Source organism: Saprospiraceae bacterium (genome assembly GCA_016712145.1).
Classification (GTDB): Bacteria; Bacteroidota; Bacteroidia; order Chitinophagales; family Saprospiraceae; genus Vicinibacter.
This window is the reverse complement of the sequence record JADJRO010000001.1, coordinates 57,672-173,014: the sequence shown is the minus strand read 5'-3', so window position 1 is coordinate 173,014 and position 115,343 is coordinate 57,672. Positions and strand designations below refer to the sequence as shown.

At 36.5% G+C, this 115,343-nt stretch carries 94 protein-coding genes, 1 tRNA gene and 5 pseudogenes (2 of these 100 cut by a window edge); 46 read left to right on the top strand and 54 right to left on the bottom strand.

The features are described 5' to 3' along the window. Positions 1–1,036, bottom strand: partial view of an HYR domain-containing protein gene (locus IPK91_00740; protein ID MBK8295824.1) — the 5' end (the start) only. It extends 5,294 nt beyond the left edge of the window; the window shows 1,036 of its 6,330 coding nt (coding positions 1–1,036); the start codon lies at positions 1,034–1,036; the stop codon falls past the left edge of the window. Positions 1,037–1,501: 465 nt separating this feature from the next. Between IPK91_00740 and IPK91_00735 the strand changes: the two genes are divergently transcribed. Both IPK91_00735 and IPK91_00730 read left to right on the top strand, forming a co-directional pair. Further along, the gene (locus IPK91_00735; GenBank protein ID MBK8295823.1) at positions 1,502–4,660 is read left to right on the top strand and encodes a hypothetical protein; all 3,159 of its coding nucleotides are present in this window, start codon (positions 1,502–1,504) and stop codon (positions 4,658–4,660) included. A gap of 96 nt (positions 4,661–4,756) precedes the next feature. Next, entirely contained in the window at positions 4,757–5,950 is a 1,194-nt protein-coding gene (locus tag IPK91_00730) for a pyridoxal phosphate-dependent aminotransferase (protein ID MBK8295822.1), read from the top strand. Between the two features lie 14 nt (positions 5,951–5,964). Here IPK91_00730 and IPK91_00725 read toward each other — a convergent pair whose 3' ends face one another. Both IPK91_00725 and IPK91_00720 read right to left on the bottom strand, forming a co-directional pair. Beyond that, on the bottom strand, positions 5,965–6,549 hold the full coding sequence (locus IPK91_00725) for a phosphatase PAP2 family protein (GenBank protein ID MBK8295821.1): 585 nt from the start codon (positions 6,547–6,549) through the stop codon (positions 5,965–5,967). A gap of 10 nt (positions 6,550–6,559) precedes the next feature. Continuing rightward, the gene (locus IPK91_00720) at positions 6,560–7,285 is read right to left on the bottom strand and encodes a methyltransferase domain-containing protein (GenBank protein MBK8295820.1); all 726 of its coding nucleotides are present in this window, start codon (positions 7,283–7,285) and stop codon (positions 6,560–6,562) included. A 61-nt stretch (positions 7,286–7,346) separates the two neighbouring features. Between IPK91_00720 and glmM the strand changes: the two genes are divergently transcribed. Together glmM and IPK91_00710 are read left to right on the top strand one after the other, a co-directional pair. Beyond that, positions 7,347–8,720 (top strand): phosphoglucosamine mutase, encoded by a 1,374-nt coding sequence (glmM, locus tag IPK91_00715; GenBank protein ID MBK8295819.1) that lies wholly within the window; start codon positions 7,347–7,349, stop codon positions 8,718–8,720. 7 nt (positions 8,721–8,727) lie between these two features. Continuing rightward, the gene (locus IPK91_00710; GenBank protein MBK8295818.1) at positions 8,728–9,861 is read left to right on the top strand and encodes a cysteine desulfurase; all 1,134 of its coding nucleotides are present in this window, start codon (positions 8,728–8,730) and stop codon (positions 9,859–9,861) included. Position 9,862: 1 nt separating this feature from the next. Here the strand turns inward: IPK91_00710 and IPK91_00705 are convergent, their stop codons facing one another. After that, positions 9,863–12,784 (bottom strand): S8 family peptidase, encoded by a 2,922-nt coding sequence (locus IPK91_00705; GenBank protein MBK8295817.1) that lies wholly within the window; start codon positions 12,782–12,784, stop codon positions 9,863–9,865. Between the two features lie 162 nt (positions 12,785–12,946). Between IPK91_00705 and IPK91_00700 the strand changes: the two genes are divergently transcribed. Both IPK91_00700 and IPK91_00695 read left to right on the top strand, forming a co-directional pair. Next, positions 12,947–13,879, top strand: a complete 933-nt coding sequence (locus IPK91_00700; protein MBK8295816.1) for an SPOR domain-containing protein — start codon at positions 12,947–12,949, stop codon at positions 13,877–13,879. A 74-nt stretch (positions 13,880–13,953) separates the two neighbouring features. Further along, positions 13,954–14,652, top strand: a complete 699-nt coding sequence (locus IPK91_00695; GenBank protein ID MBK8295815.1) for a DUF1003 domain-containing protein — start codon at positions 13,954–13,956, stop codon at positions 14,650–14,652. 16 nt (positions 14,653–14,668) lie between these two features. On the opposite strand, the gene IPK91_00690 is transcribed toward IPK91_00695, so the two are convergent. Together IPK91_00690 and IPK91_00685 are read right to left on the bottom strand one after the other, a co-directional pair. After that, positions 14,669–15,142, bottom strand: a complete 474-nt coding sequence (locus IPK91_00690; protein ID MBK8295814.1) for a hypothetical protein — start codon at positions 15,140–15,142, stop codon at positions 14,669–14,671. A 137-nt stretch (positions 15,143–15,279) separates the two neighbouring features. After that, complete coding sequence (locus tag IPK91_00685) at positions 15,280–16,677, bottom strand: vanadium-dependent haloperoxidase (GenBank protein MBK8295813.1); 1,398 nt, start codon at positions 16,675–16,677, stop codon at positions 15,280–15,282. Between the two features lie 173 nt (positions 16,678–16,850). On the opposite strand from IPK91_00685, the gene IPK91_00680 reads away from it, so the two are divergent. The 6 genes from IPK91_00680 (at position 16,851) to IPK91_00655 (ending at position 22,327) form a co-directional block, all read left to right on the top strand. Continuing rightward, positions 16,851–17,531 (top strand): response regulator transcription factor, encoded by a 681-nt coding sequence (locus tag IPK91_00680; protein ID MBK8295812.1) that lies wholly within the window; start codon positions 16,851–16,853, stop codon positions 17,529–17,531. A gap of 41 nt (positions 17,532–17,572) precedes the next feature. Then, complete coding sequence (locus IPK91_00675; protein MBK8295811.1) at positions 17,573–19,006, top strand: HAMP domain-containing histidine kinase; 1,434 nt, start codon at positions 17,573–17,575, stop codon at positions 19,004–19,006. A gap of 15 nt (positions 19,007–19,021) precedes the next feature. Next, positions 19,022–20,416: a vanadium-dependent haloperoxidase gene (locus IPK91_00670; GenBank protein MBK8295810.1), complete on the top strand. Its 1,395-nt coding sequence runs from the start codon at positions 19,022–19,024 to the stop codon at positions 20,414–20,416. Positions 20,417–20,472: 56 nt separating this feature from the next. Continuing rightward, positions 20,473–20,841: a hypothetical protein gene (locus IPK91_00665; GenBank protein ID MBK8295809.1), complete on the top strand. Its 369-nt coding sequence runs from the start codon at positions 20,473–20,475 to the stop codon at positions 20,839–20,841. A 157-nt stretch (positions 20,842–20,998) separates the two neighbouring features. Next, the gene (locus IPK91_00660; protein ID MBK8295808.1) at positions 20,999–21,898 is read left to right on the top strand and encodes a hypothetical protein; all 900 of its coding nucleotides are present in this window, start codon (positions 20,999–21,001) and stop codon (positions 21,896–21,898) included. Positions 21,899–21,907: 9 nt separating this feature from the next. Further along, a complete protein-coding gene (locus tag IPK91_00655) occupies positions 21,908–22,327 on the top strand; it encodes a hypothetical protein (protein MBK8295807.1) in 420 nt (139 codons plus the stop codon). Positions 22,328–22,369: 42 nt separating this feature from the next. On the opposite strand, the gene typA is transcribed toward IPK91_00655, so the two are convergent. After that, entirely contained in the window at positions 22,370–24,193 is a 1,824-nt protein-coding gene (gene typA / locus IPK91_00650; protein ID MBK8295806.1) for a translational GTPase TypA, read from the bottom strand. 796 nt (positions 24,194–24,989) lie between these two features. Between typA and yidC the strand changes: the two genes are divergently transcribed. The 5 genes from yidC (at position 24,990) to IPK91_00625 (ending at position 30,095) form a co-directional block, all read left to right on the top strand. Continuing rightward, on the top strand, positions 24,990–26,810 hold the full coding sequence (yidC, locus tag IPK91_00645) for a membrane protein insertase YidC (protein MBK8295805.1): 1,821 nt from the start codon (positions 24,990–24,992) through the stop codon (positions 26,808–26,810). A 65-nt stretch (positions 26,811–26,875) separates the two neighbouring features. Continuing rightward, a complete protein-coding gene (locus IPK91_00640; GenBank protein MBK8295804.1) occupies positions 26,876–27,352 on the top strand; it encodes a hypothetical protein in 477 nt (158 codons plus the stop codon). A 32-nt stretch (positions 27,353–27,384) separates the two neighbouring features. Continuing rightward, a complete protein-coding gene (locus tag IPK91_00635; protein MBK8295803.1) occupies positions 27,385–28,428 on the top strand; it encodes an NAD(P)-dependent glycerol-3-phosphate dehydrogenase in 1,044 nt (347 codons plus the stop codon). 102 nt (positions 28,429–28,530) lie between these two features. Next, a complete protein-coding gene (locus IPK91_00630) occupies positions 28,531–29,550 on the top strand; it encodes a hypothetical protein (protein ID MBK8295802.1) in 1,020 nt (339 codons plus the stop codon). A 29-nt stretch (positions 29,551–29,579) separates the two neighbouring features. Then, a complete protein-coding gene (locus tag IPK91_00625; GenBank protein MBK8295801.1) occupies positions 29,580–30,095 on the top strand; it encodes a hypothetical protein in 516 nt (171 codons plus the stop codon). Between the two features lie 2 nt (positions 30,096–30,097). Here IPK91_00625 and IPK91_00620 read toward each other — a convergent pair. Together IPK91_00620 and IPK91_00615 are read right to left on the bottom strand one after the other, a co-directional pair. After that, a pseudogene (locus IPK91_00620) lies at positions 30,098–30,702 on the bottom strand (tRNA-(ms[2]io[6]A)-hydroxylase). Beyond that, on the bottom strand, positions 30,681–31,760 hold the full coding sequence (locus IPK91_00615; protein MBK8295800.1) for a hypothetical protein: 1,080 nt from the start codon (positions 31,758–31,760) through the stop codon (positions 30,681–30,683). Before IPK91_00615 ends, IPK91_00620 begins: the two are co-directional and overlap by 22 nt. A 34-nt stretch (positions 31,761–31,794) precedes the next feature. Between IPK91_00615 and IPK91_00610 the strand changes: the two genes are divergently transcribed. From IPK91_00610 to IPK91_00590, 5 genes are all read left to right on the top strand, one after another. Then, on the top strand, positions 31,795–33,912 hold the full coding sequence (locus tag IPK91_00610; protein ID MBK8295799.1) for a S9 family peptidase: 2,118 nt from the start codon (positions 31,795–31,797) through the stop codon (positions 33,910–33,912). Positions 33,913–33,953: 41 nt separating this feature from the next. After that, a complete protein-coding gene (locus tag IPK91_00605; GenBank protein MBK8295798.1) occupies positions 33,954–35,324 on the top strand; it encodes a dipeptidase in 1,371 nt (456 codons plus the stop codon). Positions 35,325–35,409: 85 nt separating this feature from the next. Beyond that, positions 35,410–35,994: an FKBP-type peptidyl-prolyl cis-trans isomerase gene (locus IPK91_00600; protein MBK8295797.1), complete on the top strand. Its 585-nt coding sequence runs from the start codon at positions 35,410–35,412 to the stop codon at positions 35,992–35,994. A 169-nt stretch (positions 35,995–36,163) separates the two neighbouring features. Next, on the top strand, positions 36,164–36,844 hold the full coding sequence (trmD, locus tag IPK91_00595; protein MBK8295796.1) for a tRNA (guanosine(37)-N1)-methyltransferase TrmD: 681 nt from the start codon (positions 36,164–36,166) through the stop codon (positions 36,842–36,844). 15 nt (positions 36,845–36,859) lie between these two features. After that, positions 36,860–37,600 (top strand): TIGR02206 family membrane protein, encoded by a 741-nt coding sequence (locus tag IPK91_00590; GenBank protein MBK8295795.1) that lies wholly within the window; start codon positions 36,860–36,862, stop codon positions 37,598–37,600. Between the two features lie 2 nt (positions 37,601–37,602). Here IPK91_00590 and IPK91_00585 read toward each other — a convergent pair whose 3' ends face one another. From IPK91_00585 to nhaD, 3 genes and pseudogenes are all read right to left on the bottom strand, one after another. Continuing rightward, entirely contained in the window at positions 37,603–38,034 is a 432-nt protein-coding gene (locus IPK91_00585; GenBank protein ID MBK8295794.1) for a TonB family protein, read from the bottom strand. A 3-nt stretch (positions 38,035–38,037) separates the two neighbouring features. Further along, positions 38,038–41,138 (bottom strand): annotated as a pseudogene (locus tag IPK91_00580) (glycosyl hydrolase). Positions 41,139–41,148: 10 nt separating this feature from the next. Then, positions 41,149–42,417 carry a sodium:proton antiporter NhaD gene (nhaD, locus tag IPK91_00575; protein ID MBK8295793.1) on the bottom strand — a complete coding sequence of 423 codons (1,269 nt, stop codon included), beginning with the start codon at positions 42,415–42,417 and terminating at the stop codon, positions 41,149–41,151. A 270-nt stretch (positions 42,418–42,687) separates the two neighbouring features. Here nhaD and dusB point away from each other — a divergent pair, with 270 nt between their 5' ends. The 4 genes from dusB (at position 42,688) to IPK91_00555 (ending at position 46,145) form a co-directional block, all read left to right on the top strand. Next, positions 42,688–43,701 (top strand): tRNA dihydrouridine synthase DusB, encoded by a 1,014-nt coding sequence (gene dusB / locus IPK91_00570; protein MBK8295792.1) that lies wholly within the window; start codon positions 42,688–42,690, stop codon positions 43,699–43,701. Next, positions 43,698–45,128, top strand: coding sequence for an HD domain-containing protein (locus tag IPK91_00565; protein MBK8295791.1), 1,431 nt, complete (start codon positions 43,698–43,700; stop codon positions 45,126–45,128). Before dusB ends, IPK91_00565 begins: the two co-directional genes overlap by 4 nt. Positions 45,129–45,222: 94 nt before the next feature. Next, positions 45,223–45,681: a hypothetical protein gene (locus tag IPK91_00560; GenBank protein ID MBK8295790.1), complete on the top strand. Its 459-nt coding sequence runs from the start codon at positions 45,223–45,225 to the stop codon at positions 45,679–45,681. 5 nt (positions 45,682–45,686) lie between these two features. Beyond that, positions 45,687–46,145 carry a DUF1772 domain-containing protein gene (locus tag IPK91_00555; protein MBK8295789.1) on the top strand — a complete coding sequence of 153 codons (459 nt, stop codon included), beginning with the start codon at positions 45,687–45,689 and terminating at the stop codon, positions 46,143–46,145. A 213-nt stretch (positions 46,146–46,358) separates the two neighbouring features. Here IPK91_00555 and IPK91_00550 read toward each other — a convergent pair whose 3' ends face one another. Together IPK91_00550 and IPK91_00545 are read right to left on the bottom strand one after the other, a co-directional pair. Beyond that, positions 46,359–46,976, bottom strand: coding sequence for a DMT family transporter (locus IPK91_00550; protein ID MBK8295788.1), 618 nt, complete (start codon positions 46,974–46,976; stop codon positions 46,359–46,361). Between the two features lie 56 nt (positions 46,977–47,032). Then, a complete protein-coding gene (locus IPK91_00545) occupies positions 47,033–47,266 on the bottom strand; it encodes an EamA family transporter (protein ID MBK8295787.1) in 234 nt (77 codons plus the stop codon). Between the two features lie 195 nt (positions 47,267–47,461). On the opposite strand from IPK91_00545, the gene IPK91_00540 reads away from it, so the two are divergent. Next, positions 47,462–49,507 carry a hypothetical protein gene (locus IPK91_00540; protein MBK8295786.1) on the top strand — a complete coding sequence of 682 codons (2,046 nt, stop codon included), beginning with the start codon at positions 47,462–47,464 and terminating at the stop codon, positions 49,505–49,507. 41 nt (positions 49,508–49,548) lie between these two features. Here IPK91_00540 and IPK91_00535 read toward each other — a convergent pair whose 3' ends face one another. The 4 genes from IPK91_00535 to trxA are packed head-to-tail and all read right to left on the bottom strand — an operon-like array spanning position 49,549 to position 52,008. Beyond that, entirely contained in the window at positions 49,549–49,953 is a 405-nt protein-coding gene (locus tag IPK91_00535) for an RNA-binding S4 domain-containing protein (GenBank protein ID MBK8295785.1), read from the bottom strand. Next, on the bottom strand, positions 49,934–50,695 hold the full coding sequence (locus IPK91_00530) for a polyphosphate kinase (GenBank protein MBK8295784.1): 762 nt from the start codon (positions 50,693–50,695) through the stop codon (positions 49,934–49,936). The genes IPK91_00535 and IPK91_00530 overlap by 20 nt, the downstream gene beginning before the upstream one ends. A 9-nt stretch (positions 50,696–50,704) precedes the next feature. Next, complete coding sequence (locus IPK91_00525) at positions 50,705–51,634, bottom strand: DUF58 domain-containing protein (GenBank protein ID MBK8295783.1); 930 nt, start codon at positions 51,632–51,634, stop codon at positions 50,705–50,707. Between the two features lie 56 nt (positions 51,635–51,690). Then, positions 51,691–52,008, bottom strand: coding sequence for a thioredoxin (gene trxA / locus IPK91_00520; protein MBK8295782.1), 318 nt, complete (start codon positions 52,006–52,008; stop codon positions 51,691–51,693). A 51-nt stretch (positions 52,009–52,059) separates the two neighbouring features. On the opposite strand from trxA, the gene IPK91_00515 reads away from it, so the two are divergent. Then, positions 52,060–53,163, top strand: coding sequence for a DUF3810 family protein (locus tag IPK91_00515; protein MBK8295781.1), 1,104 nt, complete (start codon positions 52,060–52,062; stop codon positions 53,161–53,163). Positions 53,164–53,221: 58 nt separating this feature from the next. Here the strand turns inward: IPK91_00515 and mqnB are convergent, their stop codons facing one another. Together mqnB and IPK91_00505 are read right to left on the bottom strand one after the other, a co-directional pair. Further along, positions 53,222–53,926, bottom strand: coding sequence for a futalosine hydrolase (mqnB, locus tag IPK91_00510; protein MBK8295780.1), 705 nt, complete (start codon positions 53,924–53,926; stop codon positions 53,222–53,224). Beyond that, positions 53,919–54,686, bottom strand: a complete 768-nt coding sequence (locus IPK91_00505) for a hypothetical protein (protein MBK8295779.1) — start codon at positions 54,684–54,686, stop codon at positions 53,919–53,921. The genes mqnB and IPK91_00505 overlap by 8 nt, the downstream gene beginning before the upstream one ends. Before the next feature lie 217 nt (positions 54,687–54,903). On the opposite strand from IPK91_00505, the pseudogene IPK91_00500 reads away from it, so the two are divergent. Next, positions 54,904–56,445: pseudogene (locus IPK91_00500) on the top strand (DUF853 family protein). Positions 56,446–56,498: 53 nt separating this feature from the next. Here the strand turns inward: IPK91_00500 and IPK91_00495 are convergent. Then, positions 56,499–57,056: a DUF255 domain-containing protein gene (locus IPK91_00495; protein MBK8295778.1), complete on the bottom strand. Its 558-nt coding sequence runs from the start codon at positions 57,054–57,056 to the stop codon at positions 56,499–56,501. A 225-nt stretch (positions 57,057–57,281) separates the two neighbouring features. After that, positions 57,282–58,172 carry a bifunctional diaminohydroxyphosphoribosylaminopyrimidine deaminase/5-amino-6-(5-phosphoribosylamino)uracil reductase RibD gene (gene ribD, locus IPK91_00490; protein MBK8295777.1) on the bottom strand — a complete coding sequence of 297 codons (891 nt, stop codon included), beginning with the start codon at positions 58,170–58,172 and terminating at the stop codon, positions 57,282–57,284. A 63-nt stretch (positions 58,173–58,235) separates the two neighbouring features. Between ribD and IPK91_00485 the strand changes: the two genes are divergently transcribed. After that, the gene (locus tag IPK91_00485) at positions 58,236–58,862 is read left to right on the top strand and encodes an aquaporin (GenBank protein ID MBK8295776.1); all 627 of its coding nucleotides are present in this window, start codon (positions 58,236–58,238) and stop codon (positions 58,860–58,862) included. A 38-nt stretch (positions 58,863–58,900) separates the two neighbouring features. Here the strand turns inward: IPK91_00485 and IPK91_00480 are convergent, their stop codons facing one another. From IPK91_00480 to IPK91_00430, 11 genes are all read right to left on the bottom strand, one after another. Beyond that, a complete protein-coding gene (locus IPK91_00480) occupies positions 58,901–60,139 on the bottom strand; it encodes a hypothetical protein (protein ID MBK8295775.1) in 1,239 nt (412 codons plus the stop codon). Positions 60,140–60,376: 237 nt separating this feature from the next. Beyond that, positions 60,377–61,393 (bottom strand): DUF4340 domain-containing protein, encoded by a 1,017-nt coding sequence (locus IPK91_00475; protein ID MBK8295774.1) that lies wholly within the window; start codon positions 61,391–61,393, stop codon positions 60,377–60,379. Beyond that, on the bottom strand, positions 61,390–63,096 hold the full coding sequence (gene gldG / locus IPK91_00470; GenBank protein MBK8295773.1) for a gliding motility-associated ABC transporter substrate-binding protein GldG: 1,707 nt from the start codon (positions 63,094–63,096) through the stop codon (positions 61,390–61,392). Before gldG ends, IPK91_00475 begins: the two co-directional genes overlap by 4 nt. Next, positions 63,096–63,827: an ABC transporter permease subunit gene (locus IPK91_00465; GenBank protein MBK8295772.1), complete on the bottom strand. Its 732-nt coding sequence runs from the start codon at positions 63,825–63,827 to the stop codon at positions 63,096–63,098. Before IPK91_00465 ends, gldG begins: the two co-directional genes overlap by 1 nt. A gap of 1 nt (position 63,828) precedes the next feature. After that, on the bottom strand, positions 63,829–64,740 hold the full coding sequence (gene gldA / locus IPK91_00460) for a gliding motility-associated ABC transporter ATP-binding subunit GldA (GenBank protein ID MBK8295771.1): 912 nt from the start codon (positions 64,738–64,740) through the stop codon (positions 63,829–63,831). A 67-nt stretch (positions 64,741–64,807) separates the two neighbouring features. Further along, on the bottom strand, positions 64,808–65,512 hold the full coding sequence (truB, locus tag IPK91_00455) for a tRNA pseudouridine(55) synthase TruB (GenBank protein ID MBK8295770.1): 705 nt from the start codon (positions 65,510–65,512) through the stop codon (positions 64,808–64,810). Between the two features lie 75 nt (positions 65,513–65,587). After that, positions 65,588–65,806 (bottom strand): DUF3098 domain-containing protein, encoded by a 219-nt coding sequence (locus tag IPK91_00450; GenBank protein MBK8295769.1) that lies wholly within the window; start codon positions 65,804–65,806, stop codon positions 65,588–65,590. Positions 65,807–65,908: 102 nt separating this feature from the next. Continuing rightward, the gene (locus IPK91_00445; GenBank protein ID MBK8295768.1) at positions 65,909–66,670 is read right to left on the bottom strand and encodes a hypothetical protein; all 762 of its coding nucleotides are present in this window, start codon (positions 66,668–66,670) and stop codon (positions 65,909–65,911) included. A 162-nt stretch (positions 66,671–66,832) separates the two neighbouring features. Continuing rightward, positions 66,833–67,906, bottom strand: a complete 1,074-nt coding sequence (locus IPK91_00440; GenBank protein ID MBK8295767.1) for a glycosyltransferase — start codon at positions 67,904–67,906, stop codon at positions 66,833–66,835. Beyond that, complete coding sequence (locus IPK91_00435) at positions 67,903–69,819, bottom strand: RecQ family ATP-dependent DNA helicase (protein ID MBK8295766.1); 1,917 nt, start codon at positions 69,817–69,819, stop codon at positions 67,903–67,905. Before IPK91_00435 ends, IPK91_00440 begins: the two co-directional genes overlap by 4 nt. 14 nt (positions 69,820–69,833) lie before the next feature. Next, positions 69,834–70,664, bottom strand: coding sequence for a hypothetical protein (locus IPK91_00430; GenBank protein MBK8295765.1), 831 nt, complete (start codon positions 70,662–70,664; stop codon positions 69,834–69,836). A 123-nt stretch (positions 70,665–70,787) separates the two neighbouring features. On the opposite strand from IPK91_00430, the gene IPK91_00425 reads away from it, so the two are divergent. Both IPK91_00425 and IPK91_00420 read left to right on the top strand, forming a co-directional pair. Next, complete coding sequence (locus IPK91_00425) at positions 70,788–72,491, top strand: S8 family peptidase (GenBank protein MBK8295764.1); 1,704 nt, start codon at positions 70,788–70,790, stop codon at positions 72,489–72,491. 476 nt (positions 72,492–72,967) lie between these two features. Beyond that, the gene (locus IPK91_00420) at positions 72,968–73,708 is read left to right on the top strand and encodes a hypothetical protein (GenBank protein MBK8295763.1); all 741 of its coding nucleotides are present in this window, start codon (positions 72,968–72,970) and stop codon (positions 73,706–73,708) included. A 100-nt stretch (positions 73,709–73,808) separates the two neighbouring features. Here IPK91_00420 and IPK91_00415 read toward each other — a convergent pair whose 3' ends face one another. Next, positions 73,809–74,756 carry a nitronate monooxygenase gene (locus IPK91_00415; protein ID MBK8295762.1) on the bottom strand — a complete coding sequence of 316 codons (948 nt, stop codon included), beginning with the start codon at positions 74,754–74,756 and terminating at the stop codon, positions 73,809–73,811. Positions 74,757–74,763: 7 nt separating this feature from the next. Next, positions 74,764–75,753, bottom strand: coding sequence for a ketoacyl-ACP synthase III (locus tag IPK91_00410; protein ID MBK8295761.1), 990 nt, complete (start codon positions 75,751–75,753; stop codon positions 74,764–74,766). Positions 75,754–75,948: 195 nt separating this feature from the next. Here IPK91_00410 and IPK91_00405 point away from each other — a divergent pair, with 195 nt between their 5' ends. The 3 genes from IPK91_00405 (at position 75,949) to IPK91_00395 (ending at position 81,903) form a co-directional block, all read left to right on the top strand. Continuing rightward, positions 75,949–76,791, top strand: a complete 843-nt coding sequence (locus tag IPK91_00405; GenBank protein MBK8295760.1) for an SPOR domain-containing protein — start codon at positions 75,949–75,951, stop codon at positions 76,789–76,791. A gap of 22 nt (positions 76,792–76,813) precedes the next feature. Then, entirely contained in the window at positions 76,814–78,058 is a 1,245-nt protein-coding gene (locus IPK91_00400) for an imidazolonepropionase (protein MBK8295759.1), read from the top strand. Positions 78,059–78,174: 116 nt separating this feature from the next. Further along, positions 78,175–81,903: a gliding motility-associated C-terminal domain-containing protein gene (locus tag IPK91_00395; protein MBK8295758.1), complete on the top strand. Its 3,729-nt coding sequence runs from the start codon at positions 78,175–78,177 to the stop codon at positions 81,901–81,903. A 182-nt stretch (positions 81,904–82,085) separates the two neighbouring features. Here IPK91_00395 and IPK91_00390 read toward each other — a convergent pair whose 3' ends face one another. Beyond that, complete coding sequence (locus IPK91_00390; GenBank protein ID MBK8295757.1) at positions 82,086–83,270, bottom strand: gliding motility-associated C-terminal domain-containing protein; 1,185 nt, start codon at positions 83,268–83,270, stop codon at positions 82,086–82,088. Positions 83,271–83,378: 108 nt separating this feature from the next. Here IPK91_00390 and tatC point away from each other — a divergent pair, with 108 nt between their 5' ends. Together tatC and IPK91_00380 are read left to right on the top strand one after the other, a co-directional pair. Continuing rightward, a complete protein-coding gene (gene tatC, locus IPK91_00385) occupies positions 83,379–84,206 on the top strand; it encodes a twin-arginine translocase subunit TatC (protein ID MBK8295756.1) in 828 nt (275 codons plus the stop codon). Next, complete coding sequence (locus IPK91_00380) at positions 84,203–84,637, top strand: hypothetical protein (protein ID MBK8295755.1); 435 nt, start codon at positions 84,203–84,205, stop codon at positions 84,635–84,637. The genes tatC and IPK91_00380 overlap by 4 nt, the downstream gene beginning before the upstream one ends. Before the next feature lie 45 nt (positions 84,638–84,682). On the opposite strand, the gene IPK91_00375 is transcribed toward IPK91_00380, so the two are convergent. Continuing rightward, positions 84,683–86,248, bottom strand: a complete 1,566-nt coding sequence (locus IPK91_00375) for a PglZ domain-containing protein (protein ID MBK8295754.1) — start codon at positions 86,246–86,248, stop codon at positions 84,683–84,685. Positions 86,249–86,305: 57 nt separating this feature from the next. On the opposite strand from IPK91_00375, the gene IPK91_00370 reads away from it, so the two are divergent. Both IPK91_00370 and IPK91_00365 read left to right on the top strand, forming a co-directional pair. Then, entirely contained in the window at positions 86,306–87,517 is a 1,212-nt protein-coding gene (locus tag IPK91_00370) for an HD domain-containing protein (protein ID MBK8295753.1), read from the top strand. Between the two features lie 203 nt (positions 87,518–87,720). Further along, entirely contained in the window at positions 87,721–89,007 is a 1,287-nt protein-coding gene (locus IPK91_00365; protein ID MBK8295752.1) for a serine hydroxymethyltransferase, read from the top strand. On the opposite strand, the gene IPK91_00360 is transcribed toward IPK91_00365, so the two are convergent. The 6 genes and pseudogenes from IPK91_00360 to IPK91_00335 all read right to left on the bottom strand — a co-directional run bounded on the left by IPK91_00360 (position 88,981) and on the right by IPK91_00335 (position 94,021). Further along, entirely contained in the window at positions 88,981–89,760 is a 780-nt protein-coding gene (locus IPK91_00360) for a tRNA pseudouridine synthase A (GenBank protein ID MBK8295751.1), read from the bottom strand. The genes IPK91_00365 and IPK91_00360 overlap by 27 nt on opposite strands. A gap of 258 nt (positions 89,761–90,018) precedes the next feature. Next, positions 90,019–90,375 (bottom strand): DoxX family protein, encoded by a 357-nt coding sequence (locus IPK91_00355; GenBank protein ID MBK8295750.1) that lies wholly within the window; start codon positions 90,373–90,375, stop codon positions 90,019–90,021. Positions 90,376–90,537: 162 nt separating this feature from the next. Then, on the bottom strand, positions 90,538–91,791 hold the full coding sequence (gene clpX, locus IPK91_00350) for an ATP-dependent Clp protease ATP-binding subunit ClpX (protein ID MBK8295749.1): 1,254 nt from the start codon (positions 91,789–91,791) through the stop codon (positions 90,538–90,540). Between the two features lie 5 nt (positions 91,792–91,796). Further along, positions 91,797–92,482: pseudogene (locus IPK91_00345) on the bottom strand (ATP-dependent Clp protease proteolytic subunit). Between the two features lie 17 nt (positions 92,483–92,499). Further along, positions 92,500–93,873, bottom strand: a complete 1,374-nt coding sequence (locus IPK91_00340) for a hypothetical protein (protein MBK8295748.1) — start codon at positions 93,871–93,873, stop codon at positions 92,500–92,502. Between the two features lie 66 nt (positions 93,874–93,939). Further along, positions 93,940–94,021, bottom strand: a tRNA-Leu gene (locus IPK91_00335). A gap of 170 nt (positions 94,022–94,191) precedes the next feature. Between IPK91_00335 and IPK91_00330 the strand changes: the two genes are divergently transcribed. After that, positions 94,192–96,426 (top strand): bifunctional (p)ppGpp synthetase/guanosine-3',5'-bis(diphosphate) 3'-pyrophosphohydrolase, encoded by a 2,235-nt coding sequence (locus IPK91_00330; GenBank protein ID MBK8295747.1) that lies wholly within the window; start codon positions 94,192–94,194, stop codon positions 96,424–96,426. 133 nt (positions 96,427–96,559) lie between these two features. Continuing rightward, entirely contained in the window at positions 96,560–97,828 is a 1,269-nt protein-coding gene (locus IPK91_00325; GenBank protein MBK8295746.1) for an adenylosuccinate synthase, read from the top strand. On the opposite strand, the gene IPK91_00320 is transcribed toward IPK91_00325, so the two are convergent. The 4 genes from IPK91_00320 to IPK91_00305 all read right to left on the bottom strand — a co-directional run bounded on the left by IPK91_00320 (position 97,829) and on the right by IPK91_00305 (position 101,832). Continuing rightward, positions 97,829–98,506: a methyltransferase domain-containing protein gene (locus IPK91_00320; GenBank protein ID MBK8295745.1), complete on the bottom strand. Its 678-nt coding sequence runs from the start codon at positions 98,504–98,506 to the stop codon at positions 97,829–97,831. Between the two features lie 4 nt (positions 98,507–98,510). Continuing rightward, positions 98,511–99,830: a D-alanyl-D-alanine carboxypeptidase/D-alanyl-D-alanine-endopeptidase gene (dacB, locus tag IPK91_00315; protein ID MBK8295744.1), complete on the bottom strand. Its 1,320-nt coding sequence runs from the start codon at positions 99,828–99,830 to the stop codon at positions 98,511–98,513. Positions 99,831–99,966: 136 nt separating this feature from the next. Continuing rightward, on the bottom strand, positions 99,967–100,932 hold the full coding sequence (locus tag IPK91_00310; GenBank protein ID MBK8295743.1) for a succinylglutamate desuccinylase/aspartoacylase family protein: 966 nt from the start codon (positions 100,930–100,932) through the stop codon (positions 99,967–99,969). Positions 100,933–100,953: 21 nt separating this feature from the next. Then, positions 100,954–101,832: a RimK family alpha-L-glutamate ligase gene (locus IPK91_00305; GenBank protein ID MBK8295742.1), complete on the bottom strand. Its 879-nt coding sequence runs from the start codon at positions 101,830–101,832 to the stop codon at positions 100,954–100,956. 150 nt (positions 101,833–101,982) lie between these two features. On the opposite strand from IPK91_00305, the gene IPK91_00300 reads away from it, so the two are divergent. After that, positions 101,983–103,260, top strand: coding sequence for an MFS transporter (locus IPK91_00300; GenBank protein ID MBK8295741.1), 1,278 nt, complete (start codon positions 101,983–101,985; stop codon positions 103,258–103,260). On the opposite strand, the gene IPK91_00295 is transcribed toward IPK91_00300, so the two are convergent. Beyond that, positions 103,257–104,753 (bottom strand): right-handed parallel beta-helix repeat-containing protein, encoded by a 1,497-nt coding sequence (locus IPK91_00295; protein ID MBK8295740.1) that lies wholly within the window; start codon positions 104,751–104,753, stop codon positions 103,257–103,259. The genes IPK91_00300 and IPK91_00295 overlap by 4 nt on opposite strands. A gap of 58 nt (positions 104,754–104,811) precedes the next feature. Here IPK91_00295 and IPK91_00290 point away from each other — a divergent pair, with 58 nt between their 5' ends. The 4 genes and pseudogenes from IPK91_00290 (at position 104,812) to IPK91_00275 (ending at position 108,790) form a co-directional block, all read left to right on the top strand. Beyond that, positions 104,812–104,967, top strand: a complete 156-nt coding sequence (locus IPK91_00290) for a hypothetical protein (protein MBK8295739.1) — start codon at positions 104,812–104,814, stop codon at positions 104,965–104,967. Between the two features lie 26 nt (positions 104,968–104,993). Then, complete coding sequence (locus IPK91_00285) at positions 104,994–105,698, top strand: glycosyltransferase family 2 protein (protein ID MBK8295738.1); 705 nt, start codon at positions 104,994–104,996, stop codon at positions 105,696–105,698. A gap of 68 nt (positions 105,699–105,766) precedes the next feature. After that, positions 105,767–107,246, top strand: a pseudogene (locus IPK91_00280) (glycosyltransferase). 233 nt (positions 107,247–107,479) lie between these two features. Further along, positions 107,480–108,790 carry a hypothetical protein gene (locus IPK91_00275; protein ID MBK8295737.1) on the top strand — a complete coding sequence of 437 codons (1,311 nt, stop codon included), beginning with the start codon at positions 107,480–107,482 and terminating at the stop codon, positions 108,788–108,790. A gap of 120 nt (positions 108,791–108,910) precedes the next feature. Here IPK91_00275 and gldN read toward each other — a convergent pair whose 3' ends face one another. The 6 genes from gldN to IPK91_00245 form a co-directional block, all read right to left on the bottom strand. Next, positions 108,911–109,780, bottom strand: a complete 870-nt coding sequence (gene gldN, locus IPK91_00270; protein ID MBK8295736.1) for a gliding motility protein GldN — start codon at positions 109,778–109,780, stop codon at positions 108,911–108,913. Positions 109,781–109,791: 11 nt separating this feature from the next. Next, a complete protein-coding gene (locus IPK91_00265; protein MBK8295735.1) occupies positions 109,792–111,363 on the bottom strand; it encodes a hypothetical protein in 1,572 nt (523 codons plus the stop codon). 49 nt (positions 111,364–111,412) lie between these two features. Next, positions 111,413–112,009, bottom strand: a complete 597-nt coding sequence (gene gldL / locus IPK91_00260) for a gliding motility protein GldL (GenBank protein ID MBK8295734.1) — start codon at positions 112,007–112,009, stop codon at positions 111,413–111,415. Positions 112,010–112,104: 95 nt separating this feature from the next. After that, on the bottom strand, positions 112,105–113,346 hold the full coding sequence (locus IPK91_00255; protein ID MBK8295733.1) for an SUMF1/EgtB/PvdO family nonheme iron enzyme: 1,242 nt from the start codon (positions 113,344–113,346) through the stop codon (positions 112,105–112,107). Positions 113,347–113,545: 199 nt separating this feature from the next. Next, positions 113,546–114,484, bottom strand: coding sequence for a type IX secretion system membrane protein PorP/SprF (locus IPK91_00250; protein ID MBK8295732.1), 939 nt, complete (start codon positions 114,482–114,484; stop codon positions 113,546–113,548). Between the two features lie 34 nt (positions 114,485–114,518). Beyond that, positions 114,519–115,343: the 3' portion of a thioredoxin domain-containing protein gene (locus IPK91_00245; protein MBK8295731.1), read on the bottom strand. The gene runs 1,140 nt beyond the window's last position; the window shows 825 of its 1,965 coding nt (coding positions 1,141–1,965); the start codon falls outside the window, past its right edge; the stop codon is at positions 114,519–114,521.

The following is a 115,343-nucleotide window of genomic DNA, read 5'->3' as shown; positions in this document are numbered from 1 at the left end:
TTCCAAAATTACTGGCTGAGCCACCTGTAAATGCAGCTGAAAATCCACGAATATAAATCGCACAATTGCTTTTATTTCTAATATCAAAAAAGTAACCACCGCTATCTCCGCAGGCATTAATCCCACAGAAATTTTGGAAAAACTGATTGCAACCTCCCGATAAGGCATTTTGTCCAAAAACAATCGGAAACGGACAATCATCCATGGCCATAAACATTGGAGCATTCCAAACTGCTTCGCACTCGCCCGGGCCTAAATTGATTGTGATTCCTTTGGTTGGACAATTCAATATTACAGGCGGAATACGGTCATTGACGTTAATTTCTTGTACCGTGGAAATTTCTTCACACGTATATTTATTAATACTGCTCCATTTAATTTTAGTAATTCCATTTGGCAATTCAACTTCTCCACCACATTTATGATTGATGTCATTGATTGCCCGGATATTTGATTGAGGAATTCTCAATTCAATGTCCAGCCAACTTTCCTGACAAAATGGGAAAGATTGCCCATTGGTTATCAACGAATTAGGCAGTATTTTCCAACGCAAGCCTCCTTGAATTTGCGAATTGAATTCGCAAAAGGACATGGTACAGCTGCTTTCAACAACTTGACAATCCAATCCTCCTACCCTGCATATGATGGTTCCATTCTCATCTACCAATACCAAATCTTCAAACGGCCTGGCACTTAAATCGCCAATTGCAGTCATAATAATAGTTACATCAGCGCAACCTGCTGCAGGAACGGTTTCAAAAATAGTAAGTGTTGAATCTAAATGCACCCCTCCAGGTGGGAACTCCCTGAAATTTAATTCAAAGTGCTTTTTTACAATTGCTGGTTTTGCATTTGGATCCGGAATGCATCCACATTCAGGCAACACAAAATCAGGACATTCCAATGCCACTTTCCCTGCACAACTGGAGGTCAGTCCTTGCGGAGGAAATGCAGCAAACTGGCAATCCTGGGCTATGCTTGTTTGGGCAACAAGAATTCCCAAGAATAAGTTGAAATACAAAATTGAACGTTTCATGAATTTGGTTATTCTATTAAATAATTCGTCTTTAATACTCATTTTAAAACACAGTTAAACACCATTCAGACTAAAATCCAAAGACTTTGATTTTAGACGAATAGATTTAAACATCAAAAAACTCAGACATAATGAAACGCTTTCAAATGCCTAAGACCTTGATTAATAATAAGTTACAATATTGATTTCGGAAGAGTTGCTTCGTCTCTATCAAAAATCATATAGAAGGACCTGACTTAACAGAATCCTTTCACCTAGCAAAAATAGCACAGCATTTTGAAATACCAAATTATTCACATCTTTTTTATTAGCATGATATATCGGAAACTACATATATAACTTTTTTAAATACAGTTCGAAATCTCAAAACACTGATTTTCATCAAAAATTAACTTCAAAGCAACTGATTGGCTTACTTTTACGTACACAGTAACATAAAACTATATTTTGATTAAAAATCACAACATGCGATTTAAAAACCTCCTTCTCAGCTTAAGTATCTTATTCCTGGGTACAGGGCTATTTTCCAAAGTTCAAGCCTGTGAGTTATTTGATTTGGTGATTACTAAAACAATTTGCAATGCGGAAAAGAAATTTGCCGTTAAAATCAACTTTGCTTACAGAGATGCGGGCGATTTTTTCACAATTACCGGAAATGGTAAGAATTACGGCAAATTTGCCTATTCGAAACTTCCAATTATAATTGATGGATTACCAGGAGATTGTACCACAATTTATGAATTTGCAATTACAGACGTAACCAATCAATCTTGCCACATTGCTAAGGAATTGGGTAAAGTATGCTGCGAGTCCAATTGTGAATTATTCGACTTGAGATATGATAAATCCGATTGTGACAGCACCAATCGATTCAAATTACTTTTCAATTTTAAATATCAAAATGCTTCCAAATGCTTTAGATTAAAAATAAATGATCACAATTATGGTGAATTTGAATACAGTGCCTTACCTCTAAACCTGGGACCTTTTGAAGGGGATTGTGTAACAAAAAGGTTGATTACCATTGTCGATTGTGATAAACCCGAGTGTCAAGCCCGGCTCGAAATCCCTGAAATTTGTTGTCCTGAAAAATGCAAAATTTCAGATTTGAAAATCGAACGTACAGCCTGTGATTCTGATAAAATGTTTTATGCTAAAATTGCCTTTAAAGCAACCGGTGTGTCAGATAGCTTTTATTTAAAGGCCAACAACCGTTTAATGGGTAAATTCAAATACGGTGAGGCATTTTATAAAATAGGTCCACTTTTAGGTGATTGCGTAACAAAATATAATTTTCTAATTGCTGATCACAGAGATCCGTCCTGTGCCACTGATACCCTTTGGGGACCTGTATGTTGCGACACAATTCAAGAACCTTGTAAGCTGTATGATCTAATTGTTGAAAAAACAGATTGCACACCTGACAAATTGTTTTATGTTTTTTTTAATTTTAAAAATCGCAATTCATCAGATTGTTTTAAAGTCACTGGTAATGGAAAATTTTATGGTGAATTTCCCTACAGTTCATTGCCATTAAAATTAGGGCCATTTCACGGTGATTGTACAACTGAATATGAATTTGTAATTAAGGATTGCAAAGACGAACGCTGTGGACTTGAAAAATTTATAGGCAAAGTATGTTGTGACATAGTGCCTCCTGACCCCTGTAAATTATATGATTTACAAGTCATTCGCCTGGAATGTAATAATGACAAACAGTTTTATTTCAAAATTAATTTTGGACACAACAATACATCCGATTGCTTTAGGGTATCCGGCAATGGCCATATATATGGAGAGTTTCCTTATTCCTCGTTGCCGCTGCTTTTAGGTCCTTTCCCAGGAGATTGCATAACCGAATATGAACTTGTAATAAAAGATTGCAAAGACGAACACTGTGGACTTGAAAAATTCATTGGTAAAGTTTGTTGCGATAGCGTGCCTCCTGAACCTTGTAAATTATATGATCTGAATGTTACCCGACTGGAATGTAATAATGACAAACAGTTTTTTCTAAAAATTAATTTCGGACATAAGAATACATCTGATTGTTTTAAAGTAACTGGCAATGGTCATTTTTATGGAGAATTTCCATACACCTCCTTGCCTTTACTTTTAGGCCCATTACCAGGAGATTGTAAAACCGAATATGAACTCGTAATAAAAGATTGCAAAGACGAACGCTGTGGACTTGAAAAGTTTATTGGCAAGGTTTGTTGTGATAGTGTGCCACCCGGACCCTGCAAATTAACTGAATTGCGTTTTGAAAAATCCGTTTGCGATGCAAATGGTAATTTTTATGTTTCATTTGATTTTGATCATGCCAATACATCGGATTGCTTTAAAATCCAGGGAAATGGAAGAACGTATGGTGAATTTAAATACAGTCAGCTTCCTGTAAAAATTGGCCCATTACCGGGAGATTGTCACACAGAATACGAGTTTTTAATCGTTGATTGTGCTGATCCACACTGTTCACTTGTCAAAGACCTTGGAGTTGTTTGTTGTAATACCGCTGATTGCAAAATTTCAAATGTAAGTGTTGCCAGAACGCATTGTGAAGGTGAACGAAAATTCTACGCAATTCTTAAATTTAATCATGTAGGAACTTCAGAATGTTTTAGACTGCGTGGCAATGGCCATGATTATGGCGAATTCCGATATGCTAATTTACCTATAAAAATTGGTCCGCTTACAGCTGATTGCAATACTCCATATGAATTTGTAATTGAAGATTGCAAGAAAAATGAATGCAGAGCGGAAGCATTCTTAGGCAAAGTATGTTGTGACTCCACCGATGCTAAAATTTATGAATTAACGATGACTCGTTCGGATTGTGAACCAGACTCCACCTTTAATGTGAAATTTGGATTCCGATACAGAGAAGTTTCCGATTCCTTTGAAATTTTAGTAAATGGCCGATTAATTAAAACGTTTGCGTATACGCAAGTACCCGTTGTGGTGGGTCCATTTAAAGCAGATTGCCATACCATTTATAAATTCCGCATTAGAGACCAGAAGGATACAACCATTTTTACAGATCGCTATATAGAAAGACCTTGTTGCAAGCCTCAAGGAGAGCCTTGTCGCATATTTGATGTCAAAGCAACCCCATTAAATTGTACCGGTCCAGATGAGTATGCTTTGAAAATAGATTTTAAATATCAAGGAACCACCAACTCATTTTTTGATGTGTTTGACAGAACAAAAAATATTGGATTTTTTAGATTTGATTCTTTGCCCCTTATTATTAATAATTTCAAACAAAGTGGTCGGGATTTCGACTTTATAAAAATCTGCGAGAATGATAATCCGGGCTGTTGTTCTGTTATTGAATTTCGGACCATAGATTGCGTAAGCAATGATCCATCAAAATTCAGTATTAAACGGTTGATTGTAAATAATTCATCAGGAACAGTAGGCTTATTTTCTGAGCAATTAATTCCAGCAGATCTTAAATTGGAACTGTTTAATCTGGAAAGCAAACAAATTCCAATTATTCAATTGGAATCAGGTCCTCATGAAATATTGATTTCAACTGAAAATTTAAGTACCAATGTGTATTTTATACGAATTAAAGATTCTACGGATTCAAAGACTTATAAATTTTTCCATTTACGATAGAAATCGTTTGGATCCTATTCCTTTTAAAACCGGGACTTGCTCCCGGTTTTTTTATTTTAAGAAGTTCGTATCAGCAATTATTCAGACATTTGCACGATGTTTAAAATAGCTCAAAGGGCCCAGCTGATGACTGAGTCTGCCACCTTAAAAATGGCACAACTTGCCAGACAAATGACAGCTCAGGGCCATGATGTCATCAATTTAAGTCTGGGAGAACCAGATTTTGATACCCCTGAACATATAAAACAGGCCGCAATTCAAGCCATTCGTGACGGATATACCAAATACACACCCGTAGCAGGGACCCTGGAATTGCGCCAGGCCATCTCTAAAAAATTTAAAAAAGACAACCAACTCCATTACAGTCCGGAAGAAATAATCGTTTCAAATGGCGCAAAACAATGCTTTGCTAACTTGTGTTTTGCGCTTTTGGAAGCTGGTGATGAAGTCGTTCTGTTTTCCCCATATTGGGTATCCTATTACGAAATTATTAAATTGGCTGGGGCTACACCAGTTTGTGTTTTTGCAGACGTTGATAAGGATTTTAAACCTTCCGCTCAGCAGCTTAGAGATGCAATAAGTTCCAGGACACGGATGTTTGTGTTTTCAAGCCCCTGTAATCCAACCGGTACGGTGTTTAGCAAAGAAGACATGCAACTTTATGCGGATGTCTTAAGGGATTATCCAGAGATCCTCATTGTCTCTGATGAGATTTATGAATACATTCAATTTGGATCGCAACACATGAGCATTGGTTCCCTTCCAGATATGAATCAGCGTACGGCAACCATTAATGGCTTCTCTAAGGGCTTTTCAATGACTGGATGGAGACTTGGTTATATGGGTGGTCCATCGGATGTTATTAATGCTTGTATCAAAATTCAAGGACAATTTACTTCAGGAGCAGCATCTTTTAGTCAAAAGGCAGCCTGTCTTGCCCTAGAATCTGACCTTAAGCCGACCTATGATATGTGTCAAGCATTTGAAAAAAGGCGAAACCGATTATTGGAAGAAATAAAGCTACTCCCAGAGTGGCAAGTCAATAAACCACAAGGCGCTTTTTATGTTTTACCGAATGTAAAATCTTGTTTTGGTAAGAAATACGATACGGGAATCATCGAAAATTCAGATGATTTGGCAATATATCTTTTACAAGAAGCCAAAGTAGCCGTTGTAAATGGCATTGCATTTGGCGCTCCAGATTGTCTCAGGATTTCATATTCACTATCTGAAGAACGCATTGTTGAATCTATTAAAAGAATCAGAGTCGCGTTGGATAAACTCGTCTAGGGATTAACAAATTCCTAAAGGGATTGATTCGGATTGATTTTAAACAAATTAAGGTATTGACTCAGCCAAAATAAACTTAGTGCCCAAAAGGCACCTTCTAACCATCCAACCAGCACATCAATTGGAAAATGTACGCCTACATAAATCTGTGAAAACCCTATGAGGAGCGCCCAAAAAATAAAAAGCCACTTCAATCTTCCTAAGAGTCTACCACAAATTAGAAAGATCATAACGGCTACACCCATATGATTTGTGGCATGAGATGATGGGAAACTATATCCACCAGAGCATGGCAATGCAGATACAAATTGATCTTTAAAATAAAGCTCATTACAAGGACGGTCTCGCTGAAAATATTTTTTAAACACACTGCTATTCATTTGATCTGTAATGATTACTGTCATTATACATAAAACAAATACCTTCCAGGTGTTTTTTCCAAAATTGAAACTTACCCAACTAATCAAAAATACATAAAGCGGAATCCAAAAATTTTTGTCTCTGAAAGCTAAAAAAAAGGGATCTAACATTGAGGATCGCATATACAGTTGAATCCATTCAAACAATTCATGATCCAAATGATTCAAGTATTTAATCATGTTGCGTGTTTCATTTTTTAAATACCAAAATCATTCGCTCGGAAAGTTCAGGAATGTATTCATCTAATTGATACGAACCAAATATTTTATAAATGTGCAGTCCAAACTGACTAAATAAATTGATTAAGTCATGTGTCTGATACAATCTGACTTTTTCATAAAATATTGAGCATTTATCTTCTTCAATTACGCAAATTTTTTTAGAAATCCAATGCAATTCCAATTGCTTCTGAATAAGAAAACAATATCCACCCGACTCCAGTTTTTCTTCTGATAGTAAATGTTTTCGGATATACGCAGCATTAAAATAATCAATTACACAAAGACCTCCCTCCTTAACATTCGCTGCAATGGCCGATGCTGCATTTAGTTCGTCATAATGAGATTTAAAGTATCCAAAACTGGTAAATAAATTTAAAACCACATCAAAGTAATTAATTCGGAACAATTGCCGCATATCGTGCCTGTAGAAATGCAAATCTTCTTTTTCAAAACGGAGATTTTCCCGAATTTTAGTAAAGGAGAGGTCAATTCCGGTTACATCATATCCCAATTGATTAAAAGCCAGTGCATGTCGTCCATTCCCACAGGCAACATCTAATATTCGGGAATATGCCGGTATCTTCAATACATTAACAAGTCGCTCTACAAAAGCATCTGCCTCGTTTTCATTTCGTTGATAGTACAAATTATAATAATATACCGTATCAAACCATTCTTCAAACCATTCCTTCATTTATTGTTTTAATGAATTCAAGCCCGAAATTAATACTTTTGCAGGGTAAAAATTTAAAGCCTTGAGTTTAATTACATCAATTTCCGGAATACGAGGCACCATTGGTGGTTTTCCAGGTGAAAATTTAAGTCCGTTAGACCTTTTAAAATTCACAACTGCTTATGTTCGTTTGCTTCAATTGAAAACAGAACGACCTAAAGTAGTAATTGGTAGAGACGGACGTATGAGTGGCGAAATCTTATCGCAGTTTGTTTGTTCAAGTTTACAATTTATGGGTGTTGATGTCATTCAAACGGGTTTAAGCACAACGCCCTCTGTTGAAATGGCCGTTCCATATCACAAGGCAGATGGAGGCATTATACTTACTGCCAGTCATAATCCAAAAAATTGGAATGCATTAAAATTATTAAATGCATCGGGAGAGTTTATTTCTGCAGAAGAAGGAATTCAAATACTAAATTGGAGTCAGGATACACAATTTGATTACGCGAAGGTGGACCAATTAGGTCGTATTGAAACAGACCCCCAATCCATACAACGACATGTAGATGCTATTCTATGCCTACCTTTTATACCAGTTGAATCGATACGTTCCAGAAATTTTAAAATTGTTGCAGATTGTATTAATTCAACCGCAGCATTGGCATTGCCTGTATTGTTTGATGCATTAAATATTGAATTTCTCTTATTAAATAAAGAAATTACAGGTGAATTTGCCCACAATCCAGAACCCTTACCACAACATCTAACTGAATTGATGCAGGTTACCGCATCACAACATTTTGACCTTGGCATCGCAGTAGACCCCGATGTAGATCGACTGGCTCTAGTCGATGAAAATGGAAATTACTTTGGTGAAGAATATACCCTGGTTACTGCAGCAGACTACATGATGCAAATAAAACCCGGAAACGCTGTTTCGAATTTATCCTCATCCAGAGCCTTGGGTGATTTATGTGCATTAAAAGGCAGTAGTTATTTTGCAAGCCCGGTTGGAGAAGCTCACGTTGTAAAAAAAATGAAAGAAACCAATGCATGTATTGGCGGAGAAGGAAATGGCGGAATTATACTTCCAGATTTGCATTATGGGCGTGATTCATTGGTTGGAATTGCATTGATCCTTTCTAATATGATTTTACAAAATAAATCTCTTAGTCAATTAAGAAAATCATACCCTAGCTATTTTATGCATAAGGATAAAATTGAATTGGATCCGGATTTAAAATATCCTGAATTATTAACGTATCTTCAAAAGGAATTCCAAAATGAGCAATTAAATTTTGAAGATGGCATGAAAATAGATTTTGAAAACTCCTGGATTCATTTGCGAAAATCAAATACAGAACCCATTATACGGATCTATACTGAAGCCAAAACGATGGTTGAAGCAGAGAATCTTGCAACCAGCATTAAATTAAAAATTGCTAAATTCTAAATCAGGTATGCAATCAAACCGAATATACCTTGATTATGCAGCAACTACCCCTATTTTACCTGAAGTTGTAGAATACATTTCAGAAATTGCGAAAACAATATTTGGCAATCCCTCATCAACTCATGCTGAAGGCAGAATTGCTAAAAGTTTTTTGGAGGAACATCGCAAAAATATTTCTGGCCACCTCAAATGCAATAGCTCTGAATTATTTTTTACAAGTTGTGGAACAGAATCCAATAATCTGATATTAAAATCTTCGGTTACTTCATTAGGTGTTAAAAGGATTATCAGCAGTCCAATCGAACATTCGTGTAATCTTCAAAGTTTTGACTGGTTGGCTAAACAGTATAATACAAAGATTGATTTCTTGTCAGTTAATGAATTTGGTCAAATTGATATAACCGAATTGGAGTCTTTATTACGCCAGGATTCACAAAAAACGCTGGTATCCTTGATCCATGTAAATAATGAACTTGGCACGATGTTAAATCTTGAAGAAACAGGAAACTTATGTAGAACATATCAAGCACTGTTTCACTCAGATACCGTACAAGGCATTGGTTTCTTTCCTTATGATTTTTCAAAACTGCCAATTGATTTTGCAAGTGGTTCCGCACATAAATTTTATGCACCAAAATCATGTGGTTTTGTATATATAAAAAATCAAAACATGCTAGAACCCTTATTGCATGGAGGTTCACAGGAACGATCTGTGCGTGCCGGCACAGAGAATCTAATTGGCATAGGTGCGATGTCTAAAGCGCTGTCCTACTGTTATGCACATTTTGAAGATCGAATTCACCATTTAATTAGTATAAAAGAACAACTCCGCACAAGTCTATTAAAACAGTTTCCGCAGATCTTATTCAACACCCCTTTGCATGCATCCTCTCCAAAAATATTGAATGTACAATTTCCATTTTTTGAAGGGATTGATTTGATGACAATAAAACTGGATATTGAAGGATTAAGTGTTTCCGGTGGCAGCGCATGTAATTCTGGTGCAGAAAAGGCAAGTCATGTGATCAGCAAGATTCGTCCGGATCACACTGGAAGAGCCATTCGTTTTTCTTTTTCACATGTAACAAATTCTGAAGAAATTGAACGCTGCGTTTCAAAACTTCAAAAAGTGGTACACTAACTTATTCGTGAACTACTTTAATAATTCGGTAATTCGTATCAGACAGATGGACGCAAAGCCAATACATACCTGGATGCAATTCAGTCCGAAGATGTATCAGGCCATCATTTGATTGAATACTTTGGTATTTCACCTGTGTGCCGTCCATTCTATAATACTGAATTGCAGCTATATATTGATGTTCAGGATTTTCCAAAAACAAGACATTGCTAAAGGGATTCGGAAATACTTTGAGGGTATTGTTAACTAAATCCTTGTTTTTAATAATACATCCTGTCCCTGGCGTTCTAAATGTCAAATTTGCAGGCGAGGTTATAAATTCATTGCATTGTGTTTGAATTTGAATTTCATATAATGTGCAACTGTCCAAATTCTTTAATTGAATATCCCGTGAATCAGCATTGCCAAAGTTCCATTCAATATCATACAATTTACGGTAAGCATAGTCAACCTGTCTTGCATTCGTTAACACCGCTGTAAAAGTTGCATTGTTTTGACTAATAGAATTCGGAACAATTGCTTGAATTGGCTCACAAGGTCCTTCATTGATCCAGACACAATAATCTTCATACTCTCCAAATTCTATAGATTGAAAACAAGAAAGCGGAGTCGCATCAGATACTTCTGCATATTTCATGCAAATTCTCATTCTGGTCAATCCAGTTTTTGCATTCAATGGAATTGTTAAATTATAGGATTTGGAATAAATAAATTTTACAGTAGGGTCAGCAAAATTTTCCGCTGAATCAAAAAATCCATCTTGATTAAAATCAATCCACGCTGCAACAACAACCTGACTGCTATCACTCAGATAGCCAGCCTTAAAATCAACCGAATGGTTCGTTCCCTTTTCAAAAACATACGACTGGTTGCTCCCTATAAAATTTCCATAACCGGCATTGTTTCCGCTTACAAAAGGGATGTTATCGATTGTAATTGAATGAAGCCATTCAAGACTGCTGGATGGTCTGAATCGTTTGCAGTAAGCCACATCACTGCATTGTTGACAACCGTCTGTATTGATAAGCAACACATTACTTAAAGGACTTGGACGATTATTACAAAAACTATAACACCGCAATTCATATTGAGCGCAAGATTTAAGGTTCTCCAATGAGAATAAATCATTGATTGGCTTGACTATAAATGTATCCCATTTTTGCACACCATTTAATCGGAGTAATGCTGTAATCTGACCTGCACCACTTGGGTCACGAAATTTCAATCTGACATCATGATCTGTTTTTGTGACAATTCTGAAATCAAATGGAGACTCACAACAACCTGCTGTTTTGTAGATCCGAATGGGTGAATAAAAGGATTCATAGCGTTGGCATCCATTTTTTATTTGCAATTCATATTCTGTACAAGGCTCTAAATGATCCAATAGTAGCTGATTTCCGTCATACACAAGGGTGTCAACCCAACTGGTTTTGTCTTTAATACGATAGCGAACGTTTATTGGATAGATTGTGTTTGACTCCCAAGCTAACAACAATGAATTCAAGCCTTGTTGGGCAAGGTACAAGGGACTGGCGTATAAAAGGCTTTGGAAAATATTCATCACGCCCCCAGAGACTGTGATATTGGTCAAATCATCATTCTGCTTAGCCGAGTTGATAAGGATTTGCTTTACCTCCAATGCTGCTTGAGCAGGATTTGACTTTGTCAAAGCAGCCAAATTGGTACAAGGAAGAGAATAAATCAAGCCAACGGCACCGCTTACTTGAGGACAGGCTGCACTGGTGCCACTAAAGGTTCTATAGGTATTGTTTATGTAAGTCGTGTAAACCGATTCACCGTAAGCGCCAATGTCAATTGATTTTTTTCCGTATCCGGAATTATTATCTTTTTTATCGAGATCATCCATGTTGGTAACCGCAAGCAGGTAATCGCTTTCGCAAGTTGTAGGTAAGTCCCCTTCAACGTCCACATCAACATTTTGGTTGGTAGTAGATGCAACATTTAAAATACCCACACTCCCCAAACTGTCATAAATAGCACACCACAAAGGGGCATCTTCAGGTCTGGCATTGTCTGCACCCCAGGATGAATTGGTAGCTACGACAAAAGCGCCTTGTTTGCCATTTGATTGATTGTATTGACGACGAAATAAAAATGGGTAGGCATAGGATTCAAGGGCATTGGCTTCATCCCCTCCCCCCGCAACTACCATTATTTTTACATTCCAATTTACGCCGCTGATTCCTTTTAGATTATTGCCCCTGCCACCAATGAGCCCCATTACCGGCGTACCATGTTTTCCCAATTCAAATACATCGTTGCTTGTATAGGTATTCCAACCATGAAAATCATCTACATATCCATTTAGGTCATCGTCTATACCATTTGCATTTATTTCTTTTAAGTTGAGCCAAAGATTGTCAAAAAGATCCTCATGAAACCAATCGACTCCATCATCAATTACGCATATGACAATGGTGTCCCCATTTTCCGTATAGCCACCTGTGGTTAGATCCCAGGCTTTTTCAGAATCAAAATCTGCAGCAGGATTTCGTCCATTTGAACCGTCATTTAAATGATGCCATTGCCTGTTAAAAAAAGGATCGTTTGGAATCAAGCGTTCTTGGATTAAATGATTTCTTTGAGCATTTAAAATCTCAGGAATCTGCCGCAATTGATTGATCAGAGACGTCTCATTGTATCGACTGTAATCAAATTTTAACAGCCATACATTCCAAACAGGACCTAATTTTCTCAAGGGTTCAACCAAGTTTAGAACAGATTCTGCTCTTTTAAAGGATGCTTGAGACTTTAAACTATTAAAATCAAGCCCAGGAGCAAGCTGTACAATGAGCTCACCCTGTTTATAATTTAAAGACTGAGAATCCAACTGAACAGCCATGAAATTGAACATGGCAATGACAAGCAGCTTTAAAAAAATTCGATAAAATTGAAACATCTGGAGTATTTAAGCCTGTGAAAAGGTACACAATATTAGAAAACGTCTAGGAAATCAAAAAATATATTAAATATTTTAGTAATCTGTATATAAATTACAAATATTTTTAATATATTAGCGCTTTAATAACAGACGCCTAACAAGGTAACCAAAATTGAAACTATGAAAAAAATTATTCTTATTTCACTGGGATTGATTTTCGTCAGTCCACTTTCTGATCTCGTTTCCCAGAATAGTGACCTCAAGGAGCCGAATCAGGTTTTGTCGGTCAAAAAGCAAGAACCTGTATCAAAGCCCGTTGAGGCTGAACTAAAAGTACCAGCAGTTCCAGCTCAATTGACTCCAAAGGCTGCTAAAAGCAATACAACAATAACAGAATCTGAAGCTCGCCAAACCAAACAAACTTCAATAATCGACGAAGGCAGCTCCGGATTGAATGCAATGAAAGAATTAATTGGTGTAAGCCTCATGGCAACAGACAAAATATTATTATTTGACGATCCTGCTATTTCGGGAAAGGCCGATGCACAGGCTAATAAGTTGTATTTTGTTCAAATAACGGCTCTAAGTAAGTTTACTGATAAAATGACGGATCGGTTTAGTAAGTATGCTGCATATGGAGATGTATACAAAGTTGATGCAGATGGCGCTACAAAAATTCGTATTGGTAGTTTTCAAGATGTCAATGAAGCCATCGCTGTGTTAAATCTTTTAAAGAAAAATGGATTAAAAGATGCATTTATCGTAGCCGACATTCTTGATTCTGGAAGAGCCACGATGTTATTTAAATCTACCGCATCCGCTCCAAAAGCTACGCCTAATACTGAAGCTCCAAATACCAAAACAAGTAATTTTGAAGATGGAAAATACAAGATTCGGGTTTCTGAATACAAGGCACCAGATTGGTTTGATGTCAGCAAAATAAATGATTTAGGAAATATTGAACATTGGACCAAGGGTGGCTGGACCATCATTGTTTTAGGAAATTACCAAACAGAACAAACTGCAAAAGAAGTTATGGATAAATTAAAAACAAGAGGTTTTAAAGAAGCCTACATCGTTGTTGAAGAAAATGGAAAACTATACAGACAATAATATAATTTAAATATAAAAAAAGCCGGTGAATTACTCATCGGCTTTTTTATTGAATTTCATTTTTAATTTATACAATGCAAGATTCATTTAAATCAGATTTAACCGGGAAAGAGTATTCCATTATGGAACGGGTCCCGGCATCCACTATCAGAAAATCAATTTTCGATCTGATACTTAAAGATCAATCTGATTTTAATCAAAACAGTTGCATTTCAATATCTGAATTAAACTTATACCGCCAACGATTTATAGCCAATACCCTGGTTCAGGAAGTGGATGATTTGGCAGACTTGCGTGAAAATGTATTACACGCTATCAAGGATGAGACCAGCTTAACGGATCAAATAGAAAAGGAAGACATCCCTCAATTAAGCCCTGGACAGCGTTTAGCTGATTTAGTAGCGACATTTGGTGGCAGTTGGACATTTATACTCACCTTTTTAGGATTTATAGCTGTATGGATTGTAATTAATATCTTTTGGTTCAGACACCAACAATTTGATCCTTATCCGTTTATCTTGCTGAATTTAATACTCTCTTGTGTTGCTTCTTTACAAGCACCAATCATCATGATGAGCCAGAACCGCCAGGAAGAAAAAGACCGAGAGCGTTCTAAAAAGGATTATATGATCAATCTGAAATCAGAACTGGAAATTAGGATGTTACATGAAAAATTAGACCATTTGATTTTACACCAACAACGAGAATTAATTGAAATTCAAAAACTCCAGATAGAAATGATGAATGATATTATGAAAAAAATTAAATCCTAAATTAGTACTTCTACACTCATTTTTGCAATGTCATCCCATTTACCTCGACAAGATTTTCCATATCATACTTAGCAAAAAAATATTGTGTGCCGGTCGAGTCAAATTTTCGCACATATCCATTTTTTAAGCCATCTTTATATTCAACGATTAATTTAATTTTACCATTTTCATAAAAGCTGGTATCACCTCCATTTTGTTTGTCCTTTTCAAAATATTGTACCTCTTCAACGGAGCCTTGTGGATAATAAAATGTGCTTTTACCGGTTTGAAAATCATTTTCAAACAAGCGCACGGATCTAATTTTACCATCTGCATAATAATCAATCATTTCCCCTTCCTTTTTGTTGTTGATCAATTGGGTCCTTTTACTAATTGCTCCTGTTCCATAATATTTCAATTCTTCTTTTGGGTTGTTTTTACAAAAAAACAAGCAACTTAAGCAGATGATTGCTAAATAAATTGGTGTTGAATATTTAGAATGGAATGTCATTTTATTAATATTAAAATTAGGATTAAAATTACATACAAAAAGTAATTAATAAACTGGGGGAATCCTGTTTAACTAATATAAAAGAGGTTGAATGTAACATTCAACCTCTTTTATATTAAGATCTAATATTTACGAAATTATTCTTTCTTCTTCCAAGGCAGGTTGTTTACTGCTCTACCTATTTTTGTACCAAAGTTTACACCTTCGTCACAGTCCATTCTCCAGTGTACGCCCAATAATACGCGTGACCATGCATTTTCAAGAGCCATTTCATAAAGGCTTCCAAAACTTCTTGGTTTGCCTTCAAATTCTGTTCTGTTTTCATGACATCTGTCCGTCATAGAGTACGCATACCCGAACACACTGGCCAATGCTTCAGCAGCAGCTGCACCCATTGTAGAGTGACCAGAAGGATATGCTGGAAATGGTGGAGTAAAACCGATATCGCCTGTTAAAGGATTATTCAAATTAGGTTTGTAATTTGGATCGATTACCTTTAAAATATAAGTCGCTGGGCGTTCTACGTTATATATATACTTTGAATTCCATGCGCCCACGGCTGCATCACTTAAAGCCATACCACATTTTACATAAGCAACTGTAGCTGTTTCTAAATTAGACTTTTCAATTTGAATAATTTGGTTTGCAACTGCAAGCCAACGTGGTCCAGGGCTAAATGTAAGATTTAATAAGTCATCACTCCAGAATTCGCCAATCCATTCTGTTTGGTAATTAGAAGCTGTTTTAGTATAAACTTGTAATGCCTGTGAGTAGTACTCAGAATTTGGATTTTCTGAATATTGCATAAAATAGGCAGAAGGAGGTAAACAGATTTTTTCAGTTTCAGTAATAGCAAATGTTCTTGCTTTTCCATAAATAGCACCCATTGGTTTTGTTGGGCCTGGCACTGTTGGTTTCCAATCACCAGGACCTCTGTAATGAGTCGCCCAATCATAAGTACCAAATGGATCTTTGTAATGATCATGACCGTAAAAGTCGGTTGTTGACCAATTCCAAACGGCTAAGCCCACTTCATTACCAAAAGCTTTTGAAGTATTGTAGGTTTCTTGCCCAGCTTCAGCTAAAAATTTTGCATTCTGGCTGCTGATCAAACCATCTACCCGAATTTTTACTTCTGGTTTAATGTCAGGAAAAAATTTAGGAATCATCGTGGTGTAGATTGAATGCACTACAGTTGGCCAGTGATATTTTGTACCATCAGCAGCTTTTGGAATGTTCAATCCAGGGTAACGGCTTGCAATCGAATTATATTCTGGCATCCCAGTAATTAATGCTTCGTAACATGCCAATCCCATTAAACCCAAAGATCTTGGCGCTGGTCCCGGTCTGTAACCTGCAGCATAGCGCTCAATTTCAAGGAATATTTTATTCCATTCCAAAGTTGCATTTGCATTATAATCAGAAACGAGGTTTTCAGAATCTGATTTTTTGTCATCATCTTTACTGCAAGAACTATATAACAAAACCAAACTTGCAGAAAGAAGAAATAATGATAATAACTGCTTGATTTTCATAGATTAGAAATGATATTAATAAATATTTCGTTCGAAGGACAAAGATAATTTGCTTCAGAACCGTGTGGCTTAAGAAGCTTTTAGAATCTAATTAGAATTTCCTTAAAATCGAATTAACATTTGAAAACATGGATGACCTTATCGATATTTGGTTTTCGCCCTGAAATAATTTCATGAAAGTACTTGTAATTGAAGACGAATTAAAAGCTATAGAAGCCTTAAAACAAGGTTTTGAAGAAAATCAGATCTCGGTTGATTTAGCCCATGAAGGCTTAAATGGACTTCGATTGGCGCTGGAAAATGACTACGACGTAATCATTTCAGATATTGTAATGCCAAATCTCAGTGGTTTAGAACTCGTCAAATCCTTGCGGAAAAAGAATCAAAGTACCCCTGTAATTTTATTAACAGCCCTCGCCGGTACAAATAATACAGTGGAAGGTCTGGAAGCTGGAGCAGATGATTATTTGGTTAAACCCTTTGAATTTAAAGAATTGCTTGCGCGGGTGAAAGCGCTTTCAAGGCGAGGCAAGGGAAGAACTCAGGCAAATCAAATTTTGGTTTTCGAGGACGTTCGGATGGACATTGATGCCAAGGAATTTTACAGGTCCAATAAGAAAATAGACCTGACTCCAAAGGAATTTGCCCTTTTAGAGTACTTTTTAAGACATCAGGGTCGGGTTATTTCGAAAGCTGAAATTGCTGAAAAAGTTTGGGACATTCACTTTGATACCAATACCAATATGATTGAAGTTTACATCAATTATTTAAGAAATAAAATGGACCGCCCTTTTGCTAAGAGGTTGATACACACTATATTTGGTGCTGGATATATTTTTAAATTGGAGAATTAATACATGGCTTTCAATCCAATTCACCAAACATCTGTTTAACTATGCAAATTCGTCGAAGGCTTACCATACAATTTATTCTGATCGTTGCAATCATTATGGTATTTGCATTGATGTTTATTCATTTTGAATTTGAAGAGCAGGTCCGTGATGATTTTTATGGCAATTTAAAATCTAAAGCTATCATGACAGCCGACATGATAGTCGGTCATGAAATACTGTATAATGAAAAAAAGAATGAGTCCAATCCGAATTTATCAATCTATACAGAAAATATAACCATCTATAATCAGGACAACAAACGTATTTATAGTTTTAATCCAGGTTCTGAATTTTTGGATGCCGGAAAATTGGCTGAGATTAAAAGCTCCGGAGAATATCGTTTTAACAGAGAATCCTTTAATGCACTTGGTTTAGTGTATCGAGACAAATCAAACAATAACTATGTAGTCGTTGCAGAAGCTGTATTTAAATCTGAACATCTCAATGATCTGACCAAAATATTAATGTTCGTTTTTATTTTGTTTATTATACTTGTTGCTATTGGTGGATGGATTTTTGCAGGGCAAGCATTGGCTCCGGTTAATCATATTATGAATGAACTCGAAGCCATTCTGCCAACGGATATGAGTCATCGATTAAAAATTCATAATCAAAACGATGAACTGTCTCGACTTGTCGTCACATTTAATAATCTATTGGATCGAATTCAGAAAGCTTTTGTTACACAAAAATTATTTCTTTCTAATATCTCTCATGAATTAAAAAATCCCTTGAGTGTAATTATTAGTCAAATTGAAGTAAGCTTACAAAATGAACGCAGTACCCAACAATATAAAGAGACCCTTAATTCAATTTTAGAAGACACTAAAAATTTAAATGAAGTTTCCAACAAACTAATGCAGCTTGCCCGAATCACCTCCGATCAAAATGTAGTTGAGTTTGGTGAAATCAGAATCGATGAATTGGTTTGGCAGGTAAAGTCTCAACTTGTTAAATCCCATTCAGATTATAAGATTCATTTTGAGATTTTTAATTTACCCGAAAATGAACGAAATCTTGTAATCAAAGCAAATGAGGCGTTGATAAAAACGGCTCTTATAAACTTAATGGAAAATGGATGTAAATTTAGTCCTGACCATAAAATAAAAGTATTGATGGATTGTCAACTGAATCAACAAATTCAAATTGATATCGTAGACAATGGACCTGGTATTAATGAAGCCGATCTGCCTTATATTTTTGAACCATTTTATCGGAGTCCACAAACATCTGTTATAAAAGGTTCCGGTATTGGCTTATCCTTGGTATCTTCTATATTAAAAATTCATAAAATCCAAATGAATGTAATTCCCGGCGTAGAAGGTGGAACTATATTTAGACTGCTTTTTACTTCTATTGAAAGCCAACCAAATCAACTCCCTGTTAAAACCATGGTCTTACAGACCAAATCTCAGCTTGAATTACAATACAATTAAACGCTAATCCATCTCGTGCTTGCCCTACGAAAAATAAAACAAAGAATACAAGAGAATTGGCGTCAATCGCTGGTTCTCAGTATTTTTTCTTTGTTGATAATCGCTGCAATTGGTTGGTATGCTTGTTTGGCTCCAAATAAATCGTATTCTGACAAAACAACAGAACTTATCGTTGACTGGTATAATTTTTTCTTAGAAGCTGATCGTTATTCAGAAGGGTATAGAGGTTCGATTTCAGCAAGAACATTTGGCTATATAGGGATTGCAGGCATTGAAAGTGCCCGGCCAGTTTTTAAAGGAGATCTTAACTCCTTAGAGCAATTTCTTCCCGGTTATAAGAGCATTAATTTTCATGGCAATGAACCATACATTTTACAAGCTGCTTTAAATGCCTGTTATCGTAAAATGTTTGCAAGATTTTACCTTACAGCTCCAACTGAAGTATATAATCATTCCGAGGCCCTATTTTTAAAATGGGATCAGTATTTAATAAAGCATTATACGAAATCTCAAATTGAAAGCTCCAAGTTATTTGGGAATTCCATTGCGAATTCAATTTACGATTACTCTACATTAGATACTATTGGACATCAAGCTTATTTACATATTTATGATAAACAATATACAGCTGTAAAAGAAGAAGGTAAATGGCAAATATCCGAGGAATTGCCTATGCCTCCATTGCTTCCCTACTGGGGCAAGGTCAGGCCTTTTGTAATCAATTTAAAAGATTTTATAGCTAAACCTTTACCAGAGTATTCTACTTTGGTTGGATCGGAATATTATACTGAAGCCTTAGAAGTATTGACAATTAGTTCTCCACTTTCATTTGAAAACAAATGGATTGCTGAATTTTGGAGTGATGACCATCCCGGCTTAACTTTTACACCAAGTTCTCGGTGGATTTCAATCACAAATCAGGTAATATGTAATGAATTGCCTTCTATTGAAAAAACACTCGAAACTTATTTGAAAATTGGCATTGCACTCACAGATGCTTCCATATCCTGTTGGAATTCAAAATATCTATACAACCTAGAGAGGCCTGAATCTTATATCCACAAAGTCTTTAATAAAGATTGGCAACCCTTATTTCATACACCACCCTTTCCTTCTTATCCATCAGGACATTCAATTTTCGGAGCTGCCGCTTCTGAGGTATTAACTTCTTTGTATGGAGGGGACTATGCAATGGTTGATCATAGCCATGAAGGCCGAGATGAATTTATGGGGACTCCTCGTAAATTTCATTCGTTTTATGAAATGGCTTTTGAAAATGCATTTTCAAGAATCCCCCTGGGAGTCCATTTTAGAATGGATTGTGAAGAAGGTTTGCGACTGGGCTTTTTGGTTGGAAAAAAGTCAGTGCTTTTCAAATTTTCAAACAAGATTATTCTTCCTTATAAATAATTTAATTCCTTTTCTGACAAAGGAATGTGATACCTTTGGATTAGCAATTATAAATTGTGATTAAAGCATTTGCCCTCTGTTTTTCTATTTTATTGGTTGCATCAGGGATGCAAGGTTTTATTGCTTTTAGCTTCTATAAACTAAACCAACAAACAATCGAGCAGACAGTCTGTGTAAACAAAAACAAGCCACAGAAAAAATGCCATGGCAAATGTTACTTAAAACAGAAACTGCTTGAGCAGAAGAAAAAACAAAATCAAACTGCCTGGTTACTTGAATTAAGCAATTCACTTACCCTTTTTACACCTACGGCTACTCTTCAATCCATAAATTTAGAAATTCCGATTCGTAAATTAAATTCGAATTATTTATATCCACATTCCCACCAATATCAACTTGCAATTGACATCCCTCCAGAGGTATAAATGAATCGCTAAAAAACCTTTATCCTTCGTATTGAATTTTTTAAACGTTTCATTTTTAAAAGTTTAAGAAATTACTGCCTAGACTAAATGGCTTTTGGTGGTGAATTTAATTAGTGCATTTTGATATAAATTTTTGTTGAATAATAAAAAAAGTTCTATGAACAAGAAGATTCTAGCAATCTGTCTGGGTTCTATGTTGTATTTATCTGGTTTAAATGCATGTGATATCTGCGGATGCAGTATCCCACATTCCAATATGGGTTTACTTACTAATTTGCATCGGAATAGTATCGGATTCCGGTACTCAAATACCTCTTTTGAAGTTACCGGATTGTCAAGCCGTTTGATAAAAGACCGTTTTCAAGGATTTGAATTAAATGGCTCCTATTATTTACGTAGCAAACTTCGCTTATATGCCGATATTGCTTTCCAAAATAACCAGCGCATAGAGTCCGACCAAAAGAATTCAATCCACGGAATTGGAGATTTGAAAGCAGGTGCTGCATACGAACTTGTAAATCGTAAATTATTTAATGAGTCTTACAAATTGTATTTTGAAATTGCCTCACAAATTAAAATTCCGATTGGAAAATACAATGCCGCAATACATGATTTGAATTTACCCGAAAACTTCAATTTATCAAACGGAGCTTGGGGTTTGAGCCTGAATCCAAAATGCGCATTTTCAAATGCAATCAACGGACTCGTATTAAATGCTAATTATACCTTTCTGTCGAATTCAAAATATGGGTATAAATTTGGAAACCCATTTCAGTTTCAATCATTGTATTATTTTGAAACAACTATTGCCAAACAGCTTAAAATAATCCCATTTGCAGGGTATTACTTTGAGCATATTGGTTCAGATCAATATAAAAACAATCGCCCTGTCGAAGGCACAGGAGGTCGAGGTCATTATATTGATGCCGGATTAAATCTAAACTATACAAATTATTTATTGAGTATTTCAAGCGCATTTGCGCTTGATCAAAAGTATTCAGGTGGCAACGCCACGTTAAAAAACAAATTTTCAATTCAATTAACTTACTTATTTTAAAAAATTAACATGAAAAATATTTTGATTTTTATTGCATTTGCAAATTTATTTTTTGTTGCATGCTCAGATGACGACAAGCAACTTATTTATGATTATCACGCACATATCGAACAACCGATCAAAACCAGTTATCAATTAAATGATAGTTTTAACATTCAAATTAATTTTGAAAGCCATACCGGAGAAACTGTTCATCATATTAATGTGCGAATACTAAATAAAACTACCGGCATAGAAGTTTACAGTAAACCCACCAATGAGCATGTAGATGATCCAAGTGGATCGTATGAATTTACTGATTCTTTTTTGTTAAATACAGCTAATGGATTTAGCGCAAACAGTACCTGGATCCTTGAGGCAAAAGTTTGGGGCCATGAAGATGGCATTGAAGAAGAAATCTCTAAATTTGAATTTACAATAAAACCTTAAAAAACAAAGTACAATCCCGGGGTTAATCACTCCGGGATTTTTTTAAGCCATTGCTTCAATAGATTCCGTACGTTTTTGCGCTTTTTTACGCTCATTTTCATCCAAAATGATTTTACGAAGGCGAATCGATTTTGGAGTTACTTCTACATATTCATCTTCCTGAATGTATTCAAGTGCCTCTTCTAAAGAAAAATTAATTTTAGGAACAATTTGAACGGTGCCATCAGATCCTGACGCACGCATGTTTGTCAATTTTTTACCCTCAACAATATTAACTACCAAATCACCTGGTCGAATTTGTTCGCCCAGAATTTGACCGATGTAAATATTTTCACCTGGGTCAATAAAAAACCGACCCCGATCCTGCAAATAACTAATAGAATAGGCTGTCGCCATCCCTGCTAGTTTTGACACCAAAACTCCGTTTGATCTGGATGGTATATTACCTTTCCAGGCTTGGAATTCTTTGAATCGATGAGCAATGATGGCTTCACCTGCAGAGGCAGTGAGCAACATATTTCTTAGGCCTATCAATCCTCTAGATGGAATTTGAAATTCAATATGAATTAAATCCCCTCTGGTTTCCATGACAAGCATTTCCCCTTTCCGTTGGCTCACCAATTCGATTACTTTTCCGGAAAACTGTTCAGGAACGTCTACCGTCATGACTTCTATTGGTTCACACTTTACTCCATCGATTTCTTTTATTATTACACGAGGTTGTCCAACTTGCATTTCATAGCCTTCCCGTCTCATCGTTTCAATTAATACAGAAAGGTGCAATATTCCTCTTCCATAGACCAATATCGATTCCGGACTCTCTGTGTCTTCCAGGCGAAGTGCTAAATTCTTTTCCAATTCTTTTTCCAGACGTTCACGAATATGCCTGGAAGTAACGTATTTACCTTCTTTACCAAAAAATGGAGAATTATTTATGGTAAACAACATGGAAATGGTTGGCTCATCCACTTTTATTGGAGTCAGGCCTTCCGGATTTTCAAAATCAGCAATGGTATCCCCGATTTCAAAATCTTCTAATCCAAATACTGCACAAATGTCTCCGGCTTCAGCAGATTCCACTTTCGTCTTACCCAAACCTTCAAATGTGTATAATTCTTTAATCCGTGATTTCATGATGGATCCATCGCGCTTAACCAGGGAGACCGGTTGATTGATTCGTATGCCTTGTCTGAGAATTCGTCCGATTGCAATCCGTCCGATGTAATTTGAGTAATCCAAACTGCTTATCATCATTTGTAAATTGCCTTCTGGAATTACTGGAGCAGGAATGTGCTCGATAATTGCATCCAATAATGGCGTGACGTCTTCGGTAGGTGTTTTGTAATCCAATCCCATCCAGCCTTGCTTCGAAGAACCGTAAATGGTTGGAAAATCTAATTGCTCTTCGGTTGCTTCCAAATTGAAAAACAATTCAAAAACATGGTCATGAACCTCTTCCGGACGACAATTTGGCTTGTCCACTTTATTTATTACAACGATGGGTTTCTTACCTAAACTCAAGGCTTTTTGCAATACAAAACGAGTTTGTGGCATGGGCCCTTCAAATGCATCAACCAATAGCAACACCCCATCTGCCATATTTAATACCCGTTCAACTTCTCCACCAAAATCAGCGTGGCCGGGGGTATCAATAATATTTATTTTGGTGCCTTTATAATTGACTGACACATTTTTTGCAAGAATCGTAATACCTCGTTCACGCTCCAACTCATTGTTGTCCAAAATCAATTCTCCCGTTTGTTGATTTTCTCTGAACAATTTAGTTTGATGTAAAATCTTATCCACCAAGGTGGTTTTCCCGTGATCGACGTGTGCTATAATAGCAATGTTGCGAATATCCTGCATATAATTTACTAAAATGGACTGCAAAATTAGTCTAATTTATGCATTCAAAATCAAGTCTAAAATGAGATAACATATAATTTGCAATTAATAATAAAGCCCTTATATATATAAATTTAATTAATATAAAAGAAAACAGGCAAAATGGGGGCGGGAAGCCAATCTCAATCTAAGTATTTGAATTACAATCACTTATAAAATTTTAAAAAAATATTGAAAAATTTTTGATTTTAAAGCAGCATTCCTCGTATTTGATGGGTCTTTAGATTGTAGCCGGTTATTAAGTGGAATTGTTTGAATAAATGAAATTAAAACTAAATCTATCATTTACTGAATTAAAAGGTAGTGATAGGTAAGGTTCGCTTCAATATCCCGGGTATTGAAGCATATTATTACGGATTTTTTTAAATTTTATACATTACCTACTACTGTCTTAGAAACTATCCGCCCACAGGGACGGGTAGTTTTTTTTTGTCCATTCCGCTTCTAATAAATTTTAACCTATCCCCCAAGGTATTTTTCAGGGCATCAGTTTGTTTATAGCCTATTGCAAAATGAATAATATTAAATATTATTATAATACATAAATTGTTGTTTACAATTATATTACGTCAATATATTCGGTTCTGCTTCTTTAAAAATGAATAATTATACCATTTTGGGATTTTTAAAGCAGCTTCTTTTGTTTATAAATAAACAAATTCTGTTTAGTTCTAGCATTGGAATTCGATTACGACTCCTCCGCTTATAATAACATAGAGTATTGTAGCTTTGCCCCCCTTAAACCTTCCTGAATTATATGGAGCGCAATCATATCATTGGAATTTTATTAATCATTGCTGTATTGTTTCTGTGGAATCAATATTTTTTTCAACCTGAAATGCAGGAGCAATTGAGAAAAAAACAAAATCAGGATTCCCTAAGTCAATTGACAAAACCTAAACCTGAAGAGGTACCTGTTAATCAAGGTAACCCAATTGCCAATACAGATACTGTTAAGGCCTTAAATGACACAGCAATTCAAATACCGACTAAAGAAGTTATTCTTGAAAATGAGCTGATTAAATTAAAATTTAGTTCGAAAGGTGCGCGAATATTAGAAGCAACCATTAAAAATCAGTATAAAATTCATGTTGGAGCTGATAGTGTAGAGCAAAAATTACCCTTAAGCCTATTAGAAGATGTAAAAAATGAATATGACATCAGGCTCAAAACAGAAGTCGGAGAACTGTCTACTAAAAATCTAAATTTTGAAATAAATCAAGCCGATCCAAGTCAAATTCGTTTTACTGCTCAAGTAAACACAGGTGGAAGCATTGTCATTAGTTACCGCTTATTGCCCTCTGAATACCAATTAGAATATAGTATTCGTACCGAAAATCTTAAATTAAAAGAAGATCTTGTTATCCATTGGGAAAATTATTTGGACAAACTAGAGCGCAATACGGATTATGAAAAATACGCCAGCACAGTTTATTTTAAGGAAAAAGAAGAAAATCCAGATTACTGTTCATGCCGAAATGATGATAAAATTGAAACCAATAATAAACGAGTTCAATGGGTATCTCATTCCAATCAATTTTTCAACAGCAGTTTAATTTCTGAAAATGGTTTCAGCAAAGGTCGCTATGAAACTGTTTTACTGGAACCCAATTCCAACGATTTAAAAAAACTGGTTACAGACGTAAGCATACCTGCTATGGAAGTGGATCAGAAAGAAGCTAAAATGACATGGTATATTGGTCCAAATGATTTTAAGAGACTTAAATCTTTTAATATTGAATTGGAAGATATTATTTCTTATGGCTGGAGTATTTTTGGAAGTATCAACCGATATGCAATACGACCGCTCTTTGTGTTCCTTTCCAATTTCATAGGAAATAAAGGTTTTATAATATTGTTGATGACATTTGTCGTAAAGCTTCTTGTGTTTCCATTAGCTTATAAAATGTTGCATTCCCAAGCAAAGATGACCGCTTTGAAACCAGAAATCGAAAAGGTTCGAAATAAGCATAAAGATGATATGCAAAAGCAACAAATGGAAACCATGAAAATGTACAATGAATTTGGTGTTAATCCGCTAGGAGGTTGTTTTCCATTATTATTACAGATGCCTATTTGGATTGCATTGTATCGCTTTTTTCCTGCAACCATTGAATTTCGACAAGAGTCCTTTTTGTGGGCTGCTGATTTAACTTCTTTTGATGAATTTATACATCTTTCATTTAATTTACCTTTATTTGGAAATACACTTTCTCTATTTGCTTTCTTGTGGATGATTTCAACTTTGATTTTTACATATTATTCTTCTCAATCCATGGATTTTTCTGCTAATCCAGCAATGAAATATATGCAATATTTAATGCCTGTTATATTCTGGTTTATGTTTAACAAAACAGCTGCAGGATTGACTTGTTATATGTTTTTTAGCAATTTATTAAATATTGGACAAACTATACTTGGGCGGAGTTTGTTGTTTGATACTGACAAAATTCGTGGGGAGCTTGAATTGAATAAAACCAAACCACGCAAGAAAGGAGGATTTAGAGAACGATTGGAAGGCATGATGAAAGAACAACAGCGACAAGCAATGGAACGAGATAAAAAAACTAAAAAATGATTCGTTCTATACAATTCCTTTTAATTTGCTTATGTTTTTTTTCTACATCTTGTAGTCGAAGAAACATGGAAAAAAATAAAAAAGCTGATGGGCCTATAATTCCAACTGCTTTATCCGTATTTAAACAAGTTTTTTCTCCTGAAGACACCTTATTAAGCAATACTGACACCTTGCTTTTTTATCGTCGTTCTGCTTGTTTTGGCTTTTGTCCAACATTCGATTTTACTATTTACCAAAATGGCATTGTAAAATATGATGGCATTCAGCATGTTGACAATTTGGGAACGGCATATCGGCTGGCAAGCGATTCCTGGTGGAATTTGGTAAAAGCAGAATTAAATAAATTTGATTTTTATAAACTCGCATCTGTATATCCAATAGAAAAAGAATTATATATCCCTGATTTACCAAATACCATTATAACACTTAAAGAAATGGGAATGCGAAAATCAGTAATTGACAATCACCATGCGCCTAAAGAGTTAAAGGATTTTGAAATTTTTATTGAGGCTCATTTTCAAGAATTATTTAATCATCGGTAATTTCAATATTACCAAGAAGCAATTTCGATTGCATGACTGAAAAACATAAAGTTGTTGGAGTTATAGGTGCAGGAAGTTTCGGCACAACAATCGCTACCTTGCTTGCGCACAATACCGATGTATTAATATATGCTCGCAAGAAAGAAATCGTTGATAAAATCAATCAACAACATACCAATTTAAATGTCAACCTGGATGTTCGCATTCGGGCTACCCAATCCTTTGAAGAAATCTGTGCAGAAACAAAGATTATTTTTCCAGTGGTCCCTTCAGAAAATTTTAGGGAAACTTGCAGCAACATGGCTGCTCACCTTACACCTGCCCATATCTTGATTCATGCCACAAAAGGATTAGATATTGCAGGCATTCCAATTGCTAATTTGGCCATGGTAAATATTTCCAGAAAAAATATTCACACCATGAGTGAGGTGATCAGACAAGAGACTTCTGTGATTCGGGTTGGTTGTCTGGCAGGCCCGAATCTTTATCGGGAAATCCTAGACAAACAACCGGCCGCATCGGTGATTGCCAGTGAATACGATGAAGTGATCAAAGCCGGATCTGATGTTTTAGGAAGTCGACTATTTTATGTTTTTGGATCTTATGATTTAGTTGGAGCTGAAATGGCTGGAGCACTTAAAAATATCATTGCGCTTGGTTCTGGTATGTTGGCAGGAAAAGGTCTTGGCAAGAATCTTGAAGCCATGTTGATTACCCGTGGTTTACGCGAAATGATTGAATTGGGAAGAAGTGTGGGTGCAACCTCACGATCCTTTTTAGGGACGGCAGGAATTGGTGACCTGATTGCCACAGCAACCAGCACTAAAAGTAGAAATTTTAGTTTTGGATACAGACTGGGCAAAGGTGAAAAACTCCAGGAAATTATGCAATCCATGGATGAGGTAGTGGAAGGTGTGCGTACGGTTCGCATTGCAAACCAGTTGGCCAAACATTATCACTTAAGACTTCCGATTATCAATATGATTTATAGTGTTGTGTATGACCATTTGGATCTTGAAAAAGCAATTCAATTTCTGATGCGTTATCCGTATTTGCCAGATGTCGATTTTGTTTAACAGCTTGTCGGAGATATGTGTACATTTATAGGTATAAATCCCATTTTTAATCTGATTAGCAATACTTTTGTTTATTATTTAAATTTATATAATTAAGAAATTATGGCAGCAATTAATCCTGGTCCCGGAATGGAAAAGCCAAAAGGCTTTTGGAGCAAACCCGAAGGCGTAACAGGCACGGTGGTATTGGCAGGTTTATTAATAGGTGGAGGAGCAATCTTATATAAATACCTTCCTTATTTAATCAGCTTGACTCAAAACATGGTTTACCTGGCCGGAATGTTGTTAGTCTTGGGAGCTATTATATATATGGTTCTTGATCCACGCATGCGTACCTTAATAGGTTATATGTATAAAAGCATCATGCGATGGATAACCGGAATCTTTGTGACCATTGATCCAATTGGCATCTTAAAAAATTACATCAGTGATCTTGAAAACAATTTGTCTAAAATGAGTGAACAAATTGGTGTATTGAAAGGGCAGATAAAAAAACTACAAAACAATGTTTCTGAAAATTCCAAAGAAATAGAAACTCAACTTCGTATGGCACAGGTTGCAAGGACTCAGAATCTCGAAGCCCACATGGTTTTATCAACCCGAAAAGCAGCCCGTCTTCAGGAAACGAATGAGAAATACAATCATTTACTAAGTAAAATGGATATTCTGAATAAGGTATTAATCAAAATGTATCAAAATTCAGAAATATTATTGGCCGATACCAGAGACCAGGTTAATTTAAAAGAGCAAGAGCGAAAAGCGATCCGTGCTTCACACAGTGCCATGAAATCTGCAATGAATGTGATCAGTGGAAATACCGATCAACGCGTATTGTTTGATCAGGCTCTCGAACACATTGCAGATGATGTAGCATACAAGGTAGGAGAAATGGAGCGCTTTATGGAATTGTCTGAGAACTTTATGAACAGTGTTGATTTGCAAAATGGCGTTTTTGAAGAAGAAGGATTAAAGATGTTGCAAGATTATGATGAAAAGAGCAAGCTGCTCTTTATGGGAGGAAAGGATGATAAATTTAAAATGGACAGTAAAATTCCAGAACGTGTAACCGTGGATCGCAAAGACTCAGAATCCAATTCATACGATGGGATTTTCAATAAATAGATTTTTTTTGTTTAGGATTAATTAATAATATGCTATTGTATCTCGGGATTATTTGTGTTTTAGGAGGTGTTTATTTTTTATTGAGCAACTTCAAAATCATCCATAAAGATGTTGTTTCAAATAAACCAATCGAAGCACAAAAAGTGGACAATATTATTGTACGCACTTTATCCATTTTGCTTTGCTGCTTAGGGCTTTATTTAATCTGGCCAGAAAAACAAATGCCCGAATCTAAACCGATCCAGGCTTCGGATACTCCCAAAAAAGTTTATGTTTGGGAACAAAGTGCACGGGATGCACTCACAAAGCAATGTCTTGAAAATGGCAAAAGGACTGCCGAAGCCTACCCGCAGCTTGTAAACGATTATTGCAGTTGTGCCACAGATCGAATTACTGAATCTATGAGCCCGGAAGAATACACACAAATTATTTCAAAATCAAAGGAAGAACAGGCAGCCAGCATACGCCCTTTGGTGCAATCTTGTGTTGATATTTTAACCAGATTGATTCAATTAAGCGAAGAATCAAAAGAAGATCCGAAATAAAATTAGTGCATTCGATCTCCTCTAACTTTTAATCCTTTTATTAAATTCGCTTCAAATTGAAGGAATTCTTGCCATCGAATTCGGATAAAATCTTTGTCTGAATACAATTCTGCCAATTCAAGAAACATTTTGTAATGACCTGCTTCAGATACCATAAAATGGTGATAAAATTCTTGTAGCTGGGGATCTTGCAATTCTAAAGATAATAAGCGAAATCGCTCGCAACTTCTGGCTTCAATTAAAGCGCAACAAAGCAATTGTTCAACAAGTCTTCCATTTCTTGATCCACCTTTTTTTAGAAAGCCCAACAAACCATGAACGTATTCATCTTTCCGTTGAAAGCCCAGTTTCAAATTTCTTTTTTTAGCTCGGCAATCACCATTCGAAAATGCCCCCACTCTTCTGTTACAACCGGTGATACTTTTTCAACTAATTGTTCTTTGTCTGGGTATTGTTGAACTAAAGAGATGCAGGAACTCGCAGCTTTTTGTTCGCAATATGCATGATCTGTTAATATATCCTCTAAAGACATTGTGGCAAGATCCGTCCATCTTGGGTCAGTAGGCAAGTGCAAACCCAATTTAGTTAGCTCCTTTTTTTGAGACATTCCAGCATGTTTTTGAGAACATCTAAATAAATTAATTCAAAGCGATCGGCTCCATTCGTCCAAATAATTGTAAAAGCATCGACTTCGTTTTTAGCTAAATAATTTAGATCTTCTTTATCTAATTTGTATTGGATTGTGATTAGCGTATTTCCTGTTCCTGCTTCTATTTCAGATGTATTTAATGCAAATGTTTCCAAATAAATAAAATCACCATTCAAAAAATCCAAACGTGCTGGATTAGAAGGATCTATGCTCCCATAAATCTGTGCAGCTTTTGGTGAATGTAAAACAAACTTCAATTCCAGGTAATACTTTTTCTTGACTTCAATAAACCTGGCAAAACATTCTAAAAAGTCATGCTCTTTAAAATAACTACTTATTCTTGGATCTGTGTATTCAAAAAAACTGATATATTCATTTGCCCAGATAGAACCGTCTTCGTTTTGAGTAAGCTGACAAGGTGATTCAAGGATTTGATCATAAACCCTATTTGAAGCATGCAGTATTTCATTATTTTTTAATATTTTAAATTCAGAACCAGAAGGAATCTGCATTTTTTCTAGTAACGAAAGCGCTTTGTTAATTTTCTTTAAACTGAGTTGTGCATCTGGATCCCTTTTATAAATGAGTTTTCTGGAATCTGATAATAGCATCAGATAAGCTTGCTCAACCTTAGATAAATTTACAGCCTTCAGATTCAACTGTTTCAGGTTTTTTTCCAATGCCGCTTTTTGCTTTTTAGTTAGTTGCGAATCAACCAGTTGCGCACGAATTTGTTCTTGTGTAATGCGCAGTTCGTGCCGTTGGTTTCTCGTTTGATAAATCCCTGCGATTAAACGTGATTCCAAGCGGCTAAGGGAGTCACCTGTAGATTCAGATGCATAAAGATTGCCGTAAAATCCAAGGCTTAAAAAAAAGGCTATTTTAAAATAGAAACACTTAGAATAAAAATACTTTGAAAGCACATTAACGATTGAAATTAATACAAAATTAGTGAAAGATCCCTGTAATCCTGTAATTTTGGCCTCTCTTTTCGAAAACAACAAGCATTTTAGCATGAAAAGGAATTTATTTTATACTAGCATGGTGATTATGATTGGACTATTTGGTGCCTGTAAACAACAAACTGTCCATTCTGGCCCTGAGGCTTCTGAATCAAAACTAAGTTATCCTGAAACCAGAATGGACACGGTTTCTGATAATTATTTTGGAAATAAGATTGTTGATCCATACAGGTGGCTTGAAGATGATCATTCATCAGAAACGATGGAATGGGTAAAATCACAAAATCAATTAACATTTTCAGTACTTGATAAAATCCCTTTCCGAAATGATTTAAGAAAACACATTGAAGGTCTATTTGATTATGCAAAATACAGCATACCAGAAAAAAAATCCGGTAGTTATTTTCTGTTTAAAAACAATGGACTTCAAAATCAGGATGTACTTTATCGCACTAAAAACTTGAAAGACAGTTTGCAACTTGTATTAGATCCCAATACACTTTCCAAAGATGGCACCATTGCATTAAGTGGTCATAGTTTTTCTAAAAATGGAAAATACATGGCCTGTTTAATTTCGGAAGGTGGTTCTGATTGGACTAAGATCATTGTGAAAGATTTGGATCAAAATAAAGATTTAACCGATTCAATCAAATGGGTAAAATTCAGTGGGGCGTCGTGGAAAGATGATGGTTTTTATTACAGTCGATATCCTGAACCCAAAGGCACCGGTGCCTTGTCTGCAAAAAATGAAAATCACAGCGTCTACTTTCATAAATTAGGCAGCCCTCAATCTGCAGATGCTCTAATTTACAATGATCCTAAAAATCCGTTGCGCAACTCGTATGCAAGTCTAACGGATGATGAACGCTTTTTAATATTAAGTTCATCAGAATCCACCAGTGGAAATTCATTGGCAATAAAAGATCTTGCTAAAAAAAATAGTGCATTTCAATGGTTGGTTAAAACTTTTGAAAGCGATTACAATGTCATTGGAAACTCTGGAGATACGTTATTTATTCATACCAATCACGAAAGTCCTAATTGGAAGGTGTTTGCTGTTTCTATGAAAACTCCAACACCCGACAAATGGTTTCCGATAATTTCAGAATCAAAAGATGTCTTGCAATCTGTCAATTTGATTGGAGGCAAACTGATCGCAGTGTATATGCACAATGCAACAAGCCTGGTTAAGATATTTGATCTCAATGGGAAAGAATTAAAAGAATTGCAATTGCCTGAATTAGGTACAATTGGTGGTTTTAGTGGAGAACAAAATGATCCGGAAGCATTTTATTCATTCTCCTCATTTATTAGACCAAACTCAATTTATAGATTGGATTTGAATACGTATGAATCCACTTTGCAATATACTTCTGAAATTGCGGGATACAATCCAGATCTGTACACTACGGAACAAGTATGGTTCAAAAGCAAGGATGGCACTTCCGTTCCGATGTTTATAACTCATAAAAAAGATTTTAAAAAAGAAAGCAAAGCCCCTTGTTTATTGTATGCGTATGGTGGTTTTGATATTTCATTAACTCCTTCGTTTGCAGTTTCCCGTTTACCTATTTTAGAAAACAATGGACTCATTGTTGTTGCGAATTTAAGAGGTGGTGGAGAGTTTGGTAAAAACTGGCATGAAGCAGGAACCAAAGAGCGTAAACAAAATGTATTTGACGATTTTGCTGCAGCTGCTGATTATTTAGTTTCTGAAAAATATACAGACCGCGAGCATTTAGCAATTCAAGGTGGATCCAATGGCGGTTTGTTAATTGGCGCAACGATAACTCAAAGGCCCGATATTTGCAAAGTTGCCTTTCCTGCTGTTGGGGTTTTGGATATGTTACGTTATCATAAGTTTACTATTGGTTGGGCCTGGGCTGCTGATTACGGCACCAGTGATACCCAGGAAGGATTTGATTATTTGATCAAATATTCACCATTGCATAATGCCAAGCCAGCTGCTTATCCAGCAACTATGATTACAACAGCAGATCACGATGACCGGGTGGTTCCAGCACACTCCTTTAAATTTGCTGCAGCCATGCAAAAAGCACAGCTAGGTAATTTGCCGATGTTAATCCGAATTGATGTCAGCGCAGGGCATGGCGCAGGAAAACCAACTTCAAAGCGAATTGATGAAGCTGCAGATATATTAAGTTTTATGTTTTCTCAAATGAAGATTACACCTCAATTAAAATAAATTAAATTAATTAACGTTTAAACCTATTAAAATAAAATAATATGAACGCAAATCAATATTTAGAATCAAATAAACAACGCTTTTTAGATGAATTGCTGGAGCTTTTAAAAATCCCATCTGTAAGTGCTGATTCAAATCATAATGAAGATACCAAACGGTGTGCAGAAGCAGTAAAACAAGCTTTATTAGATGCAGGTTGTGACAAAGCTGAAATTTGTAAAACCAAAGGACATCCGGTTGTTCTTGCAGAGAAAATAATTGACCCAAAATTACCAACTGTTTTAACCTATGGTCATTATGACGTACAACCACCCGACCCGCTTAATTTGTGGACAAGTGGACCCTTTGAACCGGTTGTGAAAGATGGAAATATTTATGCACGTGGAGCTTGCGATGATAAAGGGCAAGTATTTATGCATGTGAAAGCACTGGAATGCATGGTTAAGACCAATAGCCTTCCTTGCAATGTCAAGTTTATTATTGAAGGAGAAGAAGAAGTTGGTAGTGCAAACCTCGACAAATTTTTAAAAGCAAATAAAGATAAACTTGCTGCCGATATCGTATTAGTGAGCGATACCTCCATGATCAGCATGGAAAACCCTTCAATTGAAACCGGATTGCGTGGTTTAACTTATATGGAAGTGGAAGTGACTGGTCCCAATCGCGATTTACATTCTGGTGTTTATGGAGGTGCGGTTGCCAATCCAATCACAATACTTGCAAAAATGATTGCATCCCTACACGATAAAACAAACAAGGTCAAAGTTCGTGGATTTTACAGAGATGTCGTTGAAATGACTCCCGCAGAACGCAAAGAATTAAACAACGCACCATTTAATTTAGAAGAATATAAAAAGGATTTAAATATTCAAGAAGTTTGGGGTGAAGATGGATATACCACATTAGAACGTACTGGAATTCGCCCAACATTGGAACTAAATGGTATTTGGGGAGGTTACACCGGCGAAGGTGCTAAAACGGTTTTACCATCAAAAGCGTATGCTAAAATTTCTATGCGTTTGGTACCAAATCAAAAATCAAAAAAAGTTGCAAAACTATTTGAAAAGCATTTCATGAAAATTGCACCACCTTATGTAACTGTTAAGGTTACAGAATTGCATGGTGGAGAAGCTGCCGTTACCCCTACGGATAGTGCAGCTTATAAAGCAGCAGCAAAAGCCATTGAAACAACTTTCGGTAAAAAGCCAATCCCAACGAGAGGCGGTGGAAGTATTCCAATCGTAGCGCTATTTGAAAAGGTATTAGGAATTAAAACAGTTTTAATGGGTTTTGGATTGGATTCTGATAATATACATTCACCAAATGAAAAATTTGGTTTGTTTAATTTTTATAAAGGCATTGAAACCATTCCACATTTTTACAAAAATTATTCAGAAACAAAAAAGAGCTAGTCGTATAATGAAAACATTGAACAACATTTTAATTTTTAGCATGATTTCATGCTTAAGCCTACAAGCACAAAAAAACAAATCAAACATGGATTCTCTTAGTTACAGTATCGGTATTTTATTTGGAAACAGTCTCAAACAACAAGGTCTTGATAAAGTCAATTCAAAAGATCTATCAGATGGATTGGAAGCTGTTTTAAATAACAAACCCACCAGCATCACCAAAGAACAAGCAACTCAGATCTACTCACAGGCAATGTCTGCAATAGCAGCTAAAAAGAATGCTGGAGCCAAGGAAGAAGGCGAAAAATTTCTCTTAGAAAACAAAAAACGCTCTGGGGTGATGACTACTGCCAGTGGGCTTCAATATGAAGTGATTAAAATGGGTGACGGTGCCAAGCCAGGCCCAACTGACAAAGTTAAAACCCACTATCATGGCACACTCATCGACGGTACGGTATTTGACAGCAGCGTCGAACGTGGCGAGCCGATTAGCTTTCCTGTTAATGGCGTTATCGCCGGTTGGCAGGAAGCACTGCAATTGATGAATGTTGGATCCAAATACAAATTATACATTCCATACAATCTGGCTTATGGTGAACGTGGTGCCGGAGCAGATATCAAACCGTTTTCTGCATTGATTTTTGAAGTAGAATTATTGGGTATCGAATAAATTCCAATTCTTGCCAAATGTTCTCTTACAAGAGAACCCGTTTTGCAATACATAATGAATGGCTGTATCGTGTACTTATACTTAAAGCACGATACAGCCATTAAAATTTGAATATCTTTGATTTGATTAATAGGCTCCCTATGAGGAAACCTATTATTTTAGCGTCAACATGCACATTTCCATAATTAGCTTATTGCCTGAATTGCTTAGGAGTCCGCTGGAGCATTCCATACTCAAACGTGCCCGGGATAAAAAAATATTAGACGTAGAACTAATTGACCTAAGATCATTTGGATTGGGTGCATACAAACAAGTGGATGACTACCAATACGGTGGTGCTGCTGGCATGGTCCTTATGATCGAACCATTGGTCAACTGCATTGAATCTTTGAAATCAAAATACCAATTTGATGAAATTATTTACCTGAGTCCTGATGGAGAATTATTGAATCAATCCATTGCCAATCAGTTGAGTTTAAAAGAAAACATCCTGATGATTTGCGGACATTACAAAGGGATCGATCAACGCGTACGGGATCATTGGATTACCCGAGAGATCTCAATAGGAGATTATGTGTTATCCGGGGGTGAATTGGCAGCATGCGTTTTAGTAGATGCAATTGGTCGCCTGATACCGGGCGTTTTAAATGACGAAACCTCTGCACTGACGGATTCATTCCAGGATCAACTTCTTGCTCCTCCTGTTTATACACGTCCTGCTGAATTTAAAGGGCTCCATGTTCCGGATATTCTGTTAAGTGGCCACCAGTCCCAAATAGAAAACTGGCGTATGGAACAATCTCTTCAACGCACTCAAGAACGGAGGCCTGATTTGCTAAAAGAAGAATAAAAATTATCTTTAGGCATGGAGACATTGCATGAACTTGTATTTGGAAGCAGAACCGGTTTTCAGCCCTTTGGTTTACAGCATCTGATCCCAATCTTGTTTTTTATTTTGATGACTCTGGTATGGATTCGCTGGGCTCAAAACAAAGACAAAACCATACAATATCAGTCGGCCTGGTGGTTTTCAATTTCTCTTGGATTTGCCGTTTTATGGTGGATGGTATTTAGATGGTGGAATGGTCGCTTTGATATTCGTGAAGACCTCCCCTTTCATTTGTGCAATTTATTAACCCTGGTATTTCCAATTGCTTTGTATTATCGATCCCGTTGGTTTTTTGGAATCTTATATTTTTGGGTATTGGCAGGAACCTTACAAGCAGTAATAACTCCAGATTTAAAGGAACCGTTTCCACATTTTATTTATTTTCGGTACTGGTGGATTCATTGTGGATTGATCAGCCTGCTCTTTTATGGCTTGATGGTATTTAAATGGAAAATTTATTTTTCGGATTTAAAAAATGCCTTAATCGGGGCAAATGTCTATTTGATCTTTTCACTCATAATAAATGGCACTACAGGTGGCAATTACTTTTTTTCAATGCGAAAACCTGATGCTGCTACCCTTTTAGATTATTTAGGACCGTGGCCCTGGTATTTGCTAACCGGCCAATTTTTAATGGCATTGCTTTTCTTAATGTTTTATTTGCCATTTTATATGACGCGTAAACGTGTGGGAATAAAACTAAAAACTGTTAAATAAATTTATTTATTCGTTGATTTTATAATTAATAATAATTTTTGGGGATTCAAGTTTTTGTTTTTTGGTTCGCTCTTTAAAACAATATAATTAACAATCATCTCAGTATTCTTAATTGACATTTTAAATTTAATATTAAACGTTTTATAAAAACGCACTTTGAGGTCCCTGATCTTTTCGATTTTAAATTTTAATAGCTTCACCACACGGATTGCTTCTTCATCACAAGAAGGAAATAAACTTGAAATTATCTTTGCATCGATTACATCTCCCTTGTAATTGATTTCTGCTTTCAAAACAACCGTACCTTCAACTTTATGAGGAACTGCATCTTCGGGATATTTTAATTCTTTATAGATAAATTCAGTAATCCCTTTGGGCCCTCCCGGATAATCCGGTTGCGGAATAAAATTTCTATGTTTTTTTTCTCTTTTCAATATTTATTTAATTTCCTTTGGCTTAATGACTTCTAATTGCAAATCGAGTATGGTTTGATTAAACTGCTTTATTTCTTGTGCTTTCAATAAATTAAATGCATTCAATTGATCCGCTATGAGTTTATCTAGTTCTTGCCTGCAAGCTTCTGCCTGATCGGTAGGAGGATACGAACCGTGTGCTGTTAAATCAGAAAGATGGGCTAATTTATTAGTCAATTTAATTGGATAATTTATGGGATCTTGATTGCTTCTACTTTTTGTTTGGTACAATTCATTTTCAATGCTTGTGAGACTGCTGTCAATCTTTGTTTTCAACTTGGTGAGCCGTTCAAATTCTGCATTTTTATTCAAACTTGATGTAAAGTCAGTTAATTGCTTACGGATGTCTCTGATTTGAATAATGCAACGATGCGCTTCATCCAATCGATCTCTGACATTCTTTACAAATTCATATTGCAGTTGGATGTCACGAGCTGTCACCGGATAAATTGGATCTGCTACGATTTCAAAATTTGTTGAATCCATATTGGAACGACTGCGAATATGTATCTTATAAATACCAGGCAATGCACGTGGACCCGATAAATCAGCACCCCACATGACCATTCCGTCAAAACTTTTTGCCGGCTGTACTCTTGGATTGATAATCATCCGATTGCTTCCAGAAATAAGTTCCAATTTATATTCATTCGATTCCGGGAAATTTGAATAAATACTTACTGTATCATTTCCCTGATCAATACAATAAAATTTAATTGTATCCTTTGGATATAATGTATCTATATAATAATGTACAATCAAACCATTTGGATGATTGGTGCCATTTGTTAATGATTCAAAAGATCCTCCTCCCATCCGTATCATTGGTTTTGGTTGAAACAACAAGGTCTGTGGCTTCGTGACATTCATAGATTGAATTTGCCGCAATGGATTGATGTCATCAATCATCCAAATACTGCGTCCCTGTGTTGCTGCAATGATAAAATTTTCCCGAATCGTTAAATCTGTAATTGGAACGATTGGTAAATTTAATTGAAATGGTTTCCAATTCGATCCGTCATCAAAGGACAGATACATGCCATACTCTGTGCCTGCAAATAAAAGTCCTTTGTTTTTAGTATCGGCGCGAATGACCCTTGTAAAATGATCCCCAGTAATTCCATTGACAATTAATTTCCAGGATTTGCCATTGTCTTCTGTCTTAAATAAGTATGGTTTAAAATCACCATTCTTATATGCAGTTGCTGCTAAATAACATCCTGCCTCATTGAACGGATCTGCTTCCAGGCTATTTATTTGCGTCCATTCAGGCAAATTAACCGGCGTCACATTCATCCAACTTTGCCCTCCATTTTTTGTTAAATGAACCAAGCCATCATCAGAGCCAACCCAAATGGTACCCGATTTAAGAGGCGATTCTATCAATGAAAAGATGGTACAATAATACTCAACAGATGTATTGTCTTTTGTGATGGGCCCACCGGAAGATTTTAATTTTGAAGTATCGTTACGAGTTAAATCCGGACTGATTGTTTCCCACGATTGTCCTTCATTTTCTGTAACATGCAATTTATTTGATGCGCAGTACAATCGCTTTGGATTGTGTGGTGAAAAGTAAATCGGGAAGTTCCATTGAAATCGATAGTTTAATTTTTCTGCTCCATGTCCAATTGGATTATCAGGCCATACATTAATATTTCTAGAAATCTTTTTTGAATGATCGTAACGCGTTAAATAACCACCATATGAACCTCCATAAACAATCTCAGGATTCAGCGGATCCACAGCGATATGACCTGATTCACCGCCTGCAGTGGGTTCCCAATCCTCCCTACCGATAGAATAATCAGAAGTTCGATGTGCAATCCGAATGGTACTGTTATCTTGTTGAGCAGCATAAATGCGAAATGGAACGTGATTGTCTGTACTGACGCGATAAAACTGAGCTGTTGGTCGATTATCAAGTGAAGACCAATGACGTCCTCCATCGTCTGTAATTTGAGCGCCTCCATCATCAGCTAAAATCATACGTTGCGTATTTGTTGGATTAATCCACAAGTCATGATGATCCCCATGATTTGAAGGCATCGTAACAAATGTTTTACCGCCATCCATTGATTTATGAAAAGACACATTTAAAACATAAACAATATTTTCATTCTGAGGATCTGCATACACTCTGGAAAAATACCAGGCTCGCTGCCGCAATTCTCGATTGCTATTCACAAGCGTCCAGTTTTGGCCTCCGTCATCGGATCTGAACAATCCACCATTTTCATTTTCAACCATTGAATAAATGCGATCATGATTCGACCCACTGACACTGACGGTTACTTTACCCCAAAGGCCTTCAGGGAGTCCTTTACTTTTTGAAATATTTTCCATGTATCTCCACCATCGATACTTTTCCATAAAGCAGAACCATTTCCACCACTAGATAAGTGATAGGCATTTCGTTGCACATTCCAGCTTCCGGCATATAGGATGCGAGGATTTTCCTGATCATAAACTAAATCGCTGATTCCTGTACTGTCGTTTATAAATAATACGCGCTTCCAGGTTTTACCACCATCAATGGTTTTATAGATTCCACGATCCGGACCTGCTTTAAAAACATTTCCCAACGCAGCCACCAATACAATTTCTGAATTTTTTGGATGTGTTCGGATTCTTACGATATGTTTCGTCTTTTCTAAACCGATTTTAAACCAAGTCTTGCCGCCATCTTCAGTTTTCCAAATGCCATGTCCGGAACTCATATTTCCCCGAATCGTTTCCTCCCCTTCTCCGACATAGATCACATTAGGATCTGCAGCAGCCACTTCAACTGCACCAATGCTGCCTCCAAAAAATCCATCAGAAATATTTTTCCAAGTTGAACCCCCATTGCTTGTTTTCCAAACCCCACCACCGGTAGCACCCATGAAATATTCATTCGGTTTGTTTTCAATACCTGCTACTGCACAGGACCGACCTCCTCGAAAAGGTCCAACCAATCTCCATTGCATGGATTTATAATATTTTTCATCCCATTTCATCTGCGCATGTACATCAACCAGAAAAATAATGAATGAAGTCATTAATATAAATAATCTTGTTTTCATACGAATCAAATTAAATAGTAAAATAAATCCACACCCATCCTGTTAAATAGCCTATCAATGCCAATAGGCTGATTCGCTTAAAATACCATTGATAGCTTATTTTTTCTATACCCATGGCAGCAACTCCTGCTGCTGACCCAATGATTAAAATACTTCCACCTGTTCCCGCTGCAAATGCTAACTCATGCCAGAAATGATGATCCAAAGGCAAATCATACATTCCGATAGCCCCTGCTACTAATGGAACGTTATCGATTACTGCAGAAAGGATTCCAAGAATTAAAGCAATCACGGCAGTATCCTGAATGTAGCTATTTAAAAAATCAGCAAGCACTTTAAGTTGGCCAATTACTTCCAAAGCAGAAATTGCTAATAAAATTCCAAGAAAAAATAAAATACTTGGAATTTCAATTCGAGAAAGTGCATTTCTAACAGTAGGTTTAGAAAAATCCTTTTGCGGTGGATAAAGAGAGGGCAAATCCAATTCAGAAACCAACCAAATCACTGCAAGCGCACCCAACATACCAATAAATGGCGGCAAATGAGTTAAAGCTTTGATGATTGGCACCAAAATCAATAATCCAATCCCAAGAATAAGAAATACTTTAGATGCCGAGCTTGCCTCTTCTAAAGGTTTATCAGGCAATTCTACAGTTTGTTGGAAACGTTTATTGAATCGTACGATTCCAATTGGAATCGCAATGCTTAAAATTGATGGTATTATTAGAAATTCAATTAATTGCAAGGTACTTACTTTGTGTTCGATCCATAACATAGTTGTTGTAACATCGCCGATTGGAGACCATGCCCCACCAGAATTTGCTGCGATTACAATAAAACCCGCAAACCAAAATCGATCTTCCTGATTGTTTAATAATTTTCGGATCAGAGAGATCATAACAATTGTTGTAGTTAAATTATCTAAAACAGCTGAAAGAAAAAATGTTACCAAACTAATAATAATAAGCAGGCTCCATTTATTCTTTGCTTTAATCCATTGAGATATTACATCAAACCCGTGATGAAGGTCAACTAATTCCACAATAGTCATTGCGCCTAATAGAAAAAACAGGATAGATGCAATTTCACCAAAATGATGAATCAAAATACTGGAAACATCGGCACCACTTTCAGTAATTGGATTCGGATAAAGTGCAATGAGTATCCAACTAATTACTCCAGCTAATAAAGCACTTACGGCCTTGTCTATTTTTACCTTATGTTCAAAGATGATAAGTAAATATCCTACTAAAAAAACAAGGCTTACTGCCAAAATCATGTTGATCAAAATTTGTTTGCAAGGTAGCAAGATTTAAAGAGGAAATTTGACTATATCAACGAGTTATTCGTCTTTAGCAACAATCAACAGGGTATAGTTTGCCTCTATCAATTCAAGTCTAGGTATTATATTTTACTATTTGATTATTTATATAAAAAATGGCGTTTTATGAATTTGAATTAACCTACAATTCATTTTACCATTTTTTACCATGTCCATACAATGGCTCAATACTTCAATTTGGACGCTTCTGGTTACCTTTGCAGCTCCATGCAAAAATCGGTTACTATTGGACCAATCGCCTTGCCAGAATTTCCCCTCCTTCTGGCACCTATGGAAGATGTCAGCGATCCTCCGTTTAGAGCGCTGTGTAAACAACAGGGCTGCGATCTCATGTTTACTGAGTTTATTTCGGTTGAAGGATTGATCCGCGATGCCCAGAAATCTGTCCAAAAACTAGATATTTATCCTGAGGAACGCCCCATTGGTGGTCAGATTTTTGGTGCAGAATACGATTCTATGATGAAGGCCGCAGAAATCGTAGAAAAGGCACAACCTGAAATCCTCGATATCAATTTCGGCTGTCCGGTACAAAAGGTAGTTTGCAAAATGGCCGGTGCAGGCATTTTAAAAGACGTGCCTAAAATGGTAAAACTTACTGAAGCTGTTGTCAAATCAACCAATCTTCCGGTTACCGTTAAAACCCGATTGGGATGGGATGATACCATGATATTTATTGAAGAAGTTGCCGAACGCCTTCAAGACATTGGCATTAAAGCATTGACTATCCATGCGCGGACCCGGTCACAAATGTATAAAGGTGAGGCTGATTGGAGTTGGATTGCCAAAGTCAAAAACAACCCCAGAATTCATATTCCTATCTTTGGAAACGGAGATATCGATCATCCTGTCAAAGCCTTGGAATACAAAAACCGATATGGAGTAGATGGGCTCATGATCGGACGTGCCAGTATCGGATATCCCTGGATATTTAGAGAAATTAAGCATTATTTTAAGACCGGAAACCTCCTGGCTCCTCCCACCACTTTTGAACGCGTAGACGCAGCTCGTCAACACTTAATCAATTCTATTAAGTGGAAAGGCGAAAAATTAGGTGTATTGGAAATGCGCAGACATTATACCAACTATTTTAAAGGATTGCCAAATATAAAAGAATTCAGAATGCAATTGGTTACCGAATCAAATCCCCAGCGAATTTTAGAAATATTGGAGCAGCTAGAAATTAGTTATACTTTAGAACCTAATCTCGTTTTTCAGGAATGAATCAATCATTGATATTTAAGCTTGACGCTTCTGAACAAAAAATTCTATCTATCATTTCAGAATCCAGTAAAGAATTAGATGTTAAAGCCTATGCAATTGGGGGCTTTATTCGTGATAAAATTATCGGCCGGGATTCAAAAGATATCGACATTGTATGTATTGGAGATGGCATTGCATTGGCTGAACATGTGGCTAGTAAATTTCGTCCGATGCCAAGTGTAAATGTTTACAGTCGCTTTGGCACGGCGATGATTAAACACAAAGAATTGGAAATTGAATTTGTTGGAGCCCGAAAAGAGTCCTACCATGTGGATTCTCGTAAACCAACCGTTTATAGTGGCAATTTAAAAGACGACCAGTTGCGACGTGATTTTACAATTAATGCAATTTCAATAAGTCTCAATGCTGAAAATTATGGTGAAATTATAGATCCGTTTGATGGGATGAAGGATATTGAACAAAAAATAATTCGCACACCCAATAATCCTGAACAAACATTTTCTGATGATCCTTTGCGAATGTTACGTGCAATCCGTTTTTCAAATCAATTATTATATAAAATTGAAGACAAAACATATGAAGGAATCATTCAATCAAAGGACCGATTAAAAATTGTATCCCGCGAACGCATAACTGCTGAACTAGAAAAAATATTGGAATGTGATAAACCTTCAATTGGATTTGACTTATTATTTAGAACAGGTTTATTGGAATTGATTTTACCGGAATTGGTTTTATTGCACGGCGCGGAATACCAAAATGGAAAAGGACATAAAGACAATTTCTATCATACATTGCAAGTAGTTGATAACCTTGCCTTAAAAACTAAAAACATTTGGTGCAGATGGGCTGCTGTATTTCATGACATTGCAAAACCCCAAACCAAACGATTTGATCCAGAACATGGTTGGACATTTCATGGGCATGATGCCTTAGGAGCCAACATGATTCCAAAATTATTTAAACAGCTGCGATTGCCCTTAGATCACAAGATGAAATATGTCCAAAAATTGGTACGCTTACATTTAAGGCCGATTGCATTGACACAAGAAGAAATTTCTGATTCTGCATTAAGACGATTGTTATTTGAAGCCGGAGAAGATTTAGAAGATTTACTGTTATTGTGTGAGGCTGATATTACTTCAAAAAACATTACTAAAGTCAACCGCTATCTAAATAATTATTTAGTGGTCCGGGAAAAACTTTATGAATTGGAAGAGCGCGATCGGATTCGAAACTGGCAGCCTCCTGTAACCGGAGAAGACATTATGAAAATATATAACATTAAACCAGGCCGCGAAATAGGACTCATTAAAACAGCCATTCGCGAAGCGATACTCGACAATCAAATCCCAAATTCACGAGAGGCTGCTTTGAAATTAATGGAAGAAAAAGCGATCGAATTAGGAATAACAATTAAGAATTAAGAGTTAAAAATTAAGAATTATGGACTCAGGGCGGACATCCCGCATACCTGAGGGAAGCGGTGGGAATTAACAATTAAGAATTAAATAATTGAATATGAAAGGCTTTGGAATTGCGATACTGACATTCTTTTTTTTACAATGTGGATTTGGTCAAACACTGAATCCGAAATTCGACTCCGTGTTGGCTAAAAAACTTATGGCGGATGATTATGGAATGAAAAAATATGTTTTTGTAATTCTCAAAACAGGACCAAACAAAACAAATGACAAATCATTTATCGATAGTTGTTTTGCAGGGCATTTCAAAAACATGGGAAGATTAGTTGATTTAAAAAAATTGATTGTAGCTGGTCCCTTTAAAAAAAATCAAAGTGAATTTAGAGGTCTGTTTATTTTAAATGTACCAACACTAGAAGAAGCGCAACAATTGCTTGAAACTGACCCTGCAATACACTCGGGTTTATTAATTTCAGAGAGTTACCTTTGGTATGGATCCGCAGCCTTACCAGAATATTTAGATGAATCAGATAAAATTTGGAAATCAAAACCTTAAGAAAAATGAAACAGTTATTTATTCGTTTTTTTTTGATTTTAATTGCAGCTTTATTAGCAGGAACCAGTTTTGGATTATGGATGGGAATAAAGCCAGAACAATATTCTCAATCAGCTTATTTCGAGCTCCAACGAAATTTGGTACAATCTTTAAATACTTTGATGATTTCCCTGGTAATTCTTGCATTCATATTATCACTTCTTGACGGCTATTTCAGTCGCAAGCAAAAAGTTAATGCAATTTGTTTATTCATTTCTGCTGCTTGCTTTTTAGCATGTATATTAATCTCACGATTTGGAAATACCCCAATTCAATTGCAAGTATTTGAATGGAAAGCAGAAACATTACCTTTAAACTGGACCCTTTTGAGGGATCAATGGTGGTTATTGCATAAATTGAGGACTCTTTGTGAACTCATTGCACTCGTTCTTATCAGTTGGGTTACTGTATTTAAATCAAATTAAGAATTAAGAATTAAAAATTATGGGAGCGTAGTGGACATACCACTTATTGGCGGGAAGGATTAAGAATTAAGAATTAAGGATTAAGAATTAAAAATTGAGAATTATGAGAGCGTAGCGTTCATCCAGAGTAGAAGTGGAATGAATTAAGTGTTCCCGATTTTTGGTAAAATTCTAAAATTGTACTTCAAGTTAAAATTCAAAAGATTCAATAATTTATGATGGTTTACCAGATTGGATTTTTATCAACCCATTAATGATCACGACACCGGTTAAGATACAAATCAGACCAACAATATCATTTATACCGAGCTTTTCTCCGTCAAAAAAACCTACAAACAAAGAGACGAGTGGCATTAAATAGGTTACACTCGCTGCAAACATAACATGTACTTTTTGGATCAACACATTAAACAATGCCATTGCAACTGCACTTCCCAATACACTGAGTGCTACTAAATGATAAAAAGCATTTCCTGAACTTATGGCCAATGGAATTTGTTGAAATGCGCCATTCCAAAATGACAGTGGTATACAATACAATGACATAAAAAAATACATCAGCGTAGTCATCTGAATCCCTGAAATGGAGCCGAGTTTTGATTTAATGGTATTTCCATTTAAACCATATAATAAAGGGGATGCAAATGCAACCAATAAATAAAGTCCTTCGGCACGTATTTCAGCATTGGGTTTTAGGAGTATCAATGAAAAAGCACCTATCAGTGCTATGATCGTCCCGATTAATTTAGATCGCTCGTTTTTAACACCAAAAAATAACACCCCAATTCCAAATGTACAAATTGGTGTGAAGGCATTTATGATTCCGGCCAATGAACTGGAAATTTTTTGTTGTGCAAAGGGATATAGAAATGCAGGTAGAAATGCACCTATAAATCCGACAAAAAGATCATCGGATAGTTTATCCGTTCAACACTTTTAAGTGCTTTAAGTAAAAAAGGACTCAAGGCTATAGCTGAAAATACCATCCTCAAACTTGCTACTTGAGAAGGATTAAATGAAACCAAACTATGCTTTATAAAATAATAGCTAAAACCCCATATAATAGTTAAAATGATTAGTAAACCCCAGGCAAAAAGACCTGGCTTTTGAACTTGAGCCATATGAAAAAAGCATTTAGTTTGAGCGTATCAAAATTTATACGAAAACAACTATAACGAATTCGAAAACTGAAAATAGCTTATCAAAGATTGCTCGAATTTTACATATTTTCATGAAGAACTTTAAATTATTAGTTTTTTGTATATTTGCTAGCCCCCTAAACCCGACGAATTAATTTTAATACCAAAAACAGGGCTATGAATACCTCCACACTCCACGGATTTTTACTATTAATAGTTAGCTTAACCACTGTAAGTCAAAGTTTTGCAGATTTCTCACTCGTTTGTCCGCCGGATGTAACCGTCAGTTGCCGGGAGGATTATCTGCACGACTTGAATGTTTATGGGAAGGCTTATACAGACTACAATGGCATCATTCAATTCCAGCATGATTGTAAAACAATCATTGAAATTGATGATTGTGGCAAGGGTACAATTAAACGCGTTTGGGGTGTTGAAAATCCAGAAAACTGGAAATGGCTTAGCTGCACACAGGTAATCACTATTAGCAATGCAACTGGATTTAGCTATGCGGATATTACCTGGCCTCAATCTTTGATCATTCGAGATTGCAATCCTCAAAATGAACTGAAAAATCTTCAAGCCCCTTATGATAAACCATCCTGGGAACGACCTAAATGTTCAAAACCGATGGTTTCCTACAAAGACACCCGTTTTCGAGTTGATGAAGGTTGCGAAAAAATTGTGCGGGAATGGAAAATATTGGATTGGTGTCAATACGACCCCATAAATTATCCGGGCAGAGGAATTTTTAGTTATACCCAAGTCATTAAATTAATCAGTGTGCCCGACACGCTTGCCTTGTTATGTAAAAAAGATACGGTCGTATTAAATAGTCGGACCTGCGACACCCTTTATGTAAAGCTCGATTCAGCAATTTTTCAATCATCGTGTCCGGTGTATCATAAAATTTACAACACGTCCAAATATGCAATTAATTCAGGTGCAGATGCAAGTGGTTACTATCCAAATGGCATCACTAAATTTTTCTATATTGCTGAATATGCCTGCGGTACAGAAATAAAATGCGAAGTAACTGTTGATGTAAAAAATAAAATTTTACCCACACCCTATTGTCTTACTGGAGTTATCCTCACGTTGATGCCCGTGGATCAAAATCAAGATGGAACCATTGACGAAGGAATGATCGACGTTTGGGCATCTGATCTTGACAAAGGCAGTTGGCACAGCTGTCCAGGACAAAAGTTAAATTTCTCATTTTCTAAAGATGTATCGGATCGATCAAGGACATATACTTGCAAAGATGTTGGTGTACAAGATGTGGAAATTTGGGTCACGGATACGCTTGGCAATCAGGATGTTTGCAAAACCAGCATTGAAATTCAAAATAACAATCCTGCAATTCCAAATTGTGATGGAAATTTAACAGGAGGCAAACGAAGTCTCAAAGGCCAGGTGCTTTTCTATAATACACCTTCTCCCGGACTTTTACAACTTAAGTTGATCGACAATCAACAAATTAGAGAAACAATGTTACATGCAAACAATCAATATCAGTATGCATTTGATGACCTGAATTCTAAAATGGATTACACATTAATTTTAAATTGCATGATCAAAGATGAGGAGGCCATTGATTACAATGACTTAAACTATTTAAGAAAAATTATCAACGGTCAAATTATACCTACATCACCATATGCTTATTTTGCTGCTGATATAAATTCTGATCAAGAAATCAATCAATTAGATTACAATTTATTGCGCCGAGTCATTAATGCCAGAAATTCACAATTGATTCCTAACATATGGAAATACATTTCTTCGGATTATGTATTTAAAAATAGTTCCAATCCATTGCCTGAAATCCATGATTTCACAATTCCAGTTGATGTACACCATCATGATTTAGAGAAACAAGCCATTGTTGCAATTCGCGTTGGAAACCTCATTAATCCAGTTGAAAAGAAATCTGATTTGGAGGATCGTAACAACGAGCAATCAAAAGAATCGTTTGAATTGCTTCAAATAAATTACCTAAACCAATTGAATGCAGTCGAATGGCAACTGAACAGTACACAAGCAGTTGAAATTGAATTGAATTGTTTTGGTTTAGATGGAAAGATTTTTTATTATTCAAAACATGCCTTAACAAAAGGAATCAACACCATTCAAGTTCAACTTCCTTATATTGGTTTGGGATTGTTTCAAATACGGAGCGAAGACAAGGTCATTTCAGGTAAAATGATCCTTTCAAAATAAAATAATTCTAATTTTTAGTGACTGTTTAAATAAAACAGGGCTCAGATTTCATCAAAATCATCAAATGCAAAGGTTTTGAAATCATCTATTTCGCGCCGTTCTCTTTTTGTTGGTCTGCCAGCGCCGCGTTCTCTTTTCTCCGATTGAGCTTTACCCGTAAACCAGGCTGCATATTTATTGAGTTCTTCTTCAGATGTTTTGTTTTCATAACAGGCTGAAGCAAGCGGAGCACCTACCCGTTTATCAATAATCTTTTGGATTTTTATTAAGAACTGAAACCCATTTTTGCGAACTTCCAGTAAGTCTCCAACTGTAACAAAATGAGCAGCTTTTAATGGTATGGCCTTGCTACTGATTTTTCCATTTTTACACGCTTCAGAAGCCAAGGTTCTGGATTTATAAAATCGGCAAGCCCAAAGCCATTTATCAAGTCTTGTCTTTTCCATTTTCTAAAATCAATGGAAATGCGGGGTTTAATTTTTTCAAGGTATCATGGACTTTTTGGGCCACGAAATAATTGCGATACCATCTAGAATCAGATGGAACCACGTGCCATGGAATTGCAGAACCATTGATAGCTGCTTCGTAATATCGCATGTATTTATCCCAAAGTTTGCTTTCTTCAAAATCTGCCAGGTTAAATTTCCATTGTTTTTCCGGATCAATTCTTCTTTCTTCTAATTTTTCTAATTGCCTATCATGAGAAAGATGTAAATAAAACTTAAGGATGGTCGTTTCGTTGTCATCTATGAGTAATTTCTCAAAATTATTAATCGCTTCCATTCTTACAGCTGCTCGCTTATCGTCAATCCATTGATGTACTCGTTGAATAAGAATATCTTCATAATGACTTCTTATAAAAAGTTTGATTTGGCCTTTTGCTGGAACGTTTTTATGAACCCTCCATAAAAAATCGTGAGCAAACTCTTCTTCCGATGGCTTTTTAAATGCATGTGCATCCACAACCAAAGCAGGACAGGCCATAAATACGGATTTAGCAACCCCATCCTTTCCACTGCCATCCATTCCTTGCAAAATAATTAATAAACTATGCTTCTTTTCTGCCCAAAGCATTTCAGACATTTTCCCAATTTTTGTCACTAAATCATCTGTTTTTTTCTGGACAGATTTTTTATCCGCATTTTTTGGGGCTTTGGTAGAAATTTTTGATAAGATTATTTTTGGCATACTTCGGATTTAAATGTACATTTTTTTGCGCTTCACAAAAAACGACTGCAGAATATAATCATATCCTGCATTTATATCAGCTTCATGATAATCAATACGATATTGCAAACACTTTGTCTTTAATTCATGATGAAAAGCCTGTATCTTTTCTAAATACCGTTCTTTAATTTGATGTGCTTGAACTCTTACTTGCTCACCCGTTTCCATATCAACAAATTGATAGGGTCTGTTTTCAAAATTAAATTCAAGCTCCAGACTCTTGTCTAATGTATGAAAAAGAACGACTTCGTGTTTGTTGTATTTCAAATGCTGCAAAGCAGAAAACAACTCATCTAAATTTTCACGATCATCAAACATATCACTAAATAGAACTACAAGGGAACGCTTATGGATCTGATCTGCTATTTGATGCAAGGCATCTGCTGTTTGAGTCTTTTTATTGACTTGCTTATTGAGAATATAATTTTCAAGATAACTTAGGAGAAGTTGGTAATGCGAGGTACTTGATTTTGCATGCGTGTGAATGCGCAATTCGTCATCAAATACGGATAAACCATAGGCATCTCGTTGTCTTCGCAATACATTCATTAAACAAGCTGCACCCAAAGCTGCAAAACGAAGTTTATTCAAAACCAGACCTGACTTTAAATGTTCCTCCGGGAAATACATCGATGTAGAAACGTCCAAAACGATCTGGCATCGTAAATTTGTTTCTTCTTCAAATTTTTTAGTAAACAACTTATCAGTTCGGGCAAATACTTTCCAGTCGATATCCTTTGTAGATTCTCCCTCATTGTATAATCGATGTTCAGCAAACTCAACACTAAATCCGTGGAAAGGCGATTTATGGAGGCCTATAATAAATCCTTCCACCACCTGACTGGCCAGCAGTTCCAAATGATTAAATGCTTGTACTGGAAATTGATCAAAGAATCCCATAAAAAACAAAAGCCCTTACCGACAAAGATAAGGGCCTTCTCGTTTAATTTTTCTTGTTAAATAATTGCTTCCAATTTCTGCTTTAAAGTAGCCTTACTTGCTGCTCCTACTTGCTTGTCAACGACTTGTCCATTTTTTATAAAAAGTATAGTCGGGATACTGCGAACTCCAAATTGCATAGAAACACTTGGGTTTGTATCGACATTAAGTTTTCCGATTTTTACTTTCTCACCAAATTCTGAAGAAAGTTCGTCAATTATTGGTCCAACCAATTTACAAGGGCCGCACCATTCAGCCCAAAAATCAACAACTGCAGCACCATTTGGATTCAAAGCTTCTGCTTGACAATTAGTATCTGTAAATTCAAAAGCCATATCGTATTAATTTTGATTTCTATTATAACGCCATGCCCTTGAATTAGTTCAATGAAAACCCTTATCAAAATCTTAAGAAGTGTTTATACCAAGCTATCCAAATTCCAAGTTTTTTGTCTTGGCTTTCTGGGAATTACAATCGTCTCAGCGTGGATATTTAATCTGGACAACAACCTGACAGAAAAAATTTACCACAATCTGATTTATTCCAAATTCAGGTGGGTTTGGGACCTCTGTATTTCGTGGCTCCCATTTCCTGTCTTGTATTTATGGCTATTTGTCCTGTTGGCATGTTGCTTGATTTTAATTTATAGGCTTCGAAATCACCAATTAAGTTATACAAATCTGATAATCAATGTATTGTGTTTGATATTATTTCATTATTGCTGGTTTTACTGGACTTGGGGATTTAATTACCATAGAGAGCCGTTAGGCATTCGATGGCAACTTTATTCAGAAATTAGTGAATCAGAGTTTATAGAAAGCCTAAAACAGCAATCACTTCTGGTTGATTCATTGCGGATAGCTGATTCCTCTGTTTTAGATTACCCTGATTTTAACGCCTTTAAAATGGAATCTGAAATCCGCAGTCTTGTAAATGATTTTCTGAAATCGTATGATTTTTTAAGCTTTTCAAGGATTCGATGTCGGAATTTAAGTCCGCCAGGGTTTTTATTGGTTTGGTCAACCTCCGGAGTGTATTTACCCTTTTGTGGAGAAAGCCAAATTGATGCAGGCTTATCGGTATATTCCAAACCATTTACTATGGCGCATGAATTAAGTCATGGAATGGGTTGGACGCATGAAGGCGACTGCAATTTAATAGCTTATCTGGCATGCAGGGTTAGTGGAAATCCATACATTCGTTATGCTGCTGAATTAAATTACTGGCGGTATTTATTAAATGCTGCATCCAGAAATTATCCAGAAATTTATAAACAAATGATTTTTGAAGCAAACACGAAAGTTAAGCACGATTTATTAATGATTCATGAAGCCAATAATCGATATCCTGAATTCTTGCCTCATGTACGTGACTGGTTTTATGAATGGTATTTAAAGCAAAATGGCATTCAAACCGGACAAAAATCATACGCAGAAATAATTCCAATGGTAATCAATTATGATAAAAAGCGTCGTACAATATACCAATAAACTAAAAACAGATCATATGTATTCTAGTCCTTCTATCTGTGAATTAAATTCGTTCAAATTATACTATACCAGAATTAATTTCCAAGGCATCAAAATAGGAAATAATAAATTTATTCAGATTTTCGATTGCTTCCGGTATTTTCCATTTCAATTTATCGCGGGGCTCAACAAAATTAGAAATACATCGTATAGAAACGAATGGAATGTCCATGATTTTTGCTGCATAAAACAAACCAGCCCCTTCCATGCTTTCGATATCGCAATTGTATTTGGCTTTTAAGAATTCAATATTTTTTTGCGATCCGCTGGTTCGATTTACAGTAAGGCCTTTTACTCTGGGCAAATTTGGATCCGGAACTTGCTTTGTCTTTACCAATCGGGTTTGCTGATAAGGAAAGCGATTTGAATCCATTAAATTTAATTCGAACCCATCGATAAATTCCCCATCGATTGTTTCGGCCCCTAAATCGCCCCATTGTTCAGAAACCACTTCCACCAAACTTCCTATAGGAATGTGGCGTTGAAAGGATCCTGAAATCCCAGCATGAACAATTAAATTAAAATCTTGCAATCCCTTATATCTAGCGAGGGAAAATGCCATCATCGTACTCCCGATGCCACTTACTAAGGGAACTATTTGCAGGTTTTTGTAATTAAATTGAGAGAAACTAATGGTTGCAGCGTGTTGTTTTAAATGGCGGATCACAGGATCAATTTCCGCTTCTGTTGCGCTTACTAAAAGTACTTTATATGACTTATTCAAAGTAAAATTTCACTCCCAAGGAGGGACTCCAACCCAAAAGTAAATGTTTCTCAAAGGAACTTGTGATTTTAATGCTATTATTTAATTTAACAATTAATCCAAAACTATAGCTAGAAGGATTCGTTTGATAGCCACCCAACAAACCCAGCCTGGCAAGTATATCATATCGGAAGCCAATATGGATAGACGTCGCAGTGAGGTTATTTAAATGACATTCGAGGTTCATTTCTGTGAACTTATTAACAAGATAGCACAGACCTAATTTGTAAATCGATTTATTAAATCTTTGGAATTCAGTATCAAATTGAAGTGGATTTTGAAATACAAAGCCAAGTAAAACCCTTGACCCTAAATAAGCTTGAAATCCAACACTACAAGCAAGCTGATTGGATTCAGTCGAAAATGTCCGAAACCCATGAATATAATATACAGCAACACCTAAATGCGCCTTTTGACTTAATTGTCTGCTATAGCTTCCAACTAACGAAAAATCATTGAATTCAGGACTCCCCTCGAATGCCAAACCGATCCCAAATCCAGAATTTTTTAATGGCTGTTGATACGATACAAAACCAGCATATAAATCTTTAACGAAGAAATAATTGTATGTTTCCAGTTCAAGCAATTTACTTTTGATTCGCGATAATCCAGAAGGATTCATAGAAGCCGACTCACCCAGAAAGGAACAGATACCGGCTTTCCCGGTACCCCTTGCCTCACTGGTCACAAAAGTGTAAAAAATGGAATATTGTGCTGTCAAAGGACAATTCCAAAAAAGAACGAACAGAATAGGGAGTCTCAAAACAATGCTAAACTAACTGATTTATATATTGCTTTTTTACAGACTTATTGAGTCAGGCGAAGTAATTATTTAATCACGGGAAATCTTGATTGAATTTCATAGAACCAATTCTATAACTGACGTTGTACCTTTGTTTACTCAATTTGAGGGATTCAATTTTAATTTATTTATTTCTATGAAGGACGCATTTATTGAAAAACTAAAACCAGCATATCAATTCCAAGGTCCAAGTATCAATTTGGGAGCTGCGGTTTTGGCTGGAGAAGTAATTCCAGAATTACAAATTGGCTTGCCTTTAAAAATGATGAATCGTCACGGGCTCATTGCAGGAGCAACCGGAACAGGCAAAACAAAATCACTTCAAGTCATGGCCGAGCAACTTTCTTTACAAGGAGTTTCCTGTTTGCTTTTAGACATTAAAGGTGATTTAAGTGGTATTGCTCTAGAAGGAAGTGAAAATCCCAAAATCAAAGAACGGCATGCCGCAATCCAAATCAATTGGCAGGCTCATAGCAATCCGGTTGAATTATTGAGTATTTCAGGTCAAGAAGGCGTTCGGATGCGAGCAACGGTTTCCGAATTTGGTCCAGTGCTCTTTTCTAAAATTCTTTGATTAAATGATACCCAGGAAGGCGTCTTGTCCATGATATTTAAATTTTGTGATGACAATGGATTGTTGTTACTGGATCTTGAAGACCTCAAAAAAGTAATTCAGTTTATTAGTGAAGATGGAAAAGAACACATTGAAAAAGAATTTGGAGCTTTTTCAAGTGTATCCAGCGGCACAATTTTGCGAAAGGTGATTGAATTAGAACAACAAGGTGCCACTTTATTTTTTGGAGAACGCAGTTTTGAAGTAGATGATTTAATACGAAAAAATGCACAAGGCCATGGAATTATAAGCATCCTTCGCGCCACAGACATTCAGGATAAGCCAAAATTTTTTAGCACCTTTATGTTGCAAATTCTTGCAGAAGTGTATTCCAAATTTCCTGAAGTGGGCGATTTAGATAAACCAAAATTGATGTTGTTTATTGATGAGGCCCATTTGCTTTTTGACGAAGCAAGTTCTGCATTAATGGATCAAATGGAAGCCGTAATTAAATTGATTCGTTCAAAAGGAATCGGATTAATTTTTATAACTCAGAACCCGGTAGATATTCCAGAAAGTATTCTTGCACAATTAGGACTTAAAGTGCAACATGCCTTGAGAGCATTTACTGCAAAAGATCGCAAGGCAATTAAAATGGCTTCTGAAAACTATCCAGAAACCAGTTTTTATAATGTGCCCCAATTAATTACAGAATTGGGAATCGGCGAAGCATTTGTTACCGGACTTAATGAAAAAGGAATTCCAACGCCTTTAGCACATGTTATGATGCGTGCTCCAGAATCGAGGATGGATATTTTAACCGATTCGGAAATCCGTCAGCTTATTAATTCATCTGAGATTGCAGAATATTATAATGAATCCATCAATCGTGAAAGTGCAGCTGAAATCTTACTTCAAAAATACGAAGAACGTGCTGCTCAACAAGAAGAAGAACCTTCAATTCCTGAAAACAAAGCGAGAGGTAAAAGTGTATTGCAAAAAGTATTTGACAGCACCGTAACCAGACAAGTGGGACGGACCGTTGCACGTGAACTAACCCGTGGTTTATTAGGGATGTTTGGAATTAAAACAACAACAACCCGAAGAAAGAAATCTTGGTTTTAAGCAATATAGAAGGCATTAAGTCAAATAAATTGTATTAGAAAATACACCACAATTTATTTTCCTTTTACCGGCATTGCTTTAAAGGTATCTTGAAAAGATTGGTACGGAGTTGTCTTGTAATGATTTCCTCCAAAATAATTTGTAATTATTTCAAAAGTATCTGCATCTTGATAACCAGGCAATGGTTGGATGGTATTAAAATCTTCATCCATAAAAACAAAAGTTGGATAGGATAATTGTCCGTTTGTTATTTCAATGGCTAACTCATGAACGCCTCTGTTGCCACGAGCCATGTATTTAAAAACTTTTGACTTGAAATTGATATCCTCGCGCTGCTCCGCATTAAACTTTACGGCGTAATAATTTTTATTTACGTATTTAACTATTCTTGGATCTTGAAAAGTAGATGCATCCATTCGTTTGCACCATCCACACCAATTGGTATAAACATCGACCAGAACTTTGCGTTTTTGCTTTTTCATCAAGCTTTGTGCATCTTCCCAATTAACCCAATTAATTTTTTCCTGGGATTGGGCCGGGCCACAAGATCCAAATACCAAAACAAGTGTGAGTGCTCCGAACAGGCTTGCGTGCAAAAATCTACGATTCATCGGATTTACTTTTTAATTATTTAGACAACAAAATAACGATTAAGTAACTGATTTAACAAGGGAAGGGGTTTTAAATAAGCCCACTTTAAAAGAACTTTAACTAATACCGGCTGTTTTTCGCGATATAATGTATGATATCTTTATCTAATGTGATCGATTTCAACAAATGGCCACGGATTGAAGGCGCTGCTAGCCCTTCCCCAATCTTTAATTCCTTGTTCGTTATTATTCGGGCCTCATCCCAAATACCTGATTTGTGAAAAAACGGAAGATTTGAGCTCCGCCTTCGACCAATACGATTCCAAGCTTAAGTTCAAACAATTTCGCTAACAAATCATCAACTGAATACGCATCTTTCAAGCCAAGATCATCCAAATCATAGGTAGTGGCATCGTTATTAAATGCATTCCACTTTGAACGTTGGTTCTTAGCGATTCGGGCTAAAACGATCCTAACCGGGTTTTTGCCCGCCCAGTGCCTGGTGGTTAAACTGGGATTGTCTATTTCTAATGTGTTTTTTCCAATGACAATAGCGTCCACTTCAGATCTCCAACGATGCACACACAGATCACTTGCAAACGAACTGATTTTAGTACGCATGTTGGTTTTGCCTAAAAAATAATCCGCTGTTTGTGCAAATTTCAGAATTACATAGGGCCTTCGTTTGGTGACATTGCACACGTATTCCCGAATGACCTGATGGCCTTCATGTTCCATTAAAGGACCCGATATTTTTACGCCAGCTCGTTCTAACAAACGAATGCTATTTCCAGCCATCAATGGATTTGGATCAAAGTTTGAAAACACCAATTCTGGAATCTTATTTTTAAGTATAAGTTCCGTACACGGTCCGGTTTTCCCATAATGATTGCAAGGTTCAAGACTTACAAGCAGTGTGGCTTTTGAAATCAAATGAACATCCTCTGGCTTTACAGATTCAATCGCTCTCAGCTCAGCATGTGCTTTACCAAATTGTTGATGATAGCCTTCTCCTATAATTCGCTCATTATACACCAATAAAGCGCCAACTTTTGGATTGGGCGAAACCGATCCACTACCCTGTTCTGCAAGATAAAAACAATAAGCAAGGTATTTTTCAGCCTGTACTTTATCCATAGCTTGGGCACTTCCTCAAATTAGAATACATTTATACTGGATTTCGAACAAATGTATATGAAAATCAAAAAACTCATTGCTGAATTTATTGGAACCTTTTTCTTGGTTTGCGCCATTCACCTGTGTGTTTTAAATGGTCAAACCAATTTAATGCCTCTGGCTGCTGGCCTCATGCTGATGGCCATGATCTTTGCCGGTGGTCATATTTCAGGTGCCCATTACAATCCGGCAGTGACCATAGCGGTTTTTCTTAGAGGAAAATGTTCAGCAACCGATGTTCCAACCTATATATTTGCTCAATTGTTGGCTGCAAGCATTGCAGCCTTATTGGTAAATAGCTTTCTGATTAATAAAATGGGAAGTGGTTTAGACTTATCCAGCAATGCCTTACAAGCTATACTTGCTGAAGCATTAGGTACTTTTGCACTTTGCTGGGTGGCCCTCAATGTTGCCAGCTCAAAAGACACCGAAGGCAATTCATTTTATGGCATCGCCATCGGCTTGGCTTTCGCTGCTTGTGGTTTTTCACTGGGAGGTATATCTGGTGGTGCTTTCAATCCAGCCATCGCATTTAGTTTGGGAATTAGTCAAATTTCAGGTTTTAATAATTTGTGGATTTATTTTGTTGGTGAATTTTTAGGAGCCGTATTAGCAGCTTATGTATATCTTTTTGTAAATGGTAAAGATTAATACGTAAAATCATCCAAACACGATATACCTTAAATGTTTTACTCGTGTTCTCTATCTATGATGAGTGCCTTATTAAATATCAGGCTGTCTTGTAAATCAACTGTCAAATTATAGGGATCTGAGATCAATGTATTGAGATCTGGTTGACCTGCTTCATACCAGGCCGTCATCCAAAAGCTACCTAATGCAAAAATGCTTTCCCGCATTCGCTCTTCAACCTGATTATCTAACAAATCCATATATCGTTTCGCATACGCTTTGCATTGTGTTTTAACAACTGAATTTAACCTAGTATCATAACAAAATTTCTCGTCATCAGGAGTTATACTATTGAGTTTAAACTCCATATCCAAAACAAGGGTTACCCCTTTGTGACTTTCCAATATGATATCCCAAATCCGCTCCCTTACATTGTTGATGTATTCTGCTTTTCCTACAACAAAATCAAATGTTTCAACAGCAAATAATTCGGGAATTCTGCTTTCCCAAAATGCATGGATTCCATGTTGATTGGTCAATTGGCCATTGTAATTCATGGTGGTGTGTAATGGAACGTGTGCATCTCCAATATAATGCCCCAATTCAGCAGAGCCTCTTAAAATCGCTAATACATTTTTTGTTTGGAATGCGTTCACCAAACGATAAAAACAACGCTCCAGGTTATAAGGCAAGATGCCATGTACAGAAAAGCGATCCACGATTTCAATTTGATCCTCCGCTTGAATCCAGGGAAAGATCGTTTCAAAATAATAGGAAGGAAAAATCCATTCGTCCCCGTTAAAAAAATTAAAATCCCGCTGTTTCAAGGCTTTGTAAAAATCATTTAATTCAATTCCTGATTCAACTGCCAATCCGGATTCAAGCATTCTTTTACTATAAAACATAGAGTCCGTATTTTTGGATGCTGCAAACATCGTATCAAACAAGAGCACTTTGGAATTCTTGGAAACCAAATAAATTGCATTGTTTCTAATAAATGCTTTCAATAAATCTTTATCAGGAAGGCTATGATTTTCTTGCATCCATTTATCAAGATCAATAAAATGGCAAATGGCTTCTGTTTTTACTGCATAACGCCTTTTATCTGGATCTACAGAATGTTCGACAATATAATCCAGATGCGCTTTGTAAAATTCGATCATAGGCTCCGGAAGTGTAAACACGGCAAGCCGGTTGATTAACTTGTGTCCAAAAAAGCCCCACACGGCTTGATCTTTAAGACGTGCTATAGACCAAAATCCAATACATATTAAAATACAAATCAGGCCAATTCTCATGTGCATTCATTTTTAAGAATCACGAAAAGCCTATACCTTTTGTCTTGAAGTTTTTAAAACACCCTATTTACATCCGTAAAAAAGCGTTTACAAAAAAGTCAAGTCCCGTTTGAAAGGCTTATCGAGGACTCCATTAATTTTAAAAAATAGCTATGATTGCAGTGTCATAATTGCAAATCATAAAAATAGATCTTCAGGATGGGTGTAATCCTGTAGACAAAACAAATATAAAAAGATCTATTGAAAACTTTGACGCGTTCGAAATAATTTTTCTACGACCGGATACTGCACTAATAAAAAATCCCCGTCGCTCCGGATTACGTGCATTCTGAAAAATTCGGCTCTTTTTAAATGGGTCTGTTTGACTTCTTGAGATGCTTCGCCTACAGAATCAATTTCTATAGGGTAAAATTTACAAATCAATGGATTTGGATTGGATAAACGCTTAATTTCTATGGTGCAAAATGGCTCCAATTCTTCAAGCAGTTTTCGTTGAGGATGATCATTCTGGATAGCTTCAGCACCAACATCCGGAAATTCTTTAAGATAGTTTTCTACCGTCTTTTTTGCTTTTGAATTCAAAGAAATTTCTTGATTTGCAAAGTCAAATAATTTTAACCTGTTTTCAATTTTACGTATCGTAAAAGACTCAGATTTTTCATCCAGATAACTCACTTGTACTGACTCGATATCTTGAAAATCAACATCCATGACCCCGCGGTCCCGCCAATCAAGCTCACTTAAATCATAGCGTTCTCTTACATTCCCTGAAAAATGCGGAATCTCCATAATATAAGGTTGCTGCCCATTTTCCATATAGAAATACGTACCGTATTCACTGTGCGTTCCAGATCCTACATAATAGGTCTTTAATTTTTTAAGTTTCCTGGAATAAATTTCAACTTTTATTCCAAAAACAGCCAGTCCTTCCATAATCCCTTTAACATGGCCTTTGGGAGGGATTGACTGCATTTTAATATCCCGCAATGTTTCTAATAAATTTTTAACTGCATTTGGATTTGCCTTGTACTTAGCATTGATCATCCATGTCCCATTAATCAATTCAAGGGTATTGGGTGTTGTATCTCTTCCAGCCAAAAATATCTTGCCAACATCTTCAATGTCCTCAATTTCAAAATCTCTGTCTGCAAGAATGGCACGCATTTTTTCATCCGGTTTGTTTAATCCGTACCAGGCTAATCCACCAAGGCCTATAAATAAGACAACCAAAAAATAAATTGCATTGCGCCTCATGCTGTGTTTTTAGTATAACGTTTTCTACGCCAATACGTATTTACGATTCCAAATAAAATTAATATAGCCAAAGGAAGTCCTAAATTCAATACCTGCCAATAACTTCGCTCCTGATCAATTTTGACTTGATTTAATAATCTGATTTTGTATTGCTTGGATCTTGCTTCCAGAATATTTTCCCTATTCGTTAAATACTCTATGGAATTAAGAAAAAACTCTTTATTCCCATTGTAGGTCGTTTTTTCAAATTTACTATATCCCAGTGTTGAAAATTTATTAGTAGAAAAATCATAAAAATTCTTCAATACATCCCCATCTGATACTACAATCATTTTGGTCTCTGAACTGCTGCTTTTAAATTCTGCTTGAATTGATTTTAGTGATTGCAACATGCCTTCTTCGACTCTGTTTTCAAAAGCAGAATTAAAAGTCCCCTCCAGAAGCAATCCCATAATTAAATTCGGCTTATTAAATTTTTCAGGTTCAGGCTTATACCTCAATATGTCAAAACTTACTTTTGCAGGTGCTAATTGGAACCGACTGTAATTAGAAGATACAATTAAAGGTATTTTTCGAACAACTTGTTTTGTTTTTAATGTATCAATACTCGCAGGAAAATCCATTAAAATTCTATCAATGTTATTTACAATCGGATGATTGGTTCGAGGTGCCGGAATTGGAAAATAGTACCAAGGAAATAACTCGATCTGGGGTTTGTCTCCAGCTTTACCAATAACCTGAGGAATTCTAGAGCATTCCATATCCAAAACCATGTTTGACTCAATCCGAAAACCATACTTAAAAAAGAGATCTCCTAAATTCAAATCTTGTGGTTCCGGAATAAAGTCACTTCGGGTTGCTAAACTATCCAGACTCATTTTAAGAGCATCCACAAACCAGATCACTTTGCCACCATTCATTATATATTGATCCAAAATAAATTTAGCCCGTTCAGAAAATGGCTTAGTTGGCTTATTTACAATCAAAACATCTGCTTCTTTTTTAATTTGATACACACTGTCCAAATTAATTCTTCCTACATTATAGAATGGGCGTAAAAGGGTTTCAATCGCTTTGGTTTCCTCTGTAGGCAATTCTCCGTTGGCGCTTGTTAATAATACATTTTTCTTCTCAGGATGCAATAGTTTATCGATTGCATTTGAAAATTTATACTCAAGTTGTGAAATGCTGTTGTTGAGATTTTCTTCCTGATCTAATTCGGGAACGTTTTCTAATAAACTCACTGCTATTTTTCGTTCGCCATAATTAAAGATCGCATAAGGGTAAATCAACTGTTCATTTTTTTCTGTCCCACTGCGTACTTGTAAGTTTATTGGAACCAAGCCATCTTTCGTAAGACTTTCCCTGCGCTTGTTTATTTCCTCCACAGACCCTTCATTGGGATTTTCAAATTCAAATGAAATAAATCCGTTTCTCTTTTTGTATTGAAACAACAGATCGTTTACACCTTGTCTCAATCTTTTGAACCCTGCAGGAAATTCACCATCCAATAATACCCGAATGTAAATATTGTCATTAATATTCTGTATGGTATGAATGCTTGCCGGAGTAAGTGAAAATCTACGATCCTCTGACAAATCGACTGATGCATTAAAAAGGGATGCGATGATATTAATAAAAACAAGAATCCCTAAAACCAAAAGGATTCTTACACTTCGTTCCAATTTTACAAAGAATGCCATCAGAAGTTTCTACTTTTAATGGTTTCAACAGTAAGAAAAATAAAAAAACCAGCCAAACTAATAAAATAGATACAATCTGAAAGTAGCAATTGTGCTTTTCCCATCGAATTGTAGTGATAATCCATACCCAATTGCTGAATGATATCATCGGTCTTACCAAAAAATACTGGCAATTTTGAAATATAAAAAAAGCCAAAATAAATTAAATAACACAAACATAAAGCACACAAAAATGAAACGATTTGGTTTTTAAATAAAGAGGAACAAAATATTCCAATTGCGGTAAAACCTGCTGATAAAAAAAGCAATCCAATATAGGATCCTAATACAGAACCGCTATCAATGTTGCCAATAGGTGACCCTAATTGATAAATTGAAAAATAATACAATCCACTTGGAATTAATGCAATGCCAACTAAACAAAGTGCAGCAATAAATTTCCCAAGCACTATTTCATATTCATGGAGGGGTTTGGTCAATAATATTTCTAAGGTTCCATTTTGCAATTCTTCAGAAAATGAACGCATGGTTATGGCAGGAATTAAAAAAACAAACATCATAGGTGCCAATGAAAACAGTTGATCTAAGCCAGCATAATTATAATTTAACAAACTAAAATCCGGAAAAACCCAAAGAATCAAACCCATAATAATTGCAAAAATACCAATCACCATGTACCCAATGAGGCTACTGAAAAAACTTCTGATTTCACGTGTTGCCAGGGTCCACATATTATTTTGAAGTTGTTAGTTGGTTAAATACAGATTCAATACTGGATTTTTCTTCTTTCATTTCTAAAATGGTCCAAGAATTTTTAGCACAAATTTTAAATAATTCTTCCCGGATATCATTTTCGGCAGCCGAATGTAAAAGAAATTTAAACTCGGTTACTTTCTGAATAGATTCAACAAAACTGATTTTCGATAACTGGCTTACATCAACTTGGGATGCAAACTCTATTGAAATGATGCGTTTATGTTTTTGCATTTGGAGTAAAGCGCCGAATGGTTCATCAGCAACTAATTTTCCTTTATTAATAATTAAAACCCGATCACACAATGCCTGCACTTCCTGCATGATGTGGGTTGAAAGCAGCAGGGTTTTTTGATTTCCAATTCGTCTTATTAATTGCCTGATTTCCATGAGTTGATTTGGGTCCAGGCCACTGGTTGGTTCATCCAATATCAGCACTTCCGGGTCATGCAATAAAGCCTGACTAAGTCCCACCCGTTGGCGGTAGCCTTTAGACAACGAACCAATCCGCTTATTTTGTTCGATGCTAAGACCGGTAAGTTCAATGCAATCTTCTACGCGTTTTTTAGGATTTGAAATTTTAAGAAGTTTAGCAAAAAACAAGAGATATTCCCGAACATACATATCCTTATACAATGGATTGTGTTCCGGTAAATATCCAATTTTGCGTTTTACTTCAATTGGATATTCTTTGATGTCCATCCCACAGACTTTAATATCTCCTTCAGTTGCTTGCAGGTAACCACAAATCATTTTCATGGTTGTTGTTTTTCCTGCACCATTAGGGCCTAAAAATCCAACAATTTCAGCTTTACCGGCTGAAAAACTGATGTGATCAACCGCAAGCTGTGTACCATAAATCTTGGTAAGATTATGCAGCTGAATAGACATAGTTCATTTTAAATGATCGGCAAAGGTATAACGAAAGAATACAAAAAATGCGATGTAGATGGGACGCTTAATTCAATAAATCAAGCAATTCTTCCAGATTCCATGCTGAGTCAACAGAATAGTTGCCAATTGCTTCCCGACGCAAGGCAGCTAAGTATGCACCTGAACCCAGGCGTTTGCCGAATTCATTAGCCAGACTTCGGATGTAGGTGCCCTTACTGCAAACAACATTAAAATGCAGCTCAGGCAAGTTTGAACTGTCTACTTTCAGTGAATCGATACAAATTAAACGGGGTTCCAATTGGGGTTCTAAGCCTTTCCGAGCCAATTCATAGGCTCGTTTGCCTTGGATCTGAACAGCTGAATGGATGGGTGGAGTCATCCATTGTTCGCCCAAAAAGCCTTGTCTTACCAATTCGATTTGCTCCGATTGAATGTGATTCCAGTTAAACACTTCATTGATAGGACTTTCCATGTCAAACGTTGGTCTGGTTGCCCCTAAAGTAATAATCCCGGAATACTCTTTGACCAAAGCTTGATAGCTGTCAATTTGCCGAGTCATTTTCCCGGTACACAGAATCAATAAACCTGTTGCCAGTGGGTCAAGAGTGCCGGCATGCCCAATTTTAAGTTTAGTCTTGTTGCGATCTGAAATTCGACTGCGCAGTTTGTGTACTACTTTAAAGGAAGTAAGTCCAAAAGGTTTGTCTACCAACATTAAACAACCTGCTGCAAAATCAGCCTGTCGTATGGTATCTTTGGTTAACTGCATAAAATAGCTGGAAGGATTGTTTGTGCGGAAACAAAACAATTAAATACAACAAAAAGGCTTGAATCCTAATTAGCCCTAATCAAGCTTAAAAATTGCATAAATCTGCAGGCCCAGTCCAATAATCATACAAATGGGTGCTAAAACCAATCGTCTGGAACTGTAAATAATGCTTTCATCCCAAACATCCGGACTCGGCATCCATCCTCCAGACATCAATATTAAACCCAAGGTTATAAATCCCAATCCAATGAGCATCCATTTATATTGAGCCCAGCCATAGGTCATTTCATGCATGGGTTTATTAAAAGTACGTTTTTCAGAACTCATTTTTTCCTGAATATTGCTTGGTGCCTGAACCGTTGATTTTGATTTTTTTTGTTTGGATTCTCCCATTATTTAATTGTTTATAACTGAAAGTATTTTTCGCTTCACGAGGAAATATTGCAAAGTTGGGCCTAAAATCAGCAAAATGAGCAAAACGTAAAAGAATTTTTTTGTTTCAAGCCATTCGAGGCCCCAGGGAAGCAGGTAATTAATCAATAAAATGATGATTCCCATAATGAACACGCTCATACAAGCACTAGCCAATCCCAAGAGGCTGGCTCGTTTTAAATACGGTTGAATAATTTTCTGGGGATTTGTTCCTAATTCATTCCAGGAGCGTATGATTCCAGTTCTGGAATCGACAAATACCTGAGCCAAATAATCACTTATTAGAAGCCCTACCAGGATAAAAACCAAGGTGATCCCAAGGAAAATCATTCGGATCCGGTCGACCACATTTGATAATTTGCTTGTGATTTCGTTTTGATAACTAAAATGGCTCACGATGGAATGCTTATAAACGGACTCTTCAAAAGAACTTAAACGTTGTTTATCTAAAAATTCTTGTTTCAGTTTGAAAATAATGAGTACAGGCATTAAAGTGCCCCATTCCAAAGAAGAATCCTGAGAAACCATTTCTTTGTCAATCAGGTTTTGATAGTCTTTTGCTTCGATCAGCTTGATGCTTGATGGAATCAGTTGTTCTTGTTGTTCTAACCAGATTCTGAATTCCTGAATTTGGGCTTTACTGCTCCCCTGCTTTAATTCAACAGCCAATGCCGTATTTTCTTTAAGCTTCCTTTCCAAACCCAAACCATGAAACCATGCCAACATTCCGATCCCAATAAGAAAAAGAACCCAGGAATAAGTTAAGGCATGTAAGAAAAACTACGGTTTTGGTCCATGAAATTTTTTAGGAGCCCTAAAAGTAATGCTATATTTTACTTTATTAAAAGCAATGTTATGATCAAATGCAAATTGACAGCTAAAATTAACTTATTTACAAAAAATTGGCAATAAGATTTTCTCCTCCTCTTTCCAATGATATTTTTCTTTTGCCAAGCTGCAGGACTTTTTACATTCAAAATAAAATTCAGTATTTTCAAATTTCATAATCGCATCGATAAAACTATTTCTGGAAAGTTCTTTTAATAATATACTGGTCTTAAACTGGTTTTGGATTTGCTGGTATTCAGGAAAATTCATTTGAATCGAAGGCAATAAAGCCTGCATATAATCAAAGGTCTTATTACTTAAAGAGAACCAATAACTCTTGCTGTCTGATTCTAATAAATCAATGCCTACAAACGCATTCTGTGCATGGTGTAACATCTCTTCATAGCTTAAACGACCAAAAAACTGCACGCGATTTTCTAATCCCAATTCTTTTGTACGATGTTTCAGCTGTTCTATAATATCACCGGTTCCTGCCAGATGAAAACGATACTCCGGTAAATCATTCATACATTCCAGAACCAACTCCAGTCCCCTTCCTTCATTTAAGGCACCTTGATACCAAATGATTTTTTGTGGCTTGTCACTGGGTTGTATGTTTTGAAAATATGGTAAATTTCTAATCACCAGAAAAGGTAGCTTGTATTTGGATTGAAGTTCGTAAGCCAATGAATCTGATACCGTAATCCGTTCATCAGTCCAGGGTATTGCTAGTTTTCCAATGAAGGACCACACAGACGAAATCCATTTCTTCTTTCGAAGCTCAACGGATTCTTCCATGTATTCGTGTGCATCAAAAATCAATTTTTTATTTCTTATTTTTGAAACCAGACCTGCTGCCAATAAGGTATCCAAATCACAGGCATATATCGCATCACAGGATTTAAACAACACTACTAAAAATAGCCTTATATTAAATTCCGCATAAAACAAAAAACTACGCTTAAACCAACAATGAATCCATCGCTTTTGAAATAAATCAGATCGTGGAGCCAATGGCAGCTTATACCTTCCAATGACCTCTACGGAATGCCCCGCATTTGTTAAGCTGTTGGCTATTTTGCAAACGCGTTGGTCGTAATGAATATCCGTTGTTACAGTTATGATAATTCTCATGAAGGAGGATTCCTATTTGGATTTAAACGGATTAATTCATGTTGTCGTATGAGATCTTGCTCGAGGACCATGTCTTGCACAATCGACTCAACCCATGATTTTTTATTGATTGGAAATAAATGCAAGATTTCGCGGTAGGTCATGGAAGGCTTTGTGTTTAATGCATCAAGAATAAGTTGTTTCCATTTTAAGTAAAGTTGCTTATCCGGTTTGCCTAAGGTTTTAGCCAAACAATTATCACACATGCCGCAATCTGAACCGGATTCTTGTCCAAAATACATTGCGATAAATACTTGTCTGCATTTGTTAGTACTTAATAAATCCAACATCCATTGGATTCTGAATTTCATCCGTTCCTTTTGTTGTTGAAACAACACTTTATTTATGGTAAGCACCGTACTTCGGATTCGCGTATTAATAAAAAGTACCTGGGGTTTATTGCCGGCAGGATGATAATCTACAAGCTGTTCAGAATGTAAATATTTTAATAGTTGAATTATCTTTTCAAGATCCAATTGACAGATCGAAACTAAACTCTGTTCCTGAATTTGTACAGCAACTGAAAAGATCCCTTCATAATTTCGAAACAATGCTTGAATCAATAGGTCAAGTTTAGGATCGCGATTCCGATAAGAATTCAGTGTTTCAATATCTGCAATGATTTGCAATCGGGAAGGTGAACGAATTCCTTCTGTCAGAGCAATTCGTTCGTTTTGCTCTAAAATTTTTAATGCGTTTAAACAGATCAGCGGTTTAAATTTAAACCGTTTGCTAAATTCTAAAACATCAAAATCAAAGGATTCGTTGGTTATAGCGCCTTCAGGAATTTCATAATGCAAGGCAAGACACCTGTATACTTCGCGGATATAATCTTCATCTGGAAATTGGTCAATCCATTGTTGTTGCAAGCGATTGATGTCTTGTTGATTGTATAATAAAACTGCATACGACTTTTTTTGATCCCGACCTGCCCGGCCTGCTTCCTGAAAATACTCTTCCAGCCCTTGGGGCAAATCCAGGTGAACTACCAGTCGCACATCTGGTTTATCAATACCCATCCCAAATGCATTGGTTGCAACAACCACTTGGGTTTTATTTGCAATCCAATCTTTTTGAATTTGATTTCGATCCGTTGTTGATAAGCCAGCATGATAGCCCCTTGCAGATATCCCTGATTGGACAAGGAATTGTGCTAAAACAATGGTTTGTCTGCGATTTCTTGAATAGACAATGGCACTTTCTTTAATCGGTTTTAAAAAATGTAAGAGCGCCTCCATTTTCTGCTCCTCTTCATATAAAAGCAGCGATAAATTTTTACGTCGAAAACTGGTTTCAAATACAGCAGGTGCAACCAACTTTAAGTGCGTACAAATTTCTTCCCGAGTTTTTTGCGTCGCTGTTGCTGTTAATGCCAGGATGGGTGCTTTCGTATATTCCCTGATCCCTGCAATCTTAAGATATGCCGGTCTAAAATCATGTCCCCATTGAGAAATACAATGCGCTTCATCAACTGCAATTAAGCTGATCGGAATGGATTGGATCGCTTCTAAACTGTCTTTTGTTTCCAATCGCTCGGGAGATAAATAAAGCAACTTTAAATCACCGTATCGGGCTCTTGATAAGACCGCATCCATTTCATTCCAATGCATGCCAGAGTGAATGGCTGCAGCTTGAATCCCCAATTCTTTTAAACGGGCTACTTGATCTTGCATCAACGCAATAAGTGGGGAGATAACTAAACAAACTCCTGGCAAACAGAGGGCCGGAACCTGGAAACAAATTGATTTCCCTGCTCCGGTTGCTAAAAGCGCCACAGTGTCTTTGCCTGACAATATTGAATCAATAATTTCTCTTTGAGGGGATCTGAAATCTGGATAAGACCAGTATTTCTGAAGGATCTCCAGTGGATCCAATGCATTGGGTGTTGTTAAAAATGTGGACAGCGAATCTGATGTTTCTGCAAACTTGGATTAAAATAATGATATTTTTTACCAAAATGATAAGAAAATCCAATGGTCAGCGATTGATACCAGTCTTTATCGGCAGGATTTGCACGTTGTGTACCCGTAGCTGCATTGATTTTATTTCCGAGGGCTGCTGCAATCGGTCCGTTGTTTTCAAGCAATTCCTGGTAAGAAACATAATTTTTTGAGGCATCGTCCAAATAATCAGTACCGGTCTGTCGTGCCAACATATCCAAACTTAATGAATAAGAACTCGAAATAAAATATCGAAGTCCAAAACCAAAATTCAATGCATAACTATAAAGTGAATATTTTGGATCATAATTTGGCATCCCTTGCCCCTCAGTTCCTAATGCTTGCAATGAAACTGCACTACCAAAATAATTGGCTTTCGGATTAAAATGAAAGGCAGATACCCCAAATTCCAGGTAAGGACTCAATCTTGGAGCCCGCTCTAAAAACAGACTCAATAATTGAAATTGACCATAAAAACCCAATTCCTGTATTTGAGATTCAAATTGCAATTTCCTTTTATCAATGCCAGGGCGGGTGGAAAACCGATCATCCCCACTCACGGCTAATTGCATAAAATGCAATCGAAGACTAAATACCGGGTCAATTTCAGCCCGGAGATGGAGTCCGAAACATGGGTGACTTTGTTTTACAGAAGCTTTGATCGATTCAGTTAAATCTCCACTGTAATTGGATGCCCCAAAAGATACTCCAAGGTCAATGTTTTGCGTTATGCCTTGAAGCCAACATAAACTAAGGATACTTAAAACTGTTATTCTCATCTTTGACCTGCTAATGACACAAGGCAAAAATACAAACATATTTCAAATAATATTTATATATTATATTTTAAATATTGATTAATAACACTTTATTCATTAAATAAATTCTTAAACTGTAATTATATGCGTTTTTTAATACCTAATTTGTTCCTGGTAATCAGTCTGTTAATGTTTCAAAACCTTTTTGGCCAAGATGCTTTACCAAGAAATTGGCATCTATTGGACAAATCTCTGGATGGACTCAATGGAACTTCAACTGAAAAAGCCTACAAAGAATTATTGGCAGGCAAGAAAGCTAAAACCATCGTCGTTGCAATCCTGGATTCCGGTGTTGAACCAGACCACGATGATTTAAAAGATGTTATGTGGACCAATCCAAAAGAAATCCCTGGGAATGGCATCGACGATGATAAAAATGGCTATATCGATGATATCCATGGTTGGAATTTTATTGGAGGTAAAAATGGAAATGTTGCCAATGATACGTATGAAGCGACTCGCTTGTATGCGCAGCTCCGCTACAAATATGAACAAGCAGATCGTACTAAATTAACCGGAAAACAGAAAAAAGAATACGACCAATTCATTAAATTAAAAACGGATACTGAAAGTCGCCAAAAAAGTGCCCAAACGAATTTGGATTATATTCAACACACTGAAAAATTAATTCTTGGATTGCTTGATACTTTATCAAATGCTCTGGGTGAGCAGGCTTTGAATTTGGAAAACATCAATAACATTGATGAAAAAGATTCCAAGTCCCTTTCGATGAGCATTGCGATGACTAAACAAATACTGGCAGAAAACTCAAACTTTAAAAATGTTGCTGAACTGAAATCATTTTTAGTTAATGATTTTGAAGAAGGAAAAAAACATTACACCAATGAATTAAAATATGCATTTAATCCGGATTACAATCCCAGAACCATTATCGGAGACAATTATGACAATGTCAATGAACGTATTTATGGTAACAATGACGTAGAAGGTCCGGATGCATCACATGGCACGCATGTAGCTGGATTGGTTGCTGCAAAAAGAGAAAATGGGATTGGCATTGATGGTGTAGCAGATCATGTGCGCATTATGTCAGTGCGTTGTGTACCCGATGGAGATGAACGCGACAAAGATGTTGCCAATGCCATTCGATATGCAGTTGACAATGGTGCTTCAATTATTAACATGAGTTTTGGGAAAGGTCATTCACCCGATAAAGAAACAGTGGATGCAGCAGTAAAATATGCAAAAGATCACGATGTTCTATTAGTACACGCATCCGGCAATTCTGCAGAGAATAATGACAAGGTGGCTAATTTTCCAAATAAGTATTTTGCCAAGAAAAAATTTCTGGGATGTAATAAAGCATCGAACTGGTTAGAAGTTGGTGCCTTATCTTTTGAAGGCGCACCAAAATCCATCGCAGGGTTTTCTAATTATGGTAAAAAATCGGTTGATTTATTTTCTCCAGGAGTTCAAATTTATTCAACGGTTCCAGATAACAAATACAAAAACGAACAAGGAACCTCGATGGCCAGTCCGATTGCGGCAGGCGTTGCTGCCTTGATCCGCTCGTATTTTCCAGAATTGACCGCAAAACAAGTTCGTAAAATATTACTGGAGAGTGCTGTAAAAGAAACTAGTAAAGTAACCGTTCCAGGCATTAAGACGGATGCTAAATTATCAGATATTTCTGTATCTGGTGGTATGATCAACAGTTATGAAGCTGTAAAACTAGCTTCTAAAACCAAAGGCAAAAAGAAACTCAAAAATTCAGAACGTTTCGATCCGGAAGGAGGTATTCAAAATCCTTCTCAGCCAAGGACTTGATAGTTGATAGTTGATAGTTGATAGTTGGTAATTGGTAGTTGGTAGCAGGAATTTTTACTTTTCTTTGCGCCTCTGCGTCTTTGCGAGAAATTAATTAGGTTTTAGTTGTTTGGTGATAATTGTTAGGTGATAGTTGACGGCTGGAACTATTGCTTCCTTACTTCCTTACTTCCTTCCTTACTTCCTTGCTTCTTTGCTTCCTTGCTTCCTTGCTTCCTTGCTTCCTTGCTTCCTTGCTTCCTTACTTCCTTACTTCCTTACTTCCTTGCTTCCTTGCTTCTTTGCTTCCTTGCGACTCTGAGCCTTTGCGAGAAACTAATTAGTAGTGAGTTGAATATTAATTATATCTTTTGTATGCATTGCATTAAATAAATGCCAACCAGCTCGTTGCAATCGAAGGACCTGACAAAAATCATTGCAGCTTGCTATGCTCCTTTTTGTTACATTTACTTATTATTAATTATTAAATACAATTTATGTCAAAAATGATTTTAATTGCGCTATGCTTCTGCATGTTTACAGAACTCGCAATAGCACAAACGGATGCTTCAAAACCTAGCTATTCAATGTATAACAACATGCTTATCAAACCAAAACGAGGGCATGAAAAACAATTTGAACAAGGAGTAAAAGCTCACAATGCACTGTTTCACGCTTCAGGACCCTCTAAAGCATCCTTAGCAATTGTAACTGAAGGAAGTAAAAGTGATGGTTGGTACATATGGGGCATGGGACCATTGACCTATACTGATATGGATCATTTGCCACAAGGAGATGCCAAACATGATGACGATTGGGATAAAAATGTGGATGTCCATGTAGAAGAATATGGTGAATCCAATTTCTGGAAATTAAAAGATGAACTTTCTTATACCCCTGCTAATTACAATCCAAGCCATTTAGATGTTTGGGTAGTAGACATCAAGCCTGGAATGCGTTACTTATTTGCAGAGTTGATGAAAAAAAATAAAGCAGTTTGGGAAGCAAAAAAATACCCATTCTCCTCAAGAGTATTTTACAATGAGCTGTGGAATAATGTCGGAAAAGATACATCTATTGTATATAATTTTGATCATTATGCTGATTTTGATATGGACATTAAATTTAAAGAAGATTTTGAATCCGTTCACGGTGTCGGATCTTATGATAATTTCTGGAAAAGCTGGAACGAGTGTGTTAATGGTGTAGATGAACACCTCCGGAAAATTTTAAAATAATTATTAAAGAAAAAAGACTATTTCAATCAGTTGGATTAAAATAGATAATTTACAATTAACCCAACAAGATGATTAATACATGATCATTTTGTTGGGTTTTTTATTTCTCGCTTACAATCCTTTTAGTTATTTCACTAACAGGTCGGATTGCATCTATATAATCTACGGTAGTACCGGCGCACCATACATTGTGATACCCCGCATCAAAAGCAGCATTGTAAAGTGTATCCATTCCTCGTTTGTATGTCCAAAGTTTAAACCACTTTTTTAAAGTTTTATTTTTGCTTAGTAATTTCTGCAAAGCATTTTGTTTGATTCCGATTTTTTTGACATAGTCTGTGTTGATTACCGTACAGGGAATGCCGCTTAGCTTGGTGGTACAAACAATGTCTTTAGCTCCATAATCTACACAAGCTTGTTTGTATTCCATGCATACATCTGCTTCCTCTGAAGCGATAAATACAGTTCCGACAGATACCCCATCCACCCCTAATCCTAATTTCTCTTTAAAAGATTTGTAATCGCCTACACCACCTGCAGAAATAATTAGAAGATTCGGAAATAATCGGATTAATTCTGGAACAAATGCTTGCGGGGATAAAGGACCCAAATGACCTCCAGCTTGATTTGTAACTGCGATGAGTCCATCTGGATGTAATGCAGCTGCTTTGTGTGCATATTCGATGGTAGAAACATCACAAAATACATAGATCCCTTTCGGCTTGCATGCTTCTATGACTTGAAATGGATTACCCAATGAGGTAATTACAAAAGGCACTTTAAATTCAAGGACTAATTTTAGTTGGTCTTTAAATTTATAGTTTGACCTATTGACTATCAAATTAATTCCATAACAGATGCCCGCAGCTTGTAATTCTTCCAGTGCCTTTCTAAATTCCAGATTGGTACGGAAATTTAAAGCAGGAATACAACCCGCAATCCCACTTGCAGCTGCAGCTTTAACCATTGCCACATTTGAAACTAAAAACATCGGGGCCATCAATACCGGATATTGAATCCCTAATAATTTTGTTAGCCTGGTGTGCATGTATATATTAATATGCCCATTTCAGAAAAGTGGTACCCCAGGTAAAACCTCCACCAAAAGCAGATAACAACAAGTTGTCTCCTTTATTTAGTTTTGATTCCCATTCCCACAAACACAAGGGAATAGTTCCTGAAGTCGTATTGCCATATTTCTGGATGTTGATCATTACTTTTTCCTTAGGAAAATCAAGCATTTCTGCAACGCCATTTATAATACGGATGTTTGCCTGATGTGGAACCAACCAGTTGATGTCGTCTAAACTTAAATGATTTCTCTTGATAATTTCTTGAATGGTATCCACCATCCCATTGATGGCTGCTTTAAAAACTGGTTTCCCATCCTGGAAAACAAAGTGTTCTTTGCGATCAATGGTTTCATGTGTAGGTGGTCTAAGCGAACCGCCCGCCTTCATGTGAAGGAATTCACGCCCGGCTCCATCTACGTGCAATACACTATCAATAATGCCATTTCCACTATCATCCGGCTCTAATAAAACAGCTCCTCCTCCATCTCCAAAGATGATGCATGTGGCTCGATCTGAATAATCAATTATCGAAGACATCATATCAACCCCAACTACAATAATTTTTTTATGCGTTCCACTTTCAATAAATTTTGAAGCTGTTGTTAATCCAAATAGAAATCCGGAACAAGCAGCATTGATATCATAACTAAAGGCATTTTTAATTCCCACTTTATAACAAATCGCACTGGCCGTATCTGGGAATCGCATATCACCGGTTACGGTACAGCAAATCAACAACTCAATTTCTTCCGGTTTCGTCCCCGTCTTTTTCAACAATTCTTCCACCATCCTTTTACCTAAATCTGAAGTAGCCATGCCAGGCTCTTTAAGAATGTGTCGCTCTTTGACTCCCGTTCGGGTGGTAATCCATTCGTCTGTGGTATCTACCATTTTTTCTAACTCGGCATTGGTCAACACATAATCGGGAACATATCCTTGAATGCCTTTAATAGATGCTAATAACTTGGTCATGCTAGCTGATTTGAGCCTGTAAAGATACATGGATATCAGAAAACTGAAACAAATCAATTAACTTATTAAATTTTTTTATAAAGCGTATTTTGCTTATATATAACGTTTTATATATATATTTTATTAATAACTTAATTTTTGGTCTATTTTTTGCATCTGTTTAAGATATTATTCATTACCAAAAAACTCAAAAACATGAACGCAATTAAATTTTATTCATTGATGATCCTTTGGATCTCCGGTTTACAACTCCAAGCCAGCAATTTTCCAACTGAAAAAACAATCAACGCTGCCAAAGCGAAAGCCTGTCAGGAAAATAAAATTGTTATTATGGAATTTACAGCCAAATGGTGTATTCCAGCAAAAGACATGGAACAAGCTGTTTTTGGAAATGTAAAAGTCCAACAATTTATAGCTGAACACGCTATCTTATTTCAAGTAGATATTGACGAACAAAAAAATTTAAAAGCGGAATATAAAATACAAGCACTTCCTACAATCATATTAATGAAAGCTTCTGGAAAAATTCTTTCAAGAAAAGAAGAATCTTTTAATGCAGAATCCTTTATTGCTTGGGTGGAAGAAAATCTGGATCAAATGCCTAAACCAGAATCTGCTAAAAATAAAAGTCAGGAAGCGAATCTTGATGAAAACGTGAGCATTGAATTGCCATTATTAGAATCGGATGAATTTGATTCAGAAAAAATTTCACAAGAATCAAATGGAAATGAACGTAACGTGTCTGCCAGCACAGAAACCTCTTATCAAAATGAATCAAAATTCAATCAAAATGTATCAGGCGCTTCTAAATCGTATCACATCCAGGCGGGAGTATTTTCAAGTCGGGACAATGCAGACAATCTATCAATTCAGTTAGCCGCTAACTTCAATCAGCAAATACTGATAGCAACTGAAACAGGGAAATCTAAAACTACATTTAAAGTGCGCATTGGTGAATTTGAAACAGAAGAAGAGGCGGTTGTTTTTTTAGCATACATGCAAAAGAACCATTTTTCAGGTGTGGTAAAAGCAAATTAATAAATTCCCCAGACTTCACAACATGGATTCAAAGTCCCTTCTGATTCGCAATGTTAAACAATTGGTTGGAGTTTCTGATACAGCTCCGGCACTTAAAAAGGGAAAAGAATTAAATCAATTAGATTGTTTGAATCAGGCCTATTTGTTGATCGAACATGGAAAAATAAAATCTTTTGGACCGGATCAGGATGCTCCTGAATTTTCAGGTGAGATCCTGGATGCAAAAAATGGATTGATACTGCCCTCATTTGTAGATTGTCACACGCACCTGGTTTTTGCTGAATGGCGTGAACAGGAATTCATAGATCGCATTCATGGCTTGAGTTATCAGGAAATCGCCGCCAAAGGAGGTGGCATCCTCAATTCTGCACGAAAATTAGGATTACTATCTGAAGATGAATTGTATTCACGTGCGGCCCAACGATTGCAAGTAGCCATTCAAAACGGAACCGGCGCCATTGAAATTAAAAGTGGCTATGGTTTGGATCATGTAAACGAATTAAAAATTCTTAGGGTCATAAAAAGACTCAAAGAAAATTTTCCAATTCCAATTAAAGCCAGCTTTTTAGCTGCGCACGCCTACCCCATAGCATATAGAGAAAATCATGCAGGCTATATCGATTTAATCATCAAACAGATGATGCCTCAAATCGCAGCAGAGGGATTGGCAGACTATTGCGATGTTTTTTGCGAACAAAATTTCTTTAGCACTTCTGAAACAGATCAAATCCTGGAAGCAGCTTCCCAATACAACCTAAAAGCACGCATCCATACAAATCAATTTTCACACAGCGGTGGCATTGAGACTGCCATTCGCCACCGAGCGATCAGCGTAGATCATTTAGAGGTCTGCAACGCACAAGAAATTGAACAACTAAAAAATTCAAAAACCTTACAGGTGCTCTTGCCTGGAGCAGCTTTCTTCATGAATCTGGAACAAGGTCCGGCGCGAACAATGATTGAAGCCGGCTTGCCCATGGTTTTAGCTTCTGATTTTAATCCGGGAACCTGTCCGTCATCCAGCATGCCGTTTATTTTTAGTTTGGCCTGCATTCAGATGAAGCTAAGTCCACAAGAAGCTTTTAATGCAATGACCCTTAATGCGGCTTACAGCCTGGAAATACAAGATCAAATGGGTAGTTTGACTCCTGGAAAAGCAGCGAATTTAATCATCACAAACCCTGTTTCAAGCTTCGAATTTCTGCCTTATTCTTTTGGCTCGAAATGGATCGATCGTATTTTAATTCATGGTCAACCTGTTATTTAAATAAAATCCCTAGTTTTGCAAACCATTTTCGGCAAAAACTTCGTTGTAATTGCTGAGCTTCCTTAATTTCATATTACCTTTTTTTTAAATATCTTTGCGGACCAAATGATCTGAAGATGATCTATAAAATACTATGTAAGCACTTTTTGCCCTTTATTTTCTTATTGTGCCTAATCGAACCTGAGTCGTCCTTTGCACAGCCTAAATGTGTTCAATTTGACATTATTGGCGGTTCAGCCCCAAAAGGGGATTGTATCTGGGTGCCCGTACGGGTATATCGGTTTGACACCATACTTTCAGTTCAATTCGGTATAGCCTATGATCCATTGGTAATTATGCCTGTTGGTAAGTGGGCCAATAATAAACTTGTTGGATTGGACACCAGTAACAATATTAATTTTGACAACACCCGTAAAATCGTACGATTCCTTTGGGCAAATCCAAATGGAAATTGTGCCGGATTGCAAGATGGCGATACGTTGATCATGATTAAATTTAAATTGATTGGAGAACCAGGTAGTTGTACCAATATCAATTTTTTTAATAAATCTCCCATTCAAAATGAAGTTTTGGATTGTAATGCAGATGAATACTGCTTCGAAGAAATCAATCCCAATGACAATCAAATCTGCATTGGCCAACCGGTAGATCTTTGCGTCATAACTTACTCCTGTGGAACATTTACCAATACCGGTACGATTACCATAAAGCCCTATGGTGGAACACCACCCTACCGAGTTGACAAAATAACAGCTCCAGTTCAAAATGACACCCTTCAAAAAAGTGGTGATTGTGTTATTTATAACGGTTTATTTCCGGGAAATTATCAGATACGTGTTACCGATTCAACGGGTAAAGATACTTTGATCAATTTGGTGATTGGTCTCGCAAGTCCGATAGCCATTTTTCAAAATGGCCTTAAAAATCCTACTTGCTGGAATACATCCGATGGATCAATTTCTATACGAATTACGGGGGGATCCGGATCTTATGTAATTGGTTGGCGCCCTTTGAATTCGTATGGAGTAACAACCATTAATAAATTACCTGTAGGGACTTACATGGTCAGTGTGAAAGATTCAGTAGGTTGCTATGCTCAAGATAGTTTTACCTTATTTGCAGATACCTTATTTGGACAGGTGAATATTTTGAAAGATGCCAGCTGCAAACAGGATGGTATTGTCTTAGCCAGGGCTACTGGAGGAGATCCTTGTCCGGTAACTGGATATTGCTTCTACTGGAGTCAAAACACCAATGATAATATTTGTGATACGGTGAGTATCAATGACAGTTTATCTGGCAATCAATTTGTGATCATTGAAGATTGCAGAGGTTGTCGAGATACGCAATATTTTGACGTCAAATTTTCTGGAAACCTGCTGGATTCCATTGTAATAGATACCATAAAATGTTTTGGTGACAGCGGTAGAATTTATTCATATATCAGTTCTGCAGGGGTCTTAAATACGCCGTGTTTGTTTCAACTCACCAATCAATTAAATCAATCTGTTTTTGGTGGGCAAAATGGTGTCTCAACGTATATCAGTCCAAAAATCCCAAAAGGGACCTACTATCTAAAAATTACTGATAATGCAGGATGTGAACGAATAGACACCATCGTGTTGTCTGAACCAAGCAAATTGGAAATTCTTGAAAACTCCATTGACACCACAGAATCTTGCCAACCTGGAATGGATGCATTTATAGACATACGTGGATTTGGGGGAATTGGGCCCTATTCATTTAAATGGAATACCTCTTTTATGGGTTCCCGAATTACGAATCTTTCCCAAGGGAATTATACGGTAACATTGACGGATGCCAACAATTGTACCTTAGTAAAATCCTATCAAGTGATTCAACCAAATGGTCCTCGCATTGATAGTTTTAAATTAATTAAACCGATTTGTCCGGGTGATGCAACAGGTCGAGTCGAAGTTGTTTTTACCCCTGGTTCCAGACCCATTCAAAGCTTTAAATGGAACGTTGCTGGTAATTCAGCTGTTTTAAATAATGTTGCTGCTGGTATTTATTATGTGACCATTACAGATCAGAATGGATGTGAAGCAATTGATTCAGTTACATTGGATGTAACTGGAAATGCAATTAAAATCAATTCAAGCAACATAAGAGATCCACAATGTTTTGGTAGGAATGATGGGTTTATCATTGTAAATGTTACTGGCGGACAAGGTGTATTAATATATAATTGGGATAATGGCGTTCAAAATGCTGTGAATACCAATCTTGTTTCAGGCACCTATTGTTTACATGTTGATGACATGGGAGGTTGTCCGGCATTGGATACTTGTTTCACATTGACGGACCCATTAAAAACATCAATTCAATTGTCTTCAATCAAAGCACCTACTTGCTCTACTGTAGGAACCTGCGATGCGCAAGCCATTGTGTTAGCAACCGGAAAAGATTCAACGTATTCTATTACCTGGCCCAATGGTGAACAAGTATTTATAAATTCAGATACAACCAACACACTTTGTTCTGGCAATCAATATGTAATTGTAACCAATGGATTTTGTGCAGATACGTTTTTCTTTAATGTTCCAGCCGCAATTCCAATCAGTATTGATACGCCTGGTTTAAGTATTATTCCTCCAAGATGTTATTTATCAAACGATGGTCAAATTAATATCAAGGCAAAAGGGGGAACCGGTCCTTACCAATATTGTTGGGTTAACCCCATGTTAAATACACCAAGCCTTGGGAATTTAGGCGATGGAATGTATTATGTAAATATAAAGGATAGTTTTAATTGTGTTTATCTGGATTCTATCCGATTGAGACAACCTGATTCGGTTCGGGTGGATGTCATTTTAGGAGCAACTTTGGACATAACGTGTTCAGGAAGAAATGACGGAAGGATTACAACTGCATGGACCGGTGGAAATCGAGGAAAAGGAATATTTTCCTGGAATCCACCAATTATGCAGGATTCCGTTGCAACCAATTTACCTGTTGGAAATTATATCTTAACCGTTACAGATGTTAAAGGATGCACTGGGACTGCCAGCTATACGATCAAAGAACCCCCGCCATTACAATTTTCATTAAGTCCAATCGATACCCCACGTTGTACCAATGACCAGATTTTATTTAGTGTGCTTCAGGCAAACGGTGGCAGTGGACCATTGTATCGCTTTACTGTTGATAATGGGGCTCCAAATAATTTAAGCGAAACGGTTCCATTATTTAGTGGTTCTTACATGGTTCGAATTTATGATAAGAATAATTGTTTTGTTGATACTACCATCACGATAAGTAATCCAACCAATTTACTCTCTTTAAATTTTGGTAAGGATTTCGACACGATCCAATTAGGTGATAGTATCTTTCTGGATGGTAAATTAAATTCAAATGTATTGATAGACACCATCATTTGGAATCCATCAGGATCTGTAAGTACTCCGGGTAATGCCAGTTCATTTGTGAGACCAGGCAGAAATACAGAATACCTTTTGACCGTAATCGATGAAAATGGTTGTGAAGTCAGCGATAAGATTACCATCATTGTCCGTAATGCACGCAAATTATATGTACCTAATACATTTTCTCCAAATGGAGATAATATCAATGACTTCTTTACAATAACTACCGGCTCAGGAGTTGATGCAATTAAATCAGTTCAGATATTTGATCGATGGGGCAATAAAGTGTATATCGAGGAAAATCCCGATATAAGCAATGGCTCAATTAATACCTGGAATGGCCGCTTTGGAAATACAGGTGATTATATGAATCCTGGTGTCTTTGTTTATATTATTGAAGCATTATTCCGGGATGGAGCAACTGTTGTCTATCGCGGTGATTTGACCTTGCTTAGATAATTAGTTGATAGTTGATAGTTGATAGTTGATAGTTGATAGTTGATGGTTGGTAGTTGATGGTTGATTGTTGATTGTTGATGGTTGATTGTTGATGGTTGATTGTTGATGGTTGATTGTTGATTGTTGATTGTTGATAAAATCTATTTGAATTATGCAAGCATTTGGCTTAACAATTCGAGCATTTATTTTAATAGAAAAAAACTTCCTTTGACTTTGTAGTTTTCATCTTTACAGGAATAGGAAATCCGATAATAATAGGTACCCGGTGTAAGTTGTTTGCCGTTCCAGGTTCCATCCCATTGGCTTTTGGGATCTTGATAGCGCACCATCAGTGAGCCATTTCTATCTATAATATCAAAGTAATGAAGTGTTTCTATTATGTAATTATTGGAAATAAAAAACACATCATTGATTTGATCATTATTAGGTGAAAACGCTGTTGGCAATCGAAGCTGGGAACAATCAATTTTGGAAGTATCTATGACTTTTATCAAAACACTGTCTGTTGCTGTGCAGAAACCATGTTTGACATTTAAAAAATACTTGGTTGTTTGCAATGGGCTGGCCAATGGATTCAAGATTGAACTGGAACTTAATCCGTTTGAAGGGGTCCACTGTATGATGGAAGCACATTCGCTTTCTGCACGAATATTAAAAGAGGATCCAGCGAAAATTAAACTGTCTGCTGTTAGAATTTGATCTTGAAGAATTTGTGCATTTAATACCTGAGAACTATTCAGACTGTAGTTGGTCAAATACACATTATCCAACAGACCGTTCATTTTAGCTGCAAAATTGCAAGGAGATCCATTAAAGCTAATTGGAACATTGTTATTTAATCTCAATATAAAATTGGAGGATTGCTCATCTTTCAACGATCCATTTATAAACAAGCGAAATTGTCCGGCAGATCTAGTTAGTACAATTTGTTGCCAACATTGTCCCGCATCTGCTTTTCCAACCAATTGAATAAATTTATCAAAACCTTGTTGTAACGAACAAACAAACGAAGAATCTTTAGATTGATAAACAATCATAAATGAGGTATCTGCATTGCAGCTTTTCATTTTAGACAACACATCAAAATTTCCAATTCCAGGTTGAATGGCAATTGAAAAACCCAAACTGAAGTCCCCGTAAAAAAATGTATCGGACTGCAATGGCAAAGTAAGGATTTGATTGTTGAGTTCCAATGCATCGTTTTCAAGTCCACATACACAAACTGGAGCTTTAGACGTCGTTGCTGGATTGGTCTGTTGTGAAAGTTCTGTTAACGCGCATTGGTCAAACGAGTAACTAAATTTCAATTTTTGCTGTGCAGGGAGCAAAACAGGGAAAAAGAGTATAAAAATTAGGATTCGATTCATAAAGACTCAAAATTATGAATTCCTTAAGGGAATAAACCTTGTTTTTTGAAAAAGGTCTAAAAGTGGGTATAAAAATATATGTAGTTTTGCCATCGCTTCGATTAATTTATGTTAGCGAGACTCTTCAAAAATAAGGTACGAACCACTCCCCCAGACCAGGAAATGAGTTTTCTGGATCATATTGATGCCTTACGAGGTCATTTATTTCGTTCTGCCGCTTACATCTGTGTCGCAGCTGTAATCGTTTTTACTCAGAAAACTTTTGTAATTGATACGGTGGTATTGGGCCCGGTCCATGAAGATTTTGTGACGTATCGCTTTTTTTGCAATTTATCAGAGTTTACCTGTATTTCACCCAAGAACATTAAATTGTTTACAAGAGAATTGAGTGAGCAATTGATTGTTCATTTAAAGGTTAGTTTTTTTATTGGCTTGATCCTGGCATTCCCACTGGTCTTTTGGGAATTTTGGCGCTTTATTAAGCCAGGCTTGTACGACAAAGAAGTTAAAGCTACTACCGGTGTAATATTTTGGTGCACTTTTCTGTTTCTTTTGGGAGTCTTGTTTGGATATTACATTTTAGCCCCTTTTTCCATTGCATTTCTCGCATCCTATAATGTCAGTGATCTGGTTGAAAGTTCAGCCAGTTTAAGTTCATATGTCGATTCGATGACAATGTACACGATGGCAACTGGTTTAGTGTTTGAGTTACCCCTTGTTGTATATTTTCTTTCCAAACTTGGAATTATGGGGCCAGGATTTATGCGAATGTACCGAAGGCATGCCATTGTAGTCATTGCAATTGTAGCAGCGATTATCACTCCACCAGATGTTACATCCATGCTTGTAGTTACGTTTCCTCTATTAATCTTATATGAATTGAGTATTTATGTTGCTGCATATAATTACCCAAAGGAACCCAAGCCGCTCACATGATCCGAATCTCATCCTCATTCACTTTGGTATTATCCATATTTATTCCAGTGTTCTGGTTTGTATTTTTTGGAAGCCTTTGTTTATTTTTTGTACTTCAGGATCCGGAAGATTTGCCTTTCTCCAATCCCAGGCCAATTAAACTTGGGTTTATTGCTTTTTACTTATTTTTTGGATTTTGTATCTATTATTTTTTATTTCAATTGAGACGCGTTGAATTGGATGATTCGCATATATATATAACAAACTACTTTAAGACAATTAAATTACCACTTGATCAGGTCGATACTTTTTCAACAGTTCATTTAATTGGGATGTACCGAGTCAAAGTACGCCTTGCTTATAAGAGCAGCCTCGGTAAAAACATTCGTTTTATTTGTAACCAGGAAAGGTTTGACTATTTTAAATCGCGAATTGAACCCTCGCAGCATTGAACCCATGCAGCATTCCAAAATTACAGGATTGCAGAATCCTATAATTTATCCTTTTGATTCCAATCTAATAACTGGACAAATCATTTCTTCCATCGAAATGCCACCATGTTGAAATGTGTTTCGATAATAATTCTGATAGTAATTAAAATTATTTGGATATAGAAAATAAAAATTTTCTTTAGCAAAAATAAACGTTGAAGATAAATTTGGACGTGGGAGTCCAACTTTATTTGGTTCTTTTATTTCCAGAACATCTTTCTTTTCATAATTGAGATTTTTACCAACTTTGTAACGCAAGTTGGTAGTCGTTTCACGGTCCGCAATCACTTTTGATGGATCTTTTACTCGAATGGTTCCATGATCTGTGGCAATAAATAATTGAACCTTGTGTTGGCTAAGCTTTTGCAAGGTTGCCCAAAGAGGAGAATGCATGAACCAACTTTTAGTAAGAGATCGATACGCTTTTTCATCTGAAGCCAATTCTTTAAGAACTTCCATTTCAGTACGAGCATGAGAAAGCATATCGATGAAATTGTAAACGATCAAACTAAGATTGTTTTGCAATAAATTATGTGCAGAATCAACCAGATTTTTACCGTGCGTAGCGTTTGTTACTTTAAAATATTCGAATTTCAAATCCTTTTGAAGACTCCTTTTTATCAGATTTGCAAATAAATCCGGTTCTTTTAAATTTTTACCTCCTTCTTCATTATCGTTTAGCCACCAATCTGGATAATGCTTTTCAATTTCAGATGGCAATAAACCTGCAAACAAAGCATTCCGGCTGTATTGCGTTGTGGTAGGCAAGATACTAAATGAAAAATCTTCATCTTCAATGGAATACAACTCTGCAATCACAGGTTCTATCACTTTCCATTGGTCAAACCGAAGATTATCTAACAATACAAAAATACTAGGAATGTCATCTTTAAGATAAGGAAATACTTTTTTCAACATTAATTGATGTGACCAACTTGGCTGTTCTTTGTTTGGGTTCTCAAACCATTTTTGATAATTATTAATAATGTATTTAGAAAATTCAGTATTTGCCTCTGCTTTTTGATTGATTAATATTTCGTGCATTTCGGCAGATGCATTTTGGTCAAATTTTAATTCCCACTGAATTAGTTTTTTATAGATATCGACCCAAGCTTTATAATCCGGATTGCCATTTATCTCCATAAATAGATCTCTGAATGCCATTTGGTAATCCATAGTATTTTTTTCAGAAACCAATCGTTTATTATCCATTAATTTTTTAATGGTCATTACTAATTGGTTAGGATTTACCGGTTTTATCAAATAATCCGCTATTTCAGAACCGATAGCCTCCTCCATAATATTTTCAGCCTCATTTTTCGTCACCATGACAACCGGTTGTTGGATCCCTCTTTGTCTTAATCTATGCAATGTTTCAAGACCTGTAATTCCAGGCATGCTTTCATCCAAAAAAATCAGGTCAGCAGATTTAGGGTCTTTCTCTAATAGATCAAGAACATCATGCCCGTTTGTAGTCGTTGTAAGATGGTAACCCTTTTTCTCAAGGAAAAAAAGTTGTGGTTTTAACAGATCTATTTCATCATCTGCCCAAAGTATCCTTATTTTATCCATAAATTTGATGGCCTTTAAGAGGAAACGATTCAAACTGAAAAGATAGTATTCAAATCCATGCCAACGAGCCCTGTCAAAATAATAAATGATCCGATTTATGGATTTATTATGGTTCCGAAAGGAATTCTAACTGATTTAATGGACCATCCTTGGTTTCAACGATTGCGCCGTATAAAACAACTCGGATTGAGTCATTTTGTTTATCCAGGAGCCGTACATACCCGTTTTCAGCATGCATTGGGTGCATTTCATCTTATGACTAAATCCCTTGAAACCTTAAAACTTAAAGGGTATCCAATCAGTGCAGAAGAATTTGAAGCTGCTCAAATAGCCATTTTATTGCATGATGTTGGTCATGGTCCATTTTCTCATGTATTAGAACACAGTTTGGTTCCTGTAGATCATGAAAACCTCACGCTCCTGATTATGAACAATCTTAATGAGGAATTTAATGGGGCCCTGAATCTTGCAATCCAAATATTTCAAAAAAAATATCACAGGCAATTCCTTTGCCAATTGGTATCCAGTCAACTGGATGTGGATCGTATGGATTACCTTAACCGAGACAGTTTTTTTACCGGTGTTGTTGAAGGAACTATCGGTTATGATCGCATTCTCAATATGATGGGAATTGATCACGACAGACTTGTTTTTGAAGAAAAGGCTGTTTTGTCTATTGAAAGTTATTTATCAGCGAGAAGGCTTATGTACTGGCAAGTGTATATGCATAAAACATCCCTGATGGCAGAACACATGCTTGAAGTTTTGTTAAGTATGTGTAAGCTTGAAACAGCCAATCTCCCATCAGCACCTGAAAGCTTGCATTATTTCTTATTTGGCAATTTACAAAATACAGCAAAAAAGGATCCCAATTCCCTACTTCGTGCATTTCAAAAAATTGATGATAATGATATCGAAATGCTTTTAAAAACCTGCAGCCGTTCAAAGGATCATTTAATATCCTACCTTGCAAATTGTTTATTAAGTCGTAAGTTTTTTAAACTTATTTATAATAAACTTAATTTTTCACAAGATGTATTGCAAGGGTATCGAAAGCAAACTGAAAATACACTTGCTATATCACAGAATGATTCTTCCATGTTGGTTCAAGAAAATTATTCTGAATTTCAAGCATACAATTTAAATGAGGATGAAATCATGATACAAACAAAATCCTCTGGCATCATAAAACTTTCAGAAGCGATATCCTTAGAACACTTTACGATCAAGGAGTTAAAATTCTTCATTGGCATTCCAAAGGAAATTTAATTATTAAGGCTTGAGTTGTTTGTTACGCTATCTATATAGGAAGTCTTTACTTTTCAAAACTTAGATGAATCGAGTATTGTTGATATAAACTCATTGCAACAGAATTAATTGATTTTATTGCCCATCCAATTTACTTAAGATTTAGCTTGAATTTTTTGAATAATCTTAAATTCACTTACCTTCACCTTCTAAATTAATAGCGCATGATTCAGGATAAACTTGTAAACGCCCTCCTCAATAAAGAATTAAATCGACAACGAAGGGGATTAGAATTAATCGCATCCGAAAATTTTGCTAGTCTGGATGTTATCAAAAGCATTGGCACCTGGCTTAATAATAAATATGCTGAAGGATATCCCGGTAAAAGATATTATGGTGGCTGTGAAGTTATTGATGAAATTGAAAACCTTGCCATTGAATCCCTGTGTAAATTGTTTGGAGCCCAATATGCTAATGTGCAACCCCATTCTGGTGCACAAGCAAATATGGCTGTTCAATTGAGTTTATTAAAACCAGGAGATACCCTTATGGGACTAGACCTGGCGCATGGCGGCCATTTAACTCATGGTTCACCTGTCAATTTTAGTGGAAAATATTTTAAAGTCGTATCCTATGGTTTGCATCCGGATACTGGAAGAATTGATATGGAATCCGTTTATCAAAAAGCCATTGAACACAAACCAAAATTATTAATTTGTGGTGCATCTGCCTATTCCAGAGATTGGGATTATAAACGATTCCGGGAAATCGCGGATGCAAGTGGCGCTACGCTTATGGCAGACATTGCGCATCCCGCAGGATTGATTGCAACTAAACAGTTAAACGATCCAATCCCCTACTGCCATATTATTACATCAACAACTCACAAGACCCTTCGCGGTCCTCGAGGAGGCATTATAATGATGGGTTCGGATTTTGAAAACCCAATTGGCAAAAAAGACAAAAAAGGCAACTTGATCCCCATGTCCCAATTATTAAACAGTGCTGTTTTTCCAGGCATCCAAGGCGGTCCTTTAGAGCATGTTATTGCTTCTAAAGCAGTTGCTTTCAGAGAAGCAATGACTACTGATTACATGAGCTACACCCAACAAGTAATACGCAATTCAAAAGCCTTTTCCGATGCTATGAAATCTAATGGCTTTAAAATTGTATCTGACGGTACTGACAATCATTTATTTTTAGTGGATCTTCAAAGCAAACAAATTACAGGTAAAGAAGCTGAACAATTATTGATTCGAGCAGACATTACTACTAATAAAAACATGATACCCAATGATCCGGCTTCACCAATGATTACATCCGGAATACGACTGGGAACAGCTGCATTGACCACACGAGGATTTAAAGAAACTGATTTTGAGCAAACGGCTCGTTGGATCAATGATTTGATTTCAAACAAGAATAATGAAATTAAAATTCAAGATATTCGGACTGAAATCAACAAATTCATGGAGCGCTTTCCTTTATATCCGGAAATCCAAATCAACTAATTGATTTAATTTTTCAGGAGCATATTCAATGTGTTCAAGGCACAAACCTTTGGCAGCAATGCTATATGATTTGCTGATTTGCTTTTTCAAGTTTATATCCTTTAGAATTACATCTTTGGTTATTTTATCAAGTGCCAAATTGATAGACATCCCTACAATTAATCGGACCATGCCTCTTACAAAACGGTTTGCTTTAATATGATATTCATAATATGCAGGAAATGGATTGGACCAATAACTTTCCATGATAGTACAAGGAAAAGTAATCAAATTACTTCCTGTTTTTGCAAACGAACTAAATTCGGTAAGTGTTGAAATTATTTCAGCCGCCTCTTGAAGCTTGTTTATATTTAATTCTGTGCATTCTTTAAAAAAATAACATTCAGCTAATTGAAACGGATCTTTTACTAATTGCAGACGATACACATAGCTTCTTGAGATTGCATCAAACCGTGCGTGAAAATCATCGGTTGTTTGAAATATATTTTGCACTGCAATATCTTCTGGTAAAATAGCATTAAGAGATCGAATTTTAAGTTTAGATACAAGTTCATCCTCTAAATCAAAGTGGGCAAAATAATTTCGGGCATGCACCCCGGTGTCGGTTCTCCCACATCCCGTTATTGCAATCTCTGCACCTGTTAATACTTTAATTTTTTCCTGAAGCAATTGTTGCACTGTAATTTGCCCAGCTTGAATTTGCCATCCAAAATAATGATCCCCCCGGTATGATAATTTTAATACAATTCGCATCAGTCATCAAACATACAGTTAAACCCAGATTTTTCTTTAACTTTCTATTCCAGCCAAAATTCCTTCAAACACAAACTATACGCCTGTTTTTATCCTCAACATACTAATTACTAACATGCGGTTAAAATAATTTGTGAGAACTTGATTCTATTGGACTTTTAAATCTCAATACAAAAGCTAAAGAATAAACCGGGTTAAAAAATACGAATAACAAAAAAGGCCGGAATCTCCGGCCTTTCAATTATAAATTAAAAACTTTTATCCAATAATGCTATTGTCCTTTGCATAGCCCCCAGCATACATCAATGCACCTCCGGCGATGGCTAAATCTTTTAAGAAATTACCCATATCACCGCTCATTGCTGCACCCCTATGAATCATTAATACAAATACGATCATGAGTACTGCTAAACAAACTGCTGCCAATTTATCATATTTGCCAATAAACACACTAACTGCAAATGCAATTAAACAAGCTCCTACCAAATAAACCATTATCAGTCCTCCAAATGGTGGCAATCCAGCCATCAAATCGGCATATAAGAAATGATTAATTCCAAAAACAGCAATGGGTAAAGCAAATAGGTACTTACCAATTCCAATAAATGCATTCATGTTCGTTGAGTTTTGAAGGTTAATAAATTAATTTGTTGCAATATAAAGCAATTTAATCAAATTCATATTTTTCATATATGAAAATAATTCATATTAAATAAGTCCTATCTGTTATTAGACAGATAAAAATTAGGGAAATAATAAAATTTGAAGAATTTAGAGTTAGGCTGTTTTTTTAATCAATTGATTATCAATCCTTTTAAGGACGTAGGCTTTGTCGATGGTAATTTTTCGATTCGCTTTGTCACGATCGGTTTCAAACATAGCTTCTTTCAATACAGATTCACAAATCGAACGCAATCCTCTAGCACCTAACTTATTCTCAAAGGCCAATTCGGCAATGGTGGATACCGCTTCTTTTTTAAATTCCAATTGAATATTATCCATCGCAAACAATTTCTGGTATTGTTTGATAATTGCATTTTTGGGCAAAGTCAAAATTTCCATCAAAGATTCTTTTGACAAGGATTCTAAATATGCCAAAACCGGTAATCGACCCAATAATTCAGGAATTAAACCAAACTTTTTAAGATCTTGATGGCTAACATACTTTATCAAACTCTCTTCCGATGCATCCACTCGCTCTGATGCTTGAGAATAACCGATTACGTGCGTATTTAATCGTTTTGCTATTATTTTTTCAAGGCTGTCAAATGCACCTCCACAGATAAATAAAATATTCTGTGTATTTAATTTCAAAAATTGTTGCTCTGGGTGTTTGCGGCCTCCAGCTGGTGGCACATTGACGTCAGCGCCTTCAATAATTTTTAGCATTGCTTGTTGGACTCCTTCTCCCCCAACATCCTTCGTTAAGGATGGATTTTCAGAACGTCGTGAAATCTTATCCATTTCATCAATGTAAATGATTCCTTTTTCTGCCTGAAAAATATCATAATCACATGACTGTAGCAGGCGGCTCAACATTCCTTCCACATCCTCACCCACATAGCCAGCTTCAGTAAATGATGTGGCATCGACAATTGCAAAAGGGACATCCAATAGCTTGGCTAGTGATTTTGCCATCAGGGTTTTCCCAGTTCCGGTTGGACCAATAAACAAGACATTCGATTTTTCAATTTCAACTTCATTGTCTTTGGATTCAGTCAGGCGCTTATAATGGTTGTACACAGCAACCGACAAGGTTTTTTTTGCCTCATCTTGTCCAACAACATAGAGGTCCAGATAATTCTTAATAAACTTTGGAGAAAAATGCTCCGGCAATTGAAATGCCTTAGCTTTTGGTTTTTTAGGACCCCCTTTCAAAAGTTCTTCTTCAACGATTTGATGCGCATGAAAAATACAAACATCACAAATGGATGCATTTTCACCTTGCACTAAAATTCCAACTTCAGATTGGTTTTTACCACAAAAAACACAGGTTTCATCCTGTAAATTATCAGACCTTTTTTTGGCCATGGTGATTACTTACGATTTCTTACTAAAACTTCATCCACAAGTCCATATTCCTTGGCTTCATTGGCTACCATCCAATTATCCCGGTCACAATCCTGTTCGATTTTCTCATACGGTTGTTCCGTATGATATGCCAGAATTTCATAAAGTTCTTTTTCATGGTCTTAATTAATTGATAGGAAATTTCCATATCACTAAATTGACCCTGCATACCTCCTGAAGGTTGGTGTATCATCACCCTGCTATGCTTTAAGCATGTGCGCTTTCCTTTAGTACCTGCTGCCAGCAATACGGCACCCATAGAAGCAGCCAATCCGGTACAAATAGTGGCAACATCTGGGTTCACATATTGCATGGTGTCATAAATCCCAAGGCCATCAATAACAGATCCGCCCGGACTGTTAATATACATCTGTATGTCTCTTTTAGGATCAGCAGAATCTAAAAACAACAACTGCGCCTGGATGACATTCGCTACATAATCGTTTACAGGTACCCCCATAAAAATGATTCGGTCCATCATCAGACGACTAAATACATCCATGCCAACAACATTCATTTGTCTTTCCTCGATCACAGTCGGAGTAAATCCTTTAATGTTTGGAACAGACTGCTCCATGTATTTATCTAAATGCAAAGATGCCATACCAAGATGTTTGGTAGCATATTTTTTAAATTCATCTTTTGAAAACATAACGCTTGTTTTAAAATTTAGTGGTGGTGTTCATTTAACGCTTTAACCTTGTCTCTGAATTGATCTAATGAAATAGATTCTTCTTGAATTTGGATTTGTTGTTTAATCCATTCCAGTGCTTTGCGATTTTGCTCCTCTACATAATACTGAGTTGCCTTTTCCTTATTGCCTAAGGTTCTTTTTGCAAGTTCTTGCCATGATTCATCTGGCAATTGAACTCCAGGATATTGATTTTTCATTTCACTAATCACCAAATCAATGATATCAGTGACTTGCACTTCGATATGGTGGTCAACAATGATTTGATCACGAATGAGATTCCAGGCCATCCCTTCTTTAAAATGCAACATGGAATGTTCAAGTTCGTGGCCTTCTTTGCTACGCCACTCTTCATAGGATTGCTGCAACCATTTAATTAAAAAAGCTTCTGGTAGATTCAGCGCTGCGCGCTTTACCATGTGCTTTACGAGTTCTATATCCAACAACTTGATACATTCTACATCAAAATAAGACTGCAAATTGGTTCTGATATTCGCACGCAATTCTTCTTCACTGTTGACTTCGGACTGAGGTCCAAATGCTTTTTTGTAAAATTCCTCTGAAAGCGTAGCAGCCTGCTTACGCATCACTTTTAATATTTTACCTTCAAATGTATTTCCGGGTGTTTCTGCAGCGTCTGGATTAATTTTTAATAAATACTTTTTAATATCGTCTTGAGTAAGATTTTTCTCAACCTCATCCATATTAAAAACAAAAGAATCTGATTTTTTTAAGCCTGCCACTTTTTCAAAAAAAGACTCATGCATGTGCTCTCCCAATGATACCGGGAACTCTGTTTTCCAACCAGCTTCTTTTAAGGATCCGTTTTCCATTTCATAAGCCTCAATCTCAACAAAATCTTCTTTGATGATGGGCTCTTCCGTTTCAGTTGATTCACCAAAACGATTGCGCATGTGATCCACTTCTTCTGTGATGCGTTCCTCCGGAATTTCAACTTTAAATTTTTGAATTGAAAATCCATCCAACATTTGCTCAAGCAGCGGTTTGGGAGCGATCCCAACTTCAAACTTAAATTCTATCGATTCATTTTGAAGATTTTCTGCCTCAGCGGGCACAGGAATTAAGTCCCCTAGAAATCGGAGTTGTTGATCCTTCTGGTAATTTTCAATTATTGCGTTCAATTTCTTTTGTAGCAAATCCCCTTTGATACCATCTCCGTATAATTTTCGCAACATACTATCGGGAGCAGCTCCTTGGCGGAAGCCTTTAATACTGGCATTCTTTTTAATTTTTTTTAATTCTTCATCAAACTGAGGCATATAATCAGCTTGATCTAAAGTAATATTCAAATAGCCGTGATGTTCAGATATCGGTTCGAAACGTGTATTCATGAATCAATTGAGAAATTATGAAAATCGGGTAAATAACAAGAAAGTATCCCTTATGGTTTTAAAGAGTGCGGGCGGAGGGAGTCGAACCCACACACCTTTCGGCACCAGATCCTAAGTCTGGCGTGTCTGCCAGTTTCACCACGCCCGCAAAAGCCCGGCAAAGTTAATCAATCAGAGCAAATCTGAAAATCTTTCCTTTTAGATTCATATATATTATTTATTTAATACGTTACCCTCTAATAACAAATAAAGTAGTATGAAAAAAGTGACTGAAGCTTGTAAAAATCAACATTTTTCATTTAGCTTTGTCATTCTGATATGGAAGCTGCGGAAACATTAGACCTTCAGGTACAATTACAAAAAGAAAAAGATCAACGCTTGATCCGCGCAGCCTATCGTCGTTTATTGCGTGCAATAAGTCATAGCGAAATCGCAGCTGAAGACAAAAATCAAATCCGCGATGCTTTTGAATTTGCTTTAAATGCCCATGGCAATCAAAGGCGCAAATCCGGAGAACCTTATATTACCCATCCCTTGGAAGTTGCCCGAATTTGTTATGAAGAAATGGGACTTGGGCCTACAGCAGTCATTGCAGCACTTTTACACGATACGGTTGAAGACACCCCTGTTGAATTAAGTGATGTTGAACACAAATTCGGGCCTAAAATCACCAAAATTGTTGACGGACTAACCAAATTAGATGGTTTATACAATGTAGAAAGTCCTCAAGCTGAAAATTTCAAAAAGGTTTTATCTACTCTGGTTGAAGATGTCCGGGTCGTGTTGATCAAAATGGCCGACAGGCTTCATAATCTTCGCACCATAGACATTATGCCCCGGCATAAACAATTAAAAATTGCTGCTGAAACTAGTTATATCTATGCGCCTTTAGCACATCGATTGGGTCTCTATAATTTAAAATCCGAATTCATGGATTTGTGTTTGAAAATTACTGAGCCAGAATTGTTTCATGAAATCAACAATAAACTAAAACAAACTCAAAAGGATCGGAATAAATTTATCAACGATTTTATCAAGCCCCTTAAAGTTGAATTAGATAAACTGCATTTAAATTATAAAATATTTGGACGACCGAAAACCATTTCATCCATTTCAAATAAAATCAAAACAAAAAAAGTTGCTTTTGAAGAAATCTATGATTTGTTTGCGGTCAGGATTGTTTTAGACGTACCGCCTGAAAAAGAAAAATCGGCCTGTTGGTTATTTTATAGTATTGTTACTGATGTCCATCGTCCGATTCCGGAACGTTTAAAGGATTGGATTACCACACCAAAGTCTAATGGATATGAATCATTACATACCACAGTAATTGGTCCAGGGGGTCGGTATGTTGAAGTTCAAATCCGATCTAAACGAATGGATGAGATTGCTGAAAAAGGATTTGCAGCCCATTGGAAATACAAAGAAGTCAATAGTCTTCAAAGTGTTTATGATCATTGGTTTGACAGCGTTCGGGATGTTTTGGAAACACCTCATAATGATGCCATTGAATTTTTAAATGACTTTAAAGCAAACTTATATGGGGAAGAAGTGTATATCTATACCCCAAATGGTGATATGAAAGTGTTGCCTAAAGGAGCCACTGTATTGGATTTTGCTTTTTCAATTCACACGGATATTGGATATCATGCAAGTGCTTTTAAAGTAAATAATAAATTGGTTCCAATGGGGCAAGCCTTGGAAAGTGGGGATCAGGTTCAAATTCTTACCAATAAAAATCAAAAGCCAACTGAAGACTGGATCCAATTGGTAGTGACTGGCAAAGCCAGATCACGCATTCGTACTGCATTGAAAGAAGAAAAGAGAAAGGCTGCTGATATGGGCAAGGAAATTCTCGAACGTAAATTTAAAAATGGAAAATTATTGTTAGATGAGAATTTAGATTTACTAGCAAAGACATTTAATTTTAAAACACGCTTTGATTTGTATTGTGCGATTGGGGAAGAACGACTGGATGTAACAGAAAGCCTTAAAACATTTCACATTGACAAAGGGCGTCTTATAGAAATCAAACCGGAACCGGTAGAAGATAAAGAACCGGTTGCTAAATCAGGACCCGCTGCAGCGAAACAAAATGTAGGTATTTTAGTAAATGGAGAAAATGCCCGACAGTATCATTACACCTTGGCGCATTGTTGCAATCCTTTGCATGGTGATGAAATATTTGCATATGTCACTACGAATAGTGGCTTGCGAATTCACCGATCCAATTGTCCAAATGCCGAACATCTTATGGTCAATCACGGTTATCGTATTTTGAAAGCAGAATGGTCAGATAAATTGGAAGAAACCTTTAATGCTGAATTATTAATTATTGGAATCGATGACGGACCCGGTGTCATCGAAAGACTTTCCCATCATATTTCAACTAAATTGGGCGTCAATATTACCAGCTTTAGCATCAAAGGCCACCAAGGAACTTTTGAAGGAAAAATTGGATTAACCGTAAATAATCGAACCCATTTAAATTATATAATTACGGCCTTATCCCAGTTGGAAGGAATTTCCAGCGTTCACCGTGTAGATCATTAACCAATTGGTTTTCAATACCTACAATTTCATTTCCCCTGTTGTAAATTCATCTGAATCCAGATCGATTTAAAAACATATTTGTTTTTTTATAATCTAAATATTTACCTTCGCAGCAAATCAATACGCTTATAAAATGCCTGTAGATGCCATTTTAGGATTACAATGGGGAGACGAAGGAAAAGGTAAAATCGTTGACTTTCTGGCTGATAAATATCAGGCAGTCTGTCGTTTTCAGGGTGGTCCAAATGCAGGTCATACATTGTGGATTCATGGAAAGAAATTTGTACTTCATACCCTTCCTTCCGGAGTTTTCAGGACCAATACCTTAAATCTTATAGGCAATGGGGTGGTCATAGATCCAACTACCCTGGTTAAAGAATTGGATATGTTAAATCAGGAGATACCGGATTTAACCGATCGCTTGTACATTTCACAAAAGGCGCATCTGATACTTCCAACACATCGTTGGATTGATCTTGCGTCAGAAGTTTCGAAAGGCAAAAATAAAATTGGCTCTACGCTGAGAGGCATCGGACCCTGTTACATGGATAAGACCGGCAGAAATGGTTTGCGAATTGGCGATCTTTTGTCACCTGGTTTTAAACAAGATTATTACAACTTAAAAGAAAAGCATTTACAATTTCTAAAATTATTCCCAGAAACTGAATTCCCAATTGAGGCTGAAGAAACAAAATGGTTTGAATCCCTTGATCAAATCCGAACACTTCAATTGTGTGCCGGTGAATTTTGGGTAAACCAACTATTAAATAAACAAGCAAATGTTCTGGCTGAAGGTGCACAGGGCACTATGTTAGATGTTGATTTTGGTACCTATCCGTATGTCACTTCATCCAATACCATCGCTGCTGGAATTTGTACCGGTTTAGGCATTGCACCAAAAAGCATTCGAAAAATCATCGGCATTGCGAAAGCCTATTGCACCCGAGTGGGTTCAGGACCTTTTCCTTCAGAATTACTAGATGAGACCGGTGAGCGATTGAGAAAAGAAGGCAACGAATTTGGATCTACCACCGGAAGACCCAGGAGATGTGGTTGGCTTGATTTAGTCCAGTTGCATTACAGTTGCATGATAAATGGAGTCAGTGATTTATGCATAACGAAACTGGATGTCTTGAATTCATTTGAAGAAATCAAGTGGGTTGATTCCTATACATTAGATACCAATCAAACCACCCTTGAATGGCCATTTGATTTGCAGCAAATAAAAAATGTTAATACCTCTAGTGTACCCGGTTGGTTGCAAAATCTTGAACATTGTAAAATACCCAATCAACTGCCAAAACCAGTTACCGACTTTATCAATATCCTTGAATCAAAAACCGGTATCCCCTTATCGTATTTGTCTACCGGACCGGGAAGAGATGAGTTGATTTGTTTTTAATCAGGGTTTTGGTTCTGCTATAATGATGTACTGGTATTCTAATTTACGATCATCTGAAACCAACAAACGATACCCTGCATCCAATAAATTTTGTTCCACTTCAGATTGTGCCAGTCTGTTTTTTTGAGCCGGACCTATCGGACTTAACTTCTTTTTAAAATCAATTATCATTATTTTTCCACCTGGTTTAAATTTAGATTTTAAGTCTTTAAGATAATTTACCCGATTGGGCAAATACGTATACGTATTTGACATAAAAACGATATCGGCTTCGGCTGGTTGTAATTTTGGGTCATTGGGTGTAGCCAAACGCGCTTCAATTTTATCTTGTAAGTCCTGCTTGTAAAATTTAATTTCCTGATCCATGAGTTGAATTAATTCAGGTTCAATGTCTATCGCTATAACGTGTGCGGCTTCATAAATAAATCGAAATGAAAAATACCCACTACCGGCTCCAATATCTGCCACTGTTTTTCCTTCCAGAGATCCCAACATATGAATAACATCATAGGGCTTTTGCCATATGGTACGATCCCGAATATCTTCATCATTTGATTCGGAATCACCGATAGCGATGCTATCTGAACTATTTTTAAGCTTTTCGTAGGGCAAATGCTTTGGAGGATTTGTACACTGCATTAAATAAACCAAGCAGCAAACTCCGAAAATATATTTCATGTGATTAATTTAATAACTGGTTAAATAAATTCCCAAGCAATGCATTCATTTCTTCTCCTGAACATGTATAATGATTGATCAGAATGCTCACACAATAACGCGGCTTTGAATTTTCAGTAATATAACCAGCATACGTTTTTACACGTTCCATGGAGCCACTTTTAAGTCGAAGTCCAAAATTATATTTTTTGTTTAGACGAATCGCAGGTTTTAGTTTAGAATCTTGCAAAGCATCCGGTAAAAGTGACCAAAAATTAGTTAAGCCCGAATTAAAATCCAGCCAAAGTAAAAATTGGTTCATATGCCAGGCCGATAACATATTCTTTGGGGATAAACCACTTCCATCCTCTAATACAAAACCACCGTCATTTTTCCCAAACATTTTTTTTATCGTATTTTCAAGAATTTGAATGGCTTCTTTGCGATTCGTGGTTCCATTCAATTGATACCCTATTTGGTGCAAAAAACTTTCACAGTATAAATTTACTGATTTTCCTAAGGCCCTGCTGCATAATTTTACTAACTGAGGGGATTGAATCGTCATCACCGAGGTCGTATCAAATTGAATTGGCTCTTGCTCAGGTTCAAATCGAATGCCCCGGAGCATCAACGATTGTTTGAGTAAATTTGTAAACAGTTCTGCTGGTTTATTTAATGCCGAATACAAAATGATACTATCTTCATTGCAACACCGCCAATTACCCCGAATTTCTTGAAGGCTAGAACTTGAGCTTCCAATCACAAAGGCATCTGTTTCAATTTCTTCTTTCCAACCAATGAGCTTGGATCTATAAAAATTCTTTAAAACTCCCGGATTTACATAATCAATCTGACAAATACCTCCATCCTGTTCAGCTGATTTTAGAACAATCTTTGCACGGTTTTCCATGAAATTAAATCCAAAGCATCCTGCGCCATAATAGTTTGCTAAATCATAATATAACCACTCCGGATTTTCAGGAACATCGCTTACAAAATGTTCATCCACTATGATATCCCCTCGAATGGTTTTTATTCCATTTGCATTCAAATAGAAATAAATAGAATCTGCTATTCCCTCAAGTAAATGAACTCCTGGCATCAAAGGAGAAGCAAAACTTGGGTCAGCACTTCCTTTGAAGACTAAATTTCCATCAAAAATAGTTTCAGCTGATTTTTTACCAATCAGATAAACTGGTGTTTTAAATTGGAAATCCTGTCCTGCGATTTTAAGAACCATCGCACTGCTTAGTATTTTCTGAATGGATGCTGGGATCAGTGATCTTTGATCATCAAAAGAAGCGATGCTTTTTTTAGTTTTTAAATCATAAATTTGAAAACTGATACTGGCATTTTTTTAAAGTTCGTTATGGACAAATTGTTTTGTTATTTTTTTCAAATGCCTTTTAGAGTGTAAATTTTGTCCATGCGTTTCGATTGTAGAAAAACAAATAATACCTAAAAGCAGGACATTCCAGATGTTACAATATTGCATACTTTTCTTCTTCATATGCGAGATGAAACATTCCATCACCCACATTCACCAGGGGTGCATTGTTGTGACTTAATATAAATGCATCTTTGGATGCATGCATGCGGGTTTCCTTTTGAGCAAAGGGATCTGAAATGATTGCAAGCAATTCACCCTTACTTACAAAATTACCAGACTCTCTTCGATAGCTTACAATTCCACCTTCATGTGCTCGTTCCCAGCTTGCTTTTCTAAACAATCTTCGAATTCCTTGTGGCTTTGAACCTTGAGCCAGCATATTTGATTTGAACAATAGTTCCCTAATCAGTTTAAGACCTTGTTGAATAGAAAATGGATCTAATTTATTTGACTCTCCTCCTTCATAAATAATAATTGGTATTTTCATATCCTTGGCAATTTTACGCAATGATTTTGCAACCAATACTTTCTCAACCATTAAATTGAAATTGCATTTTAAAGCCAATGATTTAGCTTCTTCATGCTTAGATGAAAATCGAATTTGAGGATAGTTATAATGTTGTTCGCCCCCTGTATGAAAATCAATTCCAAAATCTACAAGAGGTAATATTTTTTTAGTAATAATTTTAGCAATCCGGGAAGCCAAAGACCCAGATCCCGTACCAGGAAAACTTCTGTTAACATCTTTCCCATCCGGTACATCCCGTGAAAAATTTATAAAACCAAAAATATTTAATAATGGAATTGCAATCACAGTACCTGCAGTCAGTTGGTGAAATAATTTTTCTGCAATGGCTCTTCTGATAATCTCAACACCATTGATTTCATCTCCGCGCATGCCCCCTAATAACAAAACGGTAGGACCAGGATTCTTGCTTCTGAATATATATGTAAAAATAGAAATCCGATTTCCAGAAGGCAATCTACCAGCATTAATTCGAACCAGTCCCGAACTGCCAGGAGGAAACTCCTGCCCTTGTAAGATAAATCCTGACATCAATTAAATTTAATAAATGATTTATTTTCTGACATTGCGTTCTATATAACTGATTATTTTTCCCGCAATATCGGCTTTTGTCGTTCCTTCGATCCCTTCTAATCCAGGAGAGGCATTGACTTCCAAAATCAAGGGTCCTCGGGATGCGCGCAGGATGTCTACCCCAGCAATTGACAAACCCAATAATTTACTTGCAGTGATAGCTGCTGTCCGTTCCTGATCTGTTAAATCTACCATCAAAGCTGAAGCACCCCGATGAATATTCGATCTAAATTCACCTGGTACTGCTTGGCGTATCATTGATCCAACAATTTCACCATCCACCACAAAAGCCCTGATATCAGATCCATCCGCGTCGGCAACAAATTCCTGAACCATCACATCTTGTCCTACCCGATGAAAACCTTCAATGACTGAAATCCCCTGATTTTTAGAATGCGATAATATTACACCCAATCCTTGCGTGCTAGATAATAACTTTATTACAGCTTTTCCCGAACTAATCTGATCGTAAACCAATCCAGCACACAAGTCCCCACCAGAAATGCCCGACTTTGGAACATCCAGACCTGCACGGCTCAATATTTGCATGCAATGCAATTTGTTTCTTGCTTTTAACAGGGCTTCGGAAGAGACACTGGTAAAAATTCCCATGGCTTCAATCTGTCGGATCACAGCTGCACCGTATTCAGTTGCTGAAGCCCCAATTCTTGGAATTACAGCATCTATAGGGCCAATTGGGTCTAATCCTACATAGAGCTGAGGGTTTTGGTTTTCAATAATCAAATTGCACATCAAGTGGTCAGCCACTTGTACCTGATGTCCTCGTCGGATTGCCGCTGAAATTAAGCTTTGGGTACTATACAGCGATGCGTTTCTGGATAAAATTAATATTCTCATTCCTTCGATTCCTGATTCTTTTCAACAAAATTAAAGGGACAAAATAGCCCATTTTATGATCGAATGGATTTAAATTCATTAAGAATTTAAAACATACTCACATGCCTTTTAGAAAATTCCATTAATTTGGAATTTTAATTGACATTGGCTATGGATAAGAATAAAAAGGCAGAATTTGGTTGGGTTATGTTTGATTGGGCTAACTCTTCGTATTCTTTAGTCATTTCTACGGCCATATTTCCCATCTATTTTTTAGACAACTCGCCTACATCCATTTCCATATTGGGTTTAGATTTATCCAATGCGTCCCTATATGCTTTTTCAGTAAGCCTTGCGTATCTGTTTATTAGTTTGCTATCACCCATATTATCAGGCATCGCTGATTACAGTGGATACCGCAAGCGATTTATGCGATTTTTTACCAGTTTGGGCAGCCTGGGATGCATGATTTTATATTTTTTTGATGGACCAGAAACCCTATGGATAGGCCTCTCCGGATTTTTGATGGCAACTGCTTGTCATGCAGGATCCTTGGTGTTTTATGATTCGTATTTATCGCATCTCGTTCCACCCGATCGTGCAGATAAATTAAGCGCAAAAGGATATGCTTTTGGATATATCGGTTCTGTCATCCTGATGTGTTTGAACATCGTTATGATACAACATCCTGATTGGTTTGGATTAAGTGATGGAAAGTATGCTGCCAGGCTTTCATTTTTAAGTGTTGGTATTTGGTGGATCGGTTTTTCACAATTTGCTTTTTTGTGGCTGCCAAAAGACCAACGGGATCCACAAAAAAAAATAAATCTCTTTCATGGCATTGGCGAATTAAGAAAAGCCTGGAATTTTACACGAAACGACCGGGATTCCAAATTTTATCTTTGCGCTTATTTTTTTTACAGTGCCGGAGTACAAACAGTAATTTACCTGGCATCCTCTTTTGCAAAAAAAGAATTGCATTTTGAATCTGCAGAGCTCATTCTGGTTATCCTGATTTTACAATTAGTTGCCATTATAGGCGCTTTAGTGTTTGCAATGATTTCACGTAAGACTCATAATCTTATAGCTTTGAAAATCATGATAGGAATCTGGGCAATTATTTGTGTTGCAGCCTATTTTGTAAATACGCAAATTCAATTTTATATTTTATCTGCCATGGTTGGAATGGTTTTAGGTGGTATTCAAGCAATTTCACGATCAACGTATTCAAAAATAATTCCTAAAAATCATCCAGATACTACCTGCTTCTTTAGTTTCTATGATTCGATTTATTACACTTCAATTGTATTTGGAACCTTCGTATTTGGTTTTATCAATCAATATACCGGAAGTATGCGAATCAGTGTGCTTGCCTTGTTTGTGTTTTTTTTAATCGCTGGAATCATCATACAAAATGTAAATAAATCTGCGGTACGACTTGCCGATTAACGCACGATGTATTCATAACAACCAATATCCGGTTTTAATACATCGCGCATTACACCATCCAAATCTGCATCAATCCCCGGAATGACGAGTGCTTTCATTTCAAGAACGGATAAGGTATCCGGATGAAAATCATTTTTTGAAATATCTTTAAAAAGACGGTCAAAGTTTGAATAAATTTCACATTGATCCGTATAGGATGCATTGAAATCCGGAAATACTTTGAATAATTCATCAATCCGAAATAGGCAATTTTTAAAAAATGGTTTAAATGCTGAACTCTTTTTCTCATTCATCCACAATTCATCCTGATCCGAACCTGTAATTACACAATTTTGGATTAATGCTTGAAGTGGATGTTCGTAGATGGTTTCACAAAAAGGAAAATCAATGCAACGTGAATTGCTCAGAAAGAGTGCTGGTTCTGTATTTCCAAAATTTACCAGGCTGCAATAATTGATTGCATAGGTTCCACCAGTTTCAAAGTTTATACTTGAAAGGCCTTGATTATAAAACAAACAATTTGTCAGTTTTACTGAAGCTGAGGAGGCATATACTCCATAGAGGCTGTTATTGTAGATTTTCGTATTTGAAATGTTACATTCAACGATGGAATCACAATAAACTCCAAGCAAATTATTTTTAATTTCTGCAAATTCAATTGAATTTCCTTTGCTGCCTTTGTCAAAAAATATTCCTGACCACTGACCGCTTGTGTTTTTATAGGCTGGTTCAAGTCTTACTCCTTCAAAAATTACAGGTCGCGCTTTCGTTCCAATGACTTGTAAGTTGGCATCTGCACCAATGATTAATCTGCCGTCATTATAAAAAACATCGGTTCCATTCGAATCCTTTGTCTTTGTAAGACCACCCCAAAAATGGACACGCGTTCCTTCCTTAATAATAAATGATCCGTGGTCAATATATACTACTCCATAAAATATATAAGGTTTGGGATCATCCCAGATTAAGCTAGCTCCTTGCAAGTCGATGACACCTGCTTGTCCTTTAAATACTTTAGAGGGAAAGTAATTTGCATTTTGACCAAAAGCAACTAAAATCATCCGGTCAGAATGACTATTGTATTCAAAAACAATGCTATCCAATTTTATATACGGACTAATTTCCGGAGGGTCATTTGGATTTACGCGTACTTCGCAAAAAAGGTAGATGCTATCTTCTGCCCGTATCTCAAGATTTGTTACATCATTCCCAGGTAAGCCGTCGATGTTAAAATTAAATTCAGATGGATTCGTACCCGGGATAAAGATTCTATTAATTCGAATTGACTGTTTATTTGGATTGTATATTTTCAGAATACGGGTTGCCGATCCGATGCTTGTAAAAACCGTATCAAAGCTCAGGGTGTCCTGTTCGAAGCGAAGCACGGCTTCTGGATCCTCAGTAAAATTTTCTTTATGACAGGCTCCTATCGACCAAAATAGGAACAAATAGGTACAAAGTAGTCCGGCAGCTCTTAAAATCCTTAGTTTCATAAAATCGCCTAAAGTTAGATTATAAAATAATACTATTTTTGCGCTTTAAATCTTACTCATGTCAGACAATAATACCTCCCAAAAAAGTGATTGGCTCTATTTCTTAATCTCAACTGCCGTCACCGTATTTTTATTGGTGTATTTCCCTGCATGGTTCTGGTTGGGGCTACCCTTTGTTTTAACCTATCTGACCAAGGCTTTAAAAGCCCTTTAGCTTCACTTGATTAAACGTTTCACTTCATGCATCCGGTAGTTGATGTAATTATACCGGCATTAAATGAAGAGCAATCCATTGGATTGGTAATTGAAGCCATTCCCAAAGAAGTTGTACGCAGCATTTACGTTTGTGACAATGGCAGCCAGGATGCTACTGTTGAAGTATCCAAGGCCCATGGGGCAAGCGTTTTGCATGCCAAACAGCGTGGGTATGGCTCTGCATGCAAAACAGGAATCCAGTATTTAATTGATCAAGGTCCGAATAGCTATCCAGACATTCTGGTTTTTGTGGATGGGGATTATTCAGACTACCCGGAAGAACTCTTAAAAATCCTGAAGCCCTTTAAAGATTCAGACATTGATTTGGTAATTGGATCCAGAGTCCTAGGAAATCCGGAAGCCGGTTCACTTGGCTTGATCCAGCGATTTGGAAATACCCTTGCCTGTTTTTTGATCAAAATGCTCTATAAATATGAGTATAGTGATTTGGGACCCTTTCGAGCCATCCGCTTTGCCAAATTATTGCAATTAAAAATGGAAGATCCGGATTATGGATGGACTGTTGAAATGCAAATTAAGGCTGCACGGAGTAAAATGAAATTTGGTGAAGTTCCGGTAAGCTATCGAAAACGTATTGGCAAATCAAAAATATCCGGCACAATTAAGGGCATTTTCGGCGCAGCTTCAAAGATTCTGTTGACAATATTCAAAACATATGTTAAAGGTTAAAATTGTGTTAAAAAATTTTGACCAACATGCGTTAAGGCTCCAAAGACCTTTTTATTTTTGCGATAGATATGGACAACTTGCAGATTTTTCTGATATGCGTTTATACCGCATGTCTTTTATACATAACCAGCTTTTCACTTCTTCAACTTAATTTGTTGAAGGCTTATCGAAAACAGAAGAAGAACAAAGTATTACTTCCGGAATTAACAGACACGGATTACCATCCGATGGTTACCATCCAACTTCCTATTTTTAATGAGTTGTATGTAATCGATCGTTTATTAGATAATATAACCAATTTAGATTACCCGAAAGACCGTATGGAGATTCAGGTCCTCGATGATTCTACCGATGAAACCAAAGAGCATGCTAAAAACAAAATTGCTCAGTATCAAGCACTTGGTTTTGACATACACCATATTCATCGGACCGATCGCTCAGGATTTAAAGCAGGAGCATTAAAAGAAGGCACCAAAGTTTGCAAAGGTGAATTTATCGCAATATTTGACGCAGACTTCTTACCTGAACCTGATTTTTTAAAAAAGAGCATGCCTTATTTCAATAATCCTAACATCGGTGTGGTTCAGACTCGTTGGGAACACATCAATGAAGATTACTCGCTCCTCACCAAATTACAAGCATTCCAATTAAATGTCCATTTTACAGTTGAACAAGCGGGTCGTTGCGCTGCAGGCCATTTTCTTCAATTTAATGGTACTGCCGGAATATGGCGTAAAACCTGTATAGATGAAGCGGGTGGATGGCAATCAGATACTTTGACTGAAGATTTAGACTTGAGTTATAGAGCACAGTTGAAAGGTTGGAAAATACAATACGTTGAGGATATCATTTGTCCAGCTGAGCTTCCCGCAGAAATGTATGGATTGAAATCCCAGCAATTCAGGTGGATGAAAGGCGGTGCAGAAAATTCCCGCAAACTGTTGCCTGTAATATTAAAATCAAATCTTCCTCTGGCAACCAAATTTCATGCATTTATGCATTTGGTGAGCAGTGGGATATTCTTAATGATCTTTTGGGTTGCCTTAATTAGTGTTCCAGTTCTATATGTGATGGATGATATGGAATTGAAAGCGACCTTTTTAGGATTTTGCCTATTAGGTACATTGGCAGTCATGTCCGTATTTTACGAAGCCAACAATATGATGTGCTGGAAAGAAAAAAATGTTAAACACCGCATCTGGAGATTTATGACCTTGTTTCCAACCTTTATGGCCATCTCCATGGGATTCAGTTTTCACAACAGCATCGCAGTATTAGAGGGCTATTTTGGAAAGAAATCAGCGTTTATCCGGACTCCCAAATTTAATTTAACCACCTTAAAAGATAAAATACTTCAAAACAGGTACCTGGTTCAAAAGATTACTTTGAAAACCTGGATTGAAGCATTCATTTGCCTGTATTTTATTTTTTGCTATTGCCTTAGCTGTTTATATAGAATATTATTCCTTTTTGTTGTTCCATGTATTATTGATGTATGGTTTTGGATTAAACTTTTATTATTCTGTAAGACATTTAAGTTTTAAATAATAGCTCGACTTTAATCCCTTTCATTTTTCATGATTCTTTACAATTAGAGCTTACCTACTTAGCCTATCAGCAATTTAAATATGCTATGTCCACCGCTTTGAAATACAAGGCTATCCGACTCCACATTAAGCCAACTGATTATTTGATGGTATCCATCCGTACGATTCATTGTATATTTATAAATTAGTTTGATCTAATTTATAAATGCTCATGATATTTTAGTTGTGATCCAGATGATCTCCGCCGCAATCCTTTATTGTATTTCTATTCTCTACGTATGCTATTATGCTCACCAAACAAACTGGCTATCTATAATTGGTCCCATTGCGATTGCAGGAATTTGCTTTGTCTATTTGTATAAACGCATTAATAATCAAAAGCAACTCAATCAAATTTTGATGCTTGTTTTTGCAACCAAACTGATTATCGTCTTTGCCTTTCCAAATTTGTCAGATGATATTTATCGTTTTAAATGGGATGGACTTTTGGTATCCCATGGCATAAATCCATTTATAAATACGCCCACCGAAGTTTTAAATCGATACACTGGAACCATAGCGAATGAACTAAACACACTCTACCCTCTTTTAAATTCAAAGGAATATCATACAGTCTATCCACTCATTAGTCAAGCAGTATTTGGATTTTGCAGCATGCTGTCTGGTGAAAATATAACTACGTTCAGCATGCTCCTAAAATGCGTTTACCTGATTGCAGATGTTGCATTGCTTTTCAGTTTAATTCAATTATTGAAAAGCTCTGGTTTTCAATCCAAGAAAAGCTTATTGTTTTATGCTAGCCCGCTTTGTATTGTTGAACTCAATGGCAACTTACATTTTGAACTGTTCTTAATTTTGTTTTTATGTCTTGCGATTTTAAATTACAATCAAAGTCACCTATTAAAGAGTGGTTTTAATTTAGGACTTTCAGTTATCAGTAAATTAAATTCATTTCTGTTTGGTATTTTATTTTTGAGTAAATCGGATTTCATCAAAAAGAATGTTCTCCTGGTTTTTGGTTTCCTAATTCCTTTGCTTGCAGCTGCATGGTTTATTTTACCCGGTATCAATGGCTACAAAGCAAGCCTGGGATTATACTTTCATCAATTTGAATTTAACTCCTTTTTATATGGCCACTTAACACATTACTGTGATGTAAATAAATTTTATGATGAAAAAAAACTGGTAGGTATCTATTTAATGATTTGCTTTATACTTTTAGCCATTTACTTAGTTATAAAATGGTGGTTTAATACACAAAGATCATTTAGTTTTAAAACTGCCTGGTATTTACTATTTAGTTATTTGCTTCTGAGCTCTACCGTACATCCCTGGTATTTAACCTTGCTTGTGTTTTTATCATGTTTCTATTTACCCTTGACTGGAATCAGCTGGAGTTATCTTGTGTTTTTTTCTTATACGCGGTATGATTCAAAATTTGAATTGTATGAACCGATATTGGTATTTATGGAATATTTCCTTGTAATAATTGTATTGATTTATGAACTTCATTCCAATAGGAAATTAAATCTGAATTTGACATAATATTTCGGCTGCTTATTGCATAGAAGAATGTCAACCTATCAGAGTTGAGGGTGTAATTGTATAAAAATAAAAAGGCTGTCTGAAACCAGACAGCCTTTTTATTTTATGAGAACTTATTAATTAATAAGTCCAAAGATCATGTTCTTTGTTTAAGATTTCGTTTTTGATTTTTTCAGATTCCAATAACAGTTTAACACCATCATTTTCACCTTTAAAAATATCTGATAAACGATTGTCCATTACATTGGATTCTTTTATGATAAAGCTTGAGAAGAAGCGTGAATCAAAAACATCTGCCCAGGTTCCTGGTGCTGCGTCATTTTGATCATTGAATACTTTCTCTCTTGACAAAAACATTCTTGCTTCAGGATAATAGATCCAAAACATGGGTAAGGTATATTTCAAATTTCCTGCATCATCGTATTCATCTTTTATCGGTGCAAGTCCAAGAACTCTGCACTCTAAACGCGATGTTTGCTTATTGAAATACCACATTTCTTTTACCCGATAGGTTTTGATATCGTTAAAATCGATATCTGATTTACGGATTTGAACGGTTTCAACATAGGTCTCCGGATCCATTACAACAACGGTATCTACCCGATGTAATAATTTATCCAGTTCTTCGCCGGTAAGAAACTTTTTAAAGTTGTCTTCGCGGAAAATTTTTATGTCACCGTTTTCAGCAGCTTGAATGAGGATCTGGAAAAAAGGCCTTACCGGATAAACAAATGGCAAGTTCATTTTCTCTCTAACATCAATAACCCTCCAGATTCTTTTATACCAAACGATATCGGCTTCGCGTATTGTTTGGTAATCCAAAATCCGCTGATCCTTAACCAGATTGCGAGCAACAATATCATCCAAATAACCGGAATCCTCTTCTTCTTCGCTGGCTTCCGTTTTTTCTTCTTCCGTTTGTGCAATCAAACTGATGTTGAAAGCTGCACAAAGCAAGAATACCAAGAATGAAATCTTAAACTGATTCATGAAAACTAATTTTATTTAATTTGAAAGGACATGTCACCTAAATCACGGGCAGCAGCATCTCCTGGACATCTTCCTTTAATTGATTCAAACAAATAACGGTCACCCGGTTTTGCTGCATTAATTAAAGTTGAAGCCTGTGGTGAATAGCGCCCCCCTGTATTGGCAACAATTTGTGCATCTTGTCTAGGAGCAACACGTACCAAGTTATAGCCCTGAATGGTACATTTTGCATCAAATTCAAAACCCTCCAACACTGGGATCACACCTTGCTGTGCTTTAAACACACCATTTGGCATTGCACCACCACGCTTATCGCTAAGCATTGGTATTGGAGTTGGAATTCTTTTTACACGAAATTTAAATCCAGTAGCCTGAAGTCCACCTCCACTTAAAGTAATGGTAGCTTCTCCAGGAGTGCTAACTGTAGCAATGTATTTACCACCACCCTGTTTGTTCATATTGATACCTCCACCGGAAGCAGCAACTGTTAGCTGGTTGGAAGGAATACCTGCAGCTGATATAGCAACTGGATTGTCAACACCTATATAGAATACGTTCATTTTTTCAGCGGCAACGTTGCAAGAACGTTCTCCAACTTCAAATTCAAACTCTTTACGATACGTATCTGTTTTATTGGTTACCGGATTTGTAACAGAAGCAACGGCAGTATATTTTTTAATACCGACATCACCTGGAACTGTTTTCCAAATGGCTTCCCCATCTGCACTTACCGTTAAGTTAGATCCGTTTACAGACAGACCTACTTTGGTACTGGTGCTTTTCGAAGTTGACGCAGCAAGTGCGATGGTCGTTTCGAAAGGTTCACCCTTAATCACATAGTTTTTCTTTGGAGAAGAGATTACCGTAAATTTATCAAGTACGACATCCTCACCACCTAATTTTTTACTAAAATGATTTAAAACAGCATTTTCAGATGATTTTGCATCATTAATAAATTTGGTAAAAATTGGTAAGCAAGCTCCAAGCGGCATTTGTTTAAATGTAAATTCTTCCCAACTGTGCTTGTTTTTGCTGTGCTTCCAAGTTTCATCATCAATATTTAATGAAATCTCAGCTTCCATACTTGTTCTTAAAGAGTCATCAATTAAAGACAAAAATTTGGTACGATATTCCAAAATTTTGTTTTTTAATTCAACACCCTTTTTATTATTTACCATTTCTCTTGTGGTAACGTCTTTATTCTTTTTGCCTTTAAGATCTTTGTGATCTCCTACAACGATGTAATCGCCATCATCCACAGAGCCATTTTTGTTACCTGATTTATCAATAAGGTCATCCAACACTGAATTTACATATTCTGTAAATTCTTTTCCATATTGGACTGCCATTGGAGCGCGTTCAGCAAATCGTGCGAATTCAGGTTTTGCTTTGGATCTTTTATCAATTGAAGGCACAAGTGCATCATTCGATTTATCTAATGCTGCATTGGAATCTTTAAGACTATTATTTACCAATTTAAATGCGTTGAAAATTTCGGCAGAAACGTTCAAAGCCAAGAGCGCTGTTAACACCAGATACATGATGTTGATCATGAGCTGGCGCGGCTGCTTAGGAATTGACATATTTTATTCTATTTATTGGTTATCAATTAAATTTCTAAACAATTACAAATTAGTGAGCAGCTCCGCCACCCATGTTTTTGTATGCAGAAAGGATATTTCCGTAAACTGAATTCAGATTTGTCAAATTCTTGTTCAATGCGGCAACCTGCTCTTTATATTTTTTGGTATCATCTAAGGATGCACTCATTTCTGACATTGCATCATTTAATCTTGCATAGAAATTACCCATAGCTTTCACCTGATCGCTGGTTTTGCTAAAGTCAACTTCTTGTAAAGCTTTTAATGAACCAAGACTTTTAGACATAACTTGCAATTCACCTAACATACCGGCTAATTGATTTTCAACCACTTCACCGTTTGCTGGACGACTGCCCCCTTTCATTGGGCCTTCTGTCAATGGATTAATTCTTGCTTCAGCGTCCCCTAATCCTGGATATAATTTATCCCAATAGTAATCTTTATCTGGTGGAATAACGCCCAAGATAAAGAACAAGATTGCTTCAGTAACCAAACCAGCAGTGATCATGATATCACCACCTTCCCAGGACATGATTTTGAAAAGCGCTCCCAACATAACGATGGATGCACCCACACCTATCACTAAGTTTTTAAGGTATTTGAACCAATTCTGTTTGTAAATAGCCATTGTTTTTAGTTTTATGAGTTAAGAGAAAAATTGTTTGATAACAGTCAATATTATAATGATTGAGTCATTATAATATTCATTGAATTTATTTCAAATTAATGAAAATCGCCTTCTGATCTACCTAAAAATGCCAATACACAACGGAAACCAATGTAGGATTTGGTTGTGTCTTGAAATTCCCAATTGCGGGTACTTGTATGCAGGTAATATGCTACATCTTTCCAACTTCCGCCACGGATCACCTTACGCTTAAAGGATTCTGGATCTTCTGCTTTTGCATCATATTTTACATCAGGATTTTGGTCATGCATGATGATGTGTGCGTTATCTGAATAGGCTGATTCCGTCCATTCAGCAACGTTTCCTGACATATTATATAAGCCATATTGATTTGGAAAGTATGCATCTGCTTTAACTGTGTAATATCCACCGTCCTCCGGATAATTTCCGCGACCCGGTTTGAAATTAGCTAACAAACAACCTTTTGCATTTCTAGGATAATAGGCACCCCAAGGAAATGGAGCTTGTTCCTGACCGCCTCTTGCTGACCATTCCCATTCGTGCTCAGTTGGCAAGCGGAATTCTTCAGAATTTGGTTCGTCCTCGCCTTTAAATTTATTCCATATGCTGGTTCTCCAGTAACAAAATGCACGGGCTTGTGGCCAATTAACACCTACAACCGGATAATCATCAAATGCAGGGTGGCTGAAATAATTACGAGTCATCGGCTCATTATAAGAATAAGCAAAGTCCCTTACCCAACACAAAGTGTCTGGATAAATATTTGTTTTAACCTTATTAATGATTGCGGACCTTTTAATGTCACGGGTATGCGCTGCTTTTTGCCAGTCTTTCCATTCCCACTCGTAAACGAATTTACGACTGTCCAGTTCTTTAACGCCTTTATAAGCATCAGCTCCCTGGAAATACATGTCATTTAAGGTTTCGTCTTCCCAATCAATTTCCTGTTCCCAGTCTACTTCTTCAGTTTGACCGTCTTCACCTTCAATGAAATGACCTAAAGCCTTATGAGCCAGTTCATCCCGGACGTAATACACAAACTGACGGTACTCATTATTCGTGATTTCCGTGTCATCCATGTAAAAACCTGAAATGGAAATAGATTTTTGGGGCTGGACCAGGGTGTGAAAGAAATCCTGATCACTTTGACCAATGGTTAATGTACCGCTTGGAACATATACCATGCCGTAGGGATTAATACCACCCCATTTCGGACGATCCATGGCTCCAACCAGTTGCCCATCTTGTTGTTTCTTGCCGCAGGATGCTACTAATAATAGCAACAGGGCATAGATAGAGAGATTCAATTTTCTCATCTGCATACAAATTTACCTACTTTGTCTTTTATAAAAAGTGGCGTAAATATAAGACATTAAAAAGATTCCCTAAAAAAATATTTTTTCAGCTTATAGATAGGCCATCTTGTAAAAATGCGAACTTTAATTATCTGTAATTTATTGTGTTCCAACTAAAATCTTATGAAAATTTCCTTAAAAACTTCAATAAAATTAAATTTTAGTCAGAATACCTGGGACTGTGAATAATTCTTGGTGCTTTTCCAAGGCCCACAGCTCTCCCTAAATTATAATACAAACCCATCTCCTGGCTGCCTGTTACCAGCCCTTTATCAATCTTCCCTAAATAAAATTCATGGGTATATGCCAAATGCAGCTTTCTAGTTAAGGCAAAGCCAGCAGTGATTCCTAAGGATTCCATCGAACTCCCATCGTAACCTCTTACATGTAACCCACCAAAAATATTGCCATTATATTCAAAGTTGCTAAAAATATCCGACTGAAACCGATTTAAATCAGTATAAAGCAAGAAACCTACTCGGAAGGTAATATTAGCCCATTCTCTATCTGTTAAACCGATTGCCTGAAATTCACGGTTATTTTGATACAATAGGCCTTTTTTTGAAGATCCAGACTCTAGCAAACGGTCTGCACTGATTCCAAATTTATAATGACCCCTTTGTATAAAAATTGCTAATCCCAAATCGATAAATCCACCATTCAGGTCACTATTTGATAATTGCTGATCCTGATGATCTACTTGACCATTTGAGTATTCCCCATCCGGTGTCCGTGCATTGATGGAATTAAAAGCCAATGATTTAATGTCTAATTGGACACCACCCGATACCAACCAGGAACTAAAATTCCATACATGATTGAAACTGGGTTTAATAAACACCTCGCTTTGCAATCCGATTTGATCTTGACCCAAACAAAAACCAAAACCACTATTTATTTTATAGATTGGAAAATGACTGGCCACCAAGATGGTTTGAGGATGCCCATCCAGTTTAAACCATTGATTGCGGTAATGTGCAGATGCAATGAGGGTGCCTTCCAATCCAGCATAGGCTGCGTTAACAAAATAAGGATCTCTGGCCGCTTGAGTAATCAACGAAGTTTGCTGTCCGATCAAACGAACTGTTATTAATATCAAGAAGCTAATTTTTAAGATTTGACTCAAGTGCACCTTAACTGTATTTACTTAATAAAGGTACTAGTTTTTCTGGCAAATCAACTGGGGGAAAACAAACTCCCTGATCGCACAGCTGAAATCCCGATTCGATGGAATTTGGTATTAACAGAAGTCCTGGAATCAACCACGATTGTAACATCGGAATGACTTTATGCATTGATTTGGTCTTAATCACTGGAACAGATTCCTTATAAGAAATCAAGGCTTCAATCCATCCACCCATTGCAATCGGATGCTGTAATGAAATGGATTCCATTAGTTCAAGCATCTCTTCAATAAAGGATTCATATTTAAATGTGGATAATGCCTCATTCAAATAGTTTCCACAAAAAATTAATACTGCATTGGGATTTGGATAATTGCTTTCACCCCAGTCTGTGATCGAATGCAGCGCATCTTCATGGAAGTGTGCGGTTGATTTTAATAAACAACTTGTTTCTTCTTTAAAATGAACTAACACAAAATCCATCAACTGTTCTGCCTTCACAATTAAATCGGTACGTCCGGTCAAACTATATACATCCAACAACGCTTTAATAAACCAGGCATAATCTTCCAAAAATCCATAACCGACACTCTTGTTATTGAATAGATATCGGCAGAGTAACTGATCTTCCCTAAATCCTTTGGCCAGGATCTGATCAATGATCTTCTGCGCTGTTGTCAAATCCGATTCGTTAGCATCTGCAAGGTACCAGGCACAATAGGCTGATGCCAACATAGCATTCCAGCTGATAATTAGTTTAGTATCAATATCTGGTTTGACTCGTAGACTTCGTGCCGCTTGCAATGCATTTAAACATGCTGCCTGGTCTTCTAT

What these genes read in the sequence shown, in the direction of transcription:
- trxA (MBK8295782.1), bottom strand. Translation starts at nt 52,008, where the DNA reads ATGGCTTTTGAATTTACAGATACTAATTGTCAAGCAGAAGCTTTGAAT.
- IPK91_00625 (MBK8295801.1), top strand. Translation starts at nt 29,580, where the DNA reads ATGCTATTGTATCTCGGGATTATTTGTGTTTTAGGAGGTGTTTATTTT.
- dusB (MBK8295792.1), top strand. Translation starts at nt 42,688, where the DNA reads ATGCAAAAATCGGTTACTATTGGACCAATCGCCTTGCCAGAATTTCCC.
- IPK91_00465 (MBK8295772.1), bottom strand. Translation starts at nt 63,827, where the DNA reads ATGTGGACCCTGGCAACACGTGAAATCAGAAGTTTTTTCAGTAGCCTC.
- IPK91_00640 (MBK8295804.1), top strand. Translation starts at nt 26,876, where the DNA reads ATGGAAAAAAATAAAAAAGCTGATGGGCCTATAATTCCAACTGCTTTA.
- IPK91_00305 (MBK8295742.1), bottom strand. Translation starts at nt 101,832, where the DNA reads ATGAGAATATTAATTTTATCCAGAAACGCATCGCTGTATAGTACCCAA.
- yidC (MBK8295805.1), top strand. Translation starts at nt 24,990, where the DNA reads ATGGAGCGCAATCATATCATTGGAATTTTATTAATCATTGCTGTATTG.
- IPK91_00545 (MBK8295787.1), bottom strand. Translation starts at nt 47,266, where the DNA reads ATGGCTCAAGTTCAAAAGCCAGGTCTTTTTGCCTGGGGTTTACTAATC.
- IPK91_00440 (MBK8295767.1), bottom strand. Translation starts at nt 67,906, where the DNA reads ATGAGAATTATCATAACTGTAACAACGGATATTCATTACGACCAACGC.
- gldG (MBK8295773.1), bottom strand. Translation starts at nt 63,096, where the DNA reads ATGGCATTCTTTGTAAAATTGGAACGAAGTGTAAGAATCCTTTTGGTT.
- IPK91_00415 (MBK8295762.1), bottom strand. Translation starts at nt 74,756, where the DNA reads ATGCACACCAGGCTAACAAAATTATTAGGGATTCAATATCCGGTATTG.
- IPK91_00525 (MBK8295783.1), bottom strand. Translation starts at nt 51,634, where the DNA reads ATGGGATTCTTTGATCAATTTCCAGTACAAGCATTTAATCATTTGGAA.
- IPK91_00275 (MBK8295737.1), top strand. Translation starts at nt 107,480, where the DNA reads ATGATCTCCGCCGCAATCCTTTATTGTATTTCTATTCTCTACGTATGC.
- IPK91_00360 (MBK8295751.1), bottom strand. Translation starts at nt 89,760, where the DNA reads ATGCGAATTGTATTAAAATTATCATACCGGGGGGATCATTATTTTGGA.
- IPK91_00375 (MBK8295754.1), bottom strand. Translation starts at nt 86,248, where the DNA reads ATGGATAAAATAAGGATACTTTGGGCAGATGATGAAATAGATCTGTTA.
- IPK91_00555 (MBK8295789.1), top strand. Translation starts at nt 45,687, where the DNA reads ATGAAACAGTTATTTATTCGTTTTTTTTTGATTTTAATTGCAGCTTTA.
- IPK91_00655 (MBK8295807.1), top strand. Translation starts at nt 21,908, where the DNA reads ATGAAAAATATTTTGATTTTTATTGCATTTGCAAATTTATTTTTTGTT.
- IPK91_00705 (MBK8295817.1), bottom strand. Translation starts at nt 12,784, where the DNA reads ATGTTTCAATTTTATCGAATTTTTTTAAAGCTGCTTGTCATTGCCATG.
- IPK91_00400 (MBK8295759.1), top strand. Translation starts at nt 76,814, where the DNA reads ATGGATTCAAAGTCCCTTCTGATTCGCAATGTTAAACAATTGGTTGGA.
- IPK91_00340 (MBK8295748.1), bottom strand. Translation starts at nt 93,873, where the DNA reads ATGAATACACGTTTCGAACCGATATCTGAACATCACGGCTATTTGAAT.
- nhaD (MBK8295793.1), bottom strand. Translation starts at nt 42,417, where the DNA reads ATGATTTTGGCAGTAAGCCTTGTTTTTTTAGTAGGATATTTACTTATC.
- gldN (MBK8295736.1), bottom strand. Translation starts at nt 109,780, where the DNA reads ATGAATCAGTTTAAGATTTCATTCTTGGTATTCTTGCTTTGTGCAGCT.
- IPK91_00295 (MBK8295740.1), bottom strand. Translation starts at nt 104,753, where the DNA reads ATGAAACTAAGGATTTTAAGAGCTGCCGGACTACTTTGTACCTATTTG.
- clpX (MBK8295749.1), bottom strand. Translation starts at nt 91,791, where the DNA reads ATGGCCAAAAAAAGGTCTGATAATTTACAGGATGAAACCTGTGTTTTT.
- IPK91_00380 (MBK8295755.1), top strand. Translation starts at nt 84,203, where the DNA reads ATGATCCGAATCTCATCCTCATTCACTTTGGTATTATCCATATTTATT.
- typA (MBK8295806.1), bottom strand. Translation starts at nt 24,193, where the DNA reads ATGCAGGATATTCGCAACATTGCTATTATAGCACACGTCGATCACGGG.
- IPK91_00410 (MBK8295761.1), bottom strand. Translation starts at nt 75,753, where the DNA reads ATGACCAAGTTATTAGCATCTATTAAAGGCATTCAAGGATATGTTCCC.
- IPK91_00310 (MBK8295743.1), bottom strand. Translation starts at nt 100,932, where the DNA reads ATGTCAGGATTTATCTTACAAGGGCAGGAGTTTCCTCCTGGCAGTTCG.
- IPK91_00605 (MBK8295798.1), top strand. Translation starts at nt 33,954, where the DNA reads ATGAACGCAAATCAATATTTAGAATCAAATAAACAACGCTTTTTAGAT.
- IPK91_00535 (MBK8295785.1), bottom strand. Translation starts at nt 49,953, where the DNA reads ATGGAAAAGACAAGACTTGATAAATGGCTTTGGGCTTGCCGATTTTAT.
- truB (MBK8295770.1), bottom strand. Translation starts at nt 65,512, where the DNA reads ATGCAGTTAACCAAAGATACCATACGACAGGCTGATTTTGCAGCAGGT.
- IPK91_00630 (MBK8295802.1), top strand. Translation starts at nt 28,531, where the DNA reads ATGGCAGCAATTAATCCTGGTCCCGGAATGGAAAAGCCAAAAGGCTTT.
- IPK91_00420 (MBK8295763.1), top strand. Translation starts at nt 72,968, where the DNA reads ATGTCAAAAATGATTTTAATTGCGCTATGCTTCTGCATGTTTACAGAA.
- IPK91_00710 (MBK8295818.1), top strand. Translation starts at nt 8,728, where the DNA reads ATGCAATCAAACCGAATATACCTTGATTATGCAGCAACTACCCCTATT.
- IPK91_00285 (MBK8295738.1), top strand. Translation starts at nt 104,994, where the DNA reads ATGCATCCGGTAGTTGATGTAATTATACCGGCATTAAATGAAGAGCAA.
- IPK91_00695 (MBK8295815.1), top strand. Translation starts at nt 13,954, where the DNA reads ATGCAAGATTCATTTAAATCAGATTTAACCGGGAAAGAGTATTCCATT.
- IPK91_00690 (MBK8295814.1), bottom strand. Translation starts at nt 15,142, where the DNA reads ATGACATTCCATTCTAAATATTCAACACCAATTTATTTAGCAATCATC.
- IPK91_00660 (MBK8295808.1), top strand. Translation starts at nt 20,999, where the DNA reads ATGAACAAGAAGATTCTAGCAATCTGTCTGGGTTCTATGTTGTATTTA.
- IPK91_00685 (MBK8295813.1), bottom strand. Translation starts at nt 16,677, where the DNA reads ATGAAAATCAAGCAGTTATTATCATTATTTCTTCTTTCTGCAAGTTTG.
- IPK91_00475 (MBK8295774.1), bottom strand. Translation starts at nt 61,393, where the DNA reads ATGAGGCGCAATGCAATTTATTTTTTGGTTGTCTTATTTATAGGCCTT.
- IPK91_00445 (MBK8295768.1), bottom strand. Translation starts at nt 66,670, where the DNA reads ATGTTGGCATGGTTTCATGGTTTGGGTTTGGAAAGGAAGCTTAAAGAA.
- IPK91_00540 (MBK8295786.1), top strand. Translation starts at nt 47,462, where the DNA reads ATGAATACCTCCACACTCCACGGATTTTTACTATTAATAGTTAGCTTA.
- IPK91_00675 (MBK8295811.1), top strand. Translation starts at nt 17,573, where the DNA reads ATGCAAATTCGTCGAAGGCTTACCATACAATTTATTCTGATCGTTGCA.
- IPK91_00720 (MBK8295820.1), bottom strand. Translation starts at nt 7,285, where the DNA reads ATGAAGGAATGGTTTGAAGAATGGTTTGATACGGTATATTATTATAAT.
- IPK91_00450 (MBK8295769.1), bottom strand. Translation starts at nt 65,806, where the DNA reads ATGCATGAAATGACCTATGGCTGGGCTCAATATAAATGGATGCTCATT.
- IPK91_00615 (MBK8295800.1), bottom strand. Translation starts at nt 31,760, where the DNA reads ATGCTAAAATGCTTGTTGTTTTCGAAAAGAGAGGCCAAAATTACAGGA.
- IPK91_00725 (MBK8295821.1), bottom strand. Translation starts at nt 6,549, where the DNA reads ATGATTAAATACTTGAATCATTTGGATCATGAATTGTTTGAATGGATT.
- IPK91_00610 (MBK8295799.1), top strand. Translation starts at nt 31,795, where the DNA reads ATGATTGGACTATTTGGTGCCTGTAAACAACAAACTGTCCATTCTGGC.
- IPK91_00405 (MBK8295760.1), top strand. Translation starts at nt 75,949, where the DNA reads ATGAACGCAATTAAATTTTATTCATTGATGATCCTTTGGATCTCCGGT.
- IPK91_00370 (MBK8295753.1), top strand. Translation starts at nt 86,306, where the DNA reads ATGCCAACGAGCCCTGTCAAAATAATAAATGATCCGATTTATGGATTT.
- IPK91_00395 (MBK8295758.1), top strand. Translation starts at nt 78,175, where the DNA reads ATGATCTATAAAATACTATGTAAGCACTTTTTGCCCTTTATTTTCTTA.
- IPK91_00365 (MBK8295752.1), top strand. Translation starts at nt 87,721, where the DNA reads ATGATTCAGGATAAACTTGTAAACGCCCTCCTCAATAAAGAATTAAAT.
- IPK91_00300 (MBK8295741.1), top strand. Translation starts at nt 101,983, where the DNA reads ATGGATAAGAATAAAAAGGCAGAATTTGGTTGGGTTATGTTTGATTGG.
- tatC (MBK8295756.1), top strand. Translation starts at nt 83,379, where the DNA reads ATGTTAGCGAGACTCTTCAAAAATAAGGTACGAACCACTCCCCCAGAC.
- IPK91_00565 (MBK8295791.1), top strand. Translation starts at nt 43,698, where the DNA reads ATGAATCAATCATTGATATTTAAGCTTGACGCTTCTGAACAAAAAATT.
- IPK91_00515 (MBK8295781.1), top strand. Translation starts at nt 52,060, where the DNA reads ATGAAAACCCTTATCAAAATCTTAAGAAGTGTTTATACCAAGCTATCC.
- IPK91_00430 (MBK8295765.1), bottom strand. Translation starts at nt 70,664, where the DNA reads ATGAGAATAACAGTTTTAAGTATCCTTAGTTTATGTTGGCTTCAAGGC.
- IPK91_00530 (MBK8295784.1), bottom strand. Translation starts at nt 50,695, where the DNA reads ATGCCAAAAATAATCTTATCAAAAATTTCTACCAAAGCCCCAAAAAAT.
- IPK91_00680 (MBK8295812.1), top strand. Translation starts at nt 16,851, where the DNA reads ATGAAAGTACTTGTAATTGAAGACGAATTAAAAGCTATAGAAGCCTTA.
- IPK91_00425 (MBK8295764.1), top strand. Translation starts at nt 70,788, where the DNA reads ATGCGTTTTTTAATACCTAATTTGTTCCTGGTAATCAGTCTGTTAATG.
- IPK91_00480 (MBK8295775.1), bottom strand. Translation starts at nt 60,139, where the DNA reads ATGAGAATTGGCCTGATTTGTATTTTAATATGTATTGGATTTTGGTCT.
- ribD (MBK8295777.1), bottom strand. Translation starts at nt 58,172, where the DNA reads ATGGATAAAGTACAGGCTGAAAAATACCTTGCTTATTGTTTTTATCTT.
- IPK91_00635 (MBK8295803.1), top strand. Translation starts at nt 27,385, where the DNA reads ATGACTGAAAAACATAAAGTTGTTGGAGTTATAGGTGCAGGAAGTTTC.
- IPK91_00600 (MBK8295797.1), top strand. Translation starts at nt 35,410, where the DNA reads ATGGATTCTCTTAGTTACAGTATCGGTATTTTATTTGGAAACAGTCTC.
- IPK91_00320 (MBK8295745.1), bottom strand. Translation starts at nt 98,506, where the DNA reads ATGAAATATATTTTCGGAGTTTGCTGCTTGGTTTATTTAATGCAGTGT.
- IPK91_00590 (MBK8295795.1), top strand. Translation starts at nt 36,860, where the DNA reads ATGGAGACATTGCATGAACTTGTATTTGGAAGCAGAACCGGTTTTCAG.
- gldA (MBK8295771.1), bottom strand. Translation starts at nt 64,740, where the DNA reads ATGTCTATTCAGCTGCATAATCTTACCAAGATTTATGGTACACAGCTT.
- IPK91_00495 (MBK8295778.1), bottom strand. Translation starts at nt 57,056, where the DNA reads ATGAATCGTAGATTTTTGCACGCAAGCCTGTTCGGAGCACTCACACTT.
- trmD (MBK8295796.1), top strand. Translation starts at nt 36,164, where the DNA reads ATGCACATTTCCATAATTAGCTTATTGCCTGAATTGCTTAGGAGTCCG.
- IPK91_00735 (MBK8295823.1), top strand. Translation starts at nt 1,502, where the DNA reads ATGCGATTTAAAAACCTCCTTCTCAGCTTAAGTATCTTATTCCTGGGT.
- gldL (MBK8295734.1), bottom strand. Translation starts at nt 112,009, where the DNA reads ATGGCTATTTACAAACAGAATTGGTTCAAATACCTTAAAAACTTAGTG.
- IPK91_00255 (MBK8295733.1), bottom strand. Translation starts at nt 113,346, where the DNA reads ATGAGAAAATTGAATCTCTCTATCTATGCCCTGTTGCTATTATTAGTA.
- IPK91_00355 (MBK8295750.1), bottom strand. Translation starts at nt 90,375, where the DNA reads ATGAATGCATTTATTGGAATTGGTAAGTACCTATTTGCTTTACCCATT.
- IPK91_00265 (MBK8295735.1), bottom strand. Translation starts at nt 111,363, where the DNA reads ATGTCAATTCCTAAGCAGCCGCGCCAGCTCATGATCAACATCATGTAT.
- IPK91_00700 (MBK8295816.1), top strand. Translation starts at nt 12,947, where the DNA reads ATGAAAAAAATTATTCTTATTTCACTGGGATTGATTTTCGTCAGTCCA.
- IPK91_00560 (MBK8295790.1), top strand. Translation starts at nt 45,223, where the DNA reads ATGAAAGGCTTTGGAATTGCGATACTGACATTCTTTTTTTTACAATGT.
- IPK91_00290 (MBK8295739.1), top strand. Translation starts at nt 104,812, where the DNA reads ATGTCAGACAATAATACCTCCCAAAAAAGTGATTGGCTCTATTTCTTA.
- IPK91_00390 (MBK8295757.1), bottom strand. Translation starts at nt 83,270, where the DNA reads ATGAATCGAATCCTAATTTTTATACTCTTTTTCCCTGTTTTGCTCCCT.
- IPK91_00730 (MBK8295822.1), top strand. Translation starts at nt 4,757, where the DNA reads ATGTTTAAAATAGCTCAAAGGGCCCAGCTGATGACTGAGTCTGCCACC.
- IPK91_00325 (MBK8295746.1), top strand. Translation starts at nt 96,560, where the DNA reads ATGCCTGTAGATGCCATTTTAGGATTACAATGGGGAGACGAAGGAAAA.
- IPK91_00330 (MBK8295747.1), top strand. Translation starts at nt 94,192, where the DNA reads ATGGAAGCTGCGGAAACATTAGACCTTCAGGTACAATTACAAAAAGAA.